The following is a 115,343-nucleotide window of genomic DNA, read 5'->3' on the forward strand; positions in this document are numbered from 1 at the left end:
TTTTCCGGAGGGTTTTCTGCTTATGCTCAGGATTTCAGAAACATTAGGGTTTTCAAGACATTCCATTAAAACACCTTCGCCTACCATTCCCGTAGCTCCTGTAATAATTATTTTGATTGGGTTCATTGCTTTGCTATTGATATGGGTATGACGGATGAGGGTGAGGTTTTACTTTAAATTTTTTAGATAAAAGATAAAAGATAAAAGATAAAAGATAAAAGATAAAAGATAAAAGATAAAAGATAAAAGATGTTGTCTTAAATATCTTGATTCAATAATTCAATAAGGGTGGGATTTAGCCAAAACTTAATGACAGAAGGAGGTTTTATTACAAATTATTTGAAAATATGGAGATTGCTTCGTCGCTTTGCTCCTCGCAATGACAGTGAGAAAAGTCTTTAAAATAAAAGCCAGCACAAAAATGGCTGGCTTTCAATACTATCGTTTTTGCTGTTATTTTTTATGTTGCAGCTGGCTGTAAATATTGTGAATTAATCCGTCTGCCACCGAAATTTTTGGAACAAAGATTCTGTTGATATCAGACCATGACATTACATTATTGAAAATGCTTAGAGCATGTACCAGTACGTCAGCGCGGTCTTCTCTCAGGTTGTAATTCGTCATTCTTTCTTCCACGGAAAGTTCATTGAATTCTTTGTAAACCTTTTTCAAATGAGATAAAGACATTGGTTTTCCGTCTTTGGTTTTGCTCATGGAGAATACTTTGTTGATGTTTCCTCCCGATCCAATCGCAACAATTGGTTTTTTGCTGACAATATTGTCCTTGATTTCATCCTTCATTTCTTTCCAGTTTTCTGTGGTAACCAGATTGTTGAGAAGACGGATAGTTCCGATATTGAACGATTTTTCGTAAACCATTTTACCATTTTCGTAAAAGGTAAGCTCAGTAGAACCCCCACCTACGTCAATGTATAAATAGGCGAATTCTTTGTCAAGACCTTCTGCGACATGGTTTTCATAAATAAGAGTAGCTTCTTCATCACCGGAAATAATTTCAATATCAATTCCTGATGTATTTTTTACCAGATTGATAATTTCATTACCATTGGCTGCATCACGCATGGCGCTGGTAGCACAGGCTCTGTAATGATCTACTTTGTATATTTTCATAAGGTCACTGAAGATTTTCATGGAATCAATAACCATTTTCTCTCTTTCCGGACCTATTTTTCCAATGGTAAAAACATCCATTCCCAGTCTCAGAGGAATTCTGAGAAGGTTTAGCTTGATGAATTCAGGTTTTCTGTTATTGATCTTTACTTCATTGATAAGAAGGCGGGCTGCATTACTCCCTATGTCTATCGCTGCTATCTTCATTTTTTAGTTGTTTTAGCTTTTAAATATTTATAGGTTTCTATTTGTGAACGACATTCTTTTTTATCATTTCGTATATATTCATTGCTCAGTCGTTTGTCCAGAATTCTGGCTTTTACATTATCCCTAAGTTGAATATCAAGAATATCTTTTAATTCTTTCTTAAGGTTTTTGTCAGTGATTTTAGCGGCTGCTTCAATCCTGTAATCCAGGTTTCTGGTCATCCAGTCAGCGGAAGAAATGTACATATCTTCTGATCCTTTATTGTAGAAGTACATTACTCTGGCATGTTCCAGATATTCGTCTACAATACTTATGGCTTTTATTTTTTCTTTAAAATCCTTCTGGTTTACGGCACAATAGATTCCTCTTACTATTAATTTGATAACCACTCCGGTTTTGGCAGCATCATATAGTTTTTCTATTAGCAGTCTGTCGCTCATAGAATTTACCTTTACGATGATTTCTGCCCTGCGTCCGGCTTTGGCTTCTTCAATTTCTTTATCAATATGGTGAACAATCTTTTCACGCATAAATTGAGGGCAAACTAATAAATTTTTACAAGTTTTCAAAATCGGAATGAAATCATCTTTCGGTTTTTTCAGTACATTGAATACTTTGTTGATGTCTGCCATGATGCCGCGGTCGGCAGTCAGCAGCAGGTGGTCACCATATATTCTGGCTGTTTTTTCGTTGAAATTTCCGGTGCTTACAAATCCATACTGGATAGTTTTATTGTGTGCTCTCTTTTTGATTACACAAAGTTTGGCGTGTACTTTTTTGTTGGGAATCCCGACAAGGACGGTAATTCCTTCCGGTTCCAGCATATCTTTCCATTCCAGATTAGATTCTTCATCAAATCTTGCCTGAAGCTCCAGCATTACAGTCACTTCCTTACCATTTCTGGCAGCATAGATCAGGGCATTGATAATTTTTGAACTGCTCGCCAGACGGTAAGCGGTGATCTGTATTGATTTTACATCCGGATCCATAGCAGCTTCACGCAGAAGGTCAATAACAGGATTATACTTGTGGTAAGGGAAAGTAAGAAGGACGTCTTCTTTTAGAATAACATCTGTTACCCTTTCTCCATGTTCAAACGCCTGATGGGTAAAAGAAGTTCTTTCCACAGGTCTTTCATACTTTTCAAACACATCAGGAAAGTCCATGAAATGCTTGAAATTATGAATTTTTCCTCCGGGGATGATACTGTCTTTCTTCGTCAGGTTCAGTTTTCTGATTAGGAGTTCCAGCAGGGCCTTATCCATATCTTTATCAAAAACGAAACGGGTAGGTTTTCCTTTTCTTCTGTTTTTGAGTCCCTTTTCTATCTTTTCAGCGAAGTTGGTTCTGATATCATTATCCAGATCCAGCTCGGCATCTTTTGTTACCTTAAAAGCGTTGGCAGAGAATTCATCATATCCGAAATAAGAGAAGATATGTGGAAGGTTGAATGTGATGACATCCTCTAACAACATTACATTTTTTTCTTCCGGATCTTCCGTTGGCAGCAATACAAATCTTCCTACAAAACGGGAAGGAATTTCAATAATGGCATAATTGCTGGAATATTGCCAGTCTTTTTTTCTCATAGCAACACCCAGATAAAGACTTTTGTCTCTCAGATAAGGCATTGGCGTATTTTCATGTAAGAGAATCGGAATCACATTAGATTCTACCACTTCATCGAAATATTGTCTGACAAATTCTTTTTGTTTTGCTGTCAGATTTTTTGAGTTTTTAATGGAAACTTTATGATCAGCCATTTCGGTCTGGATTTTTTTCCAGGTTTTATCGAAATTCAGCTGCTGTCTCATTACGATCTCATTGATTCGCTGAAGGATTTTGGAAGGGGGCTGGTAAAAAGACTCTGCAATCACTTTTTCCTTAAAGTCCATGGCACGCTTTAATCCGGCAACACGTACTCTGAAAAATTCATCTAAATTATTGGAGAAAATTCCGAGGAAACGTATTCTTAAATGTAAGGGAACTTTTTCATCCATAGCTTCCTGCAAAACTCTTTCATTAAAGGCAAGCCATGTAATATCTCTTGGATTAAAGTGTATTGACATTCTAAATGTGTATATTTTATCAAAAATAATGATTAGTAAAGACTCTTCCTCTATTTCTTAGGTTAAACTTTGATTAATTTTATGTACCGATTAAAGTGGATTTAATTTACGGCTTTTAGTTCAATGATACTACTTTTTATGCTTCCGTTTAAAAACCATTGAAGACCTGCTTTCATCAGGTAATCACCTGAAAATACTTTTCCATTCTGAGGTAACTGTGGTTGAGACTCATTTTCCAGATTGAGTTCTGTTAGCAGATATTTTTTATCTGGATCAAGCCCCATGCAATATATAGGGACAAAATAGTCGCCCAATTGAGTATTCAGATTATAGGCATAGAGTACTGCTTTATTTTTGGATTTATCGGTAAGCATCCAGGCCGTCTGGTGATTGTTGTAAGGGGCTATTAATCGGTATATTTCACCAGTATTGAGAAGGTTTTGAATATTTTTATAATTTTCCAGAGCTTTTTGAGAAAGTTTTAGCTCCTGGCTGTTCATTTTACCAATCTGTATATCGAAGCCAAGCTTTCCACTCATGGCTACATCCAATTTAAACTTTAAAGATTGCTTCCCCCAGTTGGTTACGTGGGCACATTGGATTCCCATAGGAAAAAAGTAGGAATACCCATATTGGATAAATATTCTTTGCAGAGGGTCTGTATTGTCACTAGGCCAAAATTCATTGGCGTATTTTAAACCTCCATATTCAGCACGGCCGCCGCCACCGCTGCACCACATCAGCTCTACATCAGGATATTTTTGCCGGATCTTTTGTAATATTTTATAAAGATTCAAAGTAAAATCAATGTACAGATTATTTTGTTTGTCTTTCAAATATTCTGAGAAGACATTGGTCATATAACGGTTACAGTCCCATTTGATATAAGTGATATCCGGATTCTCCTGAAGAATATTATCGATGACTTTAAAAACGTGTTCCTGAACTTTAGGATTGGTAAGATCCAGTACCAATTGTGATCTTCGCAGATTTTCCGGTCTATTGTTTAATTTTAAAATCCAATCAGGATGTTTTTCATATAATTCGCTTTTAGGACTTACCATTTCGGGTTCTACCCAAATGCCCAACTTTACATGATGTTTTTTTGCCTCATTAACTAGGAACGGTAGACCATTGGGTAATTTTTTTCGATTAACCTGCCAGTCTCCCAACCCGGATTGGTCATCGTTTCTGGGATATTTATTTCCAAACCAGCCGTCATCCAGAAGAAAAACATGTACGCCTAAATTTTGTGCTTCGTTTAATAGGGTGGTGAGTTTTTGCTCATTAAAGTCAAAATAAGTGGCTTCCCAGTTATTCAAAAGTGTTGATTTATTTTCTTTTCCTTTATAAACCCCATAATTGGCTGCCCATTGATGAAGATTTCTGGAAGCCTGTCCTTTCCCTGAATAAGAATAGGTATAGATAAAGGAAGGCGTAATAAATGAGGTTTTGGGAGCTAGTGAATATTCAGATGAGTAGTTATTAATACCTGGTAGAATCTGAAGAAGATGTCCAATGTCTTCGCTATAACGAATATTTTCAAAACCTAATTTAAAATTTCCGCTCCATGCCAGTGTGCCGGCTAATACATTTCCCTGCTCCTCAGTAGCCGGAGCATTTATTGAAAGCATAAATGATGGTAAGTCAAAATTTGTTGCCCGTGTTCCTAATTTAGATTCTATATTATGAATTCCTTCCGGAAGTAAACTTTCCTGTATGCGCATCTCATTGGCCCAATCACCAAAAAAGTGTGTGAGATAGTAGTTTTGAGCAGATAATTGGAGAAATGCTGAAGAGAAATATTTTAGAATAACGGGTTTTTTTTCCTCATGTTCTATTTCTGTCCATTGTTCAATTACATTTTCATTTTTATATGCTTTAAAGTGCAACGTTACATAAAAAGGATATTGTGGGTCTTTGAGCCTGATTTCCGTAGATTGAATGTTTTCTTCTGTTTTTGTATTATAATTAAGGTATTGAAGTTCCAATGACGGATTATTATCAGCATGCAGTACTCCCATTGCCGGCTCACGAACGGGACCTGTACCTTGAGTAATAAGAGAAGAAAGAGTAGGTGATTTGAGCTGAGCATATTCCAAAGGATTTTTTAGTGCTTTTCCAAAATATAATTGAACGAGTTGATTCTGGGGATTTGTGGAATAAACAAGCGCTGTATTTTCTGTTGATATAGTGATAAAGGGGGCAATCTTTTGAGCTTGTATGGTGCTACAACTGAAAAGTACACAATACAGAATTTGTAAAAAGATTTTTTTCATTGGATGTGTATATTTTCCTAAAGATATGGAAAATAGATGAGCCAAATCTGCTTCCTTAAAGAAGTTTGCCAGAAAAAATTTCCATATTAAATTATGCAAAACCTCGATTTATCGGGGTTTTTATTTTTATTGTGTCATTTTGTCATAATTCTTCAAATGGTACAGATATTGAGAAATTGAGAGTGTAAATTAAATTAAAATAGAAAAAATATAAAATATTATGAGTAAAATAATTGGAATTGACTTAGGAACAACCAACTCTTGTGTTGCTGTAATGGAGGGTAAAGACCCTGTTGTTATTCCTAACGCAGAAGGTAAGAGAACTACTCCTTCTATCGTAGCTTTTACGGAAGATGGAGAGAGAAAAGTAGGTGATCCTGCAAAAAGACAGGCTGTAACGAATCCAACAAAAACTGTTTACTCTATCAAAAGATTTATCGGAACTCACTTCAAAGATGATGCTTCTGAAATCACAAGAGTACCTTATAAAGTGGTTTCCGGACCAAACGATACTGTAAAAGTAAAAATCGACGATAGAGAATATACTCCACAGGAAATTTCTGCAATGACACTTCAGAAAATGAAGAAAACTGCTGAAGATTATCTTGGACAGGAAGTAACAAGAGCGGTAATCACTGTTCCTGCATACTTTAACGATGCACAGAGACAAGCTACTAAAGAAGCCGGAGAAATTGCAGGTCTTAAAGTAGAAAGAATTATCAACGAACCTACAGCTGCAGCGTTAGCTTACGGCCTTGATAAAAACCATAAAGATCAGAAAATCGCAGTATATGACCTTGGAGGTGGTACTTTCGATATCTCTATCCTTGATTTAGGAGATGGTGTATTCGAGGTATTGTCTACAAACGGTGATACTCACTTAGGAGGTGATGACTTTGATGATGTGATCATCAACTGGATGGCTGATGAGTTCAAAGCTGAAGAAGGTGTAGATTTAAAATCTGACGCTATTGCTCTTCAAAGATTAAAAGAAGCGGCTGAAAAAGCGAAAATTGAATTATCTTCTTCTCCTCAGACTGAGATCAACTTACCATATATCACAGCTACTGCTACAGGTCCTAAACACTTAGTGAAGAGTTTAACGAAAGCTAAATTCGAGCAATTATCTGCTGATCTTGTAAGAAGATCTATGGAGCCTGTTGCTAAAGCATTAAAAGACGCTGGTTTATCAACTTCTGATATTGACGAAGTAATTTTGGTAGGTGGTTCTACAAGAATCCCAATCATCCAGGAAGAAGTAGAAAAATTCTTCGGTAAAAAACCATCTAAAGGAGTTAACCCGGATGAGGTTGTAGCTATTGGTGCAGCTATTCAGGGAGGTGTATTGACAGGTGATGTAAAAGATGTTTTACTACTTGACGTTACTCCGCTTTCTTTAGGTATCGAAACAATGGGTTCTGTATTCACTAAATTAATTGAAGCGAATACTACGATCCCAACTAAAAAATCTGAAGTATTCTCTACAGCTTCTGATAACCAGCCAGCTGTAAGCATTAGAGTAGGACAAGGGGAAAGATCAATGTTCAATGATAACAAAGAAATCGGTAGATTCGATCTTCAGGATATTCCACCAGCACCAAGAGGAGTTCCTCAAATTGAAGTAACATTCGATATTGATGCTAATGGTATTCTAAGTGTATCTGCTAAAGATAAAGGAACTGGTAAAGAGCAGACTATCAAAATTCAGGCTTCTTCAGGTCTTTCTGACGAAGAAATCGAAAGAATGAAGAAAGAAGCTCAGGAAAACTCTGCAGCGGATGCTAAGAGAAAAGAAGAAGTTGAAATTTTCAACAAAGCTGACGGATTGATCTTCCAGACTGAAAAGCAATTGAAAGAGTTTGGTGAAAAACTTTCTGCTGACAAAAAAGCAGCAATCGAAGCAGCTCACGCAGAATTAAAAACAGCTTTCGAAGCTAAAAATGTTGATGACGTAAAAGCTAAAACTGAAGCGTTAGATGCAGCATGGATGGCAGCTTCTGAAGAATTATATGCAGCTGGTCAACAGCCAGGTGCTGATGCAGGTGCTGGAGCTCAGAACGCTGGTGGAAACGCCGGAGCTGAAGATGTACAGGATGCAGACTTCGAAGAAGTAAAATAATTATTTGATTAATAATAATTAATAAAATATAGAAAACCCCATAAACAACTGTTTATGGGGTTTTTCATTTTTGATATTCTCTCTTATTTTATTTTTGTGTTTTTAATGAGCTATTGGTACCGACTAATGGTCAACTTCCAATAGAACAAGAGAATTACAAAATTAAATTGTATATGAAGGACACAAAAAAAGTGTACTGATTATTTAGTAATATCTCCGGTTGGCTGATAATCTGGTACCCCTAACTGCCATAACGCAAACGCAAAAATATCTCCAATATTAGCATATCGCTGTACTGTTGGTATATCCCCTCCGTGACCTCCGGCATAATCTATTTTCAACAAAATAGGATTATTAGAAGAATTATCCGCTAACAATTTGGCAACAAATTTTGCAGGGATCCAGGGAGCTACCCTGGGGTCATTAATCCCCGATGTGATAAGAGTTGCAGGATATTTTACTCCTTTTTTTATGTGATGGTAAGCATCCATTTCCAATAGCCCTTTAAAATCAGCAGAATTATTTAGATTACCATATTCTTGAGCTGCAGATTTCCCTACACCTCCAAGTTCGTTTCTCAAAGTATTTAGAACTCCTGATTCTATAATTACAGCACCAAAAAGGTCTGGCCTTTCGGTCATTGCTCTTCCCATTAATATTCCGCCTGCACTTCCTCCCAGGATGGCTACTTTCTTTGGTGATGTATAATTTTTATTAATTAAGTATTCGGTACAGGCAATCAAGTCTTTCCAAGAATTTGATTTTTTGGATTTTTGCCCGTCAATATGCCATTGTTCTCCTTTTTCTCCACCACCTCTTACGTGCGGAACAGCAACAATTCCCCCTTGATTCGCCCACAATAGGTAACTGATAGAAAAGTATGGAAAATAGGATTCTGCATAAGCACCATAACCATTCATAAGGATTGGAATCTCTCCATTCCTTTTAATGTTTTTATTGTAAATTAAAGATAATGGAACCTCTACGCCATCGTAAGACTTTACCGTAATTTCCTCAACTACAATATCTTTGAATTCTGGATAATCAATGATCGGAGCAATATTTTCCGGGGTAAATTCACTCTTTAGCAGGTCATATTTAAATCTTTGCTCATCATTGGCCCAGCCTGAACAGCTGATCCATATATCCGAAAAATCTTTTCCTTTCGCTTCCAAATATATATTTCCGGATACAAATGGGGTTTTTATATTGTGTTCTTTTCCCTCTTTGTACAAATATAATTTTGCTTCTACACCATTTTTTGTCCTGGTATAATATATTCCATCTTTCGTTACGGCATATCCTGTTATTACTTCATCTGCCATTTCAGGGACTAATATTTGCGGATTTTTGAAGTTTGGATTCTTAGCGCTGGTCTTACAGAGTTTGTAATTTAAAGTATTATTATAGCCGGATAAAAAATAGATATCATCTCCAGCTAACCGCATAGATGGTATTTTATCTTCTTTGGTATACAAAGGTTTCCAGGTCTTTTTACCATTTAATAAGTCTTGCTTACTGATAATAAATGTTCTCCTAAAATCTTCTGAATCTACCAGATTTCCAACATAATATTTGTCATCGGCATTAAATGCCATAATAGCCGGGTATGTATTTTCTTCTATATTTAGATTTGGATTATTAGATCTGGAAAATACATTATTTAACTTTTTTGGATTTTCACCGATTTTATATAAAATTGTTTGAACATTTTTTACATAATCTTTAGAGTTACTGTCAATGACAGGATAATAAACATAAAAAAATCCTGAATTACCCTGTAACCATTTAATACCTCCAATGCTGGAAGGATTGGTGTTAGTCACAACTTCCGGATGAACATATTTATTTTCTACATCTATTACAATAACCTGAGAGATTTCTTTGCCATCTTCAGTTAATGAAACAGCCAATCTGCTTCCATCCCAGCTGGGACTTAATAGATTGACTAAAAATTGATGTTTAGATTTATTTGAGGAATCTTTAAAAGAGGATATGAAACTCTCCGGATCATACAGTAACTGTTCCGTTCCGTTAAAACCATTTCGATAGTAAACTTTTGCAGTTCTTTCTTCAGCACCTTTTTTCAAGTAGAAATATTTATCATTATCAGTTATTTCTAAATCAGATACTGAATACCCCTGCCTTTTGTCAAATTCTAAGCGTTTTTTAAGATAATAATCTCTATTAGGGATTTTATTAATCAAAAAATTAGCGTAATCTGTCTGCGATTTCATCCATCGAGCAGTTGCGGAATCTTTTAAATTTTCTAGATTTCTGTAATCATCAGTAATTGGGGAGCCAAAATAATGATCAATAGCAGGCACAGAAGGGGCTAAATTTGTTTTTTGCGCACCTAAGGATAGTGAAAGAAAAATAAATATATATATTTTCATTTGATATTAGGATAAACAACCTCGGGGCAAGCCCACTGGGTATTACTGGAAATAATTTTTTATTTCGAAGAAAAGCGCTATGTCTTTTCAAATCTTAACTCTTCTTCCCCGAGGTAAAATTCAAAAATTTTTTGATTAAATTTTGATTGGCTGCTGTGGATCCTTACTAGCATTGTCTGGAAAAGCACAAGTCCTGATCTTTTCTTCTAAACCTTTTCCTCCTTTGATAGAATTTAAATTGATAATTTTTGAGATTTTTACTTTGTTAAGCGAAAGCTTTTTCTCATTAATGTTCTTCTCCATTTTGAAATTTTTAACTTATTTAATTATGCAAATAAAATAATATTTTTCGAATCCTGCTGGAACTAGAACTATAAATTTATAAATCTATAGTTTTTTATTTATAAAGATTTGAGTATTGTAAATTGATTTTTTTTGGAATGATGATTTTCAATTATAGTATTAAAAAATAAATTTCACTTATAATATTAAAAATAGTTTTTATTATATTACTTGTGATCAATAAAATGGATATTTTTGTACTGCATACTGTAGTTTATGAAAAGTCTAAAATATTTTTTCTTTCTTTTATTAGCATACAACCAATATTATTCTCAAAATAAAGTTTTAATTGATACTTTGTCTAAGTATGACTATTTAGAATTAGAAGAAAAATTCTATAATTACAAAGACAATAATAAAATTAAAGAATCTAAAATCATTGCTGAATACTACTTGAAAAAGGCAAAGAAAGAGATGATCATCAATAATATTGCTGAAGGGTATGTATTCATGCAGTATAATCAGAATTTAGCCGCCTCCCTAAAATACATAGATAGTTTAGAATACATTAGTCATAGACTGCATGATGATAGATATCCTGCTCGTATCTATCTGCTAAGAGGTAAACTGTATTTTGATTATGATAACGAAAAATTAGCGTTGGATAATTTTGTAATTGCGCTAAGCCATGCCAAAGAAAAAAACAACAAACGACAGATTGCTATCGCTGATCTTCAAATTGCTTATCTAAATGGATATATTGGAAAACATAAAGAGACCGTAAAGGTTCTGAAATACTATTACGGACATCCTGAATTTTTGACTCCCCAAGATATTGAACACATTCAAATAAGTTTGGCAGATGCATATATTGACATTTATGAGTATGATAAAGCATTAAAACTAATAAAAGATGGACTACATGATGCATCAAAAAATAAGGCAGAAATAAGATATAACAAGTATTTAATCTTGTTGGGCAGATATAATTTTGAAACTAAAAATTATCACAATGCGATATCAAACTTAGAAATCTGCAAAAAATATTTTTTACAGAATAATCTTGATTTTGACGCTAATTATACTATGTTATATTTAGGAGAATCATACCTAAAATCAAATGAAAAAGATAAAGCTGCAGAAAATTTTGTTAAAATTGATTCTATTATTCAAAAAACGAATAATACTTTTCCTGAACTTCGTGATGTTTATACTTATCTTGTAGATTATTACAAAGAGAAAAAAGATAATGAAAAACAACTTTATTATATTGAAAGATTCCTGACAGTTGATAAGATTCTTGATTCTCAATTTAAATATGTATCGCGAGAATTGCCAAGAAAATACGATGCTCCCAAACTCTTAAAAGAGAAAGAAAACATTATCAATGACTTAGAAAAAAAGAAATACTTTCTGTTTTCCGGTTTAGGCATTTTACTGTTGGCATTAATTGCTGTAGGTTTTTTCTTTTATAAATCTAGAAAATCAGAAAAGAAATATCGAAAAATAGCGCAGGATTTAATAAAATCTATTAATGAAAAGAAATCAGAAATAGAGGAAAAAGAAGAAAGAAATGATTTTATTCCTTCTAAAATTGAGACCGCTTCAAAAATTGAAAAATCTGTAATTAGAAATATTTCAGAGAATACTGTACAAAAGATTCTGAAAGAATTAGAACGATTTGAGAACAACGAATTGTTTTTACAAAAGGGAATTACTTTAAGCAGTCTTGCAAAAGATTTTAAAACAAATTCTGCATACTTATCCGATGTGGTGAATACTTATAAAGAAAAGAACTTTGCTTCTTATCTCAATGATCTTCGAATAGATTATGCTTTGAACAGATTAGTACAGGATAAAAAATTCCGTTCTTATAAATTAACTGTTGTTGCTGAAGAATTAGGCTACAATAATGAGCAGGCTTTTGCTTCCGCTTTCCGAAAAAAAACAGGAACCATTTTAAGGACTTATATCAAAGAAATTGATCAATCTCAGGAATAACTCATCATTTTTATCTTCTAAAATTTTCTTTTTTCTTGTAAATGATATTCTTTTCTTGATATTATGTGTTTTTTTATTTTATCTAATTGGAAATCAATATGATGATTAAATTTTGTTAGCTGTTTTTAATGGATTATAGCCATTATAAGGTATAAATTTATATATCAAATCTATAAATTTATAAATCTATATTTAAGTTTTTTTGTTCCTGATTATAACGGTGTATGTTTGCAATCGAAACGAGTAAACATGACACAAGCAAAATTCTACACTATTCTTCTTCTCTTTTTAATTTTAGGATTTTTTCATGCACAATCTTTGAGGTTAAAAATTGTAGATTCAGAAAGCGGAAATCCAGTTCCACACGCAAGAATTATTTTATCAAACACGGTGTTATATAGCAATGATGATGGTTTCATTTTGTTGCCTGAAAATTCAAACCATTTGGAAGTTTCAGCCTCAGGTTATCAAACGGAAAAATTGGCCAATTATAATTCAACGATAAAATTAAAACCATTATATAAAGATATTGAAGAGGTTAAAATAATAAATATTGATATCAAGAAGATCTTTTCAGATGTTTTAAAAAATTATGAGAAACGATATTATGATCACCGGTCTCTATATGATGTGCTTTACAGACAAAAAAATAGCGATGATGATAATTTAAGCTTTCTTCTGATAACCAATGGTAAACTTTGGATGGAGTCCAATACTTACAATTATAAGGAGGCTTTCAATAAAAGGTTTGATAATTTCATCCAAATGGAAATAGATTCTGTAAAATATTTCAAATCCACTATTTCCGAAAATGATTTTTGCAAAGGACAATCTTTGAATCAGTCCAAAGATTTTGTTGGGAACATTTTTTTCAACTACGAACTAGCTCGGGTTAATTATTATTTCAAGACAAAAGATGCCAAGTTTTCAGGCAGAATTGTTGATGATTCTAACGATGAACAGACTATTGTTTATAAAATCAGTAATCCGGAAATAGAGGTTACAGGAACCATTGTGTATCAAAAAATGGATAAAACCATTATTCATTATGAGCTGCAGTATGATCAAAGCAAGTATCCGTCTTATAAAGTAAAAACTAAAAATGGATTAGAGTACGAATTCAAAGTCGGAAACGGTGTTACTTATTATGATTTTTACAAAATAAATGGCAAGTATGTTCCTTCTATTTCGGGAACCAAAGGTTTCAGTTATTGTACATATGACGGAAAGAAGCAAAAAAACAGCTTTAGCAGAGAAATAATCTTTCAAAAATTTACTGAGACAGAAACAACCGGTCTTCAGAAAAAGATTGACTTAACTAAAAGAATATGGGAGAACATTCCTAAGCTGGAAAAGCAAAACAACAGCATTTTATTATCAGAAGAAGAACAAAAATTTATAGATGAAAAATTATATCAAGAGTAGCTTTTTATTAATGTTATTATCATTTTTTTTCGCCAATTCTCAAACACACAGATTTGTATATGATGTTGAGTACAAAAAGGATTCAACTTCAAATCTTACCACAAAGGAGAATTATCTTTTAGACATTAATAAAAATGAGGTGCTGTATTATACAAGAGATTTTTTTATTGCAGACTCTTTAATCAACAATAATATCCCTTTTCCAAAAAATATGAAGTTAAATACTTCAACCATTATCACCCATAAAATTGGTGACAATAATTATGATGAATATGACTTATTGGAAAATACGATTCTAAAATTACAAACGAAAGATTCCCAAAACTGGAAATTGACAGGTGAAAAAAAGAAAATAAAAGAACTGATTTTGCAAAAAGCCATAACCAATTGGGGAGAACGAACCTGGACAGCTTGGTTTACAACAGAAATCCCTTTTCAGGAAGGTCCATATAAATTTCATGGATTACCTGGTTTAATTGTAGAACTCTATGATGATAAGAGTAATTATAGATTTGAACTGGTAAAGTCTGAAAAATACAATGGAAAAAAAGAAAATCAATTTATAGAAATATCCAAACAACAGGCCGTTGCTGTTGAATGGGAGAAATATAAAAGTACTAAGGTGAAATTTTATGAATCGCCGGTGAATTTTATTCAGAATAGTGTTGGTGATTCTAAAAATGAAGAATTCTTTTTGAATGATGGTACAAAAGTAAGCGCTCTTAATATGAGGGAAATCAATGAATCTTTACGAAGAAATATAAAGAAATACAATAACCCTGTTGAGCTCAATAGAGCGATTGTATATCCTAATTAAATTTTATCCGGATCAAATAACTATATAAAGTCGACTTTAATTATTAAAATCAACAATTAAATTTTCACACTATGAAACAAAAATTAAAATTAAACAAAGAGAAAGTTAGCAAATTGACAGATCTTCAATCTTCCAGCATAAAAGGTGGAAAGGAACTAGCAGTAAGTACAAGACATAATTTTACTTGTGGACTTTGTACTGGTGGTGATGGTACAATCGATTCTTGGAATACTTGTGCTAAATCTGTATGCTTTGCTTGTAGCTAATTATAGAATTTAAAAACTAGAACTATTAAATTTTTTATCATGAAACAAAAAAAATTATCATTAAACAAAGAGAGAGTTGTAAAATTAACAAAAGAACAGTCTGCTTCTATTAACGGAGGTAAAGCTTCGGCAAGCAGTTCTTGGAATGATTTTACTTGTTGTTGGTGTACTAACGGAGGTGATGGACCTTCAAAAACTAACAACTGTATAGAGCCTGCAAACTAAACACGGGATAAAAACTATTAACCAACAAGCTCTATAATTTTATAGAGCTTGTATTATAAAAGCGTAATGAGTATAGAGAATAAATTATTAGAGATAGAAAGTGTAATAGACCAAAGCTGGCATAAAGAACCTTATATTTCAGATCTTTCTTTACTTACAGGAATTAGTGGTATTCCTATCTTCTATTATATGTTATATAAACATACTAACGAGCAAAAATATTTGACTAAAATAGAAGAGGTACTTAATGTAATTTTTGAAAAACTAAATGAAGGTGAAGAGACCATTCCTAAAACTTATTGCCTGGGACTTGCAGGAATAGCTTATATGCTGAATTTTTTAGAAAAGTCGGGAGACATCAATATTGATTTTTCCGAAGCTCTTGAAACATTCGATGAAATATTATTAGATACTGTTGACCATTTTCTCTCCTACATAGATAATATCGAAAGTGACTACATCATGGAACAGGTAGATTTTCTTCATGGAGTTTCCGGCCTTGCCCATTATTTTCTTTCCAGAGATAAGAAAGAAATCTATTCAGAAAAAATCACAATCTTATTTGAAAAACTATCAGAAGTAGTAGAACGGGATTATAAAAAGGCATTAGAAGTTAAAGATATTGAGCAAGCTTCAACAGATTTGCACAAAACCAATCTTGGCCTGGCACACGGACATATTTCATTTATTTTATTATTTTCAAAGTTTTTAGAAATTTACCCTCATAATAATAAAGTGAAGGATGCTTTAGAAAGCAGCGTAAAAACAGTTTTACTGTTTCAAAATGAACAGGAAGACGGATTTTGCTTATTTCCGAGCATAGCAGTGAACAAAAAAACTGCCCTTTACAATATCCATCTGGGTTGGTGCTATGGGGATCAATCAGTCTCTTATGGACTTTATAAAGCCGGGAAGACATTAAATAATGAAAGTTTAATTCATATTTCTAAGGAAATAGCTTTATCCACATTGAAGAGAGATTCGCTTGGAACAGCATTATTACATGAAGAAAGTTGTGATCCGGGATTTTGTCACGGAACCATTTCTGTCGCTTATTATCATAAAAAATGGTACTTAATAACTGAAGATCCTAGATTTTTGGAATTATATAAAAAATTTACTCAACTCACTTTATCTCTTTCTACTGAAGAGAAAGGGTTGGCTGGTTACCTAAAGAATACAGGTACAGGTGATAAACAAGCTGCTTTAGGACTTTTAGACGGAATAGCAGGAATAGGCGTTTTTTTTGCCGATAGCTTATTAAACAACAGTTCTTCAATACAATGGGATTCTATTTTCCTTTTAGAATAAAAGTTAACATTGATTATGAAAAGATCACAATATCTTCCTTTTGAAAAGTTCGTATTAAGAACACCTCTTTTATCATTAGATTTTTTTAAAGATCTAACATCTGCAGAAATTATATCTGATCAGCAATTGATTGATACTTGCCAAAATGAAACTATTCGTGAGGCCATATTTTTAGCATCTCCTTCTCTGTCTTCTCAAATTGATAGATGGATGAATGGTGAAATTACTGATGCTGAGAAAAAAATGAAATTAAAGCACAGCGTTTTAAAATATCTTTCAAGAATGTCCTCCAGATGTACTCCATATGGATTATTTGCAGGTTGTTCTGTTGGAAGTTTTTCTGACCAAACCCAAATCATACTGGATAGCCCAACAAACCATCAACGCCATACCAGGCTGGACATGAATTATGCAGTTGCTCTATCTGATAAGTTGTTAGAGATCAAACAAATAAGAGACTGTTTGAAATTCTATCCTAATTCCAGTATTTACAGAATTGGAGACAAGTTAAGATATATAGAATACTTTTATAAAGACAATATCAGACATTATGACATTGTGGCTGTTGACTTTTCAGAATATCTAGAGGAAATCATAACTGTTTCTAAAAAGGGATTATATATTAGTGAGATTATTGACAATCTGGTTGGGGAAGATATCGAGTATGAAGAAGCAAGGGATTTTGTAGAAGAATTAATTGAAAACCAAATTCTTGTAAGTGAAATTGAACCATCCGTATCCGGGCTTGAATATATAAATCAGCTCACCAATGTATTAAAAGAAAAATTTGAATCTCAGAATGAATATCTCACATTTATAGATTCAATTGAGAAAGAATTGGAGAGTATAGACCAGATAATTGGAAACTCATTAGAAAAATACATTGATATAAGTAATAAGATTGGGAAAAAAGAAATTCCTTTTGATCTTAAATACCTTTTTCAATGTGATTTAGTGATATCAACTCAATATAATTCTATCGATAAAAAAATTATAAAAGATATTGAACAGGCTATCAGATTTGTTAATCGATTAAGAAAAAATAAGGCTAAAAATTATTTGGATCAATTTAAGGAAGCCTTTTATGAAAGATATGAAGACCATGAAATGCCTGTATCCAAAGTTTTAGATCCGGAAATAGGTATTGGATATGGTTTTAATACACAATCCAATGATGATAATCCTTTAATTGATGATTTGTTAATCCTGCAGCCGGACAAGGATATAAAGGAGCCAAAAGAAGTAAAATGGACAGTAATTGATGATGTCATTCAGAAAAAGATAATAAACGCTATTCAACAAAATCATGTAATAATAACATTAGAAGACAAGGATTTTGCCTTTCTGCCAGAAGTTACGTATGATGATTTACCTGAAACAATATCTTTAATGATTGAAATGATTGAAGAAAACAATATTTCCAAGATAAAATTCTCAGGAGGTGGAGGTGGAAGCGGAGCCAATTTATTAGCAAGATTTTGCCACAGTGATGAAAATATAAATAAATTGGTTAACGAGATAATCCATTTTGAAACAGAGTATAATTCGGAAAAAATTCTTGCAGAAATAGTTCATCTTCCGGAAGCGAGAGTAGGGAACATCTTATCCAGACCAGATTTCAGAAATTTTGAAATTCCATATTTGGCTCGTTCTAACAAAGCTTTAGACAATCAAATAAGTTTAGACGATATCATGATATCTGTGAGAAATAATAAAATTGTTTTGCGATCCAAAGCTCATAATAAAGAGATATTGCCGAGATTAACAAATGCTCATAATTATTCCAACAGTAATACTCTTCCAATCTATCATTTTTTAAGTGATATGCAATTGAATAATTATTCTGCATTATATATCGATGTAAGCAATTTTGATCACCTATATAAATTTATTCCCAGAATAGAATATAAAAATATCATTCTTTCCTATGCTTCCTGGCATTTCAGTATTGATGATATAAAATCTTTAATTGAAGGAAAAAAACAAAATGATCTGCAAAAAAAAGTGGAAAATTTCAAGCAGCAATTTTCTCTTCCTGATTTAATCCTTTTAAGTGAAGGGGATAATGAACTGCTGATCAATTTAAAAAACCTGACCTCTGTGGAGATGTTTGTTGAAACCGTCAAAACCAGACCCAATTTTAAGTTGACTGAATTTATCTTTAATCAAGGCAAACAAGTCGTTAAAGATTCTTCCGGACATAACTTTTCCAATGAAATTATAATGTCATTTTACAAAAATTAATAGAATGCACAACAATATGAGAGCATATAACATACCTGGAGGCAATTGGATTTATTATAAGCTGTATATGGGGACAAAATCTGCAGATGAAATACTTGTAGATAAGATCAAACCTCTTGCAGATCAGCTGATTGAAGAAAATGTTATAGATCAATGGTTTTTTATTCGGTATAACGATCCAAAATATCACTTACGCATAAGATTCAAATGTACGGATCCCACTCTTTTACATGAAATTACTTCAAGAATGCACGATATTTTACTGCCTTTAATTGAAGAATTTATTATTTGGAAAGTTCAGCTGGATACTTATAATAAGGAAACAGAAAGATATGGTCTTAAAACAATGGAGGTTTCAGAGCAGTTATTTTTTTTGGATAGTGTGATGACGGTAAATTATTTGGAAAACTTTAAGGACGAAAATCTAAGATGGCTATTCGGTTTAAAGTCAATTGATGATTTTTTGAATCTATTCCAGTATCAATTGTCTGATAAAAAGAATTTTATGGAGCAGTTAAGTATTGCTTTTAAAACAGAATTTGGGAAAACAAAAATTTTGAATTCTAATCTGAGCGATAAGTTCAGAGCCTACAGGCAGGATATTACAAATGCAATTGAAGGTAAAAACACAAATAATATTTATGAAATAATTAATGAGAGAAATGAGAGAATTATAAATTTAAAAGATGAAATTTTAGCATTGCATCATTCAAAATCCTTAGATGTTAATATCAATAGCCTTATGGCAAGCCACATTCATATGATGATGAATCGTTTGTTCAAATCTAAAAATAGAGCACACGAGATGGTTTGTTATGATTTTCTATTTAGATATTACAAATCAAAGCATGCTATAGAAAATAGTATGAAAACTCTTCCATAAATAACCCAGATGTTTCCTTCATATAAACAACCAGACTTCAAAGACTGTGGTCCCACCTGTTTGCGGATTATCAGCAAATATTATGGTAAGGCCATTCAACTCCAGCAAATAAGAAATTTATCAGAAACAACAAGAGAAGGCAGTAGTTTACTAGGCCTAAGCAATGCTGCAGAAAATTTAGGATTTAAAAGTCTTGGGATAAAAACTGATTTCCAGACATTTGTGGAAGAAATTCCTCTGCCATGCATTGTCCACTGGAATAAAGTTCATTTTGTAGTTGTGTACAAAATTGACAAATTAGGAAAGGTATATGTTTCTGACCCAAGCTATGGATTAATAACCTATGAAAAAGAAGAGTTCATTAAATTCTGGATAGGTGAAAATGCCAATGAAACCACAGAAGAGGGGGTTGCATTACTATTGGAAACGACCCCCGCTTTTTATCAGAATGAATTTGATGAAGCCAATAGCAAAACCAGTTTTAGCTTTTTATCCAGATATTTATTGAAATATAAATCGCTGGTATTTCAGCTGTCTGTTGGTTTGTTGGCAGGTAGTTTATTATCATTAATTCTGCCATTTCTTACCCAAAGCATTGTAGATGTAGGGATTCAGAATCAGGATCTTAATTTCATTTATTTGGTTCTGCTGGCTCAGATTATGGTATTTTTGGGGAGAACAGGTATCGAGGTTATCCGAAGCTGGATTTTACTTCATCTTTCTACAAGAATCAATATTTCCATCATTTCTGATTTTTTTATCAAGCTGATGAAACTTCCTATCAGTTTTTTTGATACAAGAATGACAGGAGATATTATGCAGAGAATCAACGACCATCACAGAATTGAGCAATTATTGACCAATTCTTCGCTCAATACATTGTTTTCGTTGGTTAATCTGATTATTTACAGTATCGTTTTACTGTTTTATGATTATAAATTGTTCTTGGTTTATTTGGCTGGTGCTGTTTTATATATTGGCTGGATTACTTTTTTTCTAAAAAAGAGAAAAGAGTTGGATTACAAAAGATTTTCTCAGGTTTCGCAGGAACAAAGCAAAGTGATCGAACTCATTAATGGGATGCAGGAAATAAAAATGCATAATGCTGAAAAGCAAAAACGCTGGGACTGGGAGTTTCTGCAGATCAAATTATTTAAAATCCAGATCAAATCACTATCCTTAGAGCAATGGCAATCAGTTGGCGGGAACTTCATTAATCAGATGAAAGATATTTTAGTAAGCTTTCTTTCAGCCAAGTTAGTGTTGAGTGGAAATCTGACCCTTGGAATGATGCTCTCAGTTCAATATATTATCGGACAGCTGAACAGTCCGTTATTTCAATTAGTAGAATTCATCCGTCAGACTCAAGATGCTAAAATTTCGCTTGAAAGATTAGGTGAAATCCACGATAAAGAGGATGAAGAAAGCGCCGATGAACAATACACTACAGAAATTCCTCAAAAAGATCTGGAAATTCAGGATGTCTCTTTCCGGTATATTGGTTCTAATTCTTTTGTTTTCGAGAATTTGGATGTAACAATTCCTTATCAGAAAACCACGGCCATTGTTGGAGCCAGTGGAAGTGGGAAAACGACTTTACTAAAGTTATTAATGAAATTTTATGAACCCAATTCAGGAGAGATCAAAATTGGAAATACTGATTTACAAAAAATATCGCCAAGATTTTGGAGAGACCATTGTGGAGTTGTCATGCAGGAAGGTTATGTTTTCAATGATACGATTGCTAATAATATCGCCATTGGTGAAGATTATATTGACAAATCAAAATTAAGAAAAGCCGTTGAGATTGCCAATATCAAAGATTTTGTGGAAGGCCTCCCACTAAGCTATAATACCAAAATCGGCAACGAAGGTGTCGGGGTTTCAGGCGGACAAAAGCAAAGACTTTTCATAGCAAGAGCGGTTTATAAATCTCCGGAATATATCTTTTTTGATGAAGCAACTTCCGCTTTGGATGCCAATAATGAAAAAGTCATTATGGAAAACCTGGAACAATTCTTCAAAGGAAAAACAGCAGTTGTTATCGCGCACCGTTTATCAACTGTAAAACACGCTGATAAAATTATTGTTTTAGACAAAGGGAAAGTAGTGGAAGAAGGCAATCATACAGAATTAGTTGCTCTAAAAGGTGAATATTACAGGCTCGTTAAAAATCAACTGGAACTTGGAAACTAAAAAAGACATATTAGATAGTATTGAACTGCGCTCAGAGAGCGTTCAGGATGTTCTGACACAACCGCCGCACTGGATGATCCGTTGGGGAAACTCTGTTATTTTCATTATTCTTATAATGGTTTTGATCATGAGTTGGTTTATCAAATATCCGGAATTCGTTCCGGCCCCCATTATTGTGACCTCACAAGAACCGCCAGAAAAGCTTCAGGCAAGAGTTAATTCTAAGATCGAAAAAATTTTAATTAAAGACCATCAGGAAGTCAGGAAAAATGATGTTTTAATGGTTTTGCAATCTACGGCCAATTATCAGGATGTTTTGAAACTTAGAAAATTGATGGATTCCATTGCTACGGATCAGATGTTTTCCTTTCCGATAGGTGAAACATCTGGTTTTAGATTAGGTGAGCTCCAGGGTGATTATAACCAGTTTTCAAAAGCTTTTCAGGATGAAAAACTGTTTACAAGACTACAGCCTTATGCTCCGGAAAACCTCGCAGCCAACCAGAGTTTATCTGAATACAAAAGCAGAATTGCCACTTTAGAGCAACAGAGAAGTCTTGAAAAGGTAAAATATGAACTGACCAAGAAAAACTATCAGCGCTCCCAAAACTTATATGATCAGGGCGTGATTGCCGCAATGGAACTGGAAAATGAAAAAATCAAATTTTTACAGGAAGAACAGAATTTAAAAAATATCACTATTTCTTTATCACAATTACAGGAAGGTATTTCTAATCTTAACAAAACCAAAAGCGCTGCAAATATCAGTTCTGAAAAAGATAAGAGCAATTATTCTTCCCAGATGCTACAGCTTTTTGAGCAGCTTAGAAAATCCCTGAGACAATGGGAACAAAACTATCTCATTATTTCTTCAACAAATGGGATGGTAAGTTTTCAGCAGTTCTTTGGTGAAAATCAGTTTGTGAAATCAGGAGAGGTCATTGTGACCGTTTTACCTAAGAATAAAGAAGCACTGGTCGGAAGAATGCAGATTCCTACTGTCAATTCAGGCAAAGTGGCCCCAGGCGAAAAAGTGCTGATAAAACTGGATAACTACCGGTTTCAGGAATATGGTATTATAGAGGGAAAAGTGCAGAATATTTCTATTTCTCCTGACGAAAGCGGTAATTATTATGTTGATATTATCCTTCCAAAAGGGTTGAAAACATCTTACAACAAAAAACTTCCTTTTAACAAAGAACTCAGAGGTAATGCAGAAATCGTCACAGAAGATCTTAGATTGATTGAACGCTTTTTTTACCAGATTAGAAAATTGTTAGGATATCAGTTATAGCAAATGATTTATGACTTAAAAAATAGACGCTGATATCGAACATTATTTAAACTTATACTGGATTTTTTAAGTAATATTTTTTTTGTAAAATTGTAATCTAATTATAAGTAGTAAATGAATTTGAAATTATCCTTTATTTTGGTTCTGTTTTTTGTAACCATCAGTGCACAATCAAAAAATGATTTAAATTCTGAAGAGAAAGAATATATTTCAAAGTTTATATATCCAATAAAAACTTTTAATCCTGACGAAAAAGATAATAGTGATTTGCTCATCTTAAATAAGCTCATTGGAAATTCTAAAATAGTTGGATTAGGAGAATCTACTCATGGTTCGAGTGAAATATATCAAATGAAATATAGAATGAGTGAATTTTTGATCACTCAGAAAAATTTCAATGTCTTTTCGCTCGAAGCCAATATGCCTGAAAGCTTTTTAATGAATCAATATATTCAGGAAGAAAAAGGAAATCCAAAAGATATTTTAAAAGGAATGTATTTTTGGCTGTGGCAAACCGAAGAAACTTTAAATTTTGTTGAGTGGTTAAAAAAATACAATGAAAATCATGATTCAAAAGTTTTTTTTGATGGTTTTGATATGCAGTATGCTACAGGAGCGATAGATCAAATAAGAAAAACATATCAGGAAAATCAGTTGCCTGAGCAAGAGATAAATGATCTGGAAACAGCTTTAAAAGAAAATAACAGAGGCTTCAGAACGTATTCTAAAAAAAGTCAGAAAATTTTATCGGAGTATCTTGTTTTAATAAAAGAAAAAAGTACATCAATAAAAGGTCCAGATGAAAAATTGCGCTTCCTGCAAAATGTAGATATTATTAGACAATATATCCAACAAAGTTTTACCAGGAGAGACAAATTCATGGCGGAGAATGTTAAATGGCTAAAGGAAAACCATTTGAATTCTAAAGTAATGGTCTCTGCTCATAATTATCACATCGCAAAATTAAATTCAGACAGAATGGGGTATTGGATCAATGAAATGTATGGTCAGGATTTTGTGAATTTTGGATTTGCCTTTTATGAAGGTACTTATTCTGCAAGTATTGATGGGAAGCTTGGTACCTATAATTCAGAAAAAGCCGGTCCAAAAACATTAGAATATAAGCTCAACTCACTCAACATTCCAATTTTTATTCTGGATCTGAAAGCCATCAGAAAAGATGGCAACAAACTTGGCCATTGGATATTGGATGATATTCTATTTCGCAAAACAGGGTCTGGTACAGATAAAAGTGAATTCACAAAAACCAATGTTGCTAACTCTTTTGATTATTTGATATTTATAAATAAGTCAACAAATTCAAAGCTTTTAATTGGTAAATCAAAATAAAGACATGACAGTAAACAGGAGATCGGCGTAAGCTTAGGATTTACAGTTAATATTAATTTATAAAACGATTGCTGAAGGCATTTTCCAAGAAAAAATTAATAAAGAAAATCTTGCCTGTTTGTTGCGGGAGATTGTCATCAGAATCTTTAATGGATAATCTTTTTTTTATTTTTAATCCTTTTACAATTACCAAATTCAATATTTGAGTTGTATTTATGTTGATGATTTTAATCGAAGTCTTTTTCAAGCTGAAAATTTTATATGGTACAGTAAGGGCACGAATAAGCGGGATAAATATTTGGCTTGTTTTGTGCTATATTCACCAAGTTAATTAAAAAAAAATGACAATATGAAAAAGAAATTATTCACCTTATTAGCTTTTGGATTATTTGCAATAGCTATTAATGCTCAGGAAACTGTAAAACAGGAAGCAAAAAATGTAGGTAATGCCATTCAAAGAGGAGCAAAAGCAACAGGAAAAGGAGTGAAAGATGGTGCAGAATGGGTTGGAGATAAAACTCGAAAAGGGGCAAGTGCTACAAAAACAGGTGTTAAAAACAGCACAAAATGGGTTGGAAAAACGGCTACAAAAGGTGCGAAAAGTGTGAAGAATGTTGCTGTAAAGGGCGCAGATGCAGTTTCAGATGGTTATAAAGATGTAAAAGCAGATTTAAAAAAATAATTTTTCTGAAGAATAAAAAAGAAACGACTCCAGTAATAGGAGTCGTTTTTTTATTAATATTCTTTATTCAAATTAAATAAAAACCACTTTCAAACCAGAGAAAGTGGTTTTTATTTGCTGTTTTTTGATAACATATTTTAAGGTGAAAAGATAGAGCTTAATGTTTATAAATGTATCCTGAAAGTCATTATTTGTGGTAATTCACATTGTTATTTTATTCTTTATGTGGGAAATTGTATGTGGATGTTCTTTAATTTTAAGTTACAATAATTTTGAAATTTATTTTTAGTTAGAATAAATAAATCTATAGTTTTTTTCCTATATTTGTGACTTAATGTAAAATAATACCATGAAAAAGATTACACTATTATTAAGCCTTTTGTTAATTTCTTCATTGATCATTTATGGATGTAGTTCGGAAATAGATTCTGTAGATAGAAAAGAAAGTAACACCCCAATTATCTCTGCAATAAATATTAATAAAAAATTTATGGTGCAAGTTAAAAAAGGCACTGAAATAAAAATTTACGACACACTTAAAGTGGGAGATATTTATACATATAATGATAAAGGGATACTATTTATAGGAAATAAAATTTCAATTAAAAATCCAAAATCAAAACTTTCACCTGGTGGATGGTATATTGATTGTGAACGATATATTGGGAGCTATCTTGAAATATGGTCTTGTGATAGAAGTGATCTTTCAATATATGATCCAAGATTTGTTGGGAGTGATTTTATAGAAGAGAATATACTCAATGATGACTTATATTTTTGGATACCTGCAGATCCACAAGCAGGTCTTTATAAAGGTCCTATGGTTTATCATACAAATTCGGTAGCATCGCAAGAATATTTAAAATGTTGGTCTGAGAATAGTCCAACCAGTGTTGTTGAACCATACACGGGGCAAAATGTTAATAAAAAAAAATAAAGCCTTTTTTAAATAAAAAAGCATAGATACTCCAATAAAAAAAGCATTAAAATCTAGTATTAGTTTTTAATGCTTTTTTTGTTTTCATTCTTTATGTAGTGAATTATATATATAATATTATTTTAAGCTAAAATAACTTAAATAATTCCAGAAACTTACTTTTTATTTAGAATAATTATAATTAATTTTGTGATCTAAATATTTTAAGGGTGAAATTATCGTTATTAGCAGGTGCTGTTTTTCTGACAGCAGGCGGATTCTTGTCTGCACAAAAAGTAGAATTTTATCATAATGGAGAAGTTAAGAAAGGAGCTATTATCAACAATGATGCAACTGGAAAGTGTACACGGATATTTCCCGAAAACTTTAAAATGTCTTTTACAGGAAAATGTGAGCTGACTTTTCTTAATGATAAGAATAAAGAAGAAACAATCATCTTAAAAGAAGGTGAAGTCTTGAATTTAAAAATCCTTCCAGATAAAGTAAAAGAGGTCACAAAATCAGAAATCAGAATCGAAGGAGTACAGCTTACCGCAAGAAAAAAACAGTTTTCTGAAATTGCTATTCAACAGGAAGCTCTTCAGAATCTTCAGTCTTTCTCTCTAGGAGATGTGTTGCAGCAATTACCGGGTCAATACGTACAGCAGTTTGACAATACCCAGTTTAAAAATATTGTGTTCAGAACGGCTAGTGGTCCTTCAGTAACCAGTTCTGGTAATATTCCGGGAGGAGATGACTTTGGAAACAGAGCATTCGGAGTACAGTTGATGGTTAATGATATTGCCCTGTCCAATAACGAAAATATGCAAAGCTATGATTCTGCAAACAGCAGTCCTTTTGCAATTGATTTTACGTTTTCAGGTCGTGGTGGAAATCTAACACCAGGTCAGCCTAATTATGGAGTTGATTTAAGAGAAATCCCAACAGAGAATATCGAAAGTATTGAAGTAATACAGGGAGTTCCGGATGCTAAATACGGAGATTTAACGTCTGGGCTAATTAAAGTAACCACCATTGCCAAAGCATCACCTCTTCGTTTGGATGCCTCTCTCAGAGAAGGAACTTATCAGGTAGGTCTTAACAAAGGTTTTAAGCTTAAAAACAATAACGCACTTAATGTTTCCATAGACTACATGAATTCTCTTTCGGACCCAAGAACCAGCCTGGTGGGATATGATAGAACAAATGTTAATTTCCTATGGTCATCAAAAAGTAAAAACGGATTCAGCAATAAACTTTCAGCAGGGTTTTCTACCAATACCAGTAAAGGAAAAAGAGATCCGGATGATCTTGACGGAGTCATTGTGAATGTGAATAATAAGAGTTTTTCATTAGGAAATAATATCAGTTATAATTTTAATCAAAACGGAAGTAAACCATTTTTCAGAACGATAAGTGTAGATTTAGGGATCAGCTATTCAACACAGCTTACAGAGAGAAGATTCTGGCTAAACCAGGGTGCGCGTCCTTATGGAAACTCAAGCTCAGATGGGGTTTACTATGCTCCTTATACACCGCCAAGTTATGAAAATCAAGCCTTTTCTGATGGTAAGCCTCTTAATATTTTCACTGACTTAAGTGTGAATGGTAGTAAAATAACAGCATCCAAATGGGTACACATGTACAGTGTAGGAGTCAATTTCAGATATGGAAACAACTTTGGAAAAGGACGTTATGGAACAGCAGGACAGCTCACAACGATTAATGCCTCAGGGCAGGGCTCCAATGGAATGAGGGATTTTAATTACCGCGATAATGTGTTTGCCAACAAGCAGTATGCATTTTATATTCAGGATAATATTACAAAATCTTTTGCTAATAAACATATCTTAAGAACCAACCTGGGACTTCGTTATGATTTGCAGAATTCATACTCTACCTATTCACCGAGGGTGAATACTTCCTATCAGATGGGGAGATTTTCTGTAAGAGGTGGTTTGGGACTTACTTCCAAAGCTCCTTCACTGAATCAGATTTATACCGCACCAAGGTATTTTGACTTCCTTTTAGGAGATTATCGTTTACCAGGATATTATTCAGCAGCTATCATGCAGACAGTAGTGACTCCCGGTGATAATGCTAATCTGAAACCTTCACGAAGCTGGAAAACGGAAATAGGAGTGGATTACAGATTTCCTTTTGCAACCGTTAACCTTACTGCTTATTACAACAGATTATTTGATGGCTTTACCACAGAAAGTGTTCATAAAATTATGGACAAAGCCAAAGTGAATGTCAATATTGTAGGAACAGAAGTGCCTACTTTCGAAATCGTAGGAACGGAAAAGTTCAATTATCTCCAAAATAGAATTGTCAACGGATATTCATCAGTAGATAAAGGATTGGAACTAATGGCAAGTTTCAAAAAAATAGAAGCCTTAAATCTAGTTATTGGTTTCAATGCCAGTTATGTAGAAACTTCCGGGGAGAAAGACGAAGGTCTTTACAAAATCAGTGCTCCTGTCATAAAGGACAAAGACTACGAATATGGGATTTATAACGACTCTAAGAATAAGAGATCTATGGCCAGAGCAAGTTTCAGTTTTGACTATCACTTAGCTTCATCCGGATTAATCATTGGTCTTAGAACAGATCATTTCCTTTCTGACAGAACATTGAATGGTGCTAATGATATTTATCCGATTGGATTTATAAAGCATGACGGAGAATCACAGATGATTCCTGAAAATGACCGTACAAATCCTAAATACCAGGGACTTTTCCTAAAGCCTTCAGATGAAAAGCTTTCAGGATTATATAATAAAACCTTGCACAATGTTCATTTAAGGGTTACAAAAGATTTCTTAAGTGGTTTCAGACTATCAATCTATGTAAGTAATGTTTTCAATTTAAAAGCATATGATGAAAGAGGGGCTGTATACGGAAACTTTACATCTACTTCGTTTGGAGGGAATATTTCATACAGATTTTAATAATACTAAAAATAAACATGAACATAATGAAACGATTAATACTATTACTTATAATTCCCACTCTTGCACTAATAGGGTGCAACAGAGATGATGATTTTGGATCAAATAATGAGATTAAACCTGTTCCGTTTACCATCAATATTAAATATGATGCTTCAAAGTATCCTTCCGTTGCAGATAAAGGAGTTGCGAACGTAACTGTTATTCTTAAAAATGGAATAACAAATGATCAGATTATTGGAAAAACAGATGCTAATGGTGATCTGAAATTAAATGCGGTTCTACCAGGAAACTATAGTGTTCAGGCTGAATTACAATTGAAACAAAGTGAATATGAGCAACAGATTGGAGAAGAAACCAGCTATGAAATTGTACACTTTGGAGGTTTTGATGAAAAGGTAACCATTAATACCAATACTTCTTCAAAATTGATTAGAATTACCAGTGGAAATATTGGAGATCTTGTTATCAAACAATATTATTATGCAGGTTCTGATACAAAATTAGGAGCCAATTTGAGAGACCAGTTTATTGAAGTTCACAATAACTCTGACCAGACAATTTATGCTGATGGGTTATATCTGGCATTTATGGAAGGGAATACGAATAATAATGTGACCAGCTTTACCTTATCAAACGGACAGTATGACTGGAGCAAAACAGCTGGTGGCGGAGCTGCAGCCAATACAGACTATGTGTATTCCAATATATTCATTAAGATACCAGGAAACGGCAGCCAATATCCTATTTTACCAGGGAAAAGTATTGTTATTGCTCAAACTGCTATTAACCATAAAATGCCTTTTAATGATATAAACGGTGTAGGTGTAGCAATACAGGAACCGGATAAAACGGTAGATCTGAGTCATGCAGATTTTGAAACTTATATGGGAGATTATAATACCAGTATTGGCAAGAAACCTTTTGCGTGGGATATCCAAAATATTATGGTGCCGGATATGTTAATCAATTTTTGGAGTATTGCCTCTAATGACTTAATTCTGAATGTAAATTCAATGCTGGGACTGGGAATTCTAAGAGCAACAGATGCTGAGATCGCAAGCTGGCAAAAAGTAGCAGCTCCTAAAGCTCCTACCGGAACTCTGTTTTTACAAATTCCTAAGAAATTTATCATAGACGGAATAGATATTACAGACAAAGAACAAAAAGCTCCAAAAGATTTTCCGGCAGATATAGATGCTTCAAGAACTTTCATTGTCAACTCATTAGGACAGGCAGAAGGAACTTTTACCGGATTTTCTGTAATCCGTAAAACAAAGGAAATTATCAATGGACGTGTGGTATTGCAGGATACGAATAATTCTGCCAATGATTTTGTAACGATTAAAGCAAACCCTCGAGGATATGCACAATAATAAAAATAAGACGATTAAAATTTTTCAATACAGTATGTTGGGCTTGACAGCATTAGGCAGTCAGCTCTTCCATGCTCAGGCTACTCAATTAGATAGCATTAACATCAGTTCTGTAGAAAAGAATATCAGGATAAATGATCCTTATATTGCATTTTTTCAACCTTTGGATTTTTCACGGACAACTTTTCAGTATTCTTCCACAAAACAAAATTTTAAAAGAGTACAGACTGCGGGAGAAACAGGAAGCTTTAGTTTCCTGTCTGAAGGTGTTTATAAACTCAATGATAAAATTGTATTATCAGGAAGACTTAAAGCAGATAAAACAACTGAAGAAGATGTTCCTTATATTCTGAGTGATGAAAGAACTGCCAATTCTTCTTTTATCTACAATCCTTCTTATTATTGGGTTCCCCGTACAGCAAGATGGCAGAAACAAAGCTATTTTATCAATGGGCAGTTTGCCTATAATCCTGTAAAGCCAGTGATTCTTCAATTGGGAGGAGAAGGTATGTATGCCAAATCCTACCGTCAAAATGCAGATCCAAGACCCAAAGTAGATGATTATAAATACAAAGCGTTTGCAAAATTAGGATTGAAATGGAAGCAGCATGCTATTTTCGGGAAATTGAGCTATGTACATCATTACAAGGCTAACAATATCATGTTTGTGAATATCAAAGGAAATGTTCCTGCAAATGACAGCATTTATATCCGTTATAATGAAGGTTATGGTAATCAGTATATCGGAAATACAGATTATAAAACTTCCGAATATAAAATGGGAGGTTATATCTGGGGAGGAGAATATGCTTTCAACAGTGCTGATACCCATTTTTCGGCAGGATATGATTATAAAAACCTGATTGAACGCTTCTACAGAGTTTTTGAATATCAGGATGCCGGAAATAACTGGCAGAAAGACTATACAAAATATTCCGGACTGAAAACTGATCTTCACAGTTTCTACCTTAATTTTTTAGGAAATTATAACGGAAAAAAATGGGCTTCTATGATGACTTATCAGGATCAGCTGGATACGAATTATAACTATCCTTTGGAGTACAGAACATACCGCCTGGAACAGAAAAATCTTTTCTGGCAGAATAGTGTAGTTTGGTTTAATCATAAAAATGAAGCTTTTAAAATTCTTTTCGATGCAGCTTATGGAAAAAATCGTGTAAGAGATTTATCTGTGGTAATGGATAGGAAACTGGCTTTCTTCAATTATCGTCTAGGAGCAGAAAAAGAGTTTGCTTTACAGCCCTCTCATAAACTGGCAATCGGTCTTTCGCAGAATCTTTACGTACCTTTGCAAAAAGAATTTAATTATCAACCTTATCAGAGTACAAAAGAGAATATCTTTGCAACTAAAATAGCTCAGCCGGACTTTGCATACGATGCAACACCTAAAATTGGCCTTAATTTTAACGCAAGTTATATTTTTGATCAAAGCAAAATAAGATATGAGCTGTTTGGAAGTTTTTCTCAGACCTGGCTGATGAACAGTACTTATAAAAATCAGGTTGACTACAATGGCAGAGCTAATCATGTTGCCTTGGTAGGATTGAATGTGTATTATTAAAAATAATGAAAGACAGATATATTGCTTTTCTGGCAATGGCCGGAATAATATCTTTACTAAGTTATACCTCTAATAACAACCCTACGGGATATACTGTGGAGGAACTTCGTACATTGTACAGCAGCGGAGACCAGAGCAAATGGCCGACTCCTCATTTATTTGATGAAGCTAAAGAAGGTTTTCAGGATATCGGACCTTTATCTGCAATGAATTTTCCTGAAGATAATCCCTATTCCGAAGATAAAATGGAACTGGGAAAAATGTTATTCTTTGATCCCAGATTATCCAAAAGCGGACAAATTTCCTGTGCCAACTGCCACAATCCCGAAATAGGATGGTCAGACGGAAGCAGAGTTTCTTTTGGTCATGACAGGCAGACGGGAACCAGAAATGCACCCACACTGGTAAATATAGGATATGCCAAAACATTCTTCTGGGACGGTCGTTCAGCCACTTTGGAAGAGCAGGTGAAAGCGCCTATCGAAAATCCGGTAGAGATGAATCTCCATATGTCAATGGCGACAAAAAATATCAAAAAAATTAAGGACTACAAACCTTTCTTTATAAAAGCTTTCGGGAATGGAGAAGTGACAGAAGAGAGAATTGCAAAAGCTGTGGCTACATTTGAACGATCTCTGATCAGTCCGCCATCAAAGTTTGATAAATTCGTTTCTGGGAAAAAAGATGCTTTAACAGATTCTGAAATCAATGGTCTTCATTTATTCCGAACAAAAGCGAATTGTATCAATTGTCACAACACTCCTTATTTCTCTGATCAGAAGTTCCATAATTTGGGATTGACCTATTACGGAAGGAAATATGAAGATCTGGGAAGATATATTGTCACTAAAAAGAATGAAGATGTAGGAAAATTTAAAACGCCTACACTGAGAGAAGTTTCGGAGAACAAACCTTATATGCACAACGGACTTTTCCCTGAATTAGCCAACATTGTGATGATGTATAATGCGGGAATGGGCAGAGAAACCCCAAAAGCAGATCAAATCAATGATCCTAAATTTCCACACAAATCAGGAATGGTAGAAAAGCTGAATCTTACCGATGATGAAGTTTTTGATATCGTAGCATTTTTGAAAACGCTAAACAGTTACAAATACAAAATGCGTCCTCCAGAATTGCCTAAATCATAATCGTTATAGTACAACTCTTCCAATCGGGAGAGTTTTTTTATGTAAAAAATTAATCATTTCATTTTTGTCAGATTCCACAGTCATTTATTGGTTTTAATAAGTGTAAAATTTTGTCATAATTATCTATTAATGCTGGAATAAATCTTTAAGTATTAATATTTTATGAAAATTGATTAATGGATTATGAGGAGTGGTTTTAATTTGTATATTTGATTTTTATTTAGAATAAATAAAAATATTGTTTAAATAATAATTAATGAATACAATTTTATCCATCTAATCCAATTTCCACTAAAAAACTATGGAACAACAAAACAAAAGAATCCTCACTCTGGATTTAATAAAAGGTATAAGCGTCATCGGAATGATCATTATACATACCTTATTGGTGTATGCCAATGTAAAATCACAATATGAAACAGCCATCGGCAGTTTTATTGTTTTTCTCGGAAGAGGTACTTCCATTTTCCTGATCTGTATGGGAATCACTTTCATGACCTCCAGTCATCAAAGTCTTAAAAGCGCATTGAAACGAGGTGTTTTATTGGTATTTGCAGGGCTATTCATGAATTTCATGAAGTTTATGATTCCTGTGATTTTTAATTTTGCCCCGGATAATTTTATCCAGAAATACGGATGGCATGCGCCTATAGAACAGCAGTATGTATATCTGGTACAGCTGGGGGATATTTTACAGCTGGCAGGGATGTCTTTACTGTTCGTAGGGTTTATCAGAGAGTATGTGAAAAATAAATATGCCATGCTGGCTATAGGCTTATTTGTTGCACTGATATCCAGAGAAGTGAGCGGAATTAACCTGGATATTCCTGTAATCAATTATGTTCTGGATCTTCTTTTCAATACAGATTATCCGGCGTATGTCTATTTTCCTGTTTTCCCATGGATGGCTTTTATTATCATCGGAATGTTTTTCGGTAAATGGTTTCAGGAGCTAAACTACGATATCAAGCAGATATTTAGAAAAATGCTGTATGTAGGGCTTCTGTTCATTGCGATAGGAGCACCGTTGGTTTTTCTGTATGGTGACTATAATTACAATGGTTTTTATCATATGGGGCCTGGAGGCGTTATTTATTTTGCAGGCTGGACATTGTTTTTTTTATGGCTGATCAATACCATTACAGCAAATGTTAAAGAAAATGCCTTCATGCGTGTTCTAAGATACTGCAGTAAAAATTTAACCTCAATGTACATGATCCAATGGATTCTGATCTCATGGGGAAAAGGGATTTTCGGATACAGACAGCATGAAATTGGCTACGTATCTGTACTTATTGTCTTTTATATTATTATCACTTTTTCAGTGCAGACTCTGGTGGATCTTATAAGAAAGAAAAAAACGTTAATTGATTTCAGACCCATATCACCGGATAAAACAGCTTTAAAATAATTCCAATCCAATTTTTTTTTAAATTATGATAAACCACAGTAAATTTTTACTGTGGTTTTTTTGTAATGGGTTTAAAGAATTTCCACTTCCTCAGGCACTATAAAAAGAATGGTGCAGCCTTTCTCAGATTTCACGGAATGTTTAAAATTTGGCGGAGTATACAAATAATCTCCCTTGTCAAGCCGGGCTCCCGCAATTGTAGCATCACCTTCCATGATAAACAATTCCTCACCTGCAGGATGATTGTGATAAGGATAGCTGGCTCCGGGTTCAAACTTTAAAAGAATGCTGGTAGAACGGTTTTTTTCAGGATCAAATTTCAAAGATTTCACAAAAATACCTCCGTAATGAATCCCTTTTTCAATTAAAGGCTGCCATTCTTTCTGTTCTGTTTTTACGATGTAATCGTGGATGTTGGTGTTCATGATATATAAATTTTAATTGTTATTGATTTAAAAATGGTCTAAACTCCATTCGTAATGGGAAAAGGAACTCAGAAGAAAAGCTCCGGCACTGAATACGAAAACCGAATAGTCCAGAGGTTCTTTAATTCCATAAGAAATACTCATCGCAACAGCAAATAATAAAGTAAGCACAGAAGCACAAAAAGCCGTTTTTTTTATCTGATATCCCAGAAGAAGCAGAACTCCCATTGACAATTCAGCAACAGTAGATAATACGGCAATAGAAGATGCCCAAGACTGTGGTAAAAATGAATTTGTTTCAGCGGTATAATGGACGAAATTTTTCCATCCGGAAGATCGGATTCCCCAAAGATTCAGCCTGCTTGCCACAGCAGATAAAAATCCGAAAGCCAGGGTTATTCTTAATAAAAAAATGGCGGCATCCTGTTGAGTTTTCATACTTCTAATTTTTAAGTCTTAATGACAGTACAAAGTTCAACGAAAGCCATCATCTAAAGAATAGACAATTCCGGAAAAAGCATATAATATTTAAGAGGGAAGAGGGAAGAGGGAAGTTGGAGGCTGGAAGTTAATAAGAGGCTGCTGATTTCTTCTTTCAGATTTCCTTTACTGCCTTTTGATAATCTTTAGGAGAGCGTGAAGTATGTTTTTTAAAGAAATTTGAAAAATAAAAAGGATCATTGAAACCAAGCTGATAAGCGATTTCTTTTACGGTAAGCTTTTCATAAAGTAAAAGTCTCTTGGCTTCGGAAACGGTAAGGCTATAGATCACATTCTGGGCAGTTTTGTTGGTATGAAGCTTTGAAACTTCATTCAGTTTTGTTTCAGTGGTTCCAAGAATATCAGCAAATTGAGAAACCTGATAATTATCTTTAAAATGATTTCTTACACTTTCAAGGAACCTTAGGAATAAAGCGTCCGGTTTCCAGATTTCATCACCGTTGGCTATTTTACTGCGGTTGATTTCCACCAACAGCAATTCAACAAGAGAATGTGTAGAGATCAGGTATTGGTAAGGTTGTTCCTGAATTTCTTTTTCTATGGTGTTCAATGTTTCAGAAAACATTTCAGGATGCTGTACCGTAATCATTTCATTCATTCCGAAATGACAGAAAAGTCCGTTGTGAAAAATAAGCTCAATATCACTGTCGCTTTTACAGAAAAAATCCAGGGTGAATTCCAATGCAGTAAGTTCTCCTTCCACCGATTTTAATTGATGAAACTGCCCTGAAGTAATGGTTACGACCTGACTGGTTTTCAGGATAAAAATATTTTCATCAATCAGAATTTCAGCGCTTCCTTGATGACACCAGAATAAAGTGTACCTGATAACCCTCCTTGGCTCAGAGTGTACTGACTGATCAGAATATTTTTTTATTTCTATCATGGTGTGGATCTGTTAGAAGTTTATATTTCTTTTTTTACAATAATAAAGGTGCGCTTTATGATAGACTAAATTACAAAATGTTTAACTAAATTGATTAATCTATGAAGTTATATTGTTAGAGAAAAATACCTAAATTCGTGTAGATTTAAAATAAAAATTCAGAATGAAATACTCTAAAATTATTGTCATTGTTACCCTTTTGTTGTTTCAGTTGGGAGCAGCTCAGGAAAAAGCAGATGTTGTATTAAATAAAGCTTTCACAGAAGCTAAAGCAGGTAAGAAAAATGTTTTATTGGTATTCCATGCTTCATGGTGCAAATGGTGCAAAGTGATGGAAAAAAATATGGATCTTCCTGAAACTAAACCCATTTTTGATAAAAGATTTGTCACTGCCTATGTGGACGTTCAGGAAAGAGGAGATAAAAAAAGCCTTGAAAACCCTGGTGGACAAGAGCTGATGAATAAATATAAAGGTGAAAATGCTGGGCTTCCGTTCTGGTTGATTCTAAATCCAAAAGGAGAAGTATTGGCAGATTCTTTTGATGCTAAGGGAGAAAATCTGGGATCACCAGCCACTCCGGAAGAGGTTACCACTTTCATTGCCAAGCTGGAAAAAGCTTCAAAACTCAGTAATGAAGAGTCACAGACTATACAAAAGATATTTGTGACAAAATAGGATAATACAAAAAATAAAAAATCCCTCAAATGAATCTATTTGAGGGATTTTTTATGTATTGATCAGTTGATTACAACTTCTTATAATAATACTCAATATTACTCCATAAAACCTGATCTTCAGATTTTGTCATATCAGATGGAGTGATAAAAAGAATTCCAAACATATTGCTATATTGGCTAGTACCAAAAGATACACTCTGAACAACCGTTAATCCATTACCGTTACCTCTTGGTTCACGTTTCATATACTGTAATGTTCTCTTCAAAATAAAACTAGAGTTTCCTTTATTAAAGTCCCCTATATAATTTAGGTTAGAGCCTTTATCATTAATAAATACCGAATCATTGATGATTTTAATGCTGTACGTTGCATCAGCTGAATTTCCGGCTATAAGTTGTATAGAATTATCCTTCAGGTTAAGAACTATTTTCTTCCATGCTGGCTCTTTATACATGCTCCAGTAATTGCTTAAGATGGATTCCTGAGGATTGGACTTATCACCAAATGACCCTCTATAAAGAATAGTTTCCTTTACAGCGTAGCTTTTAAATTCAAATTGATACATTTCTTTATCAATTGGTCTCGGGTCATCATGAGTATTATCATTATTTTCACATGAGATGAGTGACAATGCCGTCATCAAGGCATAAAAAAGGTATTTCATGGGTACATTTTTGCAAAAATAGGGGTTTTGAAATAAATTGGAGTAGAAGTTATATTTAATAGAGTGAAAAGTGAAAAAAATAAAGGCGAAAGGGTAAAAATTAAATTTACCATTTCGCCTTTTTGCTTTAATTTATTTTCCAAAATAGATCTGATCCTGCTTCTGCTGCTCGTTATAAATGATTTGGAAGCTGACAGGCATATATTGGTAAAGGAGTTTCCAATGTTGGATTTTTGCGTGCTTTTTGAAGCTTTCGAAAGATCTTACGAACATGTTTTCAATCATGTCTCTTACATAAGAATTCCCATTTCTGTAAAGCCAGTCCATCAACTTAATATGATGGGCAATAATACTGATCTTAGACTCCTGTAACAGGTTCTTTAAATAGTTTACGGTTGCCTGCATGATTCCTGCAAAATTGTCCTGAACAGACAACTGTATGATTTCATTACGAAGTGGCGGATAGAAAAATTTTAAGTACTCAACAGCTAATTTTTGATTAATAGTTTGCATTTGTTCTTTCATCATAATTAATAATTTTTCAAACACTTATTAATGCAGCGAAATGTATACCAAAATTTAAAGACAGGCCGCAAAAATAAAAACACCTACTATCACCGCAATGTGAGTGAATAATATCTCTGTATTATGTCTGTTAGTCGTGGTTTTCCACGTTTTCCAGTCGGAAATTCTTCTTATTTTATTTTTCATAATCTATTGACTGTGAGTTATTTTGATTTTTGTTTAATTTAAACACTTTGTAATGAAACGACTCAATAATGTAATAAAACCGTTATATACCGTGGCTGTAAATTTGTCTTGAATACACCTTCTGTAGATTGGCAGAAATGTGACTGAAAATCACTTTTCTGTATTCCTCACTGCAGAAAGCGGTACAATTGTCCAGAGAATAGATAAAAGTAGTCTCAATAGCATTCTTTAATACCGTATCACCGTCAGTGTAAATTTTGTCCATTTTCTGTAAACTTCTGAACAGCAGGCTTCTGTCATTCTGGCGGATCATATTTTTAATACGTTCCGTAAAAGTGCGGATGATACTGTATGAGTTTTGAATTTTGATTTCTTTCACTTCCTTTTCAAAGTCGGGAACCACGTCTGTGATTTCCTTTACTGCTTGCAGATAATTCATAATATTATATTTTAGATGTGATTGTTTTCCAACAATTTGATGATGGCACCAAAGATGAAAATGGTTAAAAAAGCGAAAAATAGCATGTGATAAGGCTTCAGCCACTTTGGAGTCTCTGGTCCTTTGCTTTTTAACCTTCTGAGCTTATCTATTCTGTTTAATGTTTTTAAGTCCATTTTTCTATGTTTTCAAATGATGATGCCAATGATATTCCGTTAGAAATGAGTTTGGTTTAAGATATTGGTATATAGTGTTTTGTGATTTTTAAGCTTAATTTTTTAAACAAAAAAACATGTCAAAATGATATGGTTTTTATCAAATTGAAAATAAAAAACAAAAACTTGTGCTACCTGCCATCACAAATGAATGACCGAGAATTCCCTTCCCCTGGAGGGGTGGCGAAAATTCAATGAATTTTTGACGGGGTGGTAAAATTTATCCGGTACAAAATGACATTTTTTAAGTTTCGCAGAAAGGATAAGAATGAATATCTTTGCAGTCCAAATATTCAGAAAAATGTTTTCAAAAATAATAGTACACAGAGTAGGAAATAAGATCAACGGGGATTCTCTGACGATTTCCCAGGAAGAATTGAAACTGGAAGAAGGAATGGCAGAAATGCTTGAAGATTACTTTTTAGGTTCTTTTAAATCGGAAGAAACCTTCCATTTTTATAGTGATACTTACCTGGTGAATAATCCGGTTTATAGCGCTGTATCGGAAATTTTTGATGATAAAGCCAAGTTTATCTGGGAAACTGAGAACATTGCAAAACACCTTTTTGAAGCGGCAGAAAACCCAAGAGTTCAGAGTGGAGAGCTTTTCATCGTTCTTTTTGAAGATGAAAGTGACCGTCCGGACAAAGTAGACAAAATCGGGATCTTTAAAACAGAGAAGAGAGAATCTTTCCTGAAAATTAATCCTTCCGAAGAAACATTTGATATTGAAAAAGACCAGGGAATTGGTTTATCCAAAATTGATAAAGCTGCTTTGATCTATAACAACAATAAAGAAACAGGATATGTACTTTCTGTAGTTGATAACAACAAAAACGGGGATATGTATTACTGGTTTGAAGATTTCCTGAAGGTAAAACAACGTGATGATGAATATTTCCACACGCAGGAAGCTTTGATGGTCTATAAAGATTATATCACAAAACAGCTTCCTCAGGAATTTGAAGTTTCCAAGGCAGATCAGGCGGATTTCCTGAATAAGTCCATTAATTTCTTCAAAGAAAAAGAAGAGTTTAAGCTGGATGAATTTGCAAGTGAAGTTCTGGGTGACGAACATGTGATTGAAAGTTTCGTGAACTTTAAAACAGATTACGAACAGGATATGCAGGTGAATATCGCTGAAGAATTCCCGATCAGTGAAGCAGCCGTAAAAAAGACACAGAGACACTTTAAAAGCATCATTAAATTAGACAAAAATTTCCACATCTACATCCACGGAGACAGACAAAAGCTTGAAATGGGTGAGGATGATAAAGGAAAATACTACAGACTTTATTTCGAGAAAGAGGTATAAAAAGATGTCTCCCGTTCAATAAGAAATTATAACTTTATTGCTGATTAAAAATAGCGGCTATGAAATTTATGATCATTTTCTGGGGAGCTTTTTTCTTTTTTTTCTGCGCTCCTTTTCCGATTTTCATTTATATGATGGGGGAGGAACTCGCAACAGAACCGAGAAATTCATTAGCCGTGAGCTATGGGTATCTCGGTTTTTCTTTGCTCATATGGATGTATGTGATTGCCTTCTTTATTAATATTCTTTTCATCAAAACCTTTAAGGAGAAAAGTACCATCCAGTCTATACTGAGGAACGGAATTCCGAGAGGAGGAAAGATCATTGATTATAAACTTCTGAAATATATTCCGAAAACCAATATGAATGTCATTCAGATTGTTCTTTCATTTCCTAACCTTAGAAATGCATTGATTGAACATCAAATGATGTTTCACGATTCCAAGCCACAGGAAAAAAGATTTGCTGTCGGAAATAAAGTAAAGGTATTGCTGAACCCCAAAGTATCACAGGAACCTTACTTTATTTTAAGTGACCAGAAAGTAGGTTTTAATTCCTTTGGAATCATTCTGAGAGTTGCATTCATTATATTCTTAATTGCTTATGTAGCCGGATTATATTATTATTTCTATATGCGGGAATCTTTTGATTTTGGCTGGAGATTTCTGACCTTCATGCATCCCATTATTTTCAGTGGAGTGATGACCGTTATTTATATATTGGTTTTTCAATTGCTGATCAGTAAGCTTTTTAAAAATAAGAAAGAAGAACGAATTCTCTTCTCAGGAAGAAATGCGGAAGCCAATATCATTAGTGTAAGCCAGACCGGGCTCATGGTGAATGATCAGCCTCAAATTATGTTTCAGGTGAGTTTTAAAGATTTCAGAGGAACTGAACATATTGCCGTCTTTAAGAAAGTTGTCAGCCTTTTAAATCTTTCTTCTGTTCCTAAATATGGAAACATTGAAATCATGTATGATGAGAACGATCCAAAGAAAATTATGATTCCCAAAGGGTTTTAAATTTACGCTTTGCCTTCTTCTCTTCATTGGCTATCTTTGTCTTCTTAGCTAAATCATATGAAAACAACACTTGTCGATTTAACAAAACCGATTCAGTACAATGCAGGTGACCCATGGTTCATGCGGGTGAAAATCAAACATAAAGCACATAGAAAATCACACTGGTTGATTAGGTTGGCATTAAGACTGCCGTCAAGACTTTTTCCTAAAAACTGGATAGGCTGGGCAGATGATACCATCAAAAATATGGGACTTCATGCCACCACTCATATTGATGCTCCATGGCATTATGGTCCTGTAGTAGAAGGCAAGCCAGCGAAAACAATAGATCAGATTCCGCTGGAATGGTGTTATGGAGACGGAATTGTGATCAACTGTACCCATAAAGAAGATTTTGTTGCCATCACCATTGATGATCTGAAAAAAGATCTCGATAAAAACGGAATCACAATACAGGAAGGAAATATTGTACTCATCAGAACGGATCGTGATAAAATGATGGGCACATCGGATTTCGTAGAAAAAGGAACGGGAATGAGCAAAGAAGCTACAGAATGGCTGATTGACCAAGGCGTAAAAGTAATGGGAATTGACCAATGGGGCTGGGATCTTCCTTTGAAATATATGGCTCAGAAAGCCAAAGAACTCAATGATCCCGAATTCTTCTGGGAAGGGCATCGCGTAGGAATTGAAAAAGAATATTTACACATCGAACAGCTAACCAATCTGAGAGCGCTGCCTCCATCAGGATTTAAAATTTGTGTATTTCCGCTTAAAATTGTGGGTGGTTCTGCCGCTCCGGCGAGGGTGGTGGCGATGATTGATGTATAGGAATATGAATTTTCAATTCTAAAAAATAAAAATGGCGAATTTGATTACTTTCAAATTTGCCATTTTGTTTATTACTATTGTTTCTCAGACTAATTTTTCTTCCTGAAAAACAGAGCTCTGTTATATTCAAAATTCATTCTTGCGATATTCAGTACAGAAATTCCCTGTGGACATTCCACTTCACAGGCTTCGGTATTGGAGCAGTGTCCGAATAATTCTATATCCATTTGGGCAATCATATCCAGCACTCTTTTGCTTCTTTCTTCTTTCCCTTGAGGAAGAAGTGCCATGTGGGTAATTTTTGCAGAGGTAAACAAGGCTGCACTTCCGTTTTTACAGGTGGCAACACAAGCTCCACATCCAATACAAGCCGCAGAATCAAAAGCTTCTTCAGCCGTTTGATGGGTTACCGGAATGGCTGTAGCATCTGGAGCCTGACCTGTATTGACAGACACAAAACCTCCCGAAGATATAATTCTGTCAAAAGCAGAACGGTCTACTTTCAAATCTTTTTTTACCGGAAAAGCTTCGGAACGAAACGGTTCTATCAGAATGGTTTCTCCGTCCTTGAAAGACCGTAAATGAAGCTGGCAGGTAGTCGTATTTTTCAAAGGACCATGGGCAATACCGTTAATCATCATCCCACATTGTCCGCAGATTCCTTCACGGCAGTCGTGATCAAATTCTACAGGTTCATCACCTTCAATGATCAGTTTTTCGTTTAAGGTATCCAGCATTTCTAAGAAAGACATATGAGAATTCAATCCTTTAAGGTCATAACCCACCAGTTTTCCTTCACTTTTTCTGTCTTTCTGTCTCCATATCTTAAGATGTAAATCCATAATTTTTTGCTTTTTATTTGTAACTTCTTACCGTTGGCTGAATCTCTTCAAAAATCAGAGGCTCTCTGATCAGCTCAGGTTCGGTGTTTTCACCTGCCCATGCCCACGCAGAAATGAATTGATATTCTGTATCATTTCTCATAGCTTCTCCGTCCGGAGTCTGGAATTCTTCTCTGAAATGAGCCCCACAGGATTCGTTACGGGTTAACGCATCATAGCACATCAGTTCTCCTATTTCGAAATAATCGGCTACACGACCTGCTTTTTCCAGTTCGGTATTCATTTTATCTTCCTGTCCGGAAACTCGTACGTCTTTGTAGAACTCCTGTTTCAGTTTTCGGATTTCCTGAATGGCATATTTCAGCCCTTCTTCATTTCTGGCCAGTCCGCAATAATCATACAGGAGTTTTCCTAATGTTTTGTGGAAATAATCAACGGTTTTAGTTCCTTTGATATTGATAAAATCGTTGATCTGTTTTTTAACTGCATTTTCAGCCTGTTCAAATTCAGGAGTATCCGGTGAGATTTTTCCGGTGTGAATTTCATCAGCCAGATAATTGGCAATGGTGTAAGGAGCAATGAAATATCCGTCTACAGAAGCCTGTAAAAGTGAGTTGGCTCCTAATCTGTTCGCTCCGTGATCTGCAAAATTAGCCTCACCTAAAGCAAACAATCCAGGAACAGTCGTCATCAGTTCATAATCTACCCAAAGGCCGCCCATGGAAAAGTGGGCAGAAGGGGAGATCATCATGGGTTCTTTATATGCATCGTATCCCGTTATTTTAAGATACATATCAAATAAATTCCCATATTTTTCCTGAATCTTATCTTTTCCCTGCTCATTGATTGCTTTTGAAAAATCAAGATAAACCGCATTTTTCAACGGCCCTATTCCAAAACCTGCATCAATTCTTTCTTTGGCTGCACGGGAAGAAATATCTCTAGGAGCTAGGTTTCCGAAGGCAGGATATCTTCTTTCCAGATAATAATCCCTTTCATTTTCAGGAATGGCATTGGGTGGTCTGGTTTCACCTTCTTTTAACGGAACCCAGATTCGGCCGTCATTACGTAATGATTCAGACATTAAAGTCAGTTTAGACTGATAATCTCCGGATTGCGGCAGGGAAGTAGGATGCACCTGAATCCAGCTTGGGGAAGCCATTAAAGCTCCTTTTTTATGAGCTCTCCAGATTGCAGAACCATTACATCCCATGGCAAGAGTGGACAGATAATAGATCTTTCCGTACCCTCCCGTTGCCAATATTACAGCGTGTGCTGCATGTCTTTCAATATCTCCTGTGTCTAAATTCCTTACGATAATTCCTCTGGCTTTGCCGTCAACGGTAACAAGATCCAGCATTTCATGCCTTGAAAACAATTGTACAGAACCTTTTCCAACCTGCCTCATCAAAGCCTGATAAGCTCCCAGAAGAAGCTGTTGTCCGGTTTGTCCTCTGGCATAGAAAGTACGGCTTACCTGAACGCCTCCGAATGAACGGTTGTTCAGATATCCTCCATATTCACGTCCAAAAGGTACGCCTTGTGCTACAGCCTGATCGATGAGGTTCAGAGAACATTCTGCCATTCGGTATACATTGGCTTCCCTGGCTCTGAAGTCTCCTCCTTTCAAGGTGTCTACAAACATTCTGTAGACACTGTCACCATCGTTTTTATAGTTTTTTGCGGCATTCACACCTCCCTGTGCTGCCACAGAGTGCGCTCTTCTCGGACTGTCCTGGAAACAGAATGATTTCACGTTATATCCCATTTCTCCCAAAGAAGCTGCGATTGAACTTCCTGCTAATCCCGTTCCTACAACAATGACATCCAGCTTTTTACGGTTGGCAGGGTTAACGAGTCTTGCTTTCTTTTTATAATTTTCCCATTTATGTTCCAATGGGCCTTGTGGTATTTTTGAATCTAAAATCATGATCGTTCTGTTTATTGATAAGTAAAAAATACATAGATGGGCATCAATGCAAAACCTACACAGATAATGATTGAATAAGCAATCCCAACAGTCTTAAACCATTTTACAAACTTAGGATGGTAAAGTCCCAAGGTTCTTACAGCACTGTGTATCCCATGAATAAGATGATAACACAGAGCGATCATTGATAACACATAAATGATAACGTACCACCATTCTTTAAAGATATTTACTACCAGAATATAGAGATCTTTATTTCCGTTTTCATCCAAAGGAGGATTTCCGAATTTGTAGATATACCAGAAATTCTGAAAATGAATTACAAGGAAGATCAGGATTAATGTTCCGAGAATTCCCATATTTCTGGAAGCCCACTGGCTGGCTCTTCCACGTCTGTCGGTCTTATAATCTCCGCCGGATTTTTTGTTTTTTAACGTGATAATCAAGCCGTCTACTGCATGCAGAATGATACTGGCATACAAAACGTAGGAAACTATTTTGATAATGATATTTCCTGATAAGAAATGCGAATAGGCATTAAACTGCAGGTGTGCCTGCTCTTGCGGAAGGAAAAGCTGAAGATTTCCAAGGAAATGAATCAACAGGAAGAATCCCAAAAAGAGTCCGGTAAGGCACATCAGCATTTTTCTTGACAATGTTGATAACATATTTTTGATTTTATGATTAATAATATCCTAAGACTTTCATCCACAATCCTCCTACAACCATGTAAATGATCAATAGAACGATTCCTATTTCAAGACCTCTGACCCACCATGCTTTCAGATCTACATATCCGCTTCCGAAGAATACCGGAGCCGGACCGTGTCCGTAATGCGTAAGCACTCCATAAATAGATCCCATGAAACCAAGCATCATCGCCAATAACATAGGTGGAATTCCTAAAGAAACCCCTACACCCAGCAATGCCGCATACATGGCAGCAACGTGAGCCGTAGCACTGGCAAAAATATAGTGACTGAAGAAATAAACCAGAATAATAACAGGGAAGGCTACCTGCCAGCTCAAACCTCCAATTTGCACCTTAATAAGGTTACTGAACCAGCCAATGAATCCCAATTCATTTAAAGAGCTCGCCATCATTACCAGTACAGCGAACCAAACGATAGTATCCCATGCTCCTTTTTCACTTTTTACATCTTCCCAGGTTAATACTGAAGTTAACAGCAATAAGGTTAATCCGATAAATGCTGTAGTAGTGGCATCAATGGAAAGTGCTCCACCAAATATCCAAAGAGCCAACAGAATGAAGAATGCCAATAACATCAACCATTCGTTTCTGGAAATAGGTCCCATTTCTTTTAATTTCTGAGCGGCCATTTTCGGAGCATCACCTGTTTTTTTCAGTTCAGGCGGATATAATTTATACAATACCAAAGGAACCACAAAGAAGGCTACTGCACCGGGAATGAAACCTGCGGCAGCCCATGACATCCACGTAATATCAATACCAAGGTTGGCTGCAAATTTTTGACACATTGGATTACTGGCTGTCCCTGTAAGGAACATTGAAGAAGCGATGAGGTTCATGTAGTAACTGTTCAAAGTTAAGAATGATCCTAATTTTCTATGGGTTTCCGGTTTTTCAGGAACGGAATCAAAACTTATAGCCATGGATTTCATGATCGGGTAGATAATTCCACCTCCTCTTGCTGTATTACTTGGAATAGCAGGTGCCAGACAAACATCGGCAAGCCCTAGCCCATAAGCCAATCCCAGTGAGCTTTTTCCAAAAACTCTGATGAATAAAAAGGCAATACGATTTCCAAGCCCTGTTTTGATAAATCCTCTTGCGATAAAGAATGAAATCCCGATTAACCAGATTACTTTGTCTCCAAAACCGGAAAGTGCTTTAGTGATAGATTTTCCGGCATCTCCCGGAGCAACAACTTGTGTAAGGGCTGTAAAACCAATGGCCATCATACACATGGTACCCATGGGTGCTGCTTTAAGAATGATTCCTAAAATAGTGGCTGCAAAAATGGCAAACAGATGCCATGCATTCTCGGCAACGCCCTCCGGAGCCGGAATGAACCATATGATTAACGCAACAGCAAATGTGATCGCTACGTTTTTGATATTAATTTCTTTCATGATGCTAACTATTTAATCGTTTAAAACCTACTTTGTACTTGCACTATAAATAGATTATTGTTGTATTGTGAGGTGTTTTCTACCTGATATTTGTAGCGGTCAAACTGTACACCCAGCTGAATTCTTGCACCGTAATTTTTCAGAAATTCCAAACCGAACATTGGAGTAATTGTCTGTCTTGGGTTGGAAGCCATTCTGAAATTGGTATCAAGATATTCGTAACGGCAGGATAATTCGAAGGCACTTAGATTTTTATGATTGATCTCGTATCTTAAATTTGGAAGGAAATAAGCACCGCGGATCAGATACTGATCTGGATTATCAGGTCTCAATTCAGGAGCAATGAAATTGTACAGGACGTGGTTGGTAGCTTGTTTAGCTTCCAGCTGCATATCAAGGCTCCATTTTGGATCAAACTGGATCAGTGAGCTAAGATCTACTCCCAGAGCATATACTTTTTTGCTGAAAACTTCTCCGGTACCCGCGTTTAATCCTACGTTGAAATTATATTTTTTGGAAAGCCCAAAAACCAGACGGGTAGAATATTGTTTTCCGTTATCGTTATCATTGATTTGATTCTTTCCATTTCCGTTGACTATAGAAACTGCATATTGGAATGGTATTTCTCCAAGCTGAAGCTGTCCCGTAGCAGACATCCCGATCTGGAAGCTTGTCCAGCCCAGTTTTCCGAATTCTGTGTATTGATTGGACCAGTCTAAAGATTTAATAATATCAATCGGATAAGTCTCTTCAATACCAAACCATGGTCTGAACTGTCCTACGGTAATGGCTAATTTAGGATTGAAAGTGTACTTCAGATAAGCATTTTCAAGAACTCTGCTTTTGGGATCATTTTTAAAATCGGCAAGGTTGGCCAAAACAACCACTTCAGTTCGTTTACTGATCTGTGCCCGAACCTGAATCCTCATGTATTTGAGCATAAAATTATTATCAGTTCCTGAACCATCGGTATGATGAAGTCCGTTTACATCAACATCTTTACTCATCCCTACCAGATAACGCGCCTGAAAGAGGCCTTTGATCTGCAGCTGCGGATATTTTACATTGTCTTCTTCTTGTGGAGGAGACGTGGTCTTCAGAGAATCCTGATTTTGTGCATAAGCAGATAACCCGCAGGCCAGCATGCATACGATCAGGCTTTTCTTTTTAATTGAAAAAAAGGCCATATCTTTTTTGTTTTTTTATTGTGGAACTTTATTTACCATAAAGTTTTTACCTGATGACAGCGGTTTGATATCATCATTTGACATACTTAAATCCTTTCCTCTGCCAGAGCAGATTATTTACTTCAGGTAAGCGTTTTGTGGTGAAATATCTATTTTAATCCTAAGAATGTGAACGGTGCAGATTCTTTAAAATTCGCATTGGATTTACCGTTGTAAGTGTTATTGTTACTCAGATCCAGTTTCATCACTTTTCCTTTAGGACTCAAATCAAAATCTTTAAGATCTACCCAGAAAGTATTGGGTGTGAAAACCGTTTCAAAATAATACACCAGGTTTTTCTGATCAGAAACAGAACGCCATCTTGTTGATGAAATATTAGGTTCTGTTGCAGAAGTGATTCCATAGGGAACAGAGCAGTTTCTGATCACACTGAAAACACTGGCTATTGCAGTACGGGTATCTGCCGTCTGAGGAATTGCATTGATGTAATAAGAAGCTCTTACGAAACGGTCCGCAGCACGGTTGGTTCCCGGTAGCATTACTGTTCCCGGAATCCCTTTCCAGTAATTGTTAAGTGCCAGCTGTTCTTCGAAAACAGGAGAGTTGGTCATTACCGTATAAGAAGGATCATGATGAATAACCAGTTTTCCGTCAATATATTCAAATACTGCATTGTCTCCTGAAGCGTCAGAAATGGAAAGATGCACGGTGGTGAATCTTTCTGTTCCCGGAATATAATCACTTACAATAACAAACGGTTCTTTTCGTGAAAACTCTACCGCTTCTTTTACGGTAGCAAAATTGTCAAGATAATATTGTGCCCATAATGAAATAGCAATTCCCTTTTTGCTTCCTTTTCCATCAAATTTCGGGTATTGGGATTCTCCTAACCAAAGCAAGTTGGCTGCCAATCCTTTTTCGTTCATCCCGTCTGCTGAAGCAATATCCCATGAAGAGCTGATAAGACTCCCGTATTTGGCGGTCCATTTTACAGATTTAGAACCTACCTGGCCGTTGCGGTCTATACCTTTGGGTAAAACCCATAAGTTGGCAGGAATTTCATCACGCCAGTCCATAGAACGGGCTGTGATAACGGTATTTTGGGGACCTTTATAAACTACCCTTGTACAGGCTTCTGATGGATTCCATAATCCTATGGAGAGAACCAGAGAAAATAAAATTAATGGGAACTTTTTCATAATAGTATTATTTGAATTTAAATTTTATATTGAATTTATTGTGAATAATTCAATGAATTTTCGTCATATTCATTATTTGGTGATATAAATTTAGCGAAATTTGTTTAAATAAAACAATTATTACGATTAATAATATGTAATCCATGTTATGAATCATGGTTAAAGATTGAACAGTTTGATTTTTAAATTTTTTTTTGTATATATTAGAGATATGATATTAAAAACAGGGAAAAATAAAGAATGTTTTAAAGCATTTTTTAGTCTTTTTTGTACCAAATATCACCCATGAATGCTTGGTAGAGTGAACTTTGAATTCAGATACCACAAAAATGAAAATTGTTCAAAAAAACGCTATATTTGATTAATAGACTGAAGAGATATATGAATTTTGTAGAATGTCATGAAGAACCTATCCATATTCCGGGTTCTATACAAAGTTTTGGTTACTTGATTGGCATTGATGCGGATTCGCGTACCATCACTTTTTTTAGCAGGAATATCTCGGATATATTTACAATCGAAAGTCCGGAAAAGCTTTTCGACAGGAAGCTTACAGACTTTCCGGAAAGTTTTCAGAGTATTATCAATTCGGAAATATATACTTCACTGGAAAGATTTACCAGACGTAAAAACGAAACCTATTTTGACAAGATTTTCATCAACGAAAAAGAATATCACTTTTCTGTTTTCAGAAGTGAAGCCCATATCTTCCTGGAATTTGAAGAAGTACTGATCAATCCTGACAAAAGGATTTCCAATAAATACGATAATTTTTACATCATTGATAATGAAAAGGAACTCTGGAATCACCTTCTGGAAACCTTAACGAAGGTAGTGAACTATGACCGTATGATGGTTTATAAATTCATGATGGACGGGTCCGGAAAAGTAATTGTAGAAAAGAAAAATGAAAATATGGAAAGCTTTCTGGGTCTTCACTATCCAGAATCTGATATTCCGAAACAGGCACGCGATCTCTATCTGAAGAAACGAAAAAGGATTTTCAGTAATGTATATGCAGATACAGTTCCTATTTTAAGCAAAAGTTCTGAACATATTGATCTTACTTTTTCAGCATCCAGAGGGATGTCGCCTATTCATGGGCAGTATCTTAAAAATTCAGGAGCTGCTTCAAGCTTCAGTGTGTCTATTATTATTGATGATCATCTCTGGGGGTTGGTAACCTGCCAGAATGTGGAATCAAAGCATATCGACCTGGAAGATAGAGTGCAGGCCGGAATTTTTACAACATTGGCAGCAAATGCCTATTCGTCATTCAAATCCAAACGTGAGCTGAATTACCGGCTGGAACTGAATGAAAAAATAGCTGAACTCAAAACGAAATTTTTAAAACATAATCATCTGCTTGATTCTCTTATTGAAAGTAAAACAGAGATACAAAACTTACCGGATGCAGATGGATTGGCCATTATTTCGGATGAAAGTATTGTGATATCTGGCAGTACACCGGATATTGAAAGCATTGCAAAGATTGTACAGTGGGGGTTGGGACATACCAATGACCGTATTTACGTAAGCCGAAGTTTCCTTAAAGACTACGGTGATGAGCTGAATCTTTCTAAAAATACCGCTGGAGTAATTATTTATTTCATCGAAAGAGAGAAAAATGAGATGCTGATCTGGTTCCGTAAAGAGTTTGATGAACATATTGACTGGGCGGGAAATCCTGAAAAAAGAGTAGCTGTTTTTTCTCAAAACGGAGAGGAAAAACAAATGATATCACCCAGAACTTCTTTCCAGATTTTTACAGAAAATATAAAAGGGTATTCCACAAGATGGAACTCGCGAAATATAAGTGCAGTGCATGCCGTAAGAGATTTGATTCTGGAAACATCCCACAAAAATTATAATGTCATCAAAAGTCTTAATGATGAACTTAAGAAAGTAAATGAAGAACTGGATAGCTTTTCCTATACTATTTCTCATGATTTAGGAACTCCTTTGACGGTCATGAAACTGAATGCTCAGATGCTTTTGGGAAATCTTGTAGGAGATTCTGAAAAAAGCAAAATTAAAATCAATTCAATTATCGAAGAGATTGATAGTATGGCTGAAATGATGCAGGATGTATTGCAGCTTAGCCGCGCCAAGCACAGTGAAGTTCAGCTTGAAAGTCTGAAAACAGTTTCTACAATTCGGAAAATCTCCGAAAATGCCAAGATGACGTATGGAAGTCCGGCCAGTGAAGTTATTATTAAAGAATGTCCGGATGTTTTAGCTGATAAAACCATGCTTCATCAGGTATTTCTTAATATCATCAATAATGCCGTAAAATATTCTTCTCACAAAGATCATCCAAAGGTGGAAATTGAAGGAACTGAAGACGGGCAGACTATTATTTACAGGATTTCTGATAATGGAATTGGTATTCCTGATGAGGAGAAACATAAGATGTTTAAAATTTTCAACAGGATGGATAATGCCAAGAAATTCAAAGGAAATGGGATAGGATTGTCTATCGTACACCGTATCATGAAAAGAATTGGCGGAAATGTTGATTTTGAAAGCAATGAAGAGGGTACTTCTTTTATTTTAACGTTCAAAAAGCCTTATATTTGAGAAACTTTTAAAACGTTATGTATGGTATCAGAATATCTTAAACAGAATACGGCAGATTATCACGATGCAGCAGAAAAACTTTTTAATTCTGAAAAGATTTTTAATAAAACTTTCACTTTAGAGGATTATAAAAAGATAATTCACACCAATTACCTGATGCTTCTTCACAGTGAAGATCAAATTTTCAGCAGCCTTTCTGATAAGTATGCAGAAAAACTTCAGCTGGATGCAAGAAAAAAGCTTTCGCTTATTGAAAAGGATCTGAAAAGCCTTTCTCTGGAAAATCAGGAAATTTCTCATACTCTTGAATTCAGCAATGAACATGAAGCACTTGGAGCAATGTATGTGATTGAAGGTTCTACGCTTGGAGGAAATGTAATTGCCAAGCAGCTTTCTAAAACGGAAGGTTTTGATGAGGTTACTTTCAACTTTTTCGGATGTTATCAGGAAAATACAGGCCCTATGTGGAAGAATTTCAAGGAAGTTCTGGATACAGAAGTAACGGAGGAAAACTACAATGAAGTGCTTTCCGGCGCTAAAAAATTATACACGTTTTTACTGAACGTCAACTAATTTATTTTAATTCTAATTAAATTCCTGAAAAATTGCGCAATTTTTCAGGAATTGTTAAATTTGGGGAGTTTCAAATTTAAACTTAACTAACAAAAAATAATTTTTAAAAAGTAACAATATGAAAGTAACTGTAGTAGGTGCAGGCGCTGTAGGAGCAAGCTGTGCGGAATACATCGCAATGAAGAACTTCTGTTCAGAAGTAGTTTTGGTAGACATTAAAGAAGGGTTTGCTGAAGGTAAAGCAATGGATTTGATGCAGACAGCATCTCTTAACGGATTTGATACAAAAATTACGGGTACAACAGGAGATTACAGCAAAACTGCAGGTTCTCATGTAGCAGTAATCACTTCAGGAATTCCTAGAAAACCTGGAATGACAAGAGAAGAATTGATCGGTATCAACGCTGGTATCGTGAAAGAAGTTACTGAAAACTTAGTAAAACATTCTCCGGAAGTAATCATTATCGTGGTTTCTAACCCAATGGATACTATGGCTTACCTTGTTCACAAAACTTCAGGTCTTCCTAAGCACAAAATCATCGGAATGGGTGGTGCATTAGACTCTGCAAGATTCAAATACAGATTGGCTGAAGCACTAGAAGCTCCAATTTCTGATGTGGACGGAATGGTAATCGCTGCTCACAGTGATACGGGTATGCTTCCATTATTGAGCAAAGCTACAAGAAATGGTGTTCCTGTAACTGAGTTCTTAAGTGATGACCAACAAAAATATGTAATTGAAGAAACTAAAGTAGGAGGAGCTACTCTTACAAAATTATTAGGAACTTCAGCTTGGTATGCTCCAGGTGCAGCAGTTTCTGTAATGGTTCAGGCAATTGCATGTGACCAAAAGAAAATGATCCCTTGTTCTTTAATGCTTGAAGGAGAATACGGACAAAACGATATCTGCTTAGGTGTTCCGGCTATTATCGGAGCAAACGGAGTAGAATCAATTGTAAACGTAACATTGACTGCTGAAGAGCAGTTGAAGTTCGCTGAAGCTGCTAATGCAGTAAGAGAAGTGAATGGAGATCTTAAATTTTAATAATTACCCGCTTTAAGCAGGAATTAAACTAGATAAAACCCGGTTGTTTCAATTTGAAACAACCGGGTTTGTTTTTGAAAGTCTTAAGGTAAACACAATTTTTTTCAAAACTTCCGACACCCCCTTCTATAAGTCCCTTTACCCCCTTACCCAAGGGGGTATACCCGGTTGCCTAAGGGGGTAGAGACCCTTGGGCAAGGGGTTCCAGAGGGGTGATGAAGTGGGTATAGACCGTTAGATAAGGGGGTAAAGCCCCTTGAACAAGTAGTACCTTGAGAGGCTTATACAAGTGTCTAAAGGGAGTTCGGAAGGGGGTGGCGACAGTTGATGAAGTGTTTACAGGAGTTTTTGATAGTGGGAAAAAGTTTCAGCGCGGCCGAAGGCCGCGCTGAAACTTTTATCATTTTAGGCCTATCAATAGGATATCACTTTGTTGTATTCACAAACCGACTGACAGCATTCACAAATTCTTTATTTTTTTCATAGTACAAAAGATGCCCACCATCAATGGATATTATTTTCTGATTAGGAAAACGGAAGGTTTTATAATGTTGGGTGCCAACTGCCTTATCCTTTGTACCGGTAATAATCAATACGGGAACTCGAATGTCTTTTGTGGTTGGAGCGTAATCTGCATAATATTCCGGGAAGTCTTTAGGTTTTGAGATGACTGCCATTCCGAAATCGATGATACGGGGATGAAGAGAATCAATTTTATCTGATTCTTTTATGGTTTCAATATCTTCGGTCAGAAATTTATACCCGATCCTTTTTTTTCTTAATGTACTGCTGATTTTTGATAGTTCTGAAGATAGACTGTCTTTAGGAACAGCTCTGTTTTTTGTCTGTAAAAGGCTGTTTCCGTATTCAATTTGTTCTTTTACGGATTCATCATTCAGAAAATGCAGGGTGACATTGGCCAGAATGAGTCCTTTGGTATGCTGGGGATATTTTTTTGCATAACTGACTGCTATGATACCACCAAAAGAATGAGCCAGCAGAAAGATTTTTTTCAATTGGAGATGCTGTCTCAGTTCTTCAATATCCTGAACCATTTTGTCAAGGTGATAATTTTCAGAAGTGCCGGATTCACCAGATCCCCGCTGATCCATATAAACCATCTGCATGTTTTTTTCCAGATTGTTTCCTCCCATCAATTCAAAAGAGGGATATCCCTGCCCGGGACCTCCGGGAATATAGAAACAGGCTTCTCCTTTTCCGGAGATCTTATATTTAATCTTTACATGATCTGAGGTTTCATAAAAGCTTTCAGAGGGATGATTCTGAGCTGAAGCGACAGTCAGGGATGTGAAAAAAATGAATAGAATAGCAATTGTTTTCATATAGTAATAACAATTGTGAAGGGCTTTTTATTACTTATAAAGTTGAATCAACGAGACATTCTTCGTTTCCGGATTCTGCTCAATGTTTCTCTGGCAACTCCAAGGAATGAAGCCAGTTGTGTGAGAGGGATGCGTTGCAGCATTTCGGGATATTGGGTTTCAATATATTCCAGTCTTTGCTGGGCTGTATAAAGCTTGAATAAATTGGAAAACTCTTCCTGTCTGGATGCAAACTGTCGGATACAATGGCGTCCTAATGCCTCAATTTCAGGTGTCTTTCCAGTGGCTTCAAATAATTTTGTTTTATCAAAAATTACAACATCTAAAACTTCACAGGCAATGATATTAAACTCTGACTTCTGTCCGCTTCCAAAACTGCTGATATTAGTTGCAATCTCATTTTCAAAGAAAAATCCAATGTTTTTAACAGTTCCTTCTATTTCGTAATAGCTTTTGCAAAATCCTTTATCAATGTAAAATAAGGATTGACAGGTTTCCCCTTCCCACAGCAACAGTTCATTTTTTCTGTAAGTTCTTTTTAATAAAGCAGGTTGAAGTATATTCCAGCTTTCATCAGAAAATGGAGTGAGAGATCGGATATATTTCAGAAGATTTTCCATACATAGAAATTATGATTGGCTGTTCTTTGGAATTCTTACCAACAGGATAATGACCCAGATTTGTAAGATTGTCTGTATGATACTGATTATTCCTAGTACAGGGTTGATAAACAGATTGGTGAGAATGGAAGGAAGACCAAAAAGGCCCAATGCAAAAGTGATGATAAGAATATATTTTACCACTTCATTTCCCTTTCCTATAAGATATCCCATTCCAAAAATAAAGGCTAATGTTGCCGTTCCGACAAAAATAGATAACCCGGAATTGAAAGGATCATAAGACCAGATAAATCCTGCAATGCCTAATGCCCCGCATAAATACATAATATGGGAAGCTTTTGTATGGTTTGGATGTATTATTATTTCCTGTTTCTTGCCGAGGTCAACCGTTCTGGAGGTAATCTGTGCAGATTCTTCATCAGTGAATTTTCTTCCTCTTGACTGTAAGATTTCATAAGCATAATGTACTGCCTGCGGAACAAATTTACTATTGGGTTTGATGTACTTTTCAAGTTCCTGGCTTGACATTTTTTCCAGCACATTTTTCTTAGTATCCATTTATGGTAATCAAGCTTTCGCGAAATTAATAAAAATGTAGCATATTATAAGATTGATATCATTTTATAAAATCAAAAAGAGCGGTAAAAACCGCCCTCAACAAAATTTTATCTGACAAATATTTTTTACATATAAACGCATCCGCATCCGGTTTCCCATTCCTGGCAAAGACGCATTGGTTCATTACATCCGGGATTACCACCACCACCTCCGGAAACTCTGTAACAAGTACCATCACTACAATAGTAAGAACCTATAGTTGGAGGGCAGTTGCCATCTATATCACATACTGCGTACGGAGTGTCACCACCACTGATCAGAACAAGCTGATTTCTCTTTAATTTTTTTAAATTTTTCATAGTAATCATATTTTAATTTGTTGATTACTAATGTATAGAAAAATTAGAACACCGACAAGTGTTCTAATTAATAAAGAGTAGATGATTTATTATAATATCAATTTTATCATTAATTTATTCCAGATCTAAAGTCATAAAAAGAGCGAGCTCTTCTGAATTATTGTAAAGCCTTGTATTCAGTCCCGTTATATTAAATCCCATTCTTCTGTAGAACTGTATGGCAGGATAGTTGGTATTTTGAGTCTCCAGTTCAATAACTCTGCAGTGTAGTTTTCGGGCTTCTTTAATGGCACTTTTAATCAGCATAATACCGATTCCCTCCCGTCTGTGTTTTTCATCGATAAGGATATTTTCAATATAAAAACTGTTGTTCCATGTTCTGTGTTCACAAATGATCCAGCCGGCAAGTTCTTCATGTACATAAGCACCGAAAGAGTTTTCCTGTTCAATAATGGTATTGAGCTCTTCAATATCTTCAGAAGTTGTGTCCCATATTTTGTTATAAGGTAAAGGTTTTTCCTTTAAAATAAATTCAAAGGCTCCTCCAAATTCGATAGAGGAAACTGAATAGATAATTTCTGTTGTATAGCCATTAAGTCCCCAATCTATACTTGGGTTGTAAGTCAATTTTTGTAATTTTCTTATTTCCACGTCAAATATTTTTAAGTTATTGAATTTTTGAATAGATTTTTAAATGATAGTGTTGAGATTTTTTACTATTTTTTCTGCCAAATTTTCTTTAAAGTGTAAGTATGCGCCTAGAATCATAGCAGATTGATTGATGAATTGTAGAATAATCAAAATTAAATAAAATTTCACACTCCAAAACTTTCAAAACCCTTAAATTTGTTGGCAATAAAAATTTACTTGGATGCTTAGGAACATTTCAATTGCGGCAGCTACTTTATTGTCCGTAGTTACAATCAATGCACAGAAGAACAGAAATACTCAACTGGAAAGACCTAAATTAGTCGTAGGTCTGGTAGTAGACCAGATGCGTTGGGACTATTTGTACCGTTTTTATAGTAAGTATGGAAATGACGGTTTCAAAAGACTTTTGAATACAGGATATTCTTTGAATAACGTACATATTCCGTATGTACCTACCATTACTGCTTTGGGACATACATGTATCTATACAGGATCTGTACCGGCAATTCACGGGATTGCAGGAAACGACTGGACGGATAAAGAAACCGGTAAAGGGGTTTACTGTACCGCGGATGAGAGCGTTCAGCCCGTAGGAACTACCAATACAAAAATTGGAAGCCACTCTCCAAAAAACCTTTGGTCTACAACAGTGACTGACGAATTGAGACTGGCAACCAACTTTCAGGGAAAAGTAGTGGGGGTTTCTTTGAAAGACCGTGCCTCAATTCTTCCTGCAGGACATACACCAAACGGAGCTTTCTGGTTTGATGACAGCACAGGAAATTTCATTACCAGTACATGGTACATGAATGATCTTCCTCAGTGGGTAAAATCATTTAATTCTCAGAATCTTCCTGAAAAATTAGTAGCCAACGGTTGGAATACCTTACTTCCAATCAACGAATATACAGAAAGTGCACCAGACAATTCCTCTTGGGAAGGTCTTTTGGGAAGTGCAAAAACGCCTACATTCCCTTACAGCAATTTAGCAAAGGATTATCAGACTAAAAAAGATAATATCCGTTATACACCTTTCGGAAATACACTGACACTGAAGCTGGCAGAAGCATCTGTAGAAGGTGAAAAACTGGGTGGAGATAATATTACAGACTTCTTAGCGATCAACCTTGCTTCTACAGATTATGCCGGGCATAAATTTGGTCCGAATTCTATTGAAGTAGAAGATGTTTATATCAGATTAGATCAGGATTTAGCAGAATTCTTCAAATATCTGGATTCAAAAGTAGGAAAAGGGGAGTATACTGTTTTCCTTTCTGCTGACCATGGTGGAGCACATTCTGTAGGATTCCTGAAAGAACATAAAATTCCGACAGGTTTCTTCGGTGAAGATGCAGAAAAGAATCTGAACCAAAAACTGAAAGAGAAATTTGGTGCAGATAAACTGATCAACGCTATTGATAACTACCAGATTTATTTTGACAGAAAAGTATTGGCAGACAGTAAGCTTGAATTGGATGATGTAAGAAATTTTGCGGTAAAAGAAATTGAGAAGGATCCTACGGTTTTATATGCTGTTTCTGTAGATAAAGTGCAGGAGTCAAGCATTCCGGAGCCTATCAAACAAAGAATTATCAACGGGATCAACAGACAGAGAAGTGGAGATATCCAGTTAATTTCTCATGACTCTATGCTTCCGCCATATTCTAAAACAGGAACCACACATAGCGTTTGGAACTCTTATGATTCTCATATTCCATTAATCTTTATGGGATGGGGTGTGAAGCAGGGAGAAAGTAACAAAGAATACCATATGACAGATATTGCGCCTACGGTATCTTCTTTATTGAAAATTCAGTTCCCAAGCGGAAATGTAGGAAACCCGATTACGGAAGTTATTGGCAGATAATTAAAGATTATAGAACAAACCTCTGTTTAAAAATTTTTGGAACCATTAAGATTGTATTAAGGTGTTAAGAGTATTAAGATAGACTCCGCTTTAAGCTTAAAAATCAGAACGATTTATCTTAACTATACTTTATTTCTTAAATTATCCTTAATGGTTCAACTAACATTTTTTTGATAAGTTTAAATTACTACAATATAAAAAACATTCCATCCCGGAATGTTTTTTGTTTTTATCGCTTATGAGTTTCTTATCATTTGCTGAATCTCTTTATGAAACTTTTTATTCTGTTTTCTTATTTTGACAATAAAATATAAAAGAATAATGATCAAAACACCTCCCAGCAGTACTGCACCTATTTTAATGTAACGATAATAAGACTTCAGTTTTTCACTTTTTAAAGAAGTTTCCTTATTGTGATTGTCGATTACCTGATTAATAGATTTCAATTCATTCTGCTTTCTTTTAAAGCGCATTTCTAAGGATTTTTTATTATACTGCTGATAGAGATTCTGCTGTCCCATCGCAAGATAATTTTCGGCTAATTCCTTGTAAAGCCCTTCATTCAGGATGATATCTCCTGTGTTTTTACAAAGGATTTCAGCTTTTAATAAAAGATTAATAGCAGATTGATTTTCATGTCTTTGTTTGTGTATTTCAGAAATTCCTTTTAATGCAAATGCTTCCAGGCTTTTAGCATAATTCTTTCGGGCATAGTTGATAGCTTGCAAAAATGCCTCCTGTGCTTTATCTATTTGATTGAGATTAAGATAACAGTAACCGATATTGTAGTACACCACACTCATATTGGAATAGGTGGTTTTCTTCACGGGAACTTTATCATAATTCTGTATCGAGATCAGTAACTTTTCCAAAGCAATTTCCGGATTCGACTGGCTTTTATATACCATTCCCTTTATCGCGTAGCTGGCGGCAGTTTCAATATATTTTTCAGGGTTCTTTTCCGGAATTTTTTCGATATACTGATCTGCTTCATTCAGCGTTTCAAGGCATTTGCTGAAAAGTTCCATTTGCTGATACTGAATAGCGACTGAGATAAGAACTCCTGCCTGACTTTTTGGGTCATTGGTTTTCTGAGAAAGTTCTTTTGCTTTTAAAATATATTTTAAAGATCTATCAAAATTTCTTTTAGCAATATTGGCCGTTGAAAGAAGCATGTAGAGACTAATAGAGGTCTTGATATCAGGAGATTTCTTTAATAACTGTTCTCCAATTTTAATGGTGTTATCAGGGTTATCATAAATTTCAAGTTTAGCCTTTTTTATTAAGACGCTGTCTGGCACCTTTTGTGCTTTCGTGAAAGTAATACAACAAAACAGGAATAAGAGGGTTATTTTAAAAAACGGTTTCATATAGCTTTGGTTTTACTGATTTCCTGAATATAAACATTGGGAGACATTCCGGTAACAGATTTGAAAACGGTGGTAAAAGCACTGTGTGACGAAAATCCTGAATATTCCGCAAGATAGCTTACCTTATAATTAAGAAAAGCTGCATCATTTCTTAAGAGCTGTACAATATGATTAATCCTGAGTTTATTAATATCTCCGTTAAAATTTTTCTCCTTATTGTTGATGACTTCCGAAAGGTATCTTGTATTGATTTCCATTTGAGAAGAAAGCAGAGATAAAGACATATTTTTATTTAAGTATCCGTCAGATTTTTCAAATTCCTCAAGCTTTTGGAGAATTTCATCCTCTTTTTCCTTTGAAATTTTCGCAGATCCGGAATCTTTTGCTACTGCAGGCGTTTTGTTTAGGATAACCGGTTGAGGTTTCTGGATGATTTGCTTTTTAAAGAAATCAAACTGTTTTTTTAAGTCTTTATTTTTGCTTTTAATGAATAAAAAATAAGTAAACAAGGCAATAATAATGAATGATAAAACGAATATTAAAGACGAAGAAGATCTTAGAAGTATATGTTTTTGAAATTCTATATTCTTATTCTGGTTGCTTTCAACAAGTTTTATAAGATATCGTATTCCTTCTTTGGAACTTGAATCCGTTTTTGCCTTTAAATCATTGTAAAGTTTATTATACTGATGGTATTTTGTATCATTATGAATCGCGTAATAGTTGTGGGAAAGTGACTCGTAAATTTTAATTTTTAAATTGTTAAAAGGCAGGTTTTCAATTAATGCAAGTCTGGTTTCCAGCTTTTCAATGGCTGTTGTATAATCCTGTTTCAGAAAATAATATTGGGAAAGATTTTCGTAAGCCAATCCTAGCAGAAAGGGTTTGCTTTTCTGATGTTCAAGATCTGAAATAATACTGTCTATAAGTGTTTTATATTCCGTTAGTTTATTTTGTTTCAGCAGATAAGAAGCCTGGAAAATTTTGTTTTCTATTTTTAAAATTTTGTTCTCTTCATTATGATCGCTGAGGTATTGATTGCTTTTATCCAGATTTTGTAAAGCCATAGGATAGTCCCTGTTGATTCCTGAGTTTAATGCCTGAAGCTGGTACAACTTTGCCGTGGTGATTCTCAGAGCCGGATCAGTGCTTTTAAGAAGTTTCTGATCAGATAAAAGATGACTGATAATCCTTTTTGACTGATTGTATAAACCCAGATTTTGATATTGATCCGCAAGATTATAACCACTGAAAATCTGCATGAAATAAGAAAGTCCGTTTTTTTGATCAGTATCTTCATTTTGAGCAAAAATGTTCACTGATTGTACATAATCGCCCTTCATAGCATATGCTTGTGAAATAATGTTTTGGAGAACAATTTTATGTTCCGTATTCTGATCACTCACGAGAATTCCCTGAGTATAACTTATACATTCATCTGAGTTCTGATAGAGTTTAAGAAAAGCCTTATCGACTAAAATAGTAAAGTCCGGACCAGACTGTCCACTGATAAAAAGAGAGCTGAAAATGAAAACAAACAGTAGGATTCTTCTGTTGTTGTGAAATAATTGATGAGTAAATAATTTGTTTTTTGTGTTTTTTTGAATAATTCCGGTAAAATCCATATTCAAAAAGTTTATTCTTATGTTGTTGTTTATTAGTGTTTTAAAAATTAAATTCTTTTGAAATTCACGAATTATGAAAGTCTATTTCTTTTAGAAGGGTGAATATTGTATTAATATTGTTTTCACCAATTCGAAAGCCTAAATATAATAAAATATGAAAAATTTTTACAGAATGTCAATGAAAATATTGACCGCTTGTTTTTTCCTGAATTTTAGTATTGCGGAAGCTCAGCTTACTGTAATAGGTTTAGGAAATTATAATGTAGGAGCAGTTTCGGATAATGGAGTGGTAAGTATGCATACAAGTGCCGGAGGAGTCTACAAATGGGATACTGCCGGGGGACTTGTACAGATAGGTTCAATATCAAACGGATATCCGGCTGCGGGAAGAACTATTGTTTCCAATGACGGAACTAAAATCTCGTCTTCCATTACCAATGCGGCCACGGGATTCAATGAAATATCAACTTATGATGTAGCGAGTTCTACCTGGGTAAACAGAGGAGGGCTTGTTCCCACCGGATGGGACGGAAGTGTAAGCTCTACCTGGGGAATGACTACAAACGGAAATACCATTGTAGGTCTGGGTTTTCTTACCGCAGCAAATGCACACGCTGTAAAATGGGATGAGGCAAACGGAATGGTAGATTTGGGAAGTATGGTTCCTGGACGCAGCTCAAGAGCCAATGCCATCAATGCAGCGGGAACGGTGATTGTTGGGTGGCAGGATGAACCAACAGGTACCAGAAGCGGTGCAAAATGGCAGGATGGGGTAGAAAGCTTTATTACTGATAATAACGGAAATAATGTAGGCGAAGCAGGTGGAATTTCTGCAGACGGGAATACCATTATAGGGTCAGCAAACCCTAATCCCTATGTATGGAATGCTGTAAGCGGACTTACTTATATAACACATCCTAATGCCTCATTCAGTTTCAAAGGAGGGGCAACAGGGATTTCGGCTGATGGGAAAGTGGTAATTGGATTTTACAGAGCATTTGGAGCACCTCCTATGTCGGGAGAAGGCTTTATCTGGACTTCATCTACCGGAAGGATCAATCTGAATGATTATGCCGTATCCTTAGGAATTGCAACCAATGGAGTAACGATGGGACTTCCTTTGGCCATTTCACAGGACGGAAAGAAAATTGCCGGAACAGGGACGAATGCTTCAGGGCAGATGATCGCTTTCTATCTGGATATTACAGCGTTTTTATCAGTGAACGATACTGTAAAAGAGAAAAACAGCATAGGTATTTATCCTAATCCGACAGCTGATATGCTTTATTTTAAAGGAAAAGGAAGAATAGAGAAAGCTGAAATTTATAATTTGGTTGGACAAAGGGTGAAAACATTCAATACTGTTGAAGGGCAGATTGATGTTTCATCCTTGTCAAAAGGAGACTATATTCTTAGATATTCTTTGAAGGAAGGAAAACAGGAAAGCTATAAGTTTATAAAAAAATAACATATATAAATAGTAAAGTAGTGGGATGAATGGCCGTTTTCAATATTGAAAGCGGCTGTTCTTTTTTATTTACTGAATTAAAAAGATAGGTTTTTTTAAGCGTAGGGTGGTTTTTTGGCGAATACATATAAAAAACTATCTTTGCAAAAATTTTGGTTTCCAGTATTTTGGAATGAAAAGGGAATCGGGTGTAACTCCCGGACTGTCCCCGCAACTGTAAATCGCAACAAAAGTTTCTGCAAAAAGCCACTGTCTTAAAACGGGAAGGAGCAGAATGCGAAAGTCAGGAGACCTGCCAGAATTATAATTAAAAAACATATTGCTTTCGGAGGAAAAGTAAAAAAGTATGGATATAAAAAGATCTTTAGTACTGCTTTTTTCATCATATGGCTGTTTTCTTTTTGGACAAGAGAAAGCCATAGATACTATTTATGTCTTCGACAACCAGATGAATAGGGTGAAGCTTTTTCATCCTGTAAAAACAATTTCGGCAGAAGATGCTGAGAAAAACTCCAGTAACCTTTCCGAACTCCTGAGATTTCAGTCGCAGGTTTTTATCAAAGAAAATGGCCGTGGTGCTGTTTCTTCACCATCTTTCAGAGGAACTACCGCACAGCAGACCGCTTTTGTATGGAACGGAATTAATATCAATTCCAACTTTTTGGGACAGGGAGATATCAATAATATTGCTTTGTTTGGCTACGATCAGATCGGAATAAAAGCCGGCGGAGGAAGTGTAATATACGGAAGTGGTGCTATCGGAGGAAGTATCCACCTGAATAATACCCTTGATTTTAATAAAGGGTTCCATGGTTCCTTATTTTCAGAAGTCGCTTCTTTTAATACCTATAATAATTTTATAAAAGGTTCTTACAGCAATGATAAGTTCAGTTTTAAAGCTTCCGGAAATTATTCTGTAAGTGAAAATAATTATAAGGTAAGTGATCTGAATTACATCAACAGAAACGGAAATTATTACAATACAACATTCAATGTAGGAGCATCCTATAAAATAACGAATGATCATAAAATTTCGTGGCAGAGCCAGTTTTTTGATTCTTCACAGCATTATCCTGTGTATGAGGAAACGGGAACAAAAACGAAATATAAAACGCAAAGTGTAAGAAGTCTTCTTTCCTGGGACTGGAACAAAGCAAAGTTCAGCAATTCCCTTAAAGCGGCTTATACAGAGGAGAATTTTCAGTATTTCGGTTCATTAAATCTGCCTAAATCCAGTGGCGGAACAGGGAAGAATTATATTTTTAAAAATGATTTCAATTATTTCCTGAATTCAAAATGGAATTTTAATATTATCGGAGAATTTCAGATCAATAAAGGAGAAGGATACCAAAGCGGAATAGCCAGTGTCAGCAGAAATGTGGGCTCAATATCAGGATTGTTGAGGTATTTTGCGACGAAAGACCTTCGTTTTGAAGGTGGATTCAAGAAAGATTTTGTGGAAGATGTAAACTCACCGTTGATGTATTCATTCTCCGGAAAATGGAGTGCTGCAAAATGGTATGATGTAAGTGTGAATGTGTCAAAAAACTTCAGATATCCGTCCTTCAATGATATTTATTATGAACCGGGAGGAAATAAAGATTTAAGACCGGAAACTTCTACTCAGGTAGATATGACAAATGAATTCAAAGTAGGGGATTTCAGACTTACTTTGTCTCCTTATTATATGAATGTGACCGATCTTATTGTATGGCTTCCAACTGCTTTGGGCTACTGGCAGGCATTCAATGTCAATAAATCTGAATCTTACGGACTGGAATCTCAACTGTCTTTCAGCAAACAGCTGGGCAATCATAAAATCCGCGCGAATGCAGGATACTATTATGCAAAATCTATTGACAAAGAAACAAAGATGCAAAGACCTTACGTTCCTATGCACAGAGGAAATGTAAATGTAGATTATGAATATGGTTTCTTTAAGTTTTTTGCTCAGGCACTCCTGAATGGTATTACCTATACCACAAGTGATGAAAAGAGATCAGATGCTATAGATCCTTATTTTCTTTTAAATATGGGTGTTTCTGCAACTTTAGAAAAAAAATATACCTTAGGGTTTAAAGTGAATAATCTTACGGATACTTATTATAAAACAGTTTCTTTTTATCCTTTACCCAAAAGAAATTATAGCGTATACGCAGCAATAAATTTTTAAAAATTAAAATTGAATAAATTATGAAAATAACTAAACTTTTAACTGTCCTATTTGCAGTAGTGTTATTGTTTAACATTTCTTCATGTACAAGTGATTCTCAGGAATTTGAAGTCTCTCCGATCACTTATCAGAACGGATATTTTATTGCTAATGAAGGGAATTTCAACAGCCAGGGTGCTAAAGTAACATTCCTGACAAGAGATTTAAGCTTGAAACAGGACGATGTGTATGGATATAACAACAATAAAGAAATTCTGGGTGACGTTCTTCAGACTATCGGTCTTAATGGAAACAAGGCTTATCTTGTCATCAACAACTCAAATAAAATTGTTGTAGTAGACCGTTATACATTCAAAAGATTAGCTGTAATTACGGACCAGATTGATAACCCAAGAGGAATTACTTTTGCGAATGACTTTATCTATGTTGCCAACCTGAATTTCTCTACGAATGCAACAAGTGTAACGAAATATAAAGTTTCTGATAATTCATTTGTAAGCAAAATTACCATGACAGGCGGAGCTGATAAAACTGTAGAAGCAGGTGGAAATGTTTTTGTGCAGAATGCTACATCAGGATTTGGAAATATGATTACTTATATCAATACTTCTAATGATAGTAAAACTGAAATTACTGTTCCTAATGGAAAGATTAACAGTACTATTTCATACAAATCTAATGTTTATACAGTTTCTTCAACAACAGCAGATTCTTACATTTATAAGATTTCAAGCACAGGAGCTATGACGCCGGTAATTACGCTGACAGGAATTCCAAATGCTACAAACCTTCAGATTGATAACGATAAAATCTACTTCAGCTCTGGAAACAAAGTGTATACAACAGGTTTAGCTACACCTGCAATTCCTACAACCCCATTATTAACTGCTGCAGATGGTGGACCTTATTTTACTCTTTATGGATTTAACGTTATTGACGGAAGAATCTTTGCATCAGATGTTAAGCAATTTACAGCAGAAAGTGAAATGGTAATATATTCAGCATCTACAGGTAACAAAATGGGATCTGTTAAAACAGGAGGTCTTGGAGCTAACGGAACTTTCCTGAATCCATAGTAATTTATACTTCTAAAAATATAATTTTTTATTTTTTCATCATTTGTGTTTTTTTCCGGTCGGTTTCTTTTGAAGCCGGCCGGCTTTGTTTTTATACCTCTATAAAAAAGCCCGGCGGGATGGAACATCCCGCCGGGCTTTTTCTATTTTATTATTTATCTGTTGAATCAGATTGTTAATCCCAGTTTCTCAGCTTCAGCAATGACAAACTTTGTGGCTTCTTCTTTTTCATTAGGAATTTCGCCTTCCAAAATAGCTTCTTTTACTTTTTCTTTCAAAATACCAATTTCACGGCCTGGTTTAAGATTAAACATTTCCATAATCTCCTCACCGGTAATGGGTGGCTGGAAGTTTCTTACCTGATCTTTTTCTTCCACCTCTTTGATTTTTACTGCTACATATTCAAAATTTCTTTTGAATTTCTCCTGTTTTTTAGAGTTTTTGGTGGTAATATCTGCCTTGCAAAGGGTAAAAAGGTCTTCAAGGTTTTCACCGGCATCAAATAAAAGCCTTCTTAATGCAGCATCTGAAGCATCATCAGTGATCAGAGCAATGGGTCTTGATGAAAGCTTTACCATTTTCTGTACGTATTTCATGTCACTTCCCAAAGGCAGTTTTAATCTTTGGAAAAGTGTTTTTACCATTTTTGAACCCAAAAATTCGTGTCCGTGAAACGTCCATCCGGTTCCTTCCACAAACTTTTTTGTAGGTGCTTTTCCAATATCATGGAGTAGGGCAGCCCAGCGAAGCCAAAGATTATCTGTATTCACAGAAATATTATCTACAACCTCTAAAGTATGGTAAAAATTATCCTTGTGAGTTTGTCCCTCTACTTCTTCCACTCCTTTCAGTTCTATCAGTTCAGGGATAACCAGTTTCATAAGACCGGTTTGTTCCATTAGCCTTAATCCGACAGAAGGTTTTTCAGAAAGCATAATTTTATTGAATTCTACCATGATTCTTTCCATAGAAACAATCTTGATTCTTTCTGCTTCCTGCTGGATAGCCTGCAGAGAGTTTTCCTCGATTTTAAAATTTAAAGTTGAAGCAAAACGTACGGCTCTCATCATCCTCAACGGATCATCAGAGTAAGTTTGGGCAGGTTCTAGAGGTGTTCTTAAGATTTCTTTTTCAAGATCTTCAATCCCATTGAAAGGATCTACCAGTTCTCCGAAGTTCTCTTTATTTAAAGAAATTGCCATCGCATTGATGGTGAAATCTCTTCGTTTCTGGTCATCTTCCAGGCTTCCGCCTTCTACTTCCGGTTTTCGGCTGTTTTCAGTATAGCTTTCCTTTCTTGCTCCCACAAACTCAAGCTCAAGGTCTTTATACTTGATCATGGCTGTACCATACGTTTTGAATACGGAAACCTTTAATTTAGGATCTATATCCTGCGCTACATTTTGAGCAAGTTCAATACCGCTTTGTTCTGTTACAAAGTCTATATCTGTGGAAACTTTTCTGTTCATCAGAAGGTCACGTACATAACCGCCCACAATATATACGGATTGGTTATTCCTTTCTGCTGCTTCAGAAATTATTTTAAATAGTTTTAAATTCTTATTTTGATTAAGATTAATTTTCATCGTTAATAATAGTGACAATTTCTACGTATGTTACCCATTAATCATAATGAGCATACATTTTACTAATTTTTCCATCTTCATTAAAAAACATGACTTCAACAGCATGTTTATCCATAATCGACTTATAAAATAATGCTACCGAATCTACTCCCGCTGTGGAATGAATAAGATCAAAATGGAGATCCGGAAATTTTTCCAAAGCCTTTCTCCAGTATTCGCGGACAGCTTCTTTTCCTTGTAAAGAACTTTCTTTACCGCCTGTAGCCAAAGCAATCATGGGAGTTGAGATCTCAATATCATCCGAATAATGGGAGAGTATATCCTCTAAATCATGAGAATTCCATGCATTAACCCACATTTGAGCAAATTCCTGATGATTCATAGCAAATAATTTATGAGTTGAGTTTGCAAAGATAGAACTAAAAAAAAGAAATCCTGCCGATATGAACGGGCAAGACTCTAAAAAGTATATATAAAAACTCAGGATTCTTATTCCCGAAGCACTTTTATTCTATTGTCACTCCATATTTTGATCACCGAAGAACCTGAATATTTTGAAATTTTTTCTCTGTCTTCTTCTACGGCATAATCCACAAGGCTGATCATCTCTTCAGATATATCAGAGAATTTCAAAGGACTTTTCTCACCACTGAAGTTGGCAGAAGTAGATACTAAAGGTCTGTTCAGTTTTGTGATCAGTTTTTTACAGAAATCATTTTTTACCAATCGGATTCCGATGCTTCCGTCCTCTGCAAGAAGTTCTTTAGGTAAACCTTTTGGATTTTCATAAACAATCGTTACCGGTTTTTCGCTGAGATCAATAATTTCCCAGGCCATCTCAGGAACATCCACAAGATCCTGAAGTCTTTTCTCTGACTCAACAAGGATGATCATGGATTTATTTTTTTCGCGCTTTTTGATGTCAAAAATTTTATTGACTGCTTCTATATTGGTGGCATCACAACCAATTCCCCAGATGGTATCTGTAGGATAAAGAATTGTTCCGCCGGATTTTAATATTTCAATAATATGTTCCATAATTGTATGTGAATTCAAAGAATGGATAAAGGTAGAAAATCTATGAATTTTAGGCAAAAAATTGGGATGTAAATGTGGCGGATGGGGCTAAATCATATACTCACAATGATTATAAACCATGAAAAAAAGAATTAAAATAAGTTGTGTGCTTTGCAGGCTCAATATAGTTTGATTGCAATATTTTTTTGAAATCCCTTTTGGTCAGATGTTGAGAAAGTAGTACTGGGAAATTTGAACGCGAAGCTTCTTTAATCAGAGTATAAAGAATGGCATTATCTTTAAAGAAAATAATGGTAGTCTGTTCATAATCTTTACCCAAGCTGTAAATATCACTGGGCTCATTAAGGAAAATCAGATTTCCTGAAATCTTTGAAATTCTATAATGATATTTTTTCCCATACTCAATGATTCTCTTTTTTGCTTCTTCTTTATGAATCTTAAATGTAATTTGCTTTAAATATTTTTCGGTGGATTTACAGTAAAATACATATACACTAAAGATGAATAAACCTATAAGAATTGAATATTCTAGACTATTATTAAGAGAAGGAGTCACTTCTTTTAAAATGAATAAAGAAATCCCTGCTAATACTGAAAAACCCAAATAGATTGAAATAGCATCAAACTTATCATATGAGCTTTCTTCAAAAACTAATTTTTTAGATTGAATACTCTCAGTGATCTTTAAATTTGTTAGTGACCTCATTGGAAATTAGAATGACATTTTATTACTGGTAAGTTTGGATTTTATAATTAAATAAAACGAACCAACGATTAAAAATAAAGTAGAAGTGATCCATAGAAAATAACCAGGTTCCAAACTGTATATTCTTCCCATTCTTCCATTTTCTGCAGCTAAAATTTCCTTCCAGAAAAAAAATGTTCCTGCAATTAAAAAAGCGATTGTAGCCAAAATCAATGCAATTGAAAAATTTCTTTTATAGAAGAATATAACTGCAATAAAGAACCATATATTAGCTGTCCATACCAGAAATTCAAATAAGCCCCCGCCTAAAAAACTAATCGGACCTATAAGAAAAGCTTCAAATGATTTATAATCTTTGATTTCTCCCATATCTTCAACTTTAAAGGCTGTAAAACAAAGAGAGAGTACAAAAATTAACAGGCTGACAAAGGGAATTCGTTTTCCTACATCCATCCCAACTTAGATAAATACCTTTCCTCAATAATATTCAGATGGTGGTAATTGTGACCTACAATAAGCTTTCCGATGGTTTCCACGGTAATTTCATGGCCATTGGCTGTACCTGTGTTCTGTAAAGCGTAAGGATGAAGTGTTTCTAATAAAATCTGAGAAGATTTTCTTACCAGTTTATATTCCTCCAGAAGAGATTCAAGGGTTCTTTCATCTGCAAAAGATTGGTCTGCATATTCATTTTCATCAAATCCCGGAAGATTCTTTTTTTCTCCTCTGGCGAAAGCTAATATTCTGTATTGGAAAACTCTTTCTGTATCAGATAAGTGGAGTAGTAGTCCTTTCAAAGTCCATTTTCCTTCTGCGTAAGCAAAGTTAGACTGTTCTTCAGTAAGGTTGGAATAAATTCCTATGGTTTTGTCAGCCGATATTTTTAATTCGTTCAACCAGTCTCCGGCTGGAATCTGATCTAAATATCTCTGGATGTATTTTTGAAATTCGCTCATATCAGGTTTTGTTTTTTATTTTAGGTTTCGGGTTATTGGGTATTGATGTAAAGAAGGTAATTTAGATATTAAAATAAAATTACTTATTACTCATGAATTACTCCACTCATAGAAGTTCACGGAATCATACAGTTCAAAACCACAGGCGGGGTAAAGTTGATTCCCTATATCATTACTTTTTCCTGTTTCTAAAAGAATACCGCAGGCTTTTGAAGAACGGCAGAGGTCTTTAGATTGTTCAATCAGTTCTTTAGAATATCCTTTTCCTCTATGAATCTCATTCACGTAGAGGTCATTCAGTAGCCAGTAACGTTGCATTCTTGTAGATGAAAAAATAGGATATAATTGTACGAAACCTGTCAGTAAACCATTTTCTTCAGCAACAAAAATTTCAGAATCTTTATTTTCAAGCCTTTCCTGAAGAAAATTGGCTGCAGCGGGAATATCTGATGTTTTATGATAAAATATTCTGTACTGATCAAATAATTCTGCTAGTTGTGGTAAGTCAGAAAGAACTGCTTTTCTTGTATTTTTCATAGTATTGAGTATGGGTGGTGTTATAATAAAATGAGAAGGATTTGATAACCCTTCTCATTTTAGTTTATGTATGTTAAGAAAAAGCTTTCTCAAGATCTGCAATAAGATCTTCTGCATCCTCAATACCTACGCTTAAACGAACAAGGTCATCTGTGATTCCCAGTTCTGCACGTTTTTCTGCAGGAATTGAAGCATGTGTCATCAGAGCAGGGTGGTTAGCCAAAGATTCTACCCCTCCTAAAGATTCAGCAAGGGTGAATACTCTTACTTTTTCTAAGAATTTGACAGCATCTTCTTTCTTTCCGGATTTAAAAGTGAATGAAACCATTCCACCTGATTCTTTCATTTGAGACTTTGCCAATTCATACTGAGGGTGAGATTCTAATCCAGGATAAATTACTTTATCTACAGCAGGATGGGTTTCAAGGTATTTTGCTACCGCAAGACCATTGTCTGAATGTCTCTGCATTCTTAGTGCTAACGTTTTGATCCCTCTCAATACAAGATAAGAGTCGTGAGGTCCTAAAATACCACCACTTGCAAACTGAATGAAGTGAAGCTTATCTCCCAATTCAGCATCTTTAGCGATAAGAGCTCCTGCAATCACATCAGAGTGTCCTCCTAAATATTTCGTAGCAGAGTGCATTACAATATCAGCTCCCAGATCAATGGGTCTCTGGATATAAGGTGTTGCAAAAGTATTATCTACAGCCACTAAAATATCTTTTCCTTTAGCAATGTCTACAACTGCTTTGATATCAACTAATTTCATCAATGGGTTCGTTGGTGTCTCTACCCAGATCAGTTTTGTTTTATCAGTAATAACATCCGCAATTTTAGAAACATCATCAAAATTCACGAAAGTAAACTTCAGTTGATATTTTTCGAAAAGTCTTGTGAACATTCTGTAAGTTCCTCCGTAAAGATCATCTACGGCAATTACTTCATCGCCTGGATTTAATAATTTCAAAACACAGTCGATGGCAGCAAGACCAGAACCGAAAGCAAGACCTCTAGCTCCGTTTTCAATACTTGCCAAAGAATCTTCCAATGCCTGTCTTGTAGGATTGGCAGCTCTTGAATATTCATATCCGGAATGTACACCCGGGCTTTTCTGTGCAAATGTAGAGGTTAAAAATACAGGTACATTTACAGAACCTGTTGCAGACTCATGGTGCTGCCCTCCGTGAATTACTTTTGTATTAAAATTCATAATTTTTTGCTTTTAGACTTTTAGCATTAAACAATATAATTACTGCCTAATACTAATTGTTTTTATTAAAATTTGCTCTAGCTAAATGCAAAAAGCTTACCGCTTACTGCCTAAAGCTTATTGCATATTTATTTTTTTTACTTAATAGCAGATTTTACAGCAAACTCTTCTGCAATTTCTTCCATCCATTGTGCTACGTCCTCTTCACCTGTTGCTCTCTGGTAGGTACTTCCTAAAGATATTAAAATCTGATGGATAAACATTTTCATTTGATCTACAGGCATTTCTTTGGTCCAAAGATCTATCCTTAGAGCTTCTCTTGTTTTTTCGTCCCAAACAGAAATCATCGTTGCCTTAGTATCTTGTTTTTCAATACCTCCATCCTGAGCGTTCCATGTGATGTTTTCTGGTACGTGATTTTCATCAAGTTCTACATCTATCGTAATCTGAGTTTTTCTCATAACTTTCTTTTGTTTCTAATTTCGTGCAAAGTTAATACTTCTTCAGCTTATCTAAAGCTTCTACAAAATTATCTTCATCAGGAAATGGGCTATTAAAGTTAAATATTTTACCTTCAGGATCAATAATGATAAATCTTGGAATATATTGTATTTTGTATTTATTCATGAATTGTTCCGCATTTTCAAGCCAGTATTGTGGAATATTTGAAGACTTTGTCTTGATATAATTCTGCCATTTTGATTTATTCTGATCTAAACTGATTGAAATAAACTGTATATTTTTATAATTTCTATACTGATAACTTCTTGTTTCAAATACAGGGCGGATTTGCTTGCAGGGACCACACCAGGTTGCCCAGAAATCTATTACAACATATTTTCCTTTATATTTTGAAAGATTTTGAAAACTTCCATTATCCTGTAGAAGTTTCAAATCTTGAAACGGTGATCCTTTTTGAGATATGTTAATCTGTTCAAGTTTTGCATGAAGCAAATTTTTATAGTCAATATTATTCACATTGCCAATCTGAGCTGTAAAAAGCTTATTTCTTGTCGTGCTTTCGGTTTGAAGATCAAGACTTTTTAATAAATGTTTGGATAGCAGCTGGTCTTTCATCTGCCCTTTAGGCAGCCGGTCGATTTTTACAAATAAAATACTGTCCGGATTAGAACGCTGATCATCATCTGTAAGCATTTGATCCAATTTATATTGCAGATAATCATCATTTTTACTCAAAAGCAGAGTGGGTTTTAAAATATTTCCGTTGAGTTCATTCAGAAATATTTTTGGAGCAGCAAATTTAGGATCAGACCACGAAGTCATTTTTCTGTAGTTATTTATTTCATTCAGGTACTGAACCGCCATTAGTTGTTTTCTATATGCCTTATATTCTTCTGAAAGGGCATTATTTTCAGCATCTGCATAATCATCTAAAATTCTTTTATTGTTTTCCCAGTCAGACATAGCTATTTCATAAAATTTTGCTGGGTTATTATTTAAATTCTGATTGTTCAGAGTATAATAAAATTCTGTCCCGAAAGAACTCTCAGTGTTATTATAAACCTGATCAGATTTTCTATTTGATTTTAAATTAAATTCTATGTTGGTGCTATTTAATTTAAAGTCGAAATCAAACCAGTCACCATTTCCCATAACAATCTCAAGGTTTTTATTGCCGATTTGAAGGGTATATTCATCTAAAGGAAGATTTTGAGTGGTAGACCAACTGAAAGAATTGTTCTTAACTGCAGCAGATCCTATTTTTTTATGAAATTCCTTTGAAAAAATTTTCACAGAATCAATTTTAAGATTTGTTGTTAATGTTCCCGTGATTAAAGTTTCTGATCCACCGTTTTTATAAGGTTTTGGTTTTTGTATAAAGTAGAGTAGACCAGTTCCTGCAATTAATAGAACCGTTGAAATGGCAATTTGTTTTTTATTGTTAAGGAAAGCATTTTTAAACCCTTTTTTACTGTACCAGAAATATCCAATAGTTAGGAAAACAACCATCCAGAAAAAGCTCATATACTCTGAGTGAGAAATAAAATGATTCAGATCTCTTATTTCCGGAGCATTCCAGAATGTATATAATGAACCGTATGGATTAAAGAAGAAACTTTTTTTTTCCACTATTGAATAAATATTTGACCCCAATCCTAATGCACCAATAAGAAAAGACCAGATAAACCCCTGGAAAACTACAGAAAAACATAGCTGTAACGCAGCAATTCCGAGAATAGCAGCGACAATTCTTGTATAGGTTTTAAGCATCCATAATACATCAAAGGTCAGTAGCTTTGCAGGATTTGGATGAATATAATATTCTGTTAACGATAAAACTATATTAAAAGTAAAATAGGAGAAAATGCAAATAAAGCTCAGGGATAATAAAATAATATATTTCGAAAAATAAAGCTGAAATTTATTGACAGGCTGTGTTTCCATCAGTTGCCATCCGTTATTTTTATGATCAGTTTGTGCAAGTCTGTTCGCCGCAATGATCAGAAATAGAAGCAGAATGAAAAATGTAAAATATTTCAAAGGACCTCCACCTATGGCTGCTTCAAAAATGGAATATTTAAATGATTCTTTAGTAGTACTATCCGGGTTAAAAAAAGACGGAATAAAATTGATCAGCGGTATTAATGCTCCTAATACAATAGCCATGTAAACTAGCCCTAAACCTTTTATTTTTAGCCATTCTATATTGATGGCAGTGATTAATTTTTTCATTTGTGTGATTTTAATTTTTTGTAATTTCCATAAACCAATCTTCCAAGCCTGCGCTGCTTTTGATTTCAAAAATCTCAGCATTCTTTAAAACCAGCTTTTTCACAAGGTCAATAATATCCTCCTTTGATTTGGAAGTAATTTCTATTGTATTCTCATCAATTAATTTGGGGGAATAATTCTCTGGGATTTCACTCATATGCTTGTGGGCATCATTCAATCCAATTTTGATGTGATTGTATCGGTACAACTCATTCAATTCTTTTATGCTTCCAGTAAATTTTATTTCTCCATGCGAAATAATGGCAAGATGAGTAATCATTTTTTCAATTTCCTGCAGTAAATGGCTTGAGATAAATATTGTTACTCCTTCTTCTCGATTAAGTTTTATCAATAATTCACGGATTTCCATCATTCCATTAGGATCCAAACCATTGACGGGTTCATCCAGAATCAACAGTTCAGGTTTCCCCAAAAGAGTCATCGCAATGGAGAGTCTTTGTTTCATTCCTAAGGAATATTTCTTCATTTTCAGATTTCTGCTTTCCCAAAGGTCTACAAGATGCAATACTCTTTCACATTCCGATTTTGGAAGACTTCTTAATTGAGAGATGATCATCAGATTATCCCAGCCGGATAAATGATCATAATACGTAGCAGTGTCGATAAGACTTCCGATTCTGTTAAAACCCTCCGGATAAAGTACTGAAAGATTTTCTCCGAAAATTTGTATATTTTTCTTTTCGTCCGGAATACTTCCTATAAGCATTTTCATTGTTGTAGATTTTCCTGCTCCATTGGCTCCCAGAAAACCAAAAATACTGCCTTTCGGTATCGAAATACTGAGGTTTTTTAGAATTTTCTTCTTCTGTGAAAATCCATAATTTAAGTTTTGAATTTCAATAATATTTTTCATTGTGTGATTGATTTAATGCAAATCTATATAATAAAAAGGTAGTATGCAATACAAAGTAGTATGTGTGTTTAAATATTATTTAAAAAAAATCCTTTAGCTTATACTAAAGGATTAAAATATTTAATTTTATAGAATTATTTTAACTTTGGTTTGTAACCGGACTGATTAAAAATTGTGGTAGCATCCATTTTTAGGAATGCAGTTAATTTTGTTTCAGGCTTTTCCTTAAGGTATGCCCTACAAATCTGCCATCCTGTAAAAATTCCGATTCGTGGTGAAGATTCATTGTCAATCTCTGTATAAAATTTCGAGAATGGTCCCGGCGAAATAAAACGTTCTCCAAGTCTTGGGTCATCTCCGAAGATCAGATTGCTTTCTACAAAATAGTTCCAGATATTGGCTTCATTGCCCGTTGCCCAGTCATATTGCTTCTGGGTATAATTCATTTTCAGATAATCAGGAGTATCAGGAAGAAAAGCATCCTGAAGAATCATAACCTTTCCGTTCAGAATAATCTGATCAATGAATTTCTGGTGATCAGGAGATTCTGTTACAATGTTTTCAGCAAAAAGCTGGGATACTTTCGGAACAATATTCTGTGGGTTCATCGATTTCTGGAAATATAGTTCCAATCCTTTATAATTGGTATTTCCGTCTCCCATGAAACCGGTGATGTCTATAAATAAAAGATTACCTTTTTCGTCATAAAATATAGGATCCTGAACCATTTGCAGGGCAGATGAGAACAAATATACTTTTGGACTTTTAAACTGTGGAAAGTAATATTTAATATGTGAAAATAAACTTTGAAGCTCCGTTTGCAGCTTTGTCTGATCTATTTTTCCAATAGCTTCCTTGTATATTTTTATCTCTTCAGCATCAGCTCTTCTTTTTCCAAAATCAGTATCAGAAACACTTCCCTGAAACCATGGAAATTGAGCCTTAAACTTATCCAAAGGAATATTCGGATTGTAGAATTCTTTGGAAATATCTGTGATATCAACTTTTTCGGCAGTCTGTTTTACTTCTACCTTCCATTGATTTTCAGTTTCTTTTTTGCAGGAAATAAGTCCGGCAGCCAAAATAGAAGAAAGCGCAATATATCTAAAAATCTTCATTATTTTTACATGGAATTTAAGTTGACAAAAATAAGGATTAAATGCACAATTCATGATGAAAATTAAAATATTTACAGTTATCTTTATTATTTCAGGACTTTCTCTTTTCTTTGGACAAAAGCTTGAGTTTAAAGATAAAAACTTTGAAAAAGCAGTACTGGAAAATTTTGATCTGAATAAAAATGGAATCCTTGAATCTCAGGAAGCCGAAATGGTTACCAATCTATTCCTTGTTCAGAAAGGAATTACTTTTACAGAAGATATGCGTCTTTTTAAAAACGTGAAAATGATTGTTCTGGATGATAATACGATTTCTAATATTGTGGTAAATAATCTTGATCAGCTTGAACTGTTTTCGTGTACAGGATGCAAAATCTCTTCATTCAAAGCAGAAAACCTTAAAAATCTAACCTCACTATATCTGGATAATAATCTGTTGGAAAGTATTTCGCTGGCAGGGATTCCAAAAATTGATCAATTAACATTATCTTTAAATCAATTAAAAAAAATAGACCTGACTCCGTTCAAAAGATTAAGAAAACTAAATCTGGAACATAATAAACTTCAAAAAATTGATATTTCTGGTAATCCTCTCTTACAAACCCTGAACATCAGCGGGAATACGATAAAAGACTTGGATATCAAAAAAGGAACAAAAACAGAGGTGACCATTTTTGGAGTTGGAGAATAAAAACTAATGATTATGAAAATAGAAACAAAACGACTGATTTTAAGAAAATTAGAAGATGAAGATTTTGAACGCCTATTTCTTCTGGATTCTGATCCTGAAGTCATGAAATATATTGGTGTACCGGTTTTGACGGATATCAATGAGTCAAAAAATGTAATCAGAATGATTCAGAAGCAATATGAGGAAAATGGTGTGGGAAGATTGGGAGTTGTAGAAAAAGAAAGCGGACTTCTGATAGGATGGAGCGGTTTAAAATTATTGACGCATGAAACGAATGGCTATAAAAATGTATTGGAACTGGGCTATCGTTTTCTTCCGGAATCATGGGGTAAAGGATATGCCGTGGAATCTGGAATAGCTTCTCTGGATTATGGTTTTAATGACCTGAATGCGGAAGTAATTTACGCCTATGCTCATTCTGAACACGATGCTTCCAATCATATTTTAAGAAAATTAGGATTTGAAAAAACCAGCGAATTTGAAGAACCAGACGGAATTTGTTTCTGGTACGAGTTGAAGCGTGAAAAATATAGTGAAAAATGATAATAATACGACAGGAAGAAAAAAAAGACTATCAACAGGTCTTTCAGCTTACAGAAGAGGCTTTTAAGGATATGGAACACAGTGATCATCAGGAACAGTTTCTGGTAGAAAAATTGAGAACATCTGATGCCTTCATCCCGGAATTATCATTGGTAGCAGAAGATGAAAATGGTACAATTGCAGGACATATTCTGTTCACAAAAATTAAAATTATCAATAACAAAGAATCGTTTGATTCTCTTGCATTGGCGCCTGTTTCCGTGAAACCTGAATTTCAAAGTCAGGGGATTGGAGGAAAATTGATTCTTCAGGGACATCATATCGCAAAAGAATTGGGATATGAATCTGTGATATTAATCGGGCACGAAAAATATTATCCACGCTTTGGTTACAAAAAAACGAGTAATTTTGGAATTTCTTTTCCATTCGATATTCCGGAAGAAAACGGAATGGCAGTAGAATTGGTAAAAGATGGATTAAAAGATAAAAAAGGAGTGGTGAAATACCCTCAGGAATTTGGAATAGACTAAAAAATATAAACGATGCAGACACAAAAAGTGATAGATCATATCGTAAGCTGGTTAAAAGATTATGCTGCAAAAGCAAGAGTAAACGGATATGTAATCGGGGTTTCCGGAGGAGTAGATTCCGGAGTAGTTTCCACACTGGCAGCAATGACCGGGCTGAAAACATTATTGATCGAAATGCCAATCCGCCAGAAAGCAGATCAGGTAGACCGTGCGCAGGATCATATGAACGACCTTAAATCAAGATTCCCTAACGTAGAAACAATGTCAGTAGATTTAACGCCTGCTTTTGAGGAATTATACAAAACTTTTGATGTAAAAGATGATCTGTATCCTAACGAAAAACTGGCTTTTGCCAATACAAGATCGCGTCTGAGAATGCTTACATTATACTATTACGGACAGCTGAACGGACTTCTTGTTTGTGGAACAGGAAATAAAGTTGAAGACTTTGGAATTGGTTTTTATACAAAATACGGAGATGGTGGAGTAGACGTTTCTCCAATCGCAGACCTTTATAAAACTGAAGTGTATCAACTTGCCAAAGGGCTTAATTTAATTAAAAGCATTCAGGAAGCAATTCCTACGGATGGACTTTGGGATGTGGACAGAACAGATGAGCAGCAGATTGGTGCTACTTATCCTGAGCTGGAAGAAATTCAGAAAGAATATGGGACGAAAACTGCCGAGGATTATGAAGGAAGAGATAAAGAAGTGTTTCTGATCTTTGATAGAATGCATAAAGCAGCAAAACATAAAATGGATCCTATTCCGGTTTGTGATATTCCTGAAGATTGGAGAGCTTAAAAAATATTATTCCATAAAATACAAGTTATGAACGGTAAAATAAGATCAGTATTTTTTATATGTCTGGGACTTCTTTTCGGAATGTCAATAATGTACGTCTACAGAAACTTTATTGAGGATAAGAAAGATCATGCGGATTCTGTAAAGACTGAAACAGTGAGCTATGGCAGTACCTCTTCAGATGGAAATTCATCTGCTCAGGTTTCTATAGATCAGCTTACAGAAGAAAAAACGGTAATCAGCTATGTGAAGCAAAATCATAAGCTTCCGGATTATTTTATCACGAAAAATGAAGCCAGAAAACAGGGATGGGATCCTTCCAGAGGAAATCTTTGTGAAGTACTTCCCGGAAAAGCGATTGGCGGAGATAAGTTCGGAAACAGAGAAGGACGTTTGCCAGATGGAGAAAAATACTTTGAAGCAGATGTAAACTATCATTGTGGCGGAAGAAATGCTGATCGTATCATCTACACTCAAAATGGTGATGTATACCTTACCAAAAATCATTATAAAAGTTTTGAAAAACAGTAATATTCTGTCATTGCGAGGAGCGAAAGCGACAAAGCAATCTCTAAAAAAATAATTACAGGTGAAACCAGGTTTTGTCTATATCATGACTAATAAGAATTGCACAACTCTTTACACTGGTGTTACTTCAAATCTGCCCAAACGCGTTCAACAGCATAAGGAGTCATATTATTCTCAAAGTTTTACTTCAAGATATAATTTGTATTTACTTGTATATTGGGAATCCTTTCAAGAAATAGGTGATGCTATATTTAGAGAAAAACAGATAAAAGCAGGCTCGAGACAAAAGAAACTGGATTTAATCAATAGTATAAATCCTGATTGGAAAGATCTTACAGATGACATTGAAAATATTATGGATGTTTTCTGAGATTGCTTCGTCGCAGAGCTCCTCGCAATGACTAGTGTATAATTTGCATTATAATTATTATAAATATTAATTTTGAAAAATATTAGATTTCTTTACCTTTTACTTGTTTTGCTTCTGACATACTCATGTTCGGAAAAGAAAGATGTAGTCAAGGAAAAGAAAGAAAAACCAGCCGTAACAATACTTATACAGCCATTTAAAGATATTAATCATGAAACTGTAGCAAAAGTAACCGAAGGAATAAAAAATGTATATCCGAACGTAAAAGTTCTGGATGCCATAGACTTTCCTGAAAATACGTATTATAAAGAAAGAAACCGGTATAGAGCCGATTCTATCATTAAATTTTTAAGTAAGGAAACAAAAGCCGATTTTGTTACAATAGGTCTTACCACAAAAGATATCAGTGCCACCAGAGGAAAGATCAAAGATTTTGGAATTATGGGATTAGGCTATACACTTGGGAAAGCTTGTGTGGCTTCAAATTTCAGACTAAGCAAAGAAAACAAGGATGAGCAGTTTTTCAAGATAGCCATTCATGAGCTGGGTCATACACAAGGGTTGCCGCATTGCCCGGAAAAAATGTGTTTTATGCGAGATGCAGAAGGTAAAAATCCTACCAATGAAGAAACGGATTTCTGCAAAAAATGCAAAACTTTTTTAATGAATAAAAACTGGAAATTTAGTTCAATATGAAGACAATATATATAGATTTTACAGAGATAGGTGACTATGAAGATTTTTACAGCCAGCTAAAGGAAAAAATTCAGCTTCCTGAGCATTTCGGTGACAATCTTGATGCTCTTTTTGATACCATCACCGGAGAATTGGAAATGCCACTCCATTTAGAATTCGTTAACATGACTGTAGATCAGCTTGAAATTTTTGAAGATCTACTGACAACACTGGAAGATGCCGAAGAAGAAGTGGAAGACTTTAGTTTTAGCTACTATCTTGAGCAGTACGAAGACGAAGATGATGATGTAGAATCCGAAGAATAATAAAAAAGCTGTTTCAAAATATGAAACAGCTTTTTTTATGCTGAAATGTAAAGCATCCTATCAGACCCTTCATTTTTATAAATTAAGTCTTTTATCTTTCCTTATAAAAAAGTAGAATCAAAATAAAAAGGAAGCAGATCCTTCACCGCTTGCACTTTTACAACCTCCTCATTCATACTTGAAAAATAAAGGTCTATATTTTCATTCTGCTTGGTTTCATACTCAATTAAACTCTGGCGACAGGCTCCACAAGGAGGGATCGGAGGGTTTTTCTCATGAAACTCTTTAGGACCTCCTACCACAAAAATCTTTTTAATTTTCATATCCGGAAAATTGGCCGCTACCCAAAAAACAGTCGTTCTTTCTGCGCATAGTCCGGATGGATAGGCTGCATTTTCCTGATTGTTCCCGGAATAGATTTCTCCGTTTTCCAATAATACGGAACATCCTACCAAAAACTGAGAATAAGGTGCATAAGCATTCTCACGAGCCTCCTTGGCTCTTTCAAATAATTGTTTTTCTATATCGCTCAGTTCACTGCTATTTTTAAAATATTCGTAACTGATCTGTATGTCTTTTTTCATATATTGTCAACTAAAAAAGGGGCGTAAAATTAGTTCTTTTTAATGAGGTAGGCAATATTTTATTCCTCCTGTACAGAAGTTCAATTTTAAAAAAATAAAATGTTATATACACCAATAAAATTCAGAAATGTAGAGTTGAAAAACAGATGGGTAATGTCTCCCATGTGTATGTATTCATGTGAAAATGGCGAGGCTAATGATTTCCATTTTGTGCACTACGGGAGTAGGTCACAAGGAGGTACAGGGCTATTGATCATAGAAGCTACCGGAGTGGAGCCCAAAGGAAGAATTACCAATCACTGCATGGGAATCTGGAATGATGAACAGGCAGAGAAACTGCAGAAAATTGTAGATTTTGTTCATAAAAATTCAGAAAGTAAAATAGGAATCCAGCTGGCACATGCCGGAAGAAAAGGTTCTACATGGAATAACCTGCAGATTTCTCTGGAAGAAGGCTGGGAAACCGTTGCTCCTAGTCCTATTCCTTACCATCCAACAGAAAGAATTCCACATACATTAACGACGGATGAGGTGAAGGAACAGGTGCAGAATTTTAAAAAAGCTGCCCGAAAAGCTGTAGAAGCTGGTTTTGATGTTATTGAAATTCATGGAGCACATGGATATCTTATCCATCAGTTTTTGTCGCCGCTTTCTAATATCAGAACAGATGAGTACGGCGGAAGTTTTGAAAACAGAATCAGGTTTCTGATCGAAATTGTAGATGCTGTAAATGAAGAACTGGATGAAAATACAGCCTTTTTTGTAAGAATCTCAGGAACAGAATATGCAGAGAATGGCTGGGATATTCAGAGCAGTGTAGAATTGGCCAAAATTTTAAAAGAACACGCTGTTGATCTTGTAGATGTATCCAGCGGTGGAAATATTCATGGAGCGAAAATATCGGTTTTTGACGGTTATCAGGTTCCTTTTTCATCACAGGTGAGAAATGAAGCTGAAGTGAAAACCGGAGCAGTAGGTCTGATTACCAAAGTGGAGCAGGCTGAAGAAATTCTTCAGAAAGGTGAAGCAGACCTTATTTTTGTGGCAAGAGAGATTCTGAGGAATCCATACATTGCTGTTCAGGGATCTTTTGAAATGAATGAAGACTGCTTTTTCCCGCATCAGTATACCAGAGCCAAAATTTCTTCTTAAACACCCTCATAAAACTCAGAAATGGATATTAATGACTTCATGCTTACCTGCCCCAGTAAGAAATTCCTGGGAGTAGAATGCCTTGGATGTGGTGCCCAGCGGGCTATTGTATTGGTGTTTGAAGGAAAGTTTGCTGAAGCTTTTCAAATGTATCCGGCCGTTTATACCTTATTGTTATTCTTTTTTACTTTAGGGCTGAGTTTTATCGATAAGAAAAGGAAATATGGCAATATTTTAATGATTATGATCATCGTTAATCTCATCATTATGATAATTGGGTACATATATAAACATCATTAATTCATAGGAAAAAATGAAGTAAGTGTTTGATTGTAAGTTAAATAATTAATTTTATTTATTTTGTTATCCCGTTTATGTGAATTTTTATGAAAAATTTTCAATAAAAAATAAAATAAATTAGTTTAAAATTCTATAATTGATTTTCAAATCGGAATTTTAGAAAATGTCGTAGAACTACTACAATTTCTGAAAGAGTAGGCTAAAAACTTTTTACATTAGAACATGAAGTCTATCTTTGTTACATAAATCCTATATCAGGGAACACTAGTAAATGATTAAAATGTAAGAATATGGTAGGAAATTCAAGAGGAATCTTAAAATTTAATGGAGGTGAAGGTCAAAAGTTATTAAAGCTTAATTACAGCGTATCAAGATCTACAGATGTATCAGGGCGTGTAGCATCTGATCCGTCTAACGCATTGATTAAAGTAACCATTGAAGCAACAGAAAAATCTGATGTTTTAGAAAGCTTACTAAACAGCAAATATAAACCTACAAACGGAGAAATCCAGTTTAATAAATCTCACGAAGAAGGAACACTGATCTCTTTGAAGTGGGAAAACGGGTATGTTATTCAGCATGAAGTAGACTTTGATGCTATAAACAGCAATAACATGCTGATCAGCTTTGTAGTAAGTGCTGAAAGCATTACGTATGGAAATTCATTTTATGACGGACTTTGGCCAATGAGCTAGGTCTTTCATGAGCTAAAAATAAAAGACTGTCCCTCATAAGACGGTCTTTTTTTACCTAAAACTATATTCTGCAGGATGTTTTGTTTTTATTTTTAAACTCCCGATCTGTTGAATAATCGTTTGAAAAACTAATCAAATCACTAAAAATATGTCAAATACACCTGGAAACTCACAATCGACGTCTTTTCGTCCGACGCAGAATGCAGATGGTATTTCCGCAAACCATCATACAGGTATCAACCGTCTGGTAAAACTTTCTCTCGTCATAGAAGGGAAAATTATCAAGTTCTATAAGCATTTCAGGCTTAAACAAAGTACCAGACGACATCATGAATTTACATTAACGCTGGCACACGATACTCTGGGAGGCAGACAGACCCATTCTCTGGAAGAAGCCAATAAATTCCTAGGAAAAAGACTAACAGCCGTTATTTCTTATAAAGATATAGATAACAGCCCGGAGAGAACTTTCGTAGGAGTGATTACCGGAGTAGGATTCAGTCAGGAGCATATGAGCTTAGGAAATATTGTACTCACAGGGTACAGTCCAACCATTCTTCTTGACGGAGCGCCGCATATTCAGAGCTTTGGAGGTGCACAGCCTGTTAATGTAGGAATCATTGCGGAGGAAGTGATTAAACAGGGAATTGATAAAAGCCGATTTGACGTAAGAGTAGATGCCAATAATTTTTCTCAGATTATCTATAGCAGCCAGTACGATGAAACCCATTATAACTATCTGGCGAGAATAGCAGAAGCTTATGGCGAGCAGTTTTTCTATGATGGTGAAGTATTACATTTTGGAAAGCTTCCCGCTCAGAACAAACCCATTACCCTTACTTATGGAAGCAGTGCCAATGATATAAAAGTTGAATTGAAAGCAGTCCATACAAAGCCTCAATTCTACGGATACAACAGCAATAAAAATGAAAGGCTGACTTCTGGTTCCACACCCATCAAACATGTGGGTGACCTGGCAAAAACAGCTTACAGTCATAACGAAACTATTTATAAAACACCGGCTTTACAGATGGCACCCATCAAAGCTACTACTCATCTTGATGTAGAGTATTCTCAAAAAAGTGCTTCCGGAAGTGAAGCTGTCAATGTTTTTTCCATTTCAGGAAATACAACAGTTCCTTTTCTTCATCCAGGTTGTGTAGCAGATGTGCAGATGCGTAAACAGGATTCTAATGAAACCTCTTATTTCACAAGAATCATGATTACAGAAGCAGAACATGAATTTGACACCATAGGTCATTATAACGGAAGCTTCGTAGGAATAGCAGCAGACACAGGATTTCTTCCAAAACCTGAATTTACCACTCCAAAGGCTGAACCACAGACTGCCACTGTAATTTCCAACACAGATCCTGAAGGACAGGGAAGAATACAGGTGAGATTTGACTGGCAAACGAATGATACCACCCATTTTATCCGTATGATGAGCCCAGATGCCGGAGGAACAGACCAAATTACCCAAAACCGTGGTTATGTGGCCATTCCGGAAGTGGGAGATCAGGTGATGGTCAATTTTGTACACAGCCATCCGGACAGACCTTTCGTAATGGGAGGTATGTTTCACGGAGGGATTGCTTTAGGCGGTGGTGTTAACAATCACTTGAAATCTATCCAGACCAGAAGCGGAATCCGAATTTTAATGAATGACGAAGAAGGAAGTGTAACCATTCTTGATCCAAGCGGAAACACTTATTTCATGGACGGACAGGGTAATATCAGCATGAAAGCCCCAAAAAACTTTACTTTAAATGCAGGGGATAATATCAATATCACTGCAGGAAAAGAAATTTCGATAGGAGCAGGCGCAAGTATCACCAGTACCGCCAACGATAATATAGTTTCCATAGCAGGAAAAGATATGAAACTTACAGCTTCGGGAGATATTACGGAGACCTCCGATACCCGAACTGAAATGATTGAAAAAGAATTCAAAAGACAATCTGAAACATCCAACGAAATAGCAGGCGAAATTTCTATGTTCAGCGAACTGGAAAACATGACCATGCAGAGCGGAAAGATCGTAGAATTCAATAGTGCTGAAAAATCAAAACTTTTCTGATATGGCGATCATCAAAACAGCAACCAATCTGCGCATCACAGTCAAAGATTCTTACCATCTGAGCGTAGGAAAAAAGGTGGAGAAAATAGCAAAGAAAATCAATGTGGAAGCTCACAGAGATAATCTGGTTTTAGCAAGTAATAAGAAAATAATGTCTCATGGGAATAAATAAATTAAAGATCCTGATTTTTTTCATCATAGGAAGTTTCTCATTAATAAGTTGTCAAAATAAAAAAATGGAAGAAAAATTTAAATGGACAGGGACATTATCTGCTCCTAATGAATATCCAATGCAGGCTTATTATGGAGAACTGATAGCCGATGATTATCAATTTCCATTTTCCGATATCTGGGGAATTGCCGATGGAGGCTGGGGAGAACCCGGTAAATATGGTGGCGGAACTGATAACCTTGTAAAAGTTCCTCATACTTTAGAATTTACCTGGTATTCTCTGGTGGAAGATAAATTTTATGCAGGACACTGGGAGCTGGATACTAAGAAAATTACCCAATTATTTAATGAAGGATTTAGCCAGACTTATTTTGATTCCTTAAAGAAAGGAACCTATGAAACTTTTGTGATTGGATTGGGACCAAAAGGAAAATTAGTACTTTGGTTATATGGAGATGGGCATCAGGTGGAAGTAGGAAATTTTCAGGGAAAGGAAATAAAGATTACACAGGCAGAAGCTTATGATAAATTTAAATATGTCTTTGAACCAAAATATAGAGAAGATATTCTCAGTGATCCGGGAATTGTAAATCCTATTATAAGCCAAAAAATAAAAGCAGAAGGATATCCGGATCCCAATTTGTATGAAACTTTCAGAGAAAAACTGAACTGGACTCCTAAGCTTATTTTACCGGCAGGGAGTACTCTTGAGAAAAGAAATTTTTATATGGCTAATGGAGAACGTGAAAGTACACTGCAGGATAATCCTGCTGCTGCTTTACCATCTAAGAAGAGAGCTGTACCTTATCTTTTTTATTTCCAATGGAAAAATAAAGACGGAAAAAAAGAAAGTTCACAGATTGTGTTTACAGGTAATCCTGAATATGTAAAAGAGACCAGTAAAATTTCTAATGGTACATTTCTTCCATTAGATTTTGAGAAAACGGATATGTTTAAAATCTTTAATGAAAAGCTGGATAAAAAAATCAATACTGATATTGTTATTGATATTAGTAACGGAAGCAATGCAGATGTATACATAGAACAGAATGGGAAAAAATATCCGGTAAAACAGATGGATAAATATGTAATATAAGATAAATAGGGACATATGTCGAATATAGTTTTTGGAGACTATTCACCACCTCCACCACCAAAAGGGCAAATAGATATTAGAATTGGAGTTTTTTTTGACGGTACACAGAACAACAGAAAAAATTCACAAGCTGCGGGAAATGAACCAGGATATAAACCTACCGCTGAAGAGAAAGCAGCCTACAAAAAAAACTCTAACAAATCTGATGACAGCTATACCAACGATTTATCAAATGTAGCAAGAAAAGAGTATCATTATCTTGAAGATAAAAGTAGATATATAAGTAAAGTCTACATCGAAGGTATTGCAACGGAAGATCTTCAAAGTGATGTAGATAAGCCCACAAACCATAAAGGTGTAGCTTATGGAGCGGGTAGTACAGGGGTGATAGCCAAGGTGCAAAAAGGGTGTAGATTAGTGGCCGAGAAAATTAATGATCTCAAAGGTAAATCTGGAATCAATACAATTACATTAGATGTTTTTGGTTTTAGCAGAGGTGCTGCTGCTGCAAGAAATTTTGTATATGAAGTTAATCAAACCAAGCCAAAAAATGGATTGTTAGGATTTATTTTAGATAACAATAAAGTAGAATATGAATCTATTCAAATTAGATTTCTTGGGGTATATGATACCGTGTCTTCTTATGATCCCAATGCGGGCGAATTTACAGTACATCCCAATTTTAATAATGATGTAGAGGAGCTGAATTTAAATACATTAAAAGCAAAAAAAATTATTCATTTGTGTGCTTCAGATGAGCATAGAGAGAACTTTATGCTTACAAGAGTAAGGCTTGCCCCCGGAGGTGAAGATTTTTTTCTACCAGGCGTTCATTCTGATGTAGGTGGCTGTTATACCCATAATATGCCGGAAAGTAAACAGATAATGGATTTTGATAATACCATAGGGGATGGTTTGAGCGATGAAGACTATAATAGAGCCTTAAATATAGATTTAAATAATCTTATTGAGCAAGGGTGGTTTAAGCGCAGTGAAGTTGTAGGCCCGAATTCATGGCATGAGACTTATATTAACAGAGCAAAGATTAGTAACAAGTACAGCTTTATTCCCCTGCATATAATGAGTGAACAGGTTAATACAAATTATTCAAATACTATAAAAATGGATAATTTGAGTTTGGCATATAAAATTTCTAATGGAAAAGAGGATGAATATTATCAGCTTGATTTAACTAAGGTTAAAAAGAGACTCGATGACTATATCAATGGATTAGCTCCTGAGATGACCTATTATACGAATACGGAAATAGAAATACTAAGAAAACAATTAGCAGCAAAAAAAATAACTGCGGAGAAGTTTAATAGAATTGTACAAGATCACAATTTATTAATGTATTTAAGAAACAGATATCTACACTGGAATTCAAAATTTGGAGATATTGGGTATAACCCTCATTTCACCTTTGACAAAAAAACGTTACAAATAAAAAGATTTCGAGTAATGGCTTTTAACTCATGAAAAATACCTGTAAAACATATACTGTTCAGATTTATTATATTAGTAATCCCTTATTTAGGGTTTTATTTTATGTTTGCAGAAAGCGGATTCAAAGGACAAACCTATGATTTAGATGAAGTCCCATTATATTTGTTTTTTGCTTTGTTTGGTTATGTTTTTGTGGAAATATTTTATTGGAAATATAAAAAAAATAAAAATAAACTGATTGCAAATATATGTTTGATAGTATGTTTCACACTGCTTTATTTTATATTACCTCACCGAAGATATTTTAATTAAAATCTCAAAAAGAAATGCATTTTAAAACGAATATAATTTATTGTTTACTTTTCATCAGTACATTAATCTCATGCCAAAATAAAATGGAAAAATATAAATGGCTTCCTACGGAAAGTTCTCCTCTCTTATATCCTATGAATATTTATCAGGGTCATCTTTTTCTTGAAGATGGCAGTAGTGTGTATATCCCTTGTTCCGGGAGTTCCCATACAGGTTGGGGGTATAGTGGCTCCATGCATAGCCAAGGAAGTGATTTAAAAGCAGTTCCTGTTAAACTTGAGGTCACCTGGGCTTCTTTTAGTGAAAATAAATTTTATACCGGAAGTTGGGATTTACCTGTAGATAAAATAAAAGAGCTTTTTAAGGAAGGAACAGTGAATTGGAGAACCAATGAAAAACAAAGTTACTCCTCAGTTGTTGTAGGTCTGGCACCCGGGGGAGTGGTAGTCGTTTGGATGTATGGTAATGATCAGCAGGTAGAAATAGGACGATATCAGGCAAAAGAAACCTCTGTTTCCATGAAAGATTATGTTCCCGGAAATCCTACGGTTTCTCAGAAAGAATATTTTGATCAGTTTAGAAAATTAGATGACCCCGAACTGGAGAGAGAATATAAAGAAAAAGGAATTCAGTTTGGAATCTGGGATACCTATCGTAAAAAATACAATTGGAGAACCATAATAGAAATTCCTAATCACACTTTCAAAAATGTGACTTTGGAAATGTATAATGGAGAGGAAGAAACATTATTTAATGAGACCATTAACAAAAATCCTTTTAAGAAAAGAGCAATCCCACGTCTGTTATCTTATTTATTTGAAGACAAAAATGGTAAGCAAACTGTTTTTGAAGTAAAATATTTAGATGAAGATGAGATATTTTCATTATTTAAAAAACTAGATGAAAATAAACCAATAGAAATTGTTCTTCAGATGAATGAAGATCTTACCAATAGAAAATTGGTTGTAAAACAGGGAAATAATGAATTCCCTATACAGAAAATTGATGCCGATAATATCTGGGAGCTTAAAAAATATAAATCAAAATAATATAAAACCGGAATTGAGCGGCAATCTCTGATAACATGAAAAAGTATTTGGTCATAAGGTAAGAGGGTGATTTATTATGCAGAAATATAACATACATACCGTTCATAAAGATGAAACTTTAAAAAGTATAGCCACGCTGTACGGATTGGATAAAGACGCATTAAAACACTTTCATAATAACCACTGTACTGTTAAGGATATGATCCTGATCAATCTTAACGGGCAGAAAGAACTTTTTGTTCCCAGAACAGCTGTTGCAGATAAAAATAGTTTAGTAAAATTCGGAAAAGGAAACAGCCTTACGCTTCAGCCGGAAAATGCATTACGAAAATACAGTGTAGTCATTACCATTGAAAAAGGAGAATCCAAAAACGAATTAAAATATGAAACATCAGTCCGCTGGCTGAAAACAGAGAAAGGACACCAGTTTTTTGAAATAGACAGAACATCTAATCTTTATCTCAACGAAGAAGAAGTCAATGAAATTGCAGATCTGCTGGCCTACAGAACATCTGCGGTTTTATTTCCCTTACAGATCAGTACAGATGAACATGGGAAATTTGAAACCGTAGAAAATGCTGAGATTTTTCCAAAAAGATGGACGGCCGTAAAAGAAGAATTATATAAAGAATTTGAAGGTGAAACCGTAGACGAATACTGCGAAAAGATTGAAAAAGTAATCAGTGAACCTGAAGCCATCAACCTTTATATCAAAAATGATTACTTCATCCGTGCTTTATTCTTTGGGATATACCAAAGCTTCGGAAAAGAATATAAAACAGAGATAACGACAACTTTTCCCATAGTGGATAATGCCATTGAGCCCAAATATAAATTGACACTGGAAACCGATCCGCTGAAAGAAGAAACAGGTTTAATTACCATAGAAGGATCAGGAACATTATATGAAGAAAGAGATATTGATGATTTTATAAGAAAATCACCTTTTTCATTGATTATAGAAGATAACCCTGTGATGAATGAAGAAGGAACTTTCAGAATCATAAGCTACCTGAAAAGAGAAACTTCACTTCCGGAATCTCTTTATCTGGAATGCAGTATCATGCTGCAGGAAGAGAAAAAGATTTCAGTATCAGTTTCAGGAATTGATGAAAAATAAAAAACCATTTCACTAAAGATAAAATTAATATGGCAGAAAAACATATTGTAGTACAGGGCGCTATGTGCAAATGCCAGTTCGGACAGGCTCCGGACAAGCTCAAAGTACTTACACACCAAAAAGAATATGCCAATGATAAAAGCGGTTCCAAAAAACTGATCGTCACCACGAAAGAAATAGGAGGAGCTACCTTTGAAAAAAATACATTTGGAAACTGTACCAAAATGGGAGGGCCACCACCACCCTGCAAAATTATGGTTACAGAATGGCAGAAGTTTTATGATAAAGTGCAGCTCAGCAATGGCGGATACATTATTGTAGAAGACAGCAAAGCAGTATGTGCGGTTGCCGGAACTCCATGCATTGAGATTATAGACCACGGACAGAGAGCAGAGGCCAGCCAGCAGAATTTTAAAAATGCAGATAAAGACGTTCAGCAGCAGATCAATCCGTTGGTGGACTCAGAGGAAATGTATAACGAGCAGCCTTCAGGAGGAGGACAAGATGGTACAATCTAAATGACAAGAAAATGGCAAAAGGCGTAAAGAAAATAAAAGTTGTAAGCGGATTGTACTATCCCAAAATGTCTGTATTAGGACAGAGGATTACCATAAAGCCAGATCAATGGGTGCAGTTTGGCGTGGGCGAATGGCTGCCGGATACCACAGATGCAGACAAAAAGAAACCTCTTACCTGGATGAGGCAGAACAGCAGCCGAAAAATTATTATCAACCAGATGACTTCTGCAGGAGGATATAAATTTTTAATAGATAAACAATATTGCGGAAGCTATCAGTTTTATATTGAAGCCAGTCTTTCCGGAGTTAGAGATACTAAAAGTGATACAGGAATATTTGTAAAAGGCTGGTGTGAACCCAAAATTGTAAGCAGCAAGTGGTCCACACAAAAAAACAGCAAAAGCATAAAAAACAATAAAAAAATCGAATACATTTCCTACGGACACATTGTACATCTTAACCTGATGACAGAAGGTCTGAACGGAAATGCAGTCAGTATTGAGCTTTGGAATCAGCAGACAGCAAAAGCAGATAAACTGGTGCATACCTACAACAATGTACAGGTAATAGACGGGGAAGTCAATCTGAAAATAGAAAACACCTTTACCTGGATGGCTTATGTAGACAATATCCAGAATGTAGAAGAATTTTATGTTAAAGTAAAAGATACCGCCTCTAAACAATACATTAAAGATAAATTAGGTGATGATCTTCACGCCATCTATCTTAATGTAAAAAATAAAGTTGTTACAACTAATACCAACGGAGCCCAAAACCAGACTCCTACCAAAGTATATAAACCGGATGTAAACTCCGTCAGGCTGGAACCCTGTAAATTTGAAGCGATCAAGATCACTGAAAATGAAACGAAGGATGGAAAAGCGAACAATACAATAGCTACCGTATTTAAAAACGGGGACGGCGTAAAGCAGATAAAATCAGCGGCCTTACAGGAGCATATTCAAAGAACGATCTTTTTTAAATTTGATTCCACAGTCATAGATAAAGACGGTGTTGCTATTCTGAATAATGTACTCAAATTCCTTCTGGAGCATAAAGATGCTACCATGAATCTAAGCGGCTATGCCTGCGTGATAGGAAAAGAAAATTATAACAAAGGACTTTCCCAAAAAAGAGCAGACGTCGTCAAAAAATTCTTTGCAGATGGCGGACTGGATCCCAGAAGAATCATCTCAGTAGGAAAAGGAGAAGTAGACCCTACTGATGATAAAATGGGAAGAGATAATATCAAATATAAAAACGAGAAAGACTACGAAAACAACCGTAGAGTAGATATCTCATTCGTATTCAATGCTCATGATGCCCAGACGATCAATTATGCTGTAGTAGCTCCTACTTCAGCCACTAAAAAAGAACTCATCATTGATGTTACAGGCTTTGATACCAAAAGTTGTTTCAGAGATACCAAAAACAAGCATAAAAAAGAAATCTATATCGTAGACGTAGGGCAGGCAATAGATAAAGGAGATACGAAGAAAAGTTTTCAGACTCCATCATTCCCTTACGAAGTGTATTCTCCGCTGGACAGATATAATTTTGGAGGAGGAATTGGCTTTGATGCTCAATCCATGACCCTTATGCAATATATATGGCCTGCATCTACCAGTCCTAATCAGTTTCATCTGCATGTACATACCTGTAGATATTACAGCAATGAGAAAAGAACTACAGTATTAATAAAAGCATATCCGGATATAAAATGGAGGTTTGCCTTTTTTATTAACCTGAGCAACAGCTTAAGTATAAAGTGGCAGAAAATGACTCCTGACAAACATAAAGAACTTAGAAGTAAAGCATTAAGTCTTGCCAATGAAGAAAAAGGGAAATATACAGATGTAGAATTCGGGGTTGAGCTTAAAGCTTCTTATGATAAACAAAAAGATGGAAACTATCACAGTAAACCGGAGCTTACTCTGAAATATAAAGACAAGATCAGTAAACTCTTCTCTATTATTTCTTCCGTAAAAAAAATGTCGCAGGGAATTACATCACAGACAAAAGGTGTTGTATCCAAAGGAGTAGGAAGAAAGTTACCGTTTGAAATAAAATTAAATGCCCCCGCATTATATTTTGGAGCAGAATGGGAAGCAGATGTGAATGAAGCCCATTCTGACATAGGAACCAAACTAATGCTTTTCATCGAAGCTAAGCCTTTGGTTGAACTCGCTATTGTTTTTGATCTTCTTGCTTTAGTTATTCAGGCAGGGGTTGCGGTAGCTACAGCCGGAACAGGAAATGTACTTGCTCTTCAGATCTTCAATATGGTCAGAGAATGGGCAAGCAAAGGATATGAAACAGAACATGTGGTCATCAACTTTAAAATGTACATTGATCTTGAAGTAAAAGGAAAAGTAGACGGTGTAATAGATGGTTCATTCAGTACCGTTAAAGGAGATAAGGAAGTTAATTTTGACTTGAGCTCAAACATCACAGTCGAATTAAAATCAGGACTTGAATTAAAAGGAATGTTTGTGGTCATCGGAACTACAAAAAAACCAGAGCTGGAAGGACATGTAGAAGGAAAACTAACTGCAGGAGCAACAATGGGAATTACTTCAGGGCATAAATTAAAATATGATTCCGCAGCCGGAATTTATTATATTCCAAGTTTAAGCATAGACCCATGTGTGGGAACAATAGTGGTCATGGTAAAAGCCGGATTTACCTATAAAAAAGTAAGCTCAGACTGGACTCCGGTGAATTACAACAAAACCCGTACATTTTTTGACGGATTTAATATTATGAAATATTTAGCAGAATTAGCAGGTTATGATAATAAAATATTACTTTGGGAAAAAAAGAAAAACTAAAAATATGTTTCTACTTTTAATCATGTCTCTGTTTATATCATGCAGTACTGCAAAAGAGGATTTATCTAATGTTCTTTTTCCTGTAAAAAAAGAAAAAGTTTTAAATGGACCTGACTATACAGAGAAGAAATCTGCGTTGGATGAAAACCTCATTGCCTATCAGGTAAAAGATATGAATACTTTTAGCTTATATGGACAGTATTTTGCCAACGAAATTAAAAGTAATTCCGCGACTTATGCCGGGAAAAATTATCTTGAACTTTTAGGAGATTCAAAAGATATAAATGGTTATAAAATCCATCTATATACCCGAAAGGAGAGTGAAAAACTGGAAAAACTCCTTCTTGAAAAACTGGGAAAATCGGCTTTCGATAAAGGAAACGAAACAGAAAGGAATATCATCTGGGAAACTTCCGGAAAGCTGTACATTCTGAATATCGGAAATGCCGAAATACAAGGAGAAAAAACAAAAGAATCAGATTTGTTATGTTTAAATACTAACTTTACAACACTGATCATAAATGCTACACAGACTACAAAGTATTCCGAATACTTGAAATTCCGAATAAAAAACAATAAAAAGGTAGAAAATTACCCTTACAGTCTGTACGATAAAGAAGAAAATTAAATAAAAAAGTTGAATGAAAAAGATTGTTATATGTCAGATCGCGTTAAGTTTTGTTTTAATGAACTGTCAGGAAAAAGGAACAAAAAAATCCATTTCACAGACAGAGAAGACAAACGTAACCAGTAAGACAGTAAATCAAACCCAGGGAAAAATGGATTTTAAAGATATTAAATTCGGAACCAATGGAGAAGACTTACTTAAAGGAATTGGATTAACTGTTAATGACAACGCCTCAGGCGATTTTAATACCTCAATGGACTATGTTGAATTTCAATTTCCAAAAGATAAAAATCTGAACCTGTTGTTATTCAATAATACCTTACAATCTGCTACGGATGATATTTCCGTTTTTTATTCAAAGAATGATAAGAAAGTATGGTGCTACGAAATGGTACTGCAGAATAATCCGAATACAGATGCCATTCTGAGTGCAATTGAAAAAAAAACAGGACATAAAGCAGACTTTTCAGATAAAAAAGTAAATACAAAAGAAAGACCCATTTTCCTTGATGAAAACGGAGAATTTAAAACAGATCATATAGAAGAAACAATACAGGTCTGGGAGGATAAAGAAGCCAAAACAACCTTCTTCACTATCCATACCGTTAATCTTTCTAAGAAACCCAATGAAAATACATTGAAGATTTTTGCTTTAGATAAAAACAGTCCTAAATATAAAGAATGGGTTTCTTACCGCAGTCTCGATATGTTTTACAATAAATAATAATAATGGCTAAAGAACCTTACTATACCATTGATTTTACTGCTGTTTATTGCCAGTTTGAAGTTTTGGTGAATGATATTCCTGTCATTGCCATGGAAACAGAAGGACAAATGTCACCCAATGTTCCTATTAATTTCGGAATAAGTAATTCTGGTGAGCAGAAAATTGAGATTAAGCTTCTGCCGGTTGCAGGAGAACAGCATATAGATTCAAGAACAGCATTTCAATATACTGTCAGATTATTTGATGTTTTTAATGATAAATTTGTTCATGAAAAAGATTGTAGCAATTTTCAGTTTTCAGAAGAGGAAATTGCAAAGAAACTACCTTCATTAAGTCATAAATCAGCTTTTCAGGCTGAAATTCCCTATGAAATGATAAGTTGGGAACAAAGCCGTGATCTGCTGTCTATTTCAAAAGATAATTCTTACCTTGGTACCAAACTGGATTCAGCATACAAAAAAATAAGTGGGCTTATCGGCTCAAAACAATATGAATCTTACTTTGAGATGATCAAGAATCGTGAAAAAAATATGGCGTTATCAATGTATTTAAGCGATGCAGATACAAAAGCAAGGCTCAACAGCTTATTAGAGGATTTTAATAATGGCTTTACAATGATGCCGCTGCCAGAAGACAGGATTTTAAAAATCTATGGTAATGGAAAACTGGCAACCTATAAAAAATTAAGCGGGGAGCCAGCATTTTTTCTTTATAAAGAACAAACCGGTGAAGAGCTGATGCTGGAGCTGATGTTTCATATTCCACAAGGAAAAGAAGAATTTGAAGTCATTTAGAAAAAGAAAATAATACCGGAATAAGACATTAAATAGAATAACTTTACAAAAGTATTTTATTGAATTTTTGGAAAGTAAAATGTTCGGATAAAGTAGATGGGAGGTAATAAAGGAAGATCATATATAGGATATATTATTCTGGGAATAATAGCATCATGTTTTATTTATTTTATATTATGGATTATTTTCAAAGAAAAAATGCCATTACATGAATATGCTTATGAAATTGCCAATAACTATGACAGCTATGCGGAAAAGGCAATAATAATTATTCCTTTAGTGGTTTTTATTCTGATCTTTATTACTTTAATGAAACCCAGTGCCGGAAAACGTTTTTTACGTTTACAGTCATTGCTCCCAACTTCAAAAATTCATTCAGTAGCCAAAGGACTGGTAGAAATTGAAGGCGCTTTAATCATGAAGAATTCTTTATTCTCACCAGTGAAAAATGAAGTCTGTATCGGGTATTATTATACTATAGAAAATATAAACAGAGATTCGGATGGTAAAGAAACGTACCGCACCATTCACAGAGAGACCCAGTGCAATGTTTTTCAGGTAAAAGATGATAGCGGAATCATAGAAGTACAGCCGGAAGGGATAGAGCTGGTTTTGCTGGGAGAAACCAATATAAGCAGCCACAGCGGTAAAAGGTATAAAGAAACCCTTTTAAAAGAAGGGCAGAAGATGCTGCTGGTAGGCTATGCCGATTCCAGAAACGGAACCCCTTTCATCAGAAAAGATGAACATTATAAAGTCCTCGGGATTACTTCCTCATCAGGAATCACGGTTTGGAACAAATACCAGCCATTGCTGAGGTCATTTATGTTTACCTGTTCCATTATCTTTTTAATAATTATTTATATACTTACACAATAATGAATCAGACGGTCGCAATCATATTACTTATTCTGCTGGGAGTAGTTATCATCAGCTTTTTGATCAATCTTTATAACAAGTTGGTCATGCTTAAATTTAATGTTGATAAAGCCTACGGAAATATTGATGTAGTGTTGAAACAACGTGCGGATGAGATTCCCAATCTTGTCACCGTTGCCAAACACTTTATGAACTATGAGGAAAAACTTCTTGCCCGCCTTACAGAACTCAGAACTTTTTATAATAACAGTACTGATGCAGATAAAAGAACAGAGCTTGCCAATGAAACCTCAAAAGCACTTTCTTCATTCTTTGCTGTTTCAGAAAACTATCCCGAACTGAAGTCTAATAATAATTTTCTTGAACTGCAGAAAAGGATTTCCGATCTGGAGAACAAAATAGCAGACAGAAGAGAATTTTTTAACGACAGTGTTAACCTTTATAACATCGGAATTCATGAATTTCCCAATGTAATATTGGCAAAAATGTTAGGCTATAAAGACAAAACATTACTGGAAATTACCAACGAAGAAAAACAGTATGACGGGGTTCAGTTTTAATACTTTCTTCGGATTGGAAGGTCAAATAGCCAATTACCCGGAAGTAACCATTTTCGGAGCGATGTTTCTGCCGCTTTTGTTGTTTGTTCCGATTGCTGTGATAGGATGGATCTTTAGAAAGTTAAAATTCAATATGTATATCATTCATGTATTGATGTATACTTTGCTTTTTACATTTATAATAGGAGCACTCACTATATTTATACTTTTTTTTATTACCGATAAAAATGGAGTAAAACTAGCCTATTGCTGGCTTACAGTCTTTGCCGGAATGTTTTTTTTCAGCCTGATCAATGCCAATACCATTACTAAAATGTTTACCGATTGGTCTAAAATAATTAAAGAAAAAGAAAATCAGTAATTTTGATAAAATATTGAACATGATGAAAAAAGCAAGAGTGCTGATATTGATTTTTGTAGTATTGATCAATATCTGTTGTGGAAATAAATCATTTGACCTATCATCAGTTGCATTAGGTGATGATGCAAAGAAGTATGATTTTGAAAACAAAGATTTATTTCTGAAGGATGCAACAAAACCGGAGATCATTCAATATTATGCCAATGAAAACAAAGGAGTAACCTATGGAAATATACCATTAGATAATATGATGGGTACAAGGATTACAGTATACAAAGGAAAAGTAGGGGCCCTCGATACCAATGCTGCTGGAAAATATTCTCTGGAATTTGTGGAAAGAATAGTAAAAAAGCATGGGAAACCTACCGCTTCTATTACAGATAAAGCAACTGTAGATGCCAAACTGGTAAAACCCATTTTTGAAAAGCTTAAAAAACTTTCTCCTGAAAAAGTTACATGGAATCAAAATGAGAAAAATTCTTTTATATATCCTACTTCTTTCTTTTGGGATGATGGAAAAAACTATTCCATATTAAGTATCTCTATTGAAGATGATGGAAAAATAAGAAATAAGTATATTTCTGTAACCAAAGATGCCTACCGTAATAATGCCGTTTTTGGATTGAAATATCCCGCACCTCCTGCCTCTCCATGGTATAAGTATATGAACTAAGATCCACTTCATAAGGAAAAAGAAGAATTGAGAAAAAAGATCAAATTATTGAAGCAATATTCAGATATTTCTACCAGTTTTTAAAATAGAATAGATGGGTGTTAAAAAAAGAAAAACCATACATAGTATATAATATTTTAGGAATAATAGCTGCAGGCTTTATGTATTTTATTCTGTGGATTAAAAATGATTAATATTCATACAATGAAAAATCTTATCTCATTATTTAGTTTGTTGGCTATCGTGTCCTGCAATGGACAGACCGATTTAGAATCCTTTAAATTTGATGAAAAACTGTCGGATAACAGTTTGAAGGGAGAAAAGGAGACAGAAGCCAATTACGGATTATTATCTTATAAACAGGCCAATATTAATAATTATAAGCTGGGAACAGCCACATTTTCCGAATATGCAGTGCCTAAAGGGTATGAGTATTCCAACAATAATCTGGCGTTATTTGTAAACTCTTATCAGAACAATCAATATCTGGGATTTGTATTGAACCTCGCTAAAGAAGACGAAGGAAAAAAACTGATCGATTATCTGACTAAAACATACGGTAACCCGGAAAAAAGATCTACAGATAAAACCGGAGTTGCTTACTTTTGGGATGCATCAGCTAAAAATAAATGGCTGTTTTTAACTCAAACACAGGAATTGACCCAAAGCAATACAAAATATACCAATACCAAACTGATTGTCGTAAAGAAAGGAACCAGAGTGGAGAATTCTTCAGACCCAGGTACATTCTCTGTCTTAGATAGTTTTACCCTTGCTTATAAGTATATGAATTAAATAAACGGAGTTAAAATAGAACAAAAACAAATAAAAAAGTATTTCCGTATACTTGAATCCATGTTTTTCTGTTCTATTATTGATAACCTGATGCTAACACTAACATTATGAAAAGATTGAAATATATACTACCAATAATCTGTTTGACTTTTGTTTCATGCGGTGATCAAAGAAATAAAGCGCCCGCATCTGTTGTTGAAACAAAGGGGAGTACTCAGACAGAACCCTTTAACCTTGCCAAAATTGCTGTAGGACAAAATATCAATGAAATTCTAAAATCTGCTGGTGCAACTGAAAAAGAAGCAGTACGCACCAATGACGTTACCTTAATTGGAAATGAAAAATTGGCTTTTTCATCAAAAGAACTGTTACATTTCAACGGAATAGATCTGGAAGGGAAAAATGATAAGAATACCAATAAAGTAATTCTACACTTTGGAAAAGTAGACGAGGAAATAGGCCCTCTCGCCAATGAAAAAGAAGACCAATTGGGAATGTATCAGCTTGATATTTATACAGAGGAAGAAAAAACGGCACTCCTGGATAATCTGAATAAAACACTTCAGAAACCTAGCTTTGATACCATCCGTGAAGGATTTGAATCAGAAGTGAAAGATAATGAGATCATCCAGACGCATAACAAACTCAGACAGGAAGTGGCGATCTGGAGAAACAAAGATATGCTCTATTACTATTGCGAAACCAAAATAGATAACAAACCAGACGAATACCGCTGCAATCTCTTTGTCTTCAGAAATAAAGAATGGAAAGACCTCCTGAAAGGATCAGGATATCCTGATCTGGATAAAATTCATTGAATTACGATAAAAACAAACAAAAAAATAAAACATTCGATTAGTCAAATCAGCTTGCTGATTCCTCTTTGCTCCCTAAAATAAGGAATCATAAAAATAAAACCTTTGCGTCAAAAAAACATTAATCTGTAAAAAACAAAAATGCCAATCTAAAAAGACCGGCATTTTTTATATTAAATTATTGTTCAAACTTATTTCACTATAAACTGTATCGTCACCTGATCCAGTTTCAAAATATAAACTCCCTGACCCAAATTTCTTGTTTTAATAGAATTTCCATTTCTGAAAGGCTGATCTACCGTCTGAAGAGTTTTCCCCTGAAGATTATAAATCTCAGCTTTCTTTACCTTCTGAAGATCTCCTTTTACAAAAATCTCCTGATTGGTAATAGGATTTGGAGAGATTTTAAAACTATTAGACGCTGTTTCTGCAGCTGTACTTTGAGCCATTCTTGCTGAAGAACCGGAATAGCAGGTCCATGCAAGATCATCAATAGCCACTCTGTTGCTGGTTGAATTATTCACAAGACTTACCACTACATTTCCGGAAATATTAATATTATTGATGGTTGTAGTTGCTGCCGAAGCACTGTAAGGAATCGTTCCCACAGTTGTGCCATTTACCTTTACATCAAAAGTATCATTAGAACCTGTAAATTTAAGCTGTGTAGTTACTGTTAAAGATCCGATACCATTAGCAGAACTGCTTGAGGTTAATGAACCATTTCGTACCGTAATCGCTTTATTATTAAGAGTCTGATCAGTTCTTGCATCTGTAGCCGTCCAGGAAATACCATTATTGCTCCATGTTCTGTTTGAATAAGAAGCGCTGGCAGCTGGAATAGTTTCAAAACTTTCATTCACACAGTTCGTAGCCGGAGTAGTTGTTCCTGCATTGGTTGTCCCGGAAACAGTAGAACTATTTGATGAAGAATTTCCTGCTGCATCCTTCGCAACAACATAAAAGCTGTAAGTAGTAGAAGAAGTAAGACCTGAAATGGTTGTTGAATTTGAACTAACTGTAGTTTTCAGGCTCCCATTCATATAAACGTTATACGCAGTAACCCCTACATTATCAGTAGAAGCTGTCCAGGCAAGAGAAATGCTGCTGGAAGTTTTTCCTGAAACATTCAGACCCGTTGCTGCAGTAGGTGCCTGAGTATCGCCTGAAGGCTGTTGAGAGCCCCAGATTTGATTTACATAACCAGGATTGTCAATAAACGGATTTCTGTTACCCTGATAAGTATAAGACGCATTATTTCTCTTAATCTCAGCCTGAGAAACCGGATCCTGATTATGCCAGGCAAGAAGAACATTCAGTTCCCATGTCTGCAGCCCCGGGAAAGTAGGACTTCCCAGCATATTCCCTGATGAAAAAGAAGAAAGTTTGCTTTGATAGCGCGTTACAAAATAGAAAATCATACGGGCAACATCCCCTTTAAACTCGTCAATCGGCTCAAAAACCGTCCCCGAATATCCTGAAGAAGCCGATGTTCCAAGCTTTGATCCATTCATTGAAGTGAAAGAAGCACTTCCAACTTTTCCGTAAGGATAATTACTTCTCATTCCGTTTACCTTTCCGTCCGTAGCTCGGATAAAATGAATATCCGCAACCATTGGAGAAGCCTCACTAAAAAGACTTTGAGGAACAACGTGCTCTCTGTTATAGCAATTTCCTTCCGTAGAATACGTACCACATTGGTTGGTTCCAGGAGTGTATTTGTAAGGATCAGTACCGTTAGGCTTTTCAGAATACATATCAAGGATAGAACCATCATTTTCGTAGTCCTTATCAATATCAGTAGTTTTATAGGCCGTCCACAATCCGTTGTAGCCTTTATCCTGATGTCCGCTGGAGATGATGCTGCTTAATGCAGTTTTTAGTGCCGCACCGCTCAGTCCGTTGGCAGAATTGTAGTATCCTGCAGGAGCTTGAGCGTGGGCAAGTCCTGCAAATACAGAAAATAAGATGATTTTTTTCATATCAATACAAGTTTCAACAAGAATACCACAATTTTGTGAATAAAAAATTACGTAATCGTTAATTTTAAATGTACTGCATGTAAGAAGCGATACATGTGAGTTTCTGGGTTGCGGGCTTCGGGTTTGTGAGATACGGGTTTAAAGTTTTTGCGTTTTAGATTTTAATCTCAATATTTTCTAAATTCAATAGGGGTGGGCTTTAGCCCGCCTTATAAATTATATTTCTACATCCGGCTTTAGCCAAAACTTTAAAAATAAAAAGGACATTTTTGAAAATTCATGTAATCCGTAGGAAAAGATCATAAAAAAAAGCCAGTACAAAAGTACCGGCTTATATAATGGATGACTTACATCTTATTTTCTTTGTGGTGGATAATTTTTCATAATCTCAGCCAGGATTTCAGGAATCTGTCTCTGTTTTGCTTTTGGTGAATCTACAGAAATTCCGCTTCCGATACCTTGCCAGACCAATTTGTTGGTTTTAGCATCAATAAGGTCTACGATCAAAGCTCCTTCATTATAATTCGTGGTCCATGTTCTGCTCATGCCAACACCCCATCCGAATGATCCACCCCATCCCCACATTCCGTAAGGTGAAGCTGAATTAATATCGGTTACTTTCTTATGATTTGCTTTTAAGTTGATAATCAGATCAGGATTTTCTCCAGACTGAAGACCTTTGCTCTGAAGCTGTCTGGACAGTTCGTTCAGTACTCTGTCTTTGTCAATATCATTCAATTTTAAATCATCAATTCTTATCTTATAAGTTTTGAAAGAATTGAAGTTGGCTGTTTCAGCATAATCTGAACGTACTTGAAAAGGGCTGCATGAAGTTAGACCTAATGTAGCAGATGCCAACAAGATAAAAATATATTTTTTCATTTTATTTATTTTTTTTATCGCTTTTAATGAATGTATCAGTCTTTTTATCGTACCCGTAAGGACAGTGTCTGCAACCGCTTTTACAGCAATATCCTCTTTTCAGATGAAATTTTTCTGTAAAAACCTTGTACCCCTGTTCATTATAGTAGAAGTCCTCACCTTCTTTGATGTCATAATGGGCCATAAGTTAAACGCTAGTCAAAAAACTTTTTATATTTGTTACTATGATAATTGTGTGCCAAAAGCCTTTAAAAAAATTAAAAATTAATGGCATTGCTCTATTTCCCTTTATCTTCATTAGGAAACCCGAAGATAAGGAAAATAATGTATTGATCAATCACGAAAAAATCCATTTGCGGCAACAGCTGGAAATGCTTGTCGTTTTCTTCTATATTTTCTACGTCATTGAATATTATTACTGGTTTTTCAAGCTCAAAGACGGTTATCTGGCCTACAAAAGAATCTCATTTGAAAGAGAAGCCTATGCTAATGAAAAGAACCTGAATTATCTCAAAAAAAGAAAATTCTGGAGTTTCAGGAAATATTTGTAAAGTGAACGTTGGGGTTTGGGATATGGTTTTTGGATATCAATTTTGATGTTCTTTATATTCAATAGGAACGGGCTTTAGCCCGTTTATCAAATAAATAAAAAATTCATTCGGCTTTAGCCAAAACCTAAAATTATCAAAACAGTCACCCGTGAAAATCTGTATGATCTGTGGGAAAACAAACAAAATCCCGCAAGATTAAATCTTTTCCTACTTTTGCAAAAGAATAAACAATGAATCGTCAAAACTGAAATGCTATTAAAACTTCCAACAGAACCTGTCCTTATTCAGGAAATTCCCATTCATAAAAATATAAAACTGTTCATTAAAAGGGAAGATCAGATTCATCCACTGATTTCAGGCAACAAATACTGGAAGCTTTTTTACAATATTAATCACTATCTGGAAAAAAATCCCGATAATCCTTATATTATTACTTTTGGAGGAGCTTTCTCTAATCATATAGCCGCTGTTTCAGCAGTTGGTAATATGGCAGATATTCCGACACTGGGCATTATCAGAGGAGAAGAACTGCAGCATAAATGGCGTGATAATCCTACTTTACTGTTTGCCAAAAGAAACGGAATGAACCTGAAATTTGTCACCCGTGAAGAATATCGCCACAAAGAAAAACTCACAGAATTCCTTCAGCACGAGTTTCCGGAGGCGTTAGTAGTTCCGGAAGGTGGTACCAATGAAGACGCTGTAGAAGGGGTGAAAATGATGCTCAACGAACAAACAAAAGATTTTGACTATCTTTGCACCGCAGTTGGAACCGGAGGAACCATTGCAGGAATTTCGAAATTTTGTGAAGACAATCAGAAAGTTATAGGATTTAAAGTCGTTGACGATGCTTCACTGGAGAATAAAATTTTTGAATTAACTTTGAGACAGAATTTCAATCTAATAGATTCATGTTTTGGAGGTTATGGTAAAATAAGTGATGAAAACATCCGTTTTATCAATGATTTCAAAGAGAAATATGGTATTCCTTTAGAACCGATTTATACAGGAAAAATGATGGAGAAAGTTTTCGAACTTATTGAAGAAGATTATTTTCCTGAGAACAGCAGGATTTTGTGCTTTCATACTGGCGGATTGCAGGGAATTGAGGGAGCTAATCTGCTTTTAGAAAAACAGAATAGAAATTTAATTATATAAGTAAAATTGAAAAACATGAAACACTTAGTGTTCCATCTTTCATTTTAAAACAATAAAAATTATAAGATGAAAAGACTTTTCCTATCCATAAGCCTTTTAGTTTTATCAAAATTTTCTGCCCAATCTTGGGCAACCGAAGATCAGTATATTCAGAAGTTTGCTAAATATGCCGTAGAAGAAATGGAAAAATATAAAATTCCTGCTTCTATTACCCTTGCCCAGGGATTATTGGAAACCGGGGGCGGGCAGAGCAGACTGGCACTGGAAGGTAAAAACCACTTCGGTATAAAATGTAAAGAAGACTGGACCGGTAAAACGATGAAACATACCGATGATGCTCCTAATGAGTGCTTCCGTGTGTATGAAGATCCAAAACAGTCTTACGAAGACCACTCTATATTTTTAGCTACCAGAAAATATTACACGAATCTTTTCAATCTGGATATGAAAGATTACAAAGCATGGGCTTACGGGTTAAAAAAAGCAGGTTATGCTACCAACCCACGCTATGCTTCCATTCTTATCACTAAAATTGAGAAGTATAAATTATACGAATACGACAATACCAATTCTAATGAAGTATTGTATGCAGTTCTTAAAATGTACCCGGATCTGAAAGACGACAGGACTTTCATGGCACAGCTGGAACCTTCAAAAGCTACCAGAAAAGCCAAAGAGCCGGTTACAGTAGAAGTTCCTTATAAACAGACTTCCTACGCACAACAACAAAAAAGAGTAGAGAGAATCAAAACGAAAGCTGAAATTCTTAATTCTATTCTTATCAAAAGTCACCCGAATGATGGGCTGAAATATATTGTCATTCCTGAAGATACGGATGTGAAATTCATTGCCAACAAATTCAAAGTAAGCGAAAGCAGACTGATGAAATGGAATGAACTGGAAAATGAAAGCTTAAAGAAAAATGATATCGTTTTTCTTGAATCCAAAAATTCGACAGGAAATACAGCGACTTACAAAGCTGAATCCGGAGAAGATATGCATGATATTGCACAAAAATTCGGAATCAAATTAAATAAATTATATGCTAAAAACAGAATGGATGAAGGACAGCAGCCTTCTGCAGGGCAGTTGATTTATTTAATAGACAAAAAACCACGAAACTAATACCCTCCCAAAACCATGAGAATTTTAAATATGAAATCTAAATATCTGTTGATATTTCTGATATTCATGTCATGCACAATATTTTCTCAGGAACAAAATTATATTCCTTACAGAAAAGGAAAGCTATGGGGATTGTGTGATACCAATAAATTTATAGCTGTACAGCCTCAATATAGTAGTGTAAGCAGATATGACGAATCCATAGGAGGGTTTCATGCAGAGCAAAATGGTCGATTTGGAATCATAGATCGGAATGCAGTTATGATCATGCCATTTATTTCAAATACACCCATATCTGTAGATGGAGATAAATATCTGGTTTTTGATGGGTGGGATTATTATTACTATTCCATCAAAACAAAAATGCGTCTTGATAGATATATTAAGCAGGAAAGCTATCCTATAAGAGACCGCGGCTGGGAAAATGATCCGGTTTACAGTAGTAATGTAAAACTTACATTAAGTAGGGATGATCTTGATGATGATGATCTTGATATGCTGGAGCCCTATGATAATGATGGCTATCAATTGAATTATAAAGACCGTTTTTTGGAGATATTATCAGGTGATACCTATGTTGGAATTTATATTCCTAAACTTAAGAAAATAATCCTCAATACACCGGATATGGCATACGTGGGATGGCAGTTTTATAAAGGAAAGCCCTATATTTTTACGACCAGTATCTCAGGCCTGTTTGGATTGGCAGACGAAAACCTGCGGGAAATTTATCCTATACGGTATAATATGATCAATCTGATAGATGACAGCCAACTGGTTGTTCTTTCGGAGCCTGATCCAAATAATAATAAGAATTTAATTTTTAAGACAATTCTTCCCAATAATAAGGTTTTATATGGAAAGTTTGAGCCAGGTATGATAGTTTGGAAGAATGGTAATCCTTTTCAGATTTATTACACAATAATTAATGGGCAGAAAAATTATGCAGGAGAAGATGGAACCCTTTATTTTGAGGGTTAAATAATAAAATAAAAGAAAAAATGAAGTATCAGAGAAGTTCGGCTTTATTTGATGAAGCCTACAAATACATTCCGGGAGGAGTAAACTCTCCGGTAAGAGCATTCAAATCCGTTGGAGGAGTGCCCGTTTTTATGAAATCGGCAAAAGGAGCTTACCTTACCGATGCAGATGATAATACTTACATTGATTATATCAACTCATGGGGCCCAGCCATTTTAGGACATACCCATCCTGAAGTATTAGAAGAACTGAAAATACAGGCAGAGAAAGGATTCTCTTTCGGTGCACCTACAGAGCTGGAAACAGAAATTGCAAAATTCATTATTGAAAATGTTCCGAATATTGACCAGATCAGAATGGTTTCTTCAGGAACAGAAGCATGTATGAGTGCAATCAGACTGGCAAGAGGATATACAGGAAGAGATAAAATTGTAAAATTTGAAGGTTGTTATCATGGACATTCAGATTCATTCCTGATCAAAGCGGGAAGTGGTGCTGCTACATTCGGAAACCCGAATTCTCCAGGGGTAACTGCCGGAACAGCAAAAGATACTTTGTTAGCCCGTTATAATGATTTTGAACAGGTTGAGGATTTATTCCGTCACAATCAGGGAGAGATTGCAGCGGTAATTATAGAACCTGTTGCAGGGAATATGGGTTGTGTATTGCCAGAAAATGATTTCTTACAAAAACTGAGAAAAATCTGTGACGAAAACGGAGCTTTATTAATCTTTGATGAGGTGATGACTGGTTTCAGATTAGCGTTCGGAGGAGCTCAGGAACTTTTCAATGTAAAAGCAGACTTAGTGACTTACGGAAAAGTAATCGGAGGAGGTCTTCCGGTAGGAGCTTTTGCAGGAAGAAATGAAATTATGGATCACCTGGCACCGAAAGGAGGAGTATACCAGGCTGGAACATTAAGCGGAAATCCTTTAGCGATGAGAGCAGGATTAAAAACACTTCAGCTTATTAAAAATGATCCTGAATTTTTCAACAGATTAGAGAAGACAACGGAAACATTAGATTTTGAAATCGGAAAAATTCTGAACGAAAAAGGAATCGCTCACAGAATCAACAGAAAAGGTTCTATGATGTCTGTATTCTTTCATATCAAAAGCGTTTCCAACTTTGATGAGGCACAGGAAGCAAATCATTCATTGTTTAATAATTTCTTCCATCAGATGCTTCAGAATGGGGTATATCTTCCACCAAGTGGTTATGAAACGTACTTCATCAGTGATGCAATCAAAGATAAAGAGATTGACAGGACACTGGAAGCTGTAAGGAAATTTGAATATTCAAATAAATAAATATAAACAAGACCGGATTTTAGATCCGGTTTTTTTATGCAAAAGAATTTCATGTTTCTTTGTAATGGATATCTTTCTTTATTGTAGTATTGAAAAGTAAATTAAGCAGATCATAAAGCATTCCTCCTAAGAAATCATCACAAAGCATAAATCATACAAATTTTGTAATAAACCATACACCTCGGTCAGAGCACTTCTTTTTAATTTTGTATTAAATAGATTGGAAATGAAGACTTCAGGCAATGGCATCTCCCGTAAAGATTTTATCCGGCATTCAGCTTTGGCTGTAGCGGGACTCACTTTAATACCTAATATGATGAATGCATCACCTTTCTTAGATCAAAATAATACTTCGGTAAAGGGAAAAATGAGCCTGAAAAATGTTCGTCTGGAAACAGGTTTTGAGTACCAGGATGGGGAAGTAGCCTCTACCAAAACTGATCTGTTTTATGTGGAAGTTGAAAACGGAAAAATTACAAAGATTGCACCCAATCAGCCCAATGCTAAGGCCGTAGATGCAAAAGGTCTGCTGATGCTTCCCGCATTTAAAGATATGCATATTCACCTTGATAAAACCTTTTATGGAGATCAGTGGCAAGCGGTTCGAAAAAGAACCGGAGGTATCAAAGGAATGATAGAACTGGAGCAAAAAATGCTTCCTGAAATGTTGAAGAATTCAACCTTTAAAGCAGAAAAGCTGATCGAGCTATTGCAATTGAAAGGAACTTCCTATGCTAGAAGCCACGTGAATATTGAACCCACTTCAAAACTTCAGTCATTAAAAAACCTGCAGAAAGCTTTAGAAAATAAAAAGAAAAGCTTTGGAGCGGAATTGGTTGCCTTTCCACAGCATGGAGTGTTTTATACGGATTCTGTGCCTTATCTGAAAGAAGCGGCAAAGATGGATATTGATTTCATCGGAGGAGTAGATCCTTTCAACATAGACGGAGATATTGAAAAAGTGCTAGATTTTACTGTTCAGCTTGCTTTGGATAATAAAAAAGGAATAGATATTCACCTGCATGAAACCGGAGATTCCGGATTGAAAACGGTTGAATATCTGATTAAAAAAGTAAATGAAAACCCTTCACTGAAAGGAAAAACTTATCTAAGCCACTGTTTTGTCCTTGGAAAATTAGAAGCCGCCAAACAGGAAGAAATCGCTGAGAAATTGGGTGAAGCACAGATCGGAATTGTCTCCACAATCCCTTTCGGAAGGCTCATCATGCCTATACCAACGCTTTACAAGCATAACGTAACTGTTCTCACCGGAAATGACAGCATTATAGATCACTGGAATACTTTCGGAACAGGAAGTGTGCTTCAGAAAGCCAATTTAATGGCTCAGTTGTATGGATATTCCACAGAATTTTTATTATCAAGAAGTTTAAAACTGGCAACAGGAAATATACTGCCGTTAGATGATAAAGGAATCCAGCAATGGCCAAAATCAGGAGATAAAGCGGATTTTGTATTGATCAACGCAAGTTGTTCTGCAGAAGCGGTATCAAGAATTTCAGAGGTGGAATCATTAGTACACGATGGAAACATCGTCTTTTAATCCAATATACAAAGCGATAAATAAATTTATATATTTTAGTTGTGTTTTTTTGTAACCGCAAAGGGTGTAAAAGTTTTACGGGGGAAAGCCAGAGAATTTATTAAGATTTTCGGAGACAGCCACAGAATGCAGGTAGAAGCGGAAGATAGAGTGGTTAAGATAAAACTTTTGTTCCTTTTGTGGTTATTTTAATTTTTTCTCTTACAAATTTTAGTAATTTTAGGAGAAAATCAGGCAGAGTGGCTTACCATACAGATCATTTTCCTATTTTGGGAATTCAGGAATTTATTGAAAATCAGCTGAAAGGCTGTAATCTGCTGTTTAATGATCTTTCCGGAGCACGCTCCATTGATGATCCCCACAAACATGATTTTTTTATCATCAATCTTTTCGAGCAGGGAGTCGGTTCACATACCATAGATTTTACAGAATATCAGGTAAAAGACTATCAGATTCACCTTGTTTTTCCAGATCAGGTGCACCAATGGGTGATTGAAAAGGAAACCATCGGTTATCAGTTGATGATCAGCAGAGATTGGTTTGAAAGTTTTCTGCCGTCTTTAAGGTTTTCCGCATCCTATTACCAAAATCATCCGGTGATCAATCTTTCCAAAGAAGTTTTTGAAACTTTTCTGTATGAATTTCAGGAAATCAAAAAAGAGCTGAGCAATGAAAAGATATTTTGGGAATTGATTCAGAAAAGAAGTGAATTGATTGGTTTGCTGGTAAGTAAATCTGTGGAAGGGGCTTTCAAAGACTTTGAAGTCTATAATTCAAATCCTATTATTTCAAAATTTCTGCATTTTATTGATGAACATTTCAAAACAGAAAGATCCGTTTCTTTTTATGCAGATAAACTGAATATCTCTGCCAATTATCTGAATATAGTCTGCAAAAAGAATCTCAATGCCTCGGCTTCGTCGCTTATTCAGGATCGTATTTTATTGGAAGCCAAAAGACTTTTAAAAGTTTCCGAAATGTCTGTGAAAGATATCGTATATGATCTCGGTTTCTATGACCATGCCAGCTTTTCAAAATTCTTTAAAGCACAGACGGGAATGACGCCATCCCAATTCAAAGAATAATCTGTACAAAACAAGACATAATTGATACACCGGTTTTACCCTAAAGCTGGGTTAATTTTGTATTGTTAAATTTAAAATCATGCAATTTCCCTATCAATTAACTGCAAAAGGAACATATTCCCTTAAAAATGTCCGCCTGGAAACAGGTTTTGAATACGAAAATGAAGAAGTTATCGGAACAAAAACTGATCTTTTCAGTATTGAAATTGAGGACGGAAAAATAAAAACAGTCAAAGCGAATGATCAAGCTTCCAAAGCAATAGATGCTAAAGGATATCTGATGCTACCAGCCTTTAGGGATATGCATATCCATCTGGATAAAACATTGTACGGTCTCCCATGGCAGGCACTTTCTCCGAAAAGAAGAACGGTGAAAGATATGATTGCTTATGAACAGGAAATCATTCCTGAGTTGTTGAAAACTTCTGTAAGCAGGGCAGAACAATTGATCAGCCTGCAGCAGCATTACGGAACTCATTTTTCAAGAACCCATTTCAATATTGATCCCACATCAGGACTGAAATCGCTGGAGCATCTTGAACAGGCTCTTGAAAATAAAAAAGATTCTTTTAAAGCCGAACTGGTAGCCTTCCCGCAGCATGGAGTATATTACACGGAATCGGCTCCTTTGATGAAAGAAGCAGCCCAACTGAAAAGTGTGAGCTTCATCGGTGGATTGGATCCATTGAGTATTGACGGAAGTATTGAGAAGGTAATGGACTTTACGGTTCAGCTGGCTTTAGACAATAAAAAAGGAATAGATATTCACCTGCACGAAGTAGGAGAGTCCGGAATGAAAACAATCAATTATCTGATTGACAAAGCAATCGAAAATCCGGCACTTCAGGGAAAAACATTTGTAAGTCATGCATTTGCTTTAGCGCATCTTTCACCTAAAGAAACTGAGCAGATCGCAGAAAGATTAGCTGCAGGAAAAGTAGGAATCGCTTCTTCTGTACCTTTCAAAGGAACGGTGATGCCTATTCCAACCCTGAAAAAATATGGGGTTAATGTGTTGATCGGAAATGATAATGTACAGGATTACTGGAGTACTTTCGGATCCGGAAGCATGCTGCAGAAAGCCAATCTGATTGCAGAATTGTACGGCTATGCTACAGAATATGCCTTGTCAAGAGCTTTGCAGTTTGCTACTCAAAGTATTCTTCCTCTGGATGAAAAAGGAAATCAGCAATGGCCTAAAGCTGGTGATGAAGCTGCCATTGTTTTTGCGGATGCTTCATGTTCCGCAGAAGCAGTTTCCAGAATGTCTGAAATAAAAGCCCTGATGAATGACGGGAACTTATTTTGGAGAAATTAATTTGAAGTATATATTTTTTATACACTTGTTTTTTGTAATCGCCATCAGATGTTTTTCTGGTGGCTTTTTTTTAATTATAAATTATAAATTATAAATGATGAATGATGAGGTTTCGGGTCTCTTCTCTATCAATAGGAATGGGTTTTAGCCCATTTATTAAATAGAAGAATCATTCGTCCGGCTTTAGCCAAAACTTATGAAAGAACAATCAGTGTTCAACCCAAACAACTACTGTTCATATTCCCTTTTCTGCTTTTACAATATGAACACCTCTTAATATTGATTTCAGCAGACAACCCTACTCATTGATCATAATGATAAAAAAAGCCCCCGGAAAATATTTCCGAAGGCCTTCTATTTGAAATTAAATCTAAGTACTATAATGTTATAAGTTGAAGTTTGTCCATCCTGCATACCAAGTATCGTTGGCATCTTTTACTGCACCTCTGTAAGTAACCTGTGTGAACCAAGTTGCTAATTTAGGATTAGTGAATGCTCCTCCAGTTAATAGCGGAGAACCAGCATTAGGAGTAAAGTTTGGTGTAGTTCCTGCAGGAGCCCAAGCACCAGCAAGTTTTACATCAGCAGTAGAAGCAAGGATTGTATTTCCTTTAGCATTAAACCAATTTGTAAGATCTGTTAATGTATACGTTGTCGGAGTAGATGTAGATGGTCCGAATTTTAAAGGAGTTGTATTTCCTGCTAAAACGTTGTTTTCAAAGAATAATTTGTTACCTACAATATTGTTATCCGTTGGAGCTCCTTTCGTAGCATCAATGAATAAACCTACAGGGAATCCTGTGAATGCGGAGTTGAATACAGAGATAGAAGAGTTTCTTCTGATCTGTAATGCATTCTGGAATAATGCGTTGATAGATCCTGGAGCTGCAGAGTTGATTGGCCCGATGATCGTCATGTTAGAGAACGTAGCCGAAGTTTGAGGTGTTAAAGTAGAACCGTTAGCATCATTATCAGATTCAAAAGCGTTAGAACCTGAAACGTCTGCTACCTGAGAATCTCTTACTGCAATACCAAACTGAATATTTCCTGAGAAACCATTGTCAGTATCGAAATCGTCATCAAGACCTTTGTAAGAAATAAGGTGAGAACAGTTTACCGTTCCTCCAAACCACTCGAAACTGTCATCATTAGCATAAGCAACTTCTACGTAATCTACTGTAGTTCCGTTACCTACACCACCGAAAGTAAGTCCGTTGATTTCTTTATCTGGTAAGAATGCATATCCTGCATATTCTATTCTTACATATTTTAATACACCACTGTTGTCAGCAGCATTGTTTCCACCGTAAAGTCCAAGACCTTCAGAGTTGTTGATACCTCCTTCAATCTCTCCAACTCCGTTTGCTCCACCGAAAGAAGCATTAGTAGGAGCATTTCCTAAGATTACTACACCTGCCCAGTCTCCTCTCTTAGGACTTGGTTTTTCAGAAGTGAAGATAATTGGGTTGGCAGCAGTACCTTCTGCCATGATTTTGCTTCCTTTTGTAATGATCAAAGCTCCGTTTTTATCAGCCTCACCTACAATTTTTGTACCTGGCTCGATCGTTAAAGTAGCTCCGTTAGTTACATATACTAGTCCTCTTAGCTTATAAATTTTGTTAGCTTTAAGCGTCATACTGGAAGTGATCTTTCCTGAAAGAATAAGGTTTTCAGTATCTCCGTTTCCGTTACCTCCATTTTGAATAATGGTAGGTCCATCTTCTTCTATATTTCTACAA

Annotated in this window: 109 protein-coding genes and 1 riboswitch (2 of these 110 only partly in view); of the genes, 66 read left to right on the forward strand and 43 right to left on the reverse strand. The window is 35.1% G+C overall.

The window, feature by feature from the left end:
• From ACM6F9_RS04510 to ACM6F9_RS04525, 4 genes are all read right to left on the reverse strand, one after another.
• Positions 1 to 126 carry the start of an NAD-dependent epimerase/dehydratase family protein gene (locus ACM6F9_RS04510; protein WP_414844591.1) on the reverse strand. Its footprint begins 528 nt before the window's first position, so 126 of the gene's 654 nt are visible here — the first part of the coding sequence; the start codon lies at positions 124 to 126; the stop codon falls past the left edge of the window.
• 327 nt (positions 127 to 453) lie between these two features.
• Positions 454 to 1,338, reverse strand: a complete 885-nt coding sequence (locus ACM6F9_RS04515) for an exopolyphosphatase (protein ID WP_414844592.1) — start codon at positions 1,336 to 1,338, stop codon at positions 454 to 456.
• The gene (gene ppk1 / locus ACM6F9_RS04520) at positions 1,335 to 3,407 is read right to left on the reverse strand and encodes a polyphosphate kinase 1 (protein ID WP_414844593.1); all 2,073 of its coding nucleotides are present in this window, start codon (positions 3,405 to 3,407) and stop codon (positions 1,335 to 1,337) included. Before ppk1 ends, ACM6F9_RS04515 begins: the two co-directional genes overlap by 4 nt.
• 101 nt (positions 3,408 to 3,508) lie before the next feature.
• On the reverse strand, positions 3,509 to 5,686 hold the full coding sequence (locus ACM6F9_RS04525) for an alpha-galactosidase (RefSeq protein WP_414844594.1): 2,178 nt from the start codon (positions 5,684 to 5,686) through the stop codon (positions 3,509 to 3,511).
• Between the two features lie 220 nt (positions 5,687 to 5,906).
• On the opposite strand from ACM6F9_RS04525, the gene dnaK reads away from it, so the two are divergent.
• Positions 5,907 to 7,805 (forward strand): molecular chaperone DnaK, encoded by a 1,899-nt coding sequence (gene dnaK / locus ACM6F9_RS04530; RefSeq protein ID WP_414844595.1) that lies wholly within the window; start codon positions 5,907 to 5,909, stop codon positions 7,803 to 7,805.
• Positions 7,806 to 8,005: 200 nt separating this feature from the next.
• On the opposite strand, the gene ACM6F9_RS04535 is transcribed toward dnaK, so the two are convergent.
• Both ACM6F9_RS04535 and ACM6F9_RS04540 read right to left on the reverse strand, forming a co-directional pair.
• On the reverse strand, positions 8,006 to 10,201 hold the full coding sequence (locus ACM6F9_RS04535) for a prolyl oligopeptidase family serine peptidase (RefSeq protein ID WP_414844596.1): 2,196 nt from the start codon (positions 10,199 to 10,201) through the stop codon (positions 8,006 to 8,008).
• A gap of 135 nt (positions 10,202 to 10,336) precedes the next feature.
• Entirely contained in the window at positions 10,337 to 10,504 is a 168-nt protein-coding gene (locus ACM6F9_RS04540) for a hypothetical protein (RefSeq protein WP_414844597.1), read from the reverse strand.
• Positions 10,505 to 10,759: 255 nt separating this feature from the next.
• Here ACM6F9_RS04540 and ACM6F9_RS04545 point away from each other — a divergent pair, with 255 nt between their 5' ends.
• From ACM6F9_RS04545 to ACM6F9_RS04630, 18 genes are all read left to right on the forward strand, one after another.
• Positions 10,760 to 12,484 (forward strand): helix-turn-helix domain-containing protein, encoded by a 1,725-nt coding sequence (locus tag ACM6F9_RS04545; protein WP_414844598.1) that lies wholly within the window; start codon positions 10,760 to 10,762, stop codon positions 12,482 to 12,484.
• 249 nt (positions 12,485 to 12,733) lie between these two features.
• The gene (locus ACM6F9_RS04550) at positions 12,734 to 13,909 is read left to right on the forward strand and encodes a hypothetical protein (RefSeq protein ID WP_414844599.1); all 1,176 of its coding nucleotides are present in this window, start codon (positions 12,734 to 12,736) and stop codon (positions 13,907 to 13,909) included.
• Positions 13,887 to 14,726 carry a GLPGLI family protein gene (locus ACM6F9_RS04555; protein WP_414844600.1) on the forward strand — a complete coding sequence of 280 codons (840 nt, stop codon included), beginning with the start codon at positions 13,887 to 13,889 and terminating at the stop codon, positions 14,724 to 14,726. Before ACM6F9_RS04550 ends, ACM6F9_RS04555 begins: the two co-directional genes overlap by 23 nt.
• A 71-nt stretch (positions 14,727 to 14,797) precedes the next feature.
• Positions 14,798 to 14,992 carry a class I lanthipeptide gene (locus ACM6F9_RS04560; RefSeq protein ID WP_232720950.1) on the forward strand — a complete coding sequence of 65 codons (195 nt, stop codon included), beginning with the start codon at positions 14,798 to 14,800 and terminating at the stop codon, positions 14,990 to 14,992.
• A 39-nt stretch (positions 14,993 to 15,031) separates the two neighbouring features.
• Positions 15,032 to 15,217 (forward strand): class I lanthipeptide, encoded by a 186-nt coding sequence (locus ACM6F9_RS04565; protein ID WP_255816415.1) that lies wholly within the window; start codon positions 15,032 to 15,034, stop codon positions 15,215 to 15,217.
• A 66-nt stretch (positions 15,218 to 15,283) separates the two neighbouring features.
• Entirely contained in the window at positions 15,284 to 16,528 is a 1,245-nt protein-coding gene (locus ACM6F9_RS04570) for a lanthionine synthetase LanC family protein (RefSeq protein WP_414844601.1), read from the forward strand.
• Positions 16,529 to 16,543: 15 nt separating this feature from the next.
• Positions 16,544 to 18,772, forward strand: a complete 2,229-nt coding sequence (locus tag ACM6F9_RS04575) for a lantibiotic dehydratase family protein (RefSeq protein WP_414844602.1) — start codon at positions 16,544 to 16,546, stop codon at positions 18,770 to 18,772.
• 4 nt (positions 18,773 to 18,776) lie between these two features.
• A complete protein-coding gene (locus ACM6F9_RS04580; RefSeq protein WP_414844603.1) occupies positions 18,777 to 19,655 on the forward strand; it encodes a thiopeptide-type bacteriocin biosynthesis protein in 879 nt (292 codons plus the stop codon).
• Positions 19,656 to 19,664: 9 nt separating this feature from the next.
• Positions 19,665 to 21,851 (forward strand): peptidase domain-containing ABC transporter, encoded by a 2,187-nt coding sequence (locus ACM6F9_RS04585; protein ID WP_414844604.1) that lies wholly within the window; start codon positions 19,665 to 19,667, stop codon positions 21,849 to 21,851.
• Positions 21,841 to 23,145: an HlyD family secretion protein gene (locus tag ACM6F9_RS04590; RefSeq protein WP_414844605.1), complete on the forward strand. Its 1,305-nt coding sequence runs from the start codon at positions 21,841 to 21,843 to the stop codon at positions 23,143 to 23,145. The genes ACM6F9_RS04585 and ACM6F9_RS04590 overlap by 11 nt, the downstream gene beginning before the upstream one ends.
• A 114-nt stretch (positions 23,146 to 23,259) precedes the next feature.
• The gene (locus ACM6F9_RS04595; protein WP_414844606.1) at positions 23,260 to 24,495 is read left to right on the forward strand and encodes an erythromycin esterase family protein; all 1,236 of its coding nucleotides are present in this window, start codon (positions 23,260 to 23,262) and stop codon (positions 24,493 to 24,495) included.
• Between the two features lie 349 nt (positions 24,496 to 24,844).
• Positions 24,845 to 25,177 (forward strand): hypothetical protein, encoded by a 333-nt coding sequence (locus ACM6F9_RS04600; RefSeq protein WP_414844607.1) that lies wholly within the window; start codon positions 24,845 to 24,847, stop codon positions 25,175 to 25,177.
• Positions 25,178 to 25,526: 349 nt separating this feature from the next.
• Entirely contained in the window at positions 25,527 to 26,114 is a 588-nt protein-coding gene (locus ACM6F9_RS04605) for a hypothetical protein (protein WP_414844608.1), read from the forward strand.
• A 209-nt stretch (positions 26,115 to 26,323) separates the two neighbouring features.
• Positions 26,324 to 29,047: a TonB-dependent receptor plug domain-containing protein gene (locus ACM6F9_RS04610; RefSeq protein WP_414844609.1), complete on the forward strand. Its 2,724-nt coding sequence runs from the start codon at positions 26,324 to 26,326 to the stop codon at positions 29,045 to 29,047.
• A 26-nt stretch (positions 29,048 to 29,073) separates the two neighbouring features.
• The gene (locus ACM6F9_RS04615; RefSeq protein WP_414844610.1) at positions 29,074 to 30,423 is read left to right on the forward strand and encodes a DUF4876 domain-containing protein; all 1,350 of its coding nucleotides are present in this window, start codon (positions 29,074 to 29,076) and stop codon (positions 30,421 to 30,423) included.
• A complete protein-coding gene (locus ACM6F9_RS04620) occupies positions 30,413 to 32,005 on the forward strand; it encodes a DUF6850 family outer membrane beta-barrel protein (protein ID WP_414844611.1) in 1,593 nt (530 codons plus the stop codon). The genes ACM6F9_RS04615 and ACM6F9_RS04620 overlap by 11 nt, the downstream gene beginning before the upstream one ends.
• 5 nt (positions 32,006 to 32,010) lie before the next feature.
• A complete protein-coding gene (locus tag ACM6F9_RS04625) occupies positions 32,011 to 33,156 on the forward strand; it encodes a cytochrome-c peroxidase (RefSeq protein ID WP_414844612.1) in 1,146 nt (381 codons plus the stop codon).
• 301 nt (positions 33,157 to 33,457) lie between these two features.
• Positions 33,458 to 34,567 (forward strand): heparan-alpha-glucosaminide N-acetyltransferase domain-containing protein, encoded by a 1,110-nt coding sequence (locus ACM6F9_RS04630; protein WP_414844613.1) that lies wholly within the window; start codon positions 33,458 to 33,460, stop codon positions 34,565 to 34,567.
• 71 nt (positions 34,568 to 34,638) lie between these two features.
• On the opposite strand, the gene ACM6F9_RS04635 is transcribed toward ACM6F9_RS04630, so the two are convergent.
• The 3 genes from ACM6F9_RS04635 to ACM6F9_RS04645 all read right to left on the reverse strand — a co-directional run bounded on the left by ACM6F9_RS04635 (position 34,639) and on the right by ACM6F9_RS04645 (position 36,379).
• A complete protein-coding gene (locus ACM6F9_RS04635) occupies positions 34,639 to 34,992 on the reverse strand; it encodes a cupin domain-containing protein (protein WP_414844614.1) in 354 nt (117 codons plus the stop codon).
• 27 nt (positions 34,993 to 35,019) lie between these two features.
• Positions 35,020 to 35,430 (reverse strand): DoxX family membrane protein, encoded by a 411-nt coding sequence (locus ACM6F9_RS04640; RefSeq protein ID WP_414844615.1) that lies wholly within the window; start codon positions 35,428 to 35,430, stop codon positions 35,020 to 35,022.
• A gap of 157 nt (positions 35,431 to 35,587) precedes the next feature.
• The gene (locus ACM6F9_RS04645; protein WP_414844616.1) at positions 35,588 to 36,379 is read right to left on the reverse strand and encodes a helix-turn-helix domain-containing protein; all 792 of its coding nucleotides are present in this window, start codon (positions 36,377 to 36,379) and stop codon (positions 35,588 to 35,590) included.
• A 163-nt stretch (positions 36,380 to 36,542) separates the two neighbouring features.
• Between ACM6F9_RS04645 and ACM6F9_RS04650 the strand changes: the two genes are divergently transcribed.
• Positions 36,543 to 37,055 carry a thioredoxin family protein gene (locus ACM6F9_RS04650; protein ID WP_414844617.1) on the forward strand — a complete coding sequence of 171 codons (513 nt, stop codon included), beginning with the start codon at positions 36,543 to 36,545 and terminating at the stop codon, positions 37,053 to 37,055.
• A gap of 70 nt (positions 37,056 to 37,125) precedes the next feature.
• Here the strand turns inward: ACM6F9_RS04650 and ACM6F9_RS04655 are convergent, their stop codons facing one another.
• The 4 genes from ACM6F9_RS04655 to ACM6F9_RS04670 all read right to left on the reverse strand — a co-directional run bounded on the left by ACM6F9_RS04655 (position 37,126) and on the right by ACM6F9_RS04670 (position 39,048).
• Entirely contained in the window at positions 37,126 to 37,722 is a 597-nt protein-coding gene (locus tag ACM6F9_RS04655) for a hypothetical protein (RefSeq protein ID WP_414844618.1), read from the reverse strand.
• Between the two features lie 132 nt (positions 37,723 to 37,854).
• Positions 37,855 to 38,250 (reverse strand): hypothetical protein, encoded by a 396-nt coding sequence (locus ACM6F9_RS04660; protein WP_105700954.1) that lies wholly within the window; start codon positions 38,248 to 38,250, stop codon positions 37,855 to 37,857.
• 265 nt (positions 38,251 to 38,515) lie between these two features.
• Positions 38,516 to 38,872, reverse strand: a complete 357-nt coding sequence (locus tag ACM6F9_RS04665) for a hypothetical protein (RefSeq protein WP_414844619.1) — start codon at positions 38,870 to 38,872, stop codon at positions 38,516 to 38,518.
• An 11-nt stretch (positions 38,873 to 38,883) separates the two neighbouring features.
• A complete protein-coding gene (locus ACM6F9_RS04670; protein WP_183084583.1) occupies positions 38,884 to 39,048 on the reverse strand; it encodes a hypothetical protein in 165 nt (54 codons plus the stop codon).
• Between the two features lie 340 nt (positions 39,049 to 39,388).
• On the opposite strand from ACM6F9_RS04670, the gene ACM6F9_RS04675 reads away from it, so the two are divergent.
• Genes ACM6F9_RS04675 through ACM6F9_RS04685 form a run of 3 tightly spaced genes read left to right on the forward strand, consistent with a single transcriptional unit; the run spans position 39,389 to position 42,255 of the window.
• On the forward strand, positions 39,389 to 40,402 hold the full coding sequence (locus tag ACM6F9_RS04675; RefSeq protein ID WP_414844620.1) for a nucleoid-associated protein: 1,014 nt from the start codon (positions 39,389 to 39,391) through the stop codon (positions 40,400 to 40,402).
• Between the two features lie 59 nt (positions 40,403 to 40,461).
• A complete protein-coding gene (locus ACM6F9_RS04680; RefSeq protein WP_414844621.1) occupies positions 40,462 to 41,424 on the forward strand; it encodes a hypothetical protein in 963 nt (320 codons plus the stop codon).
• 57 nt (positions 41,425 to 41,481) lie between these two features.
• On the forward strand, positions 41,482 to 42,255 hold the full coding sequence (locus ACM6F9_RS04685) for a cyclase family protein (RefSeq protein WP_414844622.1): 774 nt from the start codon (positions 41,482 to 41,484) through the stop codon (positions 42,253 to 42,255).
• Positions 42,256 to 42,344: 89 nt separating this feature from the next.
• On the opposite strand, the gene ACM6F9_RS04690 is transcribed toward ACM6F9_RS04685, so the two are convergent.
• The 6 genes from ACM6F9_RS04690 to ACM6F9_RS04715 all read right to left on the reverse strand — a co-directional run bounded on the left by ACM6F9_RS04690 (position 42,345) and on the right by ACM6F9_RS04715 (position 49,528).
• Positions 42,345 to 43,097: a succinate dehydrogenase/fumarate reductase iron-sulfur subunit gene (locus tag ACM6F9_RS04690; RefSeq protein WP_414844623.1), complete on the reverse strand. Its 753-nt coding sequence runs from the start codon at positions 43,095 to 43,097 to the stop codon at positions 42,345 to 42,347.
• Positions 43,098 to 43,110: 13 nt separating this feature from the next.
• Complete coding sequence (locus ACM6F9_RS04695; protein ID WP_414844624.1) at positions 43,111 to 45,027, reverse strand: fumarate reductase/succinate dehydrogenase flavoprotein subunit; 1,917 nt, start codon at positions 45,025 to 45,027, stop codon at positions 43,111 to 43,113.
• Positions 45,028 to 45,038: 11 nt separating this feature from the next.
• Positions 45,039 to 45,695 (reverse strand): succinate dehydrogenase cytochrome b subunit, encoded by a 657-nt coding sequence (locus ACM6F9_RS04700; protein ID WP_414844625.1) that lies wholly within the window; start codon positions 45,693 to 45,695, stop codon positions 45,039 to 45,041.
• A gap of 16 nt (positions 45,696 to 45,711) precedes the next feature.
• Positions 45,712 to 47,142, reverse strand: coding sequence for an anion permease (locus tag ACM6F9_RS04705; protein WP_414844626.1), 1,431 nt, complete (start codon positions 47,140 to 47,142; stop codon positions 45,712 to 45,714).
• 20 nt (positions 47,143 to 47,162) lie between these two features.
• Positions 47,163 to 48,329 carry a porin gene (locus tag ACM6F9_RS04710; protein WP_414844627.1) on the reverse strand — a complete coding sequence of 389 codons (1,167 nt, stop codon included), beginning with the start codon at positions 48,327 to 48,329 and terminating at the stop codon, positions 47,163 to 47,165.
• A gap of 149 nt (positions 48,330 to 48,478) precedes the next feature.
• Complete coding sequence (locus ACM6F9_RS04715) at positions 48,479 to 49,528, reverse strand: linear amide C-N hydrolase (protein WP_414844628.1); 1,050 nt, start codon at positions 49,526 to 49,528, stop codon at positions 48,479 to 48,481.
• A 381-nt stretch (positions 49,529 to 49,909) separates the two neighbouring features.
• On the opposite strand from ACM6F9_RS04715, the gene ACM6F9_RS04720 reads away from it, so the two are divergent.
• The 3 genes from ACM6F9_RS04720 to ACM6F9_RS04730 all read left to right on the forward strand — a co-directional run bounded on the left by ACM6F9_RS04720 (position 49,910) and on the right by ACM6F9_RS04730 (position 53,726).
• Complete coding sequence (locus ACM6F9_RS04720; protein ID WP_414844629.1) at positions 49,910 to 52,108, forward strand: ATP-binding protein; 2,199 nt, start codon at positions 49,910 to 49,912, stop codon at positions 52,106 to 52,108.
• 21 nt (positions 52,109 to 52,129) lie between these two features.
• Positions 52,130 to 52,681 (forward strand): biliverdin-producing heme oxygenase, encoded by a 552-nt coding sequence (locus tag ACM6F9_RS04725; protein ID WP_414844630.1) that lies wholly within the window; start codon positions 52,130 to 52,132, stop codon positions 52,679 to 52,681.
• 118 nt (positions 52,682 to 52,799) lie between these two features.
• Entirely contained in the window at positions 52,800 to 53,726 is a 927-nt protein-coding gene (locus ACM6F9_RS04730) for a malate dehydrogenase (RefSeq protein ID WP_105700941.1), read from the forward strand.
• Between the two features lie 425 nt (positions 53,727 to 54,151).
• Here ACM6F9_RS04730 and ACM6F9_RS04735 read toward each other — a convergent pair whose 3' ends face one another.
• From ACM6F9_RS04735 to ACM6F9_RS04755, 5 genes are all read right to left on the reverse strand, one after another.
• A complete protein-coding gene (locus ACM6F9_RS04735) occupies positions 54,152 to 55,069 on the reverse strand; it encodes an alpha/beta fold hydrolase (RefSeq protein WP_414844631.1) in 918 nt (305 codons plus the stop codon).
• A gap of 47 nt (positions 55,070 to 55,116) precedes the next feature.
• Positions 55,117 to 55,689 carry a Crp/Fnr family transcriptional regulator gene (locus tag ACM6F9_RS04740; RefSeq protein ID WP_414844632.1) on the reverse strand — a complete coding sequence of 191 codons (573 nt, stop codon included), beginning with the start codon at positions 55,687 to 55,689 and terminating at the stop codon, positions 55,117 to 55,119.
• Between the two features lie 9 nt (positions 55,690 to 55,698).
• Entirely contained in the window at positions 55,699 to 56,247 is a 549-nt protein-coding gene (locus tag ACM6F9_RS04745; RefSeq protein WP_414844633.1) for a hypothetical protein, read from the reverse strand.
• A 125-nt stretch (positions 56,248 to 56,372) separates the two neighbouring features.
• Entirely contained in the window at positions 56,373 to 56,606 is a 234-nt protein-coding gene (locus tag ACM6F9_RS04750) for a hypothetical protein (protein WP_414844634.1), read from the reverse strand.
• A 114-nt stretch (positions 56,607 to 56,720) separates the two neighbouring features.
• Positions 56,721 to 57,257, reverse strand: coding sequence for a GNAT family N-acetyltransferase (locus tag ACM6F9_RS04755; protein WP_414844635.1), 537 nt, complete (start codon positions 57,255 to 57,257; stop codon positions 56,721 to 56,723).
• A gap of 220 nt (positions 57,258 to 57,477) precedes the next feature.
• Between ACM6F9_RS04755 and pafA the strand changes: the two genes are divergently transcribed.
• A complete protein-coding gene (pafA, locus tag ACM6F9_RS04760; protein ID WP_105701796.1) occupies positions 57,478 to 59,124 on the forward strand; it encodes an alkaline phosphatase PafA in 1,647 nt (548 codons plus the stop codon).
• A gap of 236 nt (positions 59,125 to 59,360) precedes the next feature.
• Here the strand turns inward: pafA and ACM6F9_RS04765 are convergent, their stop codons facing one another.
• Complete coding sequence (locus ACM6F9_RS04765) at positions 59,361 to 60,494, reverse strand: tetratricopeptide repeat protein (protein ID WP_414844636.1); 1,134 nt, start codon at positions 60,492 to 60,494, stop codon at positions 59,361 to 59,363.
• Complete coding sequence (locus ACM6F9_RS04770; protein WP_414844637.1) at positions 60,491 to 62,119, reverse strand: helix-turn-helix domain-containing protein; 1,629 nt, start codon at positions 62,117 to 62,119, stop codon at positions 60,491 to 60,493. Before ACM6F9_RS04770 ends, ACM6F9_RS04765 begins: the two co-directional genes overlap by 4 nt.
• Positions 62,120 to 62,273: 154 nt before the next feature.
• Here ACM6F9_RS04770 and ACM6F9_RS04775 point away from each other — a divergent pair, with 154 nt between their 5' ends.
• The 3 genes from ACM6F9_RS04775 (at position 62,274) to ACM6F9_RS04785 (ending at position 66,836) form a co-directional block, all read left to right on the forward strand.
• Entirely contained in the window at positions 62,274 to 63,587 is a 1,314-nt protein-coding gene (locus tag ACM6F9_RS04775; RefSeq protein WP_414844638.1) for a T9SS type A sorting domain-containing protein, read from the forward strand.
• A gap of 136 nt (positions 63,588 to 63,723) precedes the next feature.
• Positions 63,724 to 63,902: riboswitch (cobalamin riboswitch) on the forward strand.
• A 31-nt stretch (positions 63,903 to 63,933) separates the two neighbouring features.
• Positions 63,934 to 65,760 carry a TonB-dependent receptor plug domain-containing protein gene (locus tag ACM6F9_RS04780; protein ID WP_414844639.1) on the forward strand — a complete coding sequence of 609 codons (1,827 nt, stop codon included), beginning with the start codon at positions 63,934 to 63,936 and terminating at the stop codon, positions 65,758 to 65,760.
• A 20-nt stretch (positions 65,761 to 65,780) separates the two neighbouring features.
• Positions 65,781 to 66,836 carry a YncE family protein gene (locus ACM6F9_RS04785; protein WP_414844640.1) on the forward strand — a complete coding sequence of 352 codons (1,056 nt, stop codon included), beginning with the start codon at positions 65,781 to 65,783 and terminating at the stop codon, positions 66,834 to 66,836.
• A gap of 167 nt (positions 66,837 to 67,003) precedes the next feature.
• On the opposite strand, the gene ACM6F9_RS04790 is transcribed toward ACM6F9_RS04785, so the two are convergent.
• From ACM6F9_RS04790 to ACM6F9_RS04845, 12 genes are all read right to left on the reverse strand, one after another.
• Positions 67,004 to 68,422 (reverse strand): CCA tRNA nucleotidyltransferase, encoded by a 1,419-nt coding sequence (locus ACM6F9_RS04790; RefSeq protein ID WP_414844641.1) that lies wholly within the window; start codon positions 68,420 to 68,422, stop codon positions 67,004 to 67,006.
• Positions 68,423 to 68,459: 37 nt separating this feature from the next.
• Positions 68,460 to 68,804, reverse strand: coding sequence for a nuclear transport factor 2 family protein (locus tag ACM6F9_RS04795; RefSeq protein WP_414844642.1), 345 nt, complete (start codon positions 68,802 to 68,804; stop codon positions 68,460 to 68,462).
• Positions 68,805 to 68,911: 107 nt separating this feature from the next.
• Positions 68,912 to 69,460, reverse strand: coding sequence for an L-threonylcarbamoyladenylate synthase (locus ACM6F9_RS04800; RefSeq protein ID WP_414844643.1), 549 nt, complete (start codon positions 69,458 to 69,460; stop codon positions 68,912 to 68,914).
• Positions 69,461 to 69,569: 109 nt separating this feature from the next.
• Complete coding sequence (locus ACM6F9_RS04805; RefSeq protein WP_414844644.1) at positions 69,570 to 70,166, reverse strand: hypothetical protein; 597 nt, start codon at positions 70,164 to 70,166, stop codon at positions 69,570 to 69,572.
• A gap of 6 nt (positions 70,167 to 70,172) precedes the next feature.
• Positions 70,173 to 70,619 carry a hypothetical protein gene (locus ACM6F9_RS04810; RefSeq protein WP_414844645.1) on the reverse strand — a complete coding sequence of 149 codons (447 nt, stop codon included), beginning with the start codon at positions 70,617 to 70,619 and terminating at the stop codon, positions 70,173 to 70,175.
• A complete protein-coding gene (locus ACM6F9_RS04815; RefSeq protein WP_414844646.1) occupies positions 70,610 to 71,122 on the reverse strand; it encodes a DinB family protein in 513 nt (170 codons plus the stop codon). The genes ACM6F9_RS04810 and ACM6F9_RS04815 overlap by 10 nt, the downstream gene beginning before the upstream one ends.
• Before the next feature lie 90 nt (positions 71,123 to 71,212).
• On the reverse strand, positions 71,213 to 71,659 hold the full coding sequence (locus tag ACM6F9_RS04820; RefSeq protein WP_414844647.1) for a GNAT family N-acetyltransferase: 447 nt from the start codon (positions 71,657 to 71,659) through the stop codon (positions 71,213 to 71,215).
• A gap of 73 nt (positions 71,660 to 71,732) precedes the next feature.
• On the reverse strand, positions 71,733 to 72,872 hold the full coding sequence (locus ACM6F9_RS04825) for a cystathionine gamma-synthase (protein ID WP_414844648.1): 1,140 nt from the start codon (positions 72,870 to 72,872) through the stop codon (positions 71,733 to 71,735).
• Positions 72,873 to 73,009: 137 nt separating this feature from the next.
• Positions 73,010 to 73,333 carry a gliding motility protein GldC gene (gene gldC / locus ACM6F9_RS04830; protein ID WP_121488652.1) on the reverse strand — a complete coding sequence of 108 codons (324 nt, stop codon included), beginning with the start codon at positions 73,331 to 73,333 and terminating at the stop codon, positions 73,010 to 73,012.
• A 31-nt stretch (positions 73,334 to 73,364) separates the two neighbouring features.
• Positions 73,365 to 75,566 (reverse strand): thioredoxin-like domain-containing protein, encoded by a 2,202-nt coding sequence (locus ACM6F9_RS04835; protein ID WP_414844649.1) that lies wholly within the window; start codon positions 75,564 to 75,566, stop codon positions 73,365 to 73,367.
• Positions 75,567 to 75,576: 10 nt separating this feature from the next.
• On the reverse strand, positions 75,577 to 76,479 hold the full coding sequence (locus ACM6F9_RS04840) for an ABC transporter ATP-binding protein (protein WP_414844650.1): 903 nt from the start codon (positions 76,477 to 76,479) through the stop codon (positions 75,577 to 75,579).
• A 134-nt stretch (positions 76,480 to 76,613) separates the two neighbouring features.
• Positions 76,614 to 77,597, reverse strand: coding sequence for a gliding motility protein GldB (locus ACM6F9_RS04845; RefSeq protein WP_414844651.1), 984 nt, complete (start codon positions 77,595 to 77,597; stop codon positions 76,614 to 76,616).
• Between the two features lie 52 nt (positions 77,598 to 77,649).
• Between ACM6F9_RS04845 and ACM6F9_RS04850 the strand changes: the two genes are divergently transcribed.
• From ACM6F9_RS04850 to ACM6F9_RS04885, 8 genes are all read left to right on the forward strand, one after another.
• Complete coding sequence (locus ACM6F9_RS04850) at positions 77,650 to 78,288, forward strand: leucine-rich repeat domain-containing protein (RefSeq protein ID WP_414844652.1); 639 nt, start codon at positions 77,650 to 77,652, stop codon at positions 78,286 to 78,288.
• 12 nt (positions 78,289 to 78,300) lie between these two features.
• The gene (locus ACM6F9_RS04855) at positions 78,301 to 78,831 is read left to right on the forward strand and encodes a GNAT family N-acetyltransferase (protein ID WP_414844653.1); all 531 of its coding nucleotides are present in this window, start codon (positions 78,301 to 78,303) and stop codon (positions 78,829 to 78,831) included.
• On the forward strand, positions 78,828 to 79,361 hold the full coding sequence (locus tag ACM6F9_RS04860; protein WP_414844654.1) for a GNAT family N-acetyltransferase: 534 nt from the start codon (positions 78,828 to 78,830) through the stop codon (positions 79,359 to 79,361). Before ACM6F9_RS04855 ends, ACM6F9_RS04860 begins: the two co-directional genes overlap by 4 nt.
• Positions 79,362 to 79,373: 12 nt before the next feature.
• The gene (gene nadE / locus ACM6F9_RS04865) at positions 79,374 to 80,165 is read left to right on the forward strand and encodes an NAD(+) synthase (protein ID WP_414844655.1); all 792 of its coding nucleotides are present in this window, start codon (positions 79,374 to 79,376) and stop codon (positions 80,163 to 80,165) included.
• A 27-nt stretch (positions 80,166 to 80,192) separates the two neighbouring features.
• Positions 80,193 to 80,696 (forward strand): ribonuclease domain-containing protein, encoded by a 504-nt coding sequence (locus tag ACM6F9_RS04870; RefSeq protein WP_414844656.1) that lies wholly within the window; start codon positions 80,193 to 80,195, stop codon positions 80,694 to 80,696.
• Positions 80,697 to 80,754: 58 nt separating this feature from the next.
• Positions 80,755 to 81,063 (forward strand): GIY-YIG nuclease family protein, encoded by a 309-nt coding sequence (locus tag ACM6F9_RS04875; RefSeq protein ID WP_414844657.1) that lies wholly within the window; start codon positions 80,755 to 80,757, stop codon positions 81,061 to 81,063.
• A gap of 72 nt (positions 81,064 to 81,135) precedes the next feature.
• Complete coding sequence (locus ACM6F9_RS04880; RefSeq protein WP_414844658.1) at positions 81,136 to 81,759, forward strand: Zn-dependent protease; 624 nt, start codon at positions 81,136 to 81,138, stop codon at positions 81,757 to 81,759.
• Positions 81,756 to 82,064 (forward strand): barstar family protein, encoded by a 309-nt coding sequence (locus ACM6F9_RS04885; protein ID WP_414844659.1) that lies wholly within the window; start codon positions 81,756 to 81,758, stop codon positions 82,062 to 82,064. Before ACM6F9_RS04880 ends, ACM6F9_RS04885 begins: the two co-directional genes overlap by 4 nt.
• Before the next feature lie 101 nt (positions 82,065 to 82,165).
• Here ACM6F9_RS04885 and ACM6F9_RS04890 read toward each other — a convergent pair whose 3' ends face one another.
• Positions 82,166 to 82,648 carry a cytidine deaminase gene (locus ACM6F9_RS04890; protein ID WP_414844660.1) on the reverse strand — a complete coding sequence of 161 codons (483 nt, stop codon included), beginning with the start codon at positions 82,646 to 82,648 and terminating at the stop codon, positions 82,166 to 82,168.
• A 99-nt stretch (positions 82,649 to 82,747) separates the two neighbouring features.
• Between ACM6F9_RS04890 and namA the strand changes: the two genes are divergently transcribed.
• From namA to ACM6F9_RS04990, 20 genes are all read left to right on the forward strand, one after another.
• Positions 82,748 to 83,800: an NADPH dehydrogenase NamA gene (gene namA / locus ACM6F9_RS04895; protein WP_414844661.1), complete on the forward strand. Its 1,053-nt coding sequence runs from the start codon at positions 82,748 to 82,750 to the stop codon at positions 83,798 to 83,800.
• 21 nt (positions 83,801 to 83,821) lie between these two features.
• Entirely contained in the window at positions 83,822 to 84,100 is a 279-nt protein-coding gene (locus ACM6F9_RS04900) for a DUF2752 domain-containing protein (RefSeq protein WP_414844662.1), read from the forward strand.
• 290 nt (positions 84,101 to 84,390) lie between these two features.
• Positions 84,391 to 84,795: a type VI secretion system tube protein TssD gene (tssD, locus tag ACM6F9_RS04905; RefSeq protein ID WP_414844663.1), complete on the forward strand. Its 405-nt coding sequence runs from the start codon at positions 84,391 to 84,393 to the stop codon at positions 84,793 to 84,795.
• A 148-nt stretch (positions 84,796 to 84,943) separates the two neighbouring features.
• Entirely contained in the window at positions 84,944 to 86,875 is a 1,932-nt protein-coding gene (locus ACM6F9_RS04910; protein ID WP_414844664.1) for a type VI secretion system Vgr family protein, read from the forward strand.
• 1 nt (position 86,876) lies between these two features.
• Entirely contained in the window at positions 86,877 to 87,047 is a 171-nt protein-coding gene (locus ACM6F9_RS04915) for a hypothetical protein (protein ID WP_183084580.1), read from the forward strand.
• Between the two features lie 64 nt (positions 87,048 to 87,111).
• Entirely contained in the window at positions 87,112 to 88,143 is a 1,032-nt protein-coding gene (locus ACM6F9_RS04920) for a DUF2931 family protein (RefSeq protein WP_414844665.1), read from the forward strand.
• A 15-nt stretch (positions 88,144 to 88,158) separates the two neighbouring features.
• Positions 88,159 to 89,622: a phospholipase effector Tle1 domain-containing protein gene (locus ACM6F9_RS04925; RefSeq protein ID WP_414844666.1), complete on the forward strand. Its 1,464-nt coding sequence runs from the start codon at positions 88,159 to 88,161 to the stop codon at positions 89,620 to 89,622.
• Positions 89,623 to 89,984: 362 nt separating this feature from the next.
• A complete protein-coding gene (locus ACM6F9_RS04930; protein ID WP_414844667.1) occupies positions 89,985 to 90,950 on the forward strand; it encodes a DUF2931 family protein in 966 nt (321 codons plus the stop codon).
• A 76-nt stretch (positions 90,951 to 91,026) separates the two neighbouring features.
• Positions 91,027 to 92,070 (forward strand): hypothetical protein, encoded by a 1,044-nt coding sequence (locus ACM6F9_RS04935; RefSeq protein WP_414844668.1) that lies wholly within the window; start codon positions 91,027 to 91,029, stop codon positions 92,068 to 92,070.
• A 29-nt stretch (positions 92,071 to 92,099) separates the two neighbouring features.
• Complete coding sequence (locus ACM6F9_RS04940) at positions 92,100 to 92,588, forward strand: DUF4280 domain-containing protein (protein WP_414844669.1); 489 nt, start codon at positions 92,100 to 92,102, stop codon at positions 92,586 to 92,588.
• An 11-nt stretch (positions 92,589 to 92,599) separates the two neighbouring features.
• Positions 92,600 to 95,419, forward strand: a complete 2,820-nt coding sequence (locus ACM6F9_RS04945) for an OmpA family protein (RefSeq protein ID WP_414844670.1) — start codon at positions 92,600 to 92,602, stop codon at positions 95,417 to 95,419.
• A 4-nt stretch (positions 95,420 to 95,423) separates the two neighbouring features.
• Positions 95,424 to 96,047, forward strand: coding sequence for a hypothetical protein (locus ACM6F9_RS04950; protein WP_414844671.1), 624 nt, complete (start codon positions 95,424 to 95,426; stop codon positions 96,045 to 96,047).
• Between the two features lie 13 nt (positions 96,048 to 96,060).
• Positions 96,061 to 96,771: a hypothetical protein gene (locus tag ACM6F9_RS04955; protein ID WP_414844672.1), complete on the forward strand. Its 711-nt coding sequence runs from the start codon at positions 96,061 to 96,063 to the stop codon at positions 96,769 to 96,771.
• A gap of 5 nt (positions 96,772 to 96,776) precedes the next feature.
• Positions 96,777 to 97,568 carry a hypothetical protein gene (locus tag ACM6F9_RS04960; RefSeq protein WP_414844673.1) on the forward strand — a complete coding sequence of 264 codons (792 nt, stop codon included), beginning with the start codon at positions 96,777 to 96,779 and terminating at the stop codon, positions 97,566 to 97,568.
• 198 nt (positions 97,569 to 97,766) lie between these two features.
• On the forward strand, positions 97,767 to 98,447 hold the full coding sequence (locus ACM6F9_RS04965) for a hypothetical protein (RefSeq protein ID WP_414844674.1): 681 nt from the start codon (positions 97,767 to 97,769) through the stop codon (positions 98,445 to 98,447).
• Positions 98,447 to 99,007: a LemA family protein gene (locus ACM6F9_RS04970; protein ID WP_414844675.1), complete on the forward strand. Its 561-nt coding sequence runs from the start codon at positions 98,447 to 98,449 to the stop codon at positions 99,005 to 99,007. The genes ACM6F9_RS04965 and ACM6F9_RS04970 overlap by 1 nt, the downstream gene beginning before the upstream one ends.
• Entirely contained in the window at positions 98,988 to 99,368 is a 381-nt protein-coding gene (locus tag ACM6F9_RS04975; RefSeq protein WP_414844676.1) for a hypothetical protein, read from the forward strand. Before ACM6F9_RS04970 ends, ACM6F9_RS04975 begins: the two co-directional genes overlap by 20 nt.
• A 19-nt stretch (positions 99,369 to 99,387) precedes the next feature.
• Positions 99,388 to 100,041 (forward strand): hypothetical protein, encoded by a 654-nt coding sequence (locus ACM6F9_RS04980; RefSeq protein ID WP_414844677.1) that lies wholly within the window; start codon positions 99,388 to 99,390, stop codon positions 100,039 to 100,041.
• 204 nt (positions 100,042 to 100,245) lie between these two features.
• Positions 100,246 to 100,836, forward strand: a complete 591-nt coding sequence (locus ACM6F9_RS04985) for a hypothetical protein (protein WP_414844678.1) — start codon at positions 100,246 to 100,248, stop codon at positions 100,834 to 100,836.
• A 107-nt stretch (positions 100,837 to 100,943) separates the two neighbouring features.
• Entirely contained in the window at positions 100,944 to 101,654 is a 711-nt protein-coding gene (locus tag ACM6F9_RS04990; protein WP_414844679.1) for a hypothetical protein, read from the forward strand.
• A 188-nt stretch (positions 101,655 to 101,842) separates the two neighbouring features.
• On the opposite strand, the gene ACM6F9_RS04995 is transcribed toward ACM6F9_RS04990, so the two are convergent.
• The 3 genes from ACM6F9_RS04995 to ACM6F9_RS05005 all read right to left on the reverse strand — a co-directional run bounded on the left by ACM6F9_RS04995 (position 101,843) and on the right by ACM6F9_RS05005 (position 104,699).
• Positions 101,843 to 103,633 (reverse strand): endonuclease, encoded by a 1,791-nt coding sequence (locus tag ACM6F9_RS04995; RefSeq protein WP_414844680.1) that lies wholly within the window; start codon positions 103,631 to 103,633, stop codon positions 101,843 to 101,845.
• A gap of 354 nt (positions 103,634 to 103,987) precedes the next feature.
• On the reverse strand, positions 103,988 to 104,515 hold the full coding sequence (locus ACM6F9_RS05000) for a DUF4136 domain-containing protein (RefSeq protein ID WP_414844681.1): 528 nt from the start codon (positions 104,513 to 104,515) through the stop codon (positions 103,988 to 103,990).
• 1 nt (position 104,516) lies between these two features.
• The gene (locus ACM6F9_RS05005; protein WP_047434227.1) at positions 104,517 to 104,699 is read right to left on the reverse strand and encodes a DUF5522 domain-containing protein; all 183 of its coding nucleotides are present in this window, start codon (positions 104,697 to 104,699) and stop codon (positions 104,517 to 104,519) included.
• A gap of 40 nt (positions 104,700 to 104,739) precedes the next feature.
• On the opposite strand from ACM6F9_RS05005, the gene ACM6F9_RS05010 reads away from it, so the two are divergent.
• The 8 genes from ACM6F9_RS05010 (at position 104,740) to ACM6F9_RS05045 (ending at position 113,604) form a co-directional block, all read left to right on the forward strand.
• The gene (locus tag ACM6F9_RS05010) at positions 104,740 to 105,066 is read left to right on the forward strand and encodes a hypothetical protein (RefSeq protein WP_414844682.1); all 327 of its coding nucleotides are present in this window, start codon (positions 104,740 to 104,742) and stop codon (positions 105,064 to 105,066) included.
• A gap of 249 nt (positions 105,067 to 105,315) precedes the next feature.
• Positions 105,316 to 106,224 carry a 1-aminocyclopropane-1-carboxylate deaminase/D-cysteine desulfhydrase gene (locus ACM6F9_RS05015; RefSeq protein ID WP_414844683.1) on the forward strand — a complete coding sequence of 303 codons (909 nt, stop codon included), beginning with the start codon at positions 105,316 to 105,318 and terminating at the stop codon, positions 106,222 to 106,224.
• A 66-nt stretch (positions 106,225 to 106,290) separates the two neighbouring features.
• Positions 106,291 to 107,349 (forward strand): glucosaminidase domain-containing protein, encoded by a 1,059-nt coding sequence (locus ACM6F9_RS05020; RefSeq protein WP_414844684.1) that lies wholly within the window; start codon positions 106,291 to 106,293, stop codon positions 107,347 to 107,349.
• 15 nt (positions 107,350 to 107,364) lie between these two features.
• A complete protein-coding gene (locus ACM6F9_RS05025; RefSeq protein ID WP_414844685.1) occupies positions 107,365 to 108,330 on the forward strand; it encodes a hypothetical protein in 966 nt (321 codons plus the stop codon).
• Positions 108,331 to 108,350: 20 nt separating this feature from the next.
• Positions 108,351 to 109,640: a glutamate-1-semialdehyde 2,1-aminomutase gene (hemL, locus tag ACM6F9_RS05030; RefSeq protein ID WP_414844686.1), complete on the forward strand. Its 1,290-nt coding sequence runs from the start codon at positions 108,351 to 108,353 to the stop codon at positions 109,638 to 109,640.
• Between the two features lie 226 nt (positions 109,641 to 109,866).
• Entirely contained in the window at positions 109,867 to 111,201 is a 1,335-nt protein-coding gene (locus tag ACM6F9_RS05035; RefSeq protein WP_414844687.1) for an amidohydrolase, read from the forward strand.
• A 239-nt stretch (positions 111,202 to 111,440) separates the two neighbouring features.
• Positions 111,441 to 112,286 (forward strand): AraC family transcriptional regulator, encoded by an 846-nt coding sequence (locus ACM6F9_RS05040; RefSeq protein ID WP_414844688.1) that lies wholly within the window; start codon positions 111,441 to 111,443, stop codon positions 112,284 to 112,286.
• 79 nt (positions 112,287 to 112,365) lie between these two features.
• Positions 112,366 to 113,604, forward strand: a complete 1,239-nt coding sequence (locus tag ACM6F9_RS05045; RefSeq protein ID WP_414844689.1) for an amidohydrolase — start codon at positions 112,366 to 112,368, stop codon at positions 113,602 to 113,604.
• Between the two features lie 385 nt (positions 113,605 to 113,989).
• Here the strand turns inward: ACM6F9_RS05045 and ACM6F9_RS05050 are convergent, their stop codons facing one another.
• Positions 113,990 to 115,343, reverse strand: partial view of a hypothetical protein gene (locus ACM6F9_RS05050; RefSeq protein ID WP_414844690.1) — the 3' portion only. 56 nt of this gene lie beyond the right edge of the window; only the last 1,354 of its 1,410 coding nucleotides appear in the window; its start codon lies off the right edge, out of view; it ends in the stop codon at positions 113,990 to 113,992.

The organism is Chryseobacterium sp. IT-36CA2 (assembly GCF_949767875.1).
Classification (GTDB): domain Bacteria; phylum Bacteroidota; class Bacteroidia; order Flavobacteriales; family Weeksellaceae; genus Chryseobacterium.

Excerpts from the sequence above, each read along its gene's own strand:
- ACM6F9_RS04625 (WP_414844612.1), top strand. The coding sequence starts at position 32,011 with ATGAAAGACAGATATATTGCTTTTCTGGCAATGGCCGGAATAATATCT.
- ACM6F9_RS04540 (WP_414844597.1), bottom strand. The coding sequence starts at position 10,504 with ATGGAGAAGAACATTAATGAGAAAAAGCTTTCGCTTAACAAAGTAAAA.
- ACM6F9_RS04835 (WP_414844649.1), bottom strand. The coding sequence starts at position 75,566 with ATGAAAAAATTAATCACTGCCATCAATATAGAATGGCTAAAAATAAAA.
- ACM6F9_RS04545 (WP_414844598.1), top strand. The coding sequence starts at position 10,760 with ATGAAAAGTCTAAAATATTTTTTCTTTCTTTTATTAGCATACAACCAA.
- ACM6F9_RS04910 (WP_414844664.1), top strand. The coding sequence starts at position 84,944 with ATGTCAAATACACCTGGAAACTCACAATCGACGTCTTTTCGTCCGACG.
- ACM6F9_RS04970 (WP_414844675.1), top strand. The coding sequence starts at position 98,447 with ATGAATCAGACGGTCGCAATCATATTACTTATTCTGCTGGGAGTAGTT.
- ACM6F9_RS04840 (WP_414844650.1), bottom strand. The coding sequence starts at position 76,479 with ATGAAAAATATTATTGAAATTCAAAACTTAAATTATGGATTTTCACAG.
- ppk1 (WP_414844593.1), bottom strand. The coding sequence starts at position 3,407 with ATGTCAATACACTTTAATCCAAGAGATATTACATGGCTTGCCTTTAAT.
- ACM6F9_RS04570 (WP_414844601.1), top strand. The coding sequence starts at position 15,284 with ATGAGTATAGAGAATAAATTATTAGAGATAGAAAGTGTAATAGACCAA.
- ACM6F9_RS04580 (WP_414844603.1), top strand. The coding sequence starts at position 18,777 with ATGCACAACAATATGAGAGCATATAACATACCTGGAGGCAATTGGATT.
- ACM6F9_RS04775 (WP_414844638.1), top strand. The coding sequence starts at position 62,274 with ATGAAAAATTTTTACAGAATGTCAATGAAAATATTGACCGCTTGTTTT.
- ACM6F9_RS04920 (WP_414844665.1), top strand. The coding sequence starts at position 87,112 with ATGGAAGAAAAATTTAAATGGACAGGGACATTATCTGCTCCTAATGAA.
- ACM6F9_RS04985 (WP_414844678.1), top strand. The coding sequence starts at position 100,246 with ATGAAAAATCTTATCTCATTATTTAGTTTGTTGGCTATCGTGTCCTGC.
- ACM6F9_RS04515 (WP_414844592.1), bottom strand. The coding sequence starts at position 1,338 with ATGAAGATAGCAGCGATAGACATAGGGAGTAATGCAGCCCGCCTTCTT.
- ACM6F9_RS04735 (WP_414844631.1), bottom strand. The coding sequence starts at position 55,069 with ATGAAAACAATTGCTATTCTATTCATTTTTTTCACATCCCTGACTGTC.
- ACM6F9_RS04650 (WP_414844617.1), top strand. The coding sequence starts at position 36,543 with ATGAAATACTCTAAAATTATTGTCATTGTTACCCTTTTGTTGTTTCAG.
- ACM6F9_RS04785 (WP_414844640.1), top strand. The coding sequence starts at position 65,781 with ATGAAAATAACTAAACTTTTAACTGTCCTATTTGCAGTAGTGTTATTG.
- ACM6F9_RS04885 (WP_414844659.1), top strand. The coding sequence starts at position 81,756 with ATGAAGACAATATATATAGATTTTACAGAGATAGGTGACTATGAAGAT.
- ACM6F9_RS04685 (WP_414844622.1), top strand. The coding sequence starts at position 41,482 with ATGAAAACAACACTTGTCGATTTAACAAAACCGATTCAGTACAATGCA.
- ACM6F9_RS04810 (WP_414844645.1), bottom strand. The coding sequence starts at position 70,619 with ATGGATGTAGGAAAACGAATTCCCTTTGTCAGCCTGTTAATTTTTGTA.
- ACM6F9_RS04640 (WP_414844615.1), bottom strand. The coding sequence starts at position 35,430 with ATGAAAACTCAACAGGATGCCGCCATTTTTTTATTAAGAATAACCCTG.
- ACM6F9_RS04740 (WP_414844632.1), bottom strand. The coding sequence starts at position 55,689 with ATGGAAAATCTTCTGAAATATATCCGATCTCTCACTCCATTTTCTGAT.
- ACM6F9_RS04720 (WP_414844629.1), top strand. The coding sequence starts at position 49,910 with ATGAATTTTGTAGAATGTCATGAAGAACCTATCCATATTCCGGGTTCT.
- ACM6F9_RS04945 (WP_414844670.1), top strand. The coding sequence starts at position 92,600 with ATGGCAAAAGGCGTAAAGAAAATAAAAGTTGTAAGCGGATTGTACTAT.
- ACM6F9_RS04620 (WP_414844611.1), top strand. The coding sequence starts at position 30,413 with ATGCACAATAATAAAAATAAGACGATTAAAATTTTTCAATACAGTATG.
- ACM6F9_RS04645 (WP_414844616.1), bottom strand. The coding sequence starts at position 36,379 with ATGATAGAAATAAAAAAATATTCTGATCAGTCAGTACACTCTGAGCCA.
- ACM6F9_RS04855 (WP_414844653.1), top strand. The coding sequence starts at position 78,301 with ATGAAAATAGAAACAAAACGACTGATTTTAAGAAAATTAGAAGATGAA.
- ACM6F9_RS04900 (WP_414844662.1), top strand. The coding sequence starts at position 83,822 with ATGGATATTAATGACTTCATGCTTACCTGCCCCAGTAAGAAATTCCTG.
- ACM6F9_RS04790 (WP_414844641.1), bottom strand. The coding sequence starts at position 68,422 with ATGAAAATTAATCTTAATCAAAATAAGAATTTAAAACTATTTAAAATA.
- ACM6F9_RS04845 (WP_414844651.1), bottom strand. The coding sequence starts at position 77,597 with ATGAAGATTTTTAGATATATTGCGCTTTCTTCTATTTTGGCTGCCGGA.
- ACM6F9_RS04860 (WP_414844654.1), top strand. The coding sequence starts at position 78,828 with ATGATAATAATACGACAGGAAGAAAAAAAAGACTATCAACAGGTCTTT.
- ACM6F9_RS04595 (WP_414844606.1), top strand. The coding sequence starts at position 23,260 with ATGAATTTGAAATTATCCTTTATTTTGGTTCTGTTTTTTGTAACCATC.
- ACM6F9_RS04780 (WP_414844639.1), top strand. The coding sequence starts at position 63,934 with ATGGATATAAAAAGATCTTTAGTACTGCTTTTTTCATCATATGGCTGT.
- ACM6F9_RS04805 (WP_414844644.1), bottom strand. The coding sequence starts at position 70,166 with ATGAGGTCACTAACAAATTTAAAGATCACTGAGAGTATTCAATCTAAA.
- ACM6F9_RS04660 (WP_105700954.1), bottom strand. The coding sequence starts at position 38,250 with ATGATGAAAGAACAAATGCAAACTATTAATCAAAAATTAGCTGTTGAG.
- ACM6F9_RS04940 (WP_414844669.1), top strand. The coding sequence starts at position 92,100 with ATGGCAGAAAAACATATTGTAGTACAGGGCGCTATGTGCAAATGCCAG.
- ACM6F9_RS04535 (WP_414844596.1), bottom strand. The coding sequence starts at position 10,201 with ATGAAAATATATATATTTATTTTTCTTTCACTATCCTTAGGTGCGCAA.
- ACM6F9_RS04975 (WP_414844676.1), top strand. The coding sequence starts at position 98,988 with ATGACGGGGTTCAGTTTTAATACTTTCTTCGGATTGGAAGGTCAAATA.
- ACM6F9_RS04605 (WP_414844608.1), top strand. The coding sequence starts at position 25,527 with ATGAAAAAGATTACACTATTATTAAGCCTTTTGTTAATTTCTTCATTG.
- ACM6F9_RS04575 (WP_414844602.1), top strand. The coding sequence starts at position 16,544 with ATGAAAAGATCACAATATCTTCCTTTTGAAAAGTTCGTATTAAGAACA.
- ACM6F9_RS04995 (WP_414844680.1), bottom strand. The coding sequence starts at position 103,633 with ATGAAAAAAATCATCTTATTTTCTGTATTTGCAGGACTTGCCCACGCT.
- ACM6F9_RS04850 (WP_414844652.1), top strand. The coding sequence starts at position 77,650 with ATGATGAAAATTAAAATATTTACAGTTATCTTTATTATTTCAGGACTT.
- ACM6F9_RS04800 (WP_414844643.1), bottom strand. The coding sequence starts at position 69,460 with ATGGAACATATTATTGAAATATTAAAATCCGGCGGAACAATTCTTTAT.
- namA (WP_414844661.1), top strand. The coding sequence starts at position 82,748 with ATGTTATATACACCAATAAAATTCAGAAATGTAGAGTTGAAAAACAGA.
- ACM6F9_RS04725 (WP_414844630.1), top strand. The coding sequence starts at position 52,130 with ATGGTATCAGAATATCTTAAACAGAATACGGCAGATTATCACGATGCA.
- ACM6F9_RS04930 (WP_414844667.1), top strand. The coding sequence starts at position 89,985 with ATGGAAAAATATAAATGGCTTCCTACGGAAAGTTCTCCTCTCTTATAT.
- ACM6F9_RS04695 (WP_414844624.1), bottom strand. The coding sequence starts at position 45,027 with ATGATTTTAGATTCAAAAATACCACAAGGCCCATTGGAACATAAATGG.
- ACM6F9_RS04750 (WP_414844634.1), bottom strand. The coding sequence starts at position 56,606 with ATGAAAAATTTAAAAAAATTAAAGAGAAATCAGCTTGTTCTGATCAGT.
- hemL (WP_414844686.1), top strand. The coding sequence starts at position 108,351 with ATGAAGTATCAGAGAAGTTCGGCTTTATTTGATGAAGCCTACAAATAC.
- ACM6F9_RS04550 (WP_414844599.1), top strand. The coding sequence starts at position 12,734 with ATGACACAAGCAAAATTCTACACTATTCTTCTTCTCTTTTTAATTTTA.
- ACM6F9_RS04670 (WP_183084583.1), bottom strand. The coding sequence starts at position 39,048 with ATGGACTTAAAAACATTAAACAGAATAGATAAGCTCAGAAGGTTAAAA.
- ACM6F9_RS05005 (WP_047434227.1), bottom strand. The coding sequence starts at position 104,699 with ATGGCCCATTATGACATCAAAGAAGGTGAGGACTTCTACTATAATGAA.
- ACM6F9_RS04745 (WP_414844633.1), bottom strand. The coding sequence starts at position 56,247 with ATGGATACTAAGAAAAATGTGCTGGAAAAAATGTCAAGCCAGGAACTT.
- ACM6F9_RS04690 (WP_414844623.1), bottom strand. The coding sequence starts at position 43,097 with ATGGATTTACATCTTAAGATATGGAGACAGAAAGACAGAAAAAGTGAA.
- ACM6F9_RS05045 (WP_414844689.1), top strand. The coding sequence starts at position 112,366 with ATGCAATTTCCCTATCAATTAACTGCAAAAGGAACATATTCCCTTAAA.
- ACM6F9_RS05020 (WP_414844684.1), top strand. The coding sequence starts at position 106,291 with ATGAAAAGACTTTTCCTATCCATAAGCCTTTTAGTTTTATCAAAATTT.
- ACM6F9_RS04890 (WP_414844660.1), bottom strand. The coding sequence starts at position 82,648 with ATGAAAAAAGACATACAGATCAGTTACGAATATTTTAAAAATAGCAGT.
- ACM6F9_RS04635 (WP_414844614.1), bottom strand. The coding sequence starts at position 34,992 with ATGAACACCAACATCCACGATTACATCGTAAAAACAGAACAGAAAGAA.
- ACM6F9_RS04795 (WP_414844642.1), bottom strand. The coding sequence starts at position 68,804 with ATGAATCATCAGGAATTTGCTCAAATGTGGGTTAATGCATGGAATTCT.
- ACM6F9_RS04960 (WP_414844673.1), top strand. The coding sequence starts at position 96,777 with ATGGCTAAAGAACCTTACTATACCATTGATTTTACTGCTGTTTATTGC.
- ACM6F9_RS04870 (WP_414844656.1), top strand. The coding sequence starts at position 80,193 with ATGAACGGTAAAATAAGATCAGTATTTTTTATATGTCTGGGACTTCTT.
- ACM6F9_RS05025 (WP_414844685.1), top strand. The coding sequence starts at position 107,365 with ATGAGAATTTTAAATATGAAATCTAAATATCTGTTGATATTTCTGATA.
- ACM6F9_RS04765 (WP_414844636.1), bottom strand. The coding sequence starts at position 60,494 with ATGAAACCGTTTTTTAAAATAACCCTCTTATTCCTGTTTTGTTGTATT.
- ACM6F9_RS04665 (WP_414844619.1), bottom strand. The coding sequence starts at position 38,872 with ATGAATTATCTGCAAGCAGTAAAGGAAATCACAGACGTGGTTCCCGAC.
- ACM6F9_RS04980 (WP_414844677.1), top strand. The coding sequence starts at position 99,388 with ATGATGAAAAAAGCAAGAGTGCTGATATTGATTTTTGTAGTATTGATC.
- ACM6F9_RS04730 (WP_105700941.1), top strand. The coding sequence starts at position 52,800 with ATGAAAGTAACTGTAGTAGGTGCAGGCGCTGTAGGAGCAAGCTGTGCG.
- ACM6F9_RS04700 (WP_414844625.1), bottom strand. The coding sequence starts at position 45,695 with ATGTTATCAACATTGTCAAGAAAAATGCTGATGTGCCTTACCGGACTC.
- tssD (WP_414844663.1), top strand. The coding sequence starts at position 84,391 with ATGGTAGGAAATTCAAGAGGAATCTTAAAATTTAATGGAGGTGAAGGT.
- ACM6F9_RS04770 (WP_414844637.1), bottom strand. The coding sequence starts at position 62,119 with ATGGATTTTACCGGAATTATTCAAAAAAACACAAAAAACAAATTATTT.
- ACM6F9_RS04990 (WP_414844679.1), top strand. The coding sequence starts at position 100,944 with ATGAAAAGATTGAAATATATACTACCAATAATCTGTTTGACTTTTGTT.
- ACM6F9_RS04630 (WP_414844613.1), top strand. The coding sequence starts at position 33,458 with ATGGAACAACAAAACAAAAGAATCCTCACTCTGGATTTAATAAAAGGT.
- dnaK (WP_414844595.1), top strand. The coding sequence starts at position 5,907 with ATGAGTAAAATAATTGGAATTGACTTAGGAACAACCAACTCTTGTGTT.
- ACM6F9_RS05035 (WP_414844687.1), top strand. The coding sequence starts at position 109,867 with ATGAAGACTTCAGGCAATGGCATCTCCCGTAAAGATTTTATCCGGCAT.
- ACM6F9_RS04555 (WP_414844600.1), top strand. The coding sequence starts at position 13,887 with ATGAAAAATTATATCAAGAGTAGCTTTTTATTAATGTTATTATCATTT.
- ACM6F9_RS04935 (WP_414844668.1), top strand. The coding sequence starts at position 91,027 with ATGCAGAAATATAACATACATACCGTTCATAAAGATGAAACTTTAAAA.
- ACM6F9_RS04705 (WP_414844626.1), bottom strand. The coding sequence starts at position 47,142 with ATGAAAGAAATTAATATCAAAAACGTAGCGATCACATTTGCTGTTGCG.
- ACM6F9_RS04915 (WP_183084580.1), top strand. The coding sequence starts at position 86,877 with ATGGCGATCATCAAAACAGCAACCAATCTGCGCATCACAGTCAAAGAT.
- ACM6F9_RS04815 (WP_414844646.1), bottom strand. The coding sequence starts at position 71,122 with ATGAGCGAATTTCAAAAATACATCCAGAGATATTTAGATCAGATTCCA.
- ACM6F9_RS04965 (WP_414844674.1), top strand. The coding sequence starts at position 97,767 with ATGCCATTACATGAATATGCTTATGAAATTGCCAATAACTATGACAGC.
- ACM6F9_RS04600 (WP_414844607.1), top strand. The coding sequence starts at position 24,845 with ATGAAAAAGAAATTATTCACCTTATTAGCTTTTGGATTATTTGCAATA.
- ACM6F9_RS04655 (WP_414844618.1), bottom strand. The coding sequence starts at position 37,722 with ATGAAATACCTTTTTTATGCCTTGATGACGGCATTGTCACTCATCTCA.
- ACM6F9_RS04560 (WP_232720950.1), top strand. The coding sequence starts at position 14,798 with ATGAAACAAAAATTAAAATTAAACAAAGAGAAAGTTAGCAAATTGACA.
- ACM6F9_RS04565 (WP_255816415.1), top strand. The coding sequence starts at position 15,032 with ATGAAACAAAAAAAATTATCATTAAACAAAGAGAGAGTTGTAAAATTA.
- ACM6F9_RS04925 (WP_414844666.1), top strand. The coding sequence starts at position 88,159 with ATGTCGAATATAGTTTTTGGAGACTATTCACCACCTCCACCACCAAAA.
- ACM6F9_RS05000 (WP_414844681.1), bottom strand. The coding sequence starts at position 104,515 with ATGAAAAAATATATTTTTATCTTGTTGGCATCTGCTACATTAGGTCTA.
- ACM6F9_RS04585 (WP_414844604.1), top strand. The coding sequence starts at position 19,665 with ATGTTTCCTTCATATAAACAACCAGACTTCAAAGACTGTGGTCCCACC.
- pafA (WP_105701796.1), top strand. The coding sequence starts at position 57,478 with ATGCTTAGGAACATTTCAATTGCGGCAGCTACTTTATTGTCCGTAGTT.
- ACM6F9_RS04525 (WP_414844594.1), bottom strand. The coding sequence starts at position 5,686 with ATGAAAAAAATCTTTTTACAAATTCTGTATTGTGTACTTTTCAGTTGT.
- ACM6F9_RS04715 (WP_414844628.1), bottom strand. The coding sequence starts at position 49,528 with ATGAAAAAGTTCCCATTAATTTTATTTTCTCTGGTTCTCTCCATAGGA.
- nadE (WP_414844655.1), top strand. The coding sequence starts at position 79,374 with ATGCAGACACAAAAAGTGATAGATCATATCGTAAGCTGGTTAAAAGAT.
- ACM6F9_RS04955 (WP_414844672.1), top strand. The coding sequence starts at position 96,061 with ATGAAAAAGATTGTTATATGTCAGATCGCGTTAAGTTTTGTTTTAATG.
- gldC (WP_121488652.1), bottom strand. The coding sequence starts at position 73,333 with ATGAGAAAAACTCAGATTACGATAGATGTAGAACTTGATGAAAATCAC.
- ACM6F9_RS05010 (WP_414844682.1), top strand. The coding sequence starts at position 104,740 with ATGATAATTGTGTGCCAAAAGCCTTTAAAAAAATTAAAAATTAATGGC.
- ACM6F9_RS04680 (WP_414844621.1), top strand. The coding sequence starts at position 40,462 with ATGAAATTTATGATCATTTTCTGGGGAGCTTTTTTCTTTTTTTTCTGC.
- ACM6F9_RS04615 (WP_414844610.1), top strand. The coding sequence starts at position 29,074 with ATGAAACGATTAATACTATTACTTATAATTCCCACTCTTGCACTAATA.
- ACM6F9_RS04675 (WP_414844620.1), top strand. The coding sequence starts at position 39,389 with ATGTTTTCAAAAATAATAGTACACAGAGTAGGAAATAAGATCAACGGG.
- ACM6F9_RS04820 (WP_414844647.1), bottom strand. The coding sequence starts at position 71,659 with ATGAAAAATACAAGAAAAGCAGTTCTTTCTGACTTACCACAACTAGCA.
- ACM6F9_RS05015 (WP_414844683.1), top strand. The coding sequence starts at position 105,316 with ATGCTATTAAAACTTCCAACAGAACCTGTCCTTATTCAGGAAATTCCC.
- ACM6F9_RS04825 (WP_414844648.1), bottom strand. The coding sequence starts at position 72,872 with ATGAATTTTAATACAAAAGTAATTCACGGAGGGCAGCACCATGAGTCT.
- ACM6F9_RS04710 (WP_414844627.1), bottom strand. The coding sequence starts at position 48,329 with ATGGCCTTTTTTTCAATTAAAAAGAAAAGCCTGATCGTATGCATGCTG.
- ACM6F9_RS04950 (WP_414844671.1), top strand. The coding sequence starts at position 95,424 with ATGTTTCTACTTTTAATCATGTCTCTGTTTATATCATGCAGTACTGCA.